This window comes from Pseudosulfitobacter pseudonitzschiae (assembly GCF_900129395.1).
Lineage (GTDB): Bacteria > Pseudomonadota > Alphaproteobacteria > Rhodobacterales > Rhodobacteraceae > Pseudosulfitobacter > Pseudosulfitobacter pseudonitzschiae.
Map to the genome: position 1 here is coordinate 451,974 of NZ_FQVP01000004.1, position 111,719 is coordinate 563,692.

General features: G+C 62.5%; 108 protein-coding genes, 1 tRNA gene and 1 pseudogene (2 of these 110 cut by a window edge). 69 read left to right on the forward strand and 41 right to left on the reverse strand.

Translation table 11 applies throughout. The annotated features are described in order from the left end of the window. Nucleotides 1-291, reverse strand: partial view of a DUF3576 domain-containing protein gene (locus tag BUC08_RS13945; protein ID WP_037923135.1) — the 5' portion only. Its footprint begins 201 nt before the window's first position; only the first 291 of its 492 coding nucleotides appear in the window; it begins with the start codon at nt 289-291; its stop codon lies beyond the left edge, outside the window. Between the two features lie 324 nt (nt 292-615). Here BUC08_RS13945 and BUC08_RS13950 point away from each other — a divergent pair, with 324 nt between their 5' ends. Beyond that, entirely contained in the window at nt 616-1,590 is a 975-nt protein-coding gene (locus BUC08_RS13950) for a porin (RefSeq protein ID WP_037923138.1), read from the forward strand. 115 nt (nt 1,591-1,705) lie between these two features. Next, nucleotides 1,706-2,359 (forward strand): YggS family pyridoxal phosphate-dependent enzyme, encoded by a 654-nt coding sequence (locus BUC08_RS13955; protein WP_037923141.1) that lies wholly within the window; start codon nt 1,706-1,708, stop codon nt 2,357-2,359. Here the strand turns inward: BUC08_RS13955 and BUC08_RS13960 are convergent. Both BUC08_RS13960 and ribA read right to left on the reverse strand, forming a co-directional pair. Then, nucleotides 2,356-2,853, reverse strand: a complete 498-nt coding sequence (locus BUC08_RS13960; protein WP_037923143.1) for a L,D-transpeptidase family protein — start codon at nt 2,851-2,853, stop codon at nt 2,356-2,358. The two genes, BUC08_RS13955 and BUC08_RS13960, sit on opposite strands and share 4 nt — an antisense overlap. Continuing rightward, the gene (gene ribA, locus BUC08_RS13965; RefSeq protein WP_037923145.1) at nt 2,850-3,938 is read right to left on the reverse strand and encodes a GTP cyclohydrolase II; all 1,089 of its coding nucleotides are present in this window, start codon (nt 3,936-3,938) and stop codon (nt 2,850-2,852) included. Before ribA ends, BUC08_RS13960 begins: the two co-directional genes overlap by 4 nt. Nucleotides 3,939-4,099: 161 nt before the next feature. Between ribA and BUC08_RS13970 the strand changes: the two genes are divergently transcribed. The 5 genes from BUC08_RS13970 to BUC08_RS13990 all read left to right on the forward strand — a co-directional run bounded on the left by BUC08_RS13970 (nt 4,100) and on the right by BUC08_RS13990 (nt 7,686). Further along, nucleotides 4,100-4,786, forward strand: coding sequence for a response regulator transcription factor (locus BUC08_RS13970; protein WP_028955362.1), 687 nt, complete (start codon nt 4,100-4,102; stop codon nt 4,784-4,786). Between the two features lie 285 nt (nt 4,787-5,071). After that, nucleotides 5,072-5,860, forward strand: coding sequence for an exodeoxyribonuclease III (locus BUC08_RS13975; RefSeq protein WP_037923498.1), 789 nt, complete (start codon nt 5,072-5,074; stop codon nt 5,858-5,860). A gap of 55 nt (nt 5,861-5,915) precedes the next feature. Then, the gene (gene trxA / locus BUC08_RS13980; RefSeq protein WP_037923148.1) at nt 5,916-6,833 is read left to right on the forward strand and encodes a thioredoxin; all 918 of its coding nucleotides are present in this window, start codon (nt 5,916-5,918) and stop codon (nt 6,831-6,833) included. Between the two features lie 26 nt (nt 6,834-6,859). Further along, entirely contained in the window at nt 6,860-7,504 is a 645-nt protein-coding gene (locus tag BUC08_RS13985; RefSeq protein ID WP_037923149.1) for an LON peptidase substrate-binding domain-containing protein, read from the forward strand. Beyond that, nucleotides 7,501-7,686 carry a Trm112 family protein gene (locus BUC08_RS13990; protein ID WP_037923152.1) on the forward strand — a complete coding sequence of 62 codons (186 nt, stop codon included), beginning with the start codon at nt 7,501-7,503 and terminating at the stop codon, nt 7,684-7,686. Before BUC08_RS13985 ends, BUC08_RS13990 begins: the two co-directional genes overlap by 4 nt. A gap of 23 nt (nt 7,687-7,709) precedes the next feature. Here the strand turns inward: BUC08_RS13990 and BUC08_RS13995 are convergent, their stop codons facing one another. Beyond that, nucleotides 7,710-8,936, reverse strand: coding sequence for a UbiH/UbiF/VisC/COQ6 family ubiquinone biosynthesis hydroxylase (locus BUC08_RS13995; protein WP_224769707.1), 1,227 nt, complete (start codon nt 8,934-8,936; stop codon nt 7,710-7,712). An 82-nt stretch (nt 8,937-9,018) separates the two neighbouring features. Here BUC08_RS13995 and BUC08_RS14000 point away from each other — a divergent pair, with 82 nt between their 5' ends. The 4 genes from BUC08_RS14000 to BUC08_RS14015 all read left to right on the forward strand — a co-directional run bounded on the left by BUC08_RS14000 (nt 9,019) and on the right by BUC08_RS14015 (nt 15,595). Beyond that, the gene (locus BUC08_RS14000) at nt 9,019-10,347 is read left to right on the forward strand and encodes an amidase (RefSeq protein WP_037923156.1); all 1,329 of its coding nucleotides are present in this window, start codon (nt 9,019-9,021) and stop codon (nt 10,345-10,347) included. A gap of 192 nt (nt 10,348-10,539) precedes the next feature. Next, nucleotides 10,540-11,730: an aminotransferase class I/II-fold pyridoxal phosphate-dependent enzyme gene (locus tag BUC08_RS14005; RefSeq protein WP_037923158.1), complete on the forward strand. Its 1,191-nt coding sequence runs from the start codon at nt 10,540-10,542 to the stop codon at nt 11,728-11,730. 15 nt (nt 11,731-11,745) lie between these two features. Beyond that, a complete protein-coding gene (locus BUC08_RS14010) occupies nt 11,746-14,757 on the forward strand; it encodes a DNA translocase FtsK (RefSeq protein ID WP_037923160.1) in 3,012 nt (1,003 codons plus the stop codon). Nucleotides 14,758-14,989: 232 nt separating this feature from the next. After that, a complete protein-coding gene (locus BUC08_RS14015) occupies nt 14,990-15,595 on the forward strand; it encodes a LolA family protein (protein ID WP_037923162.1) in 606 nt (201 codons plus the stop codon). Between the two features lie 10 nt (nt 15,596-15,605). Here BUC08_RS14015 and BUC08_RS14020 read toward each other — a convergent pair whose 3' ends face one another. Then, a complete protein-coding gene (locus BUC08_RS14020; protein ID WP_028955352.1) occupies nt 15,606-16,187 on the reverse strand; it encodes a transglycosylase SLT domain-containing protein in 582 nt (193 codons plus the stop codon). 239 nt (nt 16,188-16,426) lie between these two features. Here BUC08_RS14020 and hspQ point away from each other — a divergent pair, with 239 nt between their 5' ends. Further along, nucleotides 16,427-16,753: a heat shock protein HspQ gene (gene hspQ, locus BUC08_RS14025; RefSeq protein ID WP_028955351.1), complete on the forward strand. Its 327-nt coding sequence runs from the start codon at nt 16,427-16,429 to the stop codon at nt 16,751-16,753. A 42-nt stretch (nt 16,754-16,795) separates the two neighbouring features. Here hspQ and BUC08_RS14030 read toward each other — a convergent pair whose 3' ends face one another. The 3 genes from BUC08_RS14030 to BUC08_RS14040 form a co-directional block, all read right to left on the reverse strand. Next, on the reverse strand, nt 16,796-18,373 hold the full coding sequence (locus tag BUC08_RS14030) for a gamma-glutamyltransferase family protein (protein WP_037923163.1): 1,578 nt from the start codon (nt 18,371-18,373) through the stop codon (nt 16,796-16,798). A gap of 253 nt (nt 18,374-18,626) precedes the next feature. Beyond that, on the reverse strand, nt 18,627-19,142 hold the full coding sequence (locus tag BUC08_RS14035) for an ATP-binding protein (RefSeq protein WP_224769706.1): 516 nt from the start codon (nt 19,140-19,142) through the stop codon (nt 18,627-18,629). Beyond that, nucleotides 19,114-19,452 carry an STAS domain-containing protein gene (locus BUC08_RS14040; protein ID WP_037923164.1) on the reverse strand — a complete coding sequence of 113 codons (339 nt, stop codon included), beginning with the start codon at nt 19,450-19,452 and terminating at the stop codon, nt 19,114-19,116. The genes BUC08_RS14035 and BUC08_RS14040 overlap by 29 nt, the downstream gene beginning before the upstream one ends. 91 nt (nt 19,453-19,543) lie before the next feature. On the opposite strand from BUC08_RS14040, the gene BUC08_RS14045 reads away from it, so the two are divergent. The 8 genes and pseudogenes from BUC08_RS14045 to rarD all read left to right on the forward strand — a co-directional run bounded on the left by BUC08_RS14045 (nt 19,544) and on the right by rarD (nt 29,564). Continuing rightward, entirely contained in the window at nt 19,544-20,716 is a 1,173-nt protein-coding gene (locus BUC08_RS14045; protein WP_037923165.1) for a thiolase family protein, read from the forward strand. A gap of 113 nt (nt 20,717-20,829) precedes the next feature. Continuing rightward, entirely contained in the window at nt 20,830-21,624 is a 795-nt protein-coding gene (locus tag BUC08_RS14050; protein WP_037923168.1) for a pyrroline-5-carboxylate reductase family protein, read from the forward strand. A 114-nt stretch (nt 21,625-21,738) separates the two neighbouring features. Continuing rightward, entirely contained in the window at nt 21,739-22,311 is a 573-nt protein-coding gene (locus BUC08_RS14055) for a helix-turn-helix domain-containing protein (RefSeq protein ID WP_037923171.1), read from the forward strand. 25 nt (nt 22,312-22,336) lie between these two features. Then, complete coding sequence (locus BUC08_RS14060; protein ID WP_037923173.1) at nt 22,337-22,708, forward strand: GFA family protein; 372 nt, start codon at nt 22,337-22,339, stop codon at nt 22,706-22,708. After that, nucleotides 22,705-25,152, forward strand: coding sequence for a GcvT family protein (locus tag BUC08_RS14065; protein ID WP_037923176.1), 2,448 nt, complete (start codon nt 22,705-22,707; stop codon nt 25,150-25,152). Before BUC08_RS14060 ends, BUC08_RS14065 begins: the two co-directional genes overlap by 4 nt. Before the next feature lie 51 nt (nt 25,153-25,203). Then, nucleotides 25,204-26,091 (forward strand): annotated as a pseudogene (locus BUC08_RS14070) (homocysteine S-methyltransferase family protein). A gap of 43 nt (nt 26,092-26,134) precedes the next feature. Beyond that, a complete protein-coding gene (locus BUC08_RS14075) occupies nt 26,135-28,582 on the forward strand; it encodes a GcvT family protein (protein WP_037923179.1) in 2,448 nt (815 codons plus the stop codon). 61 nt (nt 28,583-28,643) lie between these two features. Beyond that, a complete protein-coding gene (gene rarD / locus BUC08_RS14080) occupies nt 28,644-29,564 on the forward strand; it encodes an EamA family transporter RarD (protein WP_037923181.1) in 921 nt (306 codons plus the stop codon). Here rarD and BUC08_RS14085 read toward each other — a convergent pair. Continuing rightward, entirely contained in the window at nt 29,561-29,971 is a 411-nt protein-coding gene (locus BUC08_RS14085) for a nuclear transport factor 2 family protein (RefSeq protein WP_037923183.1), read from the reverse strand. The genes rarD and BUC08_RS14085 overlap by 4 nt on opposite strands. A gap of 56 nt (nt 29,972-30,027) precedes the next feature. Here BUC08_RS14085 and BUC08_RS14090 point away from each other — a divergent pair, with 56 nt between their 5' ends. Continuing rightward, entirely contained in the window at nt 30,028-30,675 is a 648-nt protein-coding gene (locus BUC08_RS14090; RefSeq protein WP_037923184.1) for an RluA family pseudouridine synthase, read from the forward strand. Here BUC08_RS14090 and BUC08_RS14095 read toward each other — a convergent pair. Then, nucleotides 30,672-31,523, reverse strand: coding sequence for an alpha-1,2-fucosyltransferase (locus BUC08_RS14095; RefSeq protein WP_037923185.1), 852 nt, complete (start codon nt 31,521-31,523; stop codon nt 30,672-30,674). The genes BUC08_RS14090 and BUC08_RS14095 overlap by 4 nt on opposite strands. 79 nt (nt 31,524-31,602) lie before the next feature. On the opposite strand from BUC08_RS14095, the gene BUC08_RS14100 reads away from it, so the two are divergent. Further along, nucleotides 31,603-32,277 carry an FkbM family methyltransferase gene (locus tag BUC08_RS14100; protein WP_051694020.1) on the forward strand — a complete coding sequence of 225 codons (675 nt, stop codon included), beginning with the start codon at nt 31,603-31,605 and terminating at the stop codon, nt 32,275-32,277. Nucleotides 32,278-32,341: 64 nt separating this feature from the next. Here BUC08_RS14100 and BUC08_RS14105 read toward each other — a convergent pair whose 3' ends face one another. Beyond that, the gene (locus BUC08_RS14105; RefSeq protein ID WP_037923505.1) at nt 32,342-33,781 is read right to left on the reverse strand and encodes an aldehyde dehydrogenase family protein; all 1,440 of its coding nucleotides are present in this window, start codon (nt 33,779-33,781) and stop codon (nt 32,342-32,344) included. A 133-nt stretch (nt 33,782-33,914) separates the two neighbouring features. On the opposite strand from BUC08_RS14105, the gene BUC08_RS14110 reads away from it, so the two are divergent. After that, entirely contained in the window at nt 33,915-34,568 is a 654-nt protein-coding gene (locus BUC08_RS14110; protein ID WP_037923186.1) for a peroxiredoxin, read from the forward strand. Nucleotides 34,569-34,570: 2 nt separating this feature from the next. Here BUC08_RS14110 and BUC08_RS14115 read toward each other — a convergent pair whose 3' ends face one another. Both BUC08_RS14115 and BUC08_RS14120 read right to left on the reverse strand, forming a co-directional pair. After that, complete coding sequence (locus BUC08_RS14115; protein WP_037923188.1) at nt 34,571-35,272, reverse strand: glycosyltransferase family 25 protein; 702 nt, start codon at nt 35,270-35,272, stop codon at nt 34,571-34,573. Between the two features lie 40 nt (nt 35,273-35,312). Further along, a complete protein-coding gene (locus tag BUC08_RS14120) occupies nt 35,313-35,771 on the reverse strand; it encodes an Lrp/AsnC family transcriptional regulator (RefSeq protein WP_037923190.1) in 459 nt (152 codons plus the stop codon). 156 nt (nt 35,772-35,927) lie between these two features. Between BUC08_RS14120 and BUC08_RS14125 the strand changes: the two genes are divergently transcribed. Beyond that, nucleotides 35,928-37,043 carry an alkene reductase gene (locus tag BUC08_RS14125; protein WP_051694055.1) on the forward strand — a complete coding sequence of 372 codons (1,116 nt, stop codon included), beginning with the start codon at nt 35,928-35,930 and terminating at the stop codon, nt 37,041-37,043. Nucleotides 37,044-37,116: 73 nt separating this feature from the next. Here the strand turns inward: BUC08_RS14125 and pnp are convergent, their stop codons facing one another. The 9 genes from pnp to rbfA form a co-directional block, all read right to left on the reverse strand. Continuing rightward, nucleotides 37,117-39,249, reverse strand: a complete 2,133-nt coding sequence (gene pnp, locus BUC08_RS14130; RefSeq protein WP_037923196.1) for a polyribonucleotide nucleotidyltransferase — start codon at nt 39,247-39,249, stop codon at nt 37,117-37,119. A gap of 271 nt (nt 39,250-39,520) precedes the next feature. Then, on the reverse strand, nt 39,521-41,071 hold the full coding sequence (locus BUC08_RS14135) for an alanine/glycine:cation symporter family protein (protein ID WP_037923197.1): 1,551 nt from the start codon (nt 41,069-41,071) through the stop codon (nt 39,521-39,523). Between the two features lie 11 nt (nt 41,072-41,082). Beyond that, nucleotides 41,083-41,520 carry a universal stress protein gene (locus BUC08_RS14140; protein ID WP_037923198.1) on the reverse strand — a complete coding sequence of 146 codons (438 nt, stop codon included), beginning with the start codon at nt 41,518-41,520 and terminating at the stop codon, nt 41,083-41,085. 340 nt (nt 41,521-41,860) lie between these two features. Continuing rightward, nucleotides 41,861-42,130: a 30S ribosomal protein S15 gene (gene rpsO, locus BUC08_RS14145; RefSeq protein ID WP_028955328.1), complete on the reverse strand. Its 270-nt coding sequence runs from the start codon at nt 42,128-42,130 to the stop codon at nt 41,861-41,863. A gap of 166 nt (nt 42,131-42,296) precedes the next feature. After that, nucleotides 42,297-43,301 (reverse strand): calcium-binding protein, encoded by a 1,005-nt coding sequence (locus BUC08_RS14150; RefSeq protein WP_224769705.1) that lies wholly within the window; start codon nt 43,299-43,301, stop codon nt 42,297-42,299. A 104-nt stretch (nt 43,302-43,405) separates the two neighbouring features. Then, entirely contained in the window at nt 43,406-43,939 is a 534-nt protein-coding gene (locus tag BUC08_RS14155) for a DUF1643 domain-containing protein (protein ID WP_037923507.1), read from the reverse strand. Between the two features lie 104 nt (nt 43,940-44,043). Further along, entirely contained in the window at nt 44,044-44,949 is a 906-nt protein-coding gene (truB, locus tag BUC08_RS14160) for a tRNA pseudouridine(55) synthase TruB (RefSeq protein WP_037923202.1), read from the reverse strand. Between the two features lie 89 nt (nt 44,950-45,038). Further along, nucleotides 45,039-45,779, reverse strand: coding sequence for a phosphodiester glycosidase family protein (locus tag BUC08_RS14165; protein WP_051694022.1), 741 nt, complete (start codon nt 45,777-45,779; stop codon nt 45,039-45,041). Next, nucleotides 45,779-46,174: a 30S ribosome-binding factor RbfA gene (gene rbfA / locus BUC08_RS14170; protein WP_037923204.1), complete on the reverse strand. Its 396-nt coding sequence runs from the start codon at nt 46,172-46,174 to the stop codon at nt 45,779-45,781. Before rbfA ends, BUC08_RS14165 begins: the two co-directional genes overlap by 1 nt. Nucleotides 46,175-46,263: 89 nt before the next feature. Here rbfA and dapB point away from each other — a divergent pair, with 89 nt between their 5' ends. Both dapB and BUC08_RS14180 read left to right on the forward strand, forming a co-directional pair. Beyond that, nucleotides 46,264-47,079, forward strand: coding sequence for a 4-hydroxy-tetrahydrodipicolinate reductase (gene dapB / locus BUC08_RS14175; protein WP_037923206.1), 816 nt, complete (start codon nt 46,264-46,266; stop codon nt 47,077-47,079). Nucleotides 47,080-47,172: 93 nt separating this feature from the next. Continuing rightward, nucleotides 47,173-47,532 carry a hypothetical protein gene (locus tag BUC08_RS14180; RefSeq protein WP_037923207.1) on the forward strand — a complete coding sequence of 120 codons (360 nt, stop codon included), beginning with the start codon at nt 47,173-47,175 and terminating at the stop codon, nt 47,530-47,532. A gap of 10 nt (nt 47,533-47,542) precedes the next feature. On the opposite strand, the gene BUC08_RS14185 is transcribed toward BUC08_RS14180, so the two are convergent. Next, the gene (locus BUC08_RS14185; RefSeq protein WP_037923208.1) at nt 47,543-48,157 is read right to left on the reverse strand and encodes a class I SAM-dependent methyltransferase; all 615 of its coding nucleotides are present in this window, start codon (nt 48,155-48,157) and stop codon (nt 47,543-47,545) included. Between the two features lie 92 nt (nt 48,158-48,249). Here BUC08_RS14185 and BUC08_RS14190 point away from each other — a divergent pair, with 92 nt between their 5' ends. Next, nucleotides 48,250-49,143, forward strand: a complete 894-nt coding sequence (locus BUC08_RS14190) for a LysR family transcriptional regulator (protein ID WP_037923511.1) — start codon at nt 48,250-48,252, stop codon at nt 49,141-49,143. Nucleotides 49,144-49,191: 48 nt separating this feature from the next. Here BUC08_RS14190 and BUC08_RS14195 read toward each other — a convergent pair whose 3' ends face one another. Both BUC08_RS14195 and BUC08_RS14200 read right to left on the reverse strand, forming a co-directional pair. Beyond that, complete coding sequence (locus tag BUC08_RS14195; RefSeq protein WP_037923209.1) at nt 49,192-50,082, reverse strand: serine hydrolase domain-containing protein; 891 nt, start codon at nt 50,080-50,082, stop codon at nt 49,192-49,194. A gap of 71 nt (nt 50,083-50,153) precedes the next feature. Beyond that, complete coding sequence (locus tag BUC08_RS14200; protein ID WP_037923210.1) at nt 50,154-50,348, reverse strand: DUF1674 domain-containing protein; 195 nt, start codon at nt 50,346-50,348, stop codon at nt 50,154-50,156. A gap of 74 nt (nt 50,349-50,422) precedes the next feature. Between BUC08_RS14200 and BUC08_RS14205 the strand changes: the two genes are divergently transcribed. The 7 genes from BUC08_RS14205 to BUC08_RS14235 all read left to right on the forward strand — a co-directional run bounded on the left by BUC08_RS14205 (nt 50,423) and on the right by BUC08_RS14235 (nt 58,986). After that, complete coding sequence (locus BUC08_RS14205) at nt 50,423-51,724, forward strand: RsmB/NOP family class I SAM-dependent RNA methyltransferase (RefSeq protein ID WP_051694024.1); 1,302 nt, start codon at nt 50,423-50,425, stop codon at nt 51,722-51,724. Nucleotides 51,725-51,824: 100 nt separating this feature from the next. After that, the gene (locus BUC08_RS14210) at nt 51,825-53,567 is read left to right on the forward strand and encodes a heparinase II/III family protein (protein WP_037923213.1); all 1,743 of its coding nucleotides are present in this window, start codon (nt 51,825-51,827) and stop codon (nt 53,565-53,567) included. A 24-nt stretch (nt 53,568-53,591) separates the two neighbouring features. Further along, nucleotides 53,592-55,181 carry a bifunctional phosphoribosylaminoimidazolecarboxamide formyltransferase/IMP cyclohydrolase gene (purH, locus tag BUC08_RS14215; RefSeq protein ID WP_037923217.1) on the forward strand — a complete coding sequence of 530 codons (1,590 nt, stop codon included), beginning with the start codon at nt 53,592-53,594 and terminating at the stop codon, nt 55,179-55,181. 2 nt (nt 55,182-55,183) lie between these two features. After that, a complete protein-coding gene (lspA, locus tag BUC08_RS14220) occupies nt 55,184-55,654 on the forward strand; it encodes a signal peptidase II (protein WP_028955314.1) in 471 nt (156 codons plus the stop codon). A gap of 67 nt (nt 55,655-55,721) precedes the next feature. Continuing rightward, entirely contained in the window at nt 55,722-56,246 is a 525-nt protein-coding gene (locus tag BUC08_RS14225; protein ID WP_037923219.1) for a DUF3035 domain-containing protein, read from the forward strand. Nucleotides 56,247-56,350: 104 nt separating this feature from the next. Next, nucleotides 56,351-57,670 carry a M16 family metallopeptidase gene (locus BUC08_RS14230; RefSeq protein WP_224769809.1) on the forward strand — a complete coding sequence of 440 codons (1,320 nt, stop codon included), beginning with the start codon at nt 56,351-56,353 and terminating at the stop codon, nt 57,668-57,670. Next, entirely contained in the window at nt 57,667-58,986 is a 1,320-nt protein-coding gene (locus BUC08_RS14235) for a M16 family metallopeptidase (protein WP_037923223.1), read from the forward strand. Before BUC08_RS14230 ends, BUC08_RS14235 begins: the two co-directional genes overlap by 4 nt. Before the next feature lie 116 nt (nt 58,987-59,102). Here BUC08_RS14235 and BUC08_RS14240 read toward each other — a convergent pair whose 3' ends face one another. Then, a complete protein-coding gene (locus BUC08_RS14240) occupies nt 59,103-61,421 on the reverse strand; it encodes an aldehyde dehydrogenase family protein (protein WP_037923225.1) in 2,319 nt (772 codons plus the stop codon). A 3-nt stretch (nt 61,422-61,424) separates the two neighbouring features. Next, on the reverse strand, nt 61,425-62,417 hold the full coding sequence (gene deoC, locus BUC08_RS14245) for a deoxyribose-phosphate aldolase (RefSeq protein ID WP_037923228.1): 993 nt from the start codon (nt 62,415-62,417) through the stop codon (nt 61,425-61,427). A gap of 169 nt (nt 62,418-62,586) precedes the next feature. Here deoC and BUC08_RS14250 point away from each other — a divergent pair, with 169 nt between their 5' ends. From BUC08_RS14250 to BUC08_RS14280, 7 genes are all read left to right on the forward strand, one after another. Beyond that, a complete protein-coding gene (locus BUC08_RS14250) occupies nt 62,587-64,089 on the forward strand; it encodes a DUF4153 domain-containing protein (RefSeq protein WP_051694025.1) in 1,503 nt (500 codons plus the stop codon). Beyond that, nucleotides 64,086-64,772, forward strand: a complete 687-nt coding sequence (locus tag BUC08_RS14255) for a response regulator transcription factor (protein WP_037923230.1) — start codon at nt 64,086-64,088, stop codon at nt 64,770-64,772. The genes BUC08_RS14250 and BUC08_RS14255 overlap by 4 nt, the downstream gene beginning before the upstream one ends. Next, nucleotides 64,760-65,710, forward strand: coding sequence for an ATP-binding protein (locus BUC08_RS14260; protein WP_037923233.1), 951 nt, complete (start codon nt 64,760-64,762; stop codon nt 65,708-65,710). The genes BUC08_RS14255 and BUC08_RS14260 overlap by 13 nt, the downstream gene beginning before the upstream one ends. A gap of 108 nt (nt 65,711-65,818) precedes the next feature. Then, complete coding sequence (locus tag BUC08_RS14265; RefSeq protein ID WP_037923518.1) at nt 65,819-66,778, forward strand: metal ABC transporter solute-binding protein, Zn/Mn family; 960 nt, start codon at nt 65,819-65,821, stop codon at nt 66,776-66,778. Between the two features lie 3 nt (nt 66,779-66,781). Next, nucleotides 66,782-67,621: a metal ABC transporter ATP-binding protein gene (locus BUC08_RS14270; protein ID WP_081855326.1), complete on the forward strand. Its 840-nt coding sequence runs from the start codon at nt 66,782-66,784 to the stop codon at nt 67,619-67,621. After that, nucleotides 67,618-68,823, forward strand: coding sequence for a metal ABC transporter permease (locus BUC08_RS14275; RefSeq protein ID WP_037923236.1), 1,206 nt, complete (start codon nt 67,618-67,620; stop codon nt 68,821-68,823). Before BUC08_RS14270 ends, BUC08_RS14275 begins: the two co-directional genes overlap by 4 nt. Continuing rightward, nucleotides 68,820-69,725, forward strand: coding sequence for a metal ABC transporter permease (locus BUC08_RS14280; RefSeq protein ID WP_037923238.1), 906 nt, complete (start codon nt 68,820-68,822; stop codon nt 69,723-69,725). Before BUC08_RS14275 ends, BUC08_RS14280 begins: the two co-directional genes overlap by 4 nt. 73 nt (nt 69,726-69,798) lie before the next feature. On the opposite strand, the gene uraH is transcribed toward BUC08_RS14280, so the two are convergent. Beyond that, nucleotides 69,799-70,158 (reverse strand): hydroxyisourate hydrolase, encoded by a 360-nt coding sequence (gene uraH / locus BUC08_RS14285; RefSeq protein WP_037923239.1) that lies wholly within the window; start codon nt 70,156-70,158, stop codon nt 69,799-69,801. 232 nt (nt 70,159-70,390) lie between these two features. Here uraH and BUC08_RS14290 point away from each other — a divergent pair, with 232 nt between their 5' ends. The 6 genes from BUC08_RS14290 (at nt 70,391) to BUC08_RS14310 (ending at nt 76,190) form a co-directional block, all read left to right on the forward strand. Continuing rightward, nucleotides 70,391-71,710, forward strand: a complete 1,320-nt coding sequence (locus tag BUC08_RS14290; RefSeq protein WP_037923240.1) for a uracil-xanthine permease family protein — start codon at nt 70,391-70,393, stop codon at nt 71,708-71,710. A gap of 166 nt (nt 71,711-71,876) precedes the next feature. Further along, nucleotides 71,877-73,721, forward strand: coding sequence for a DNA mismatch repair endonuclease MutL (mutL, locus tag BUC08_RS14295; protein WP_037923248.1), 1,845 nt, complete (start codon nt 71,877-71,879; stop codon nt 73,719-73,721). Between the two features lies 1 nt (nt 73,722). Further along, the gene (locus tag BUC08_RS14300; protein ID WP_143186746.1) at nt 73,723-74,034 is read left to right on the forward strand and encodes a hypothetical protein; all 312 of its coding nucleotides are present in this window, start codon (nt 73,723-73,725) and stop codon (nt 74,032-74,034) included. Further along, a complete protein-coding gene (locus BUC08_RS14305; protein WP_037923253.1) occupies nt 74,031-75,266 on the forward strand; it encodes a DNA recombination protein RmuC in 1,236 nt (411 codons plus the stop codon). The genes BUC08_RS14300 and BUC08_RS14305 overlap by 4 nt, the downstream gene beginning before the upstream one ends. A 69-nt stretch (nt 75,267-75,335) precedes the next feature. Further along, nucleotides 75,336-75,503: a hypothetical protein gene (locus tag BUC08_RS24800; RefSeq protein ID WP_037923254.1), complete on the forward strand. Its 168-nt coding sequence runs from the start codon at nt 75,336-75,338 to the stop codon at nt 75,501-75,503. Nucleotides 75,504-75,644: 141 nt separating this feature from the next. After that, the gene (locus tag BUC08_RS14310; protein ID WP_037923255.1) at nt 75,645-76,190 is read left to right on the forward strand and encodes a chloramphenicol phosphotransferase CPT family protein; all 546 of its coding nucleotides are present in this window, start codon (nt 75,645-75,647) and stop codon (nt 76,188-76,190) included. On the opposite strand, the gene BUC08_RS14315 is transcribed toward BUC08_RS14310, so the two are convergent. Next, nucleotides 76,191-76,850, reverse strand: coding sequence for a ChrR family anti-sigma-E factor (locus BUC08_RS14315; RefSeq protein ID WP_037923257.1), 660 nt, complete (start codon nt 76,848-76,850; stop codon nt 76,191-76,193). Between the two features lie 5 nt (nt 76,851-76,855). Then, nucleotides 76,856-77,362 (reverse strand): sigma-70 family RNA polymerase sigma factor, encoded by a 507-nt coding sequence (locus tag BUC08_RS14320; protein WP_051694060.1) that lies wholly within the window; start codon nt 77,360-77,362, stop codon nt 76,856-76,858. Between the two features lie 268 nt (nt 77,363-77,630). Between BUC08_RS14320 and BUC08_RS14325 the strand changes: the two genes are divergently transcribed. From BUC08_RS14325 to BUC08_RS14345, 5 genes are read left to right on the forward strand one after another with little or no spacing between them, the layout of a single operon-like run. Then, the gene (locus BUC08_RS14325; protein WP_037923260.1) at nt 77,631-78,941 is read left to right on the forward strand and encodes an NAD(P)/FAD-dependent oxidoreductase; all 1,311 of its coding nucleotides are present in this window, start codon (nt 77,631-77,633) and stop codon (nt 78,939-78,941) included. After that, on the forward strand, nt 78,938-79,699 hold the full coding sequence (locus tag BUC08_RS14330; protein WP_037923263.1) for a DUF1365 domain-containing protein: 762 nt from the start codon (nt 78,938-78,940) through the stop codon (nt 79,697-79,699). Before BUC08_RS14325 ends, BUC08_RS14330 begins: the two co-directional genes overlap by 4 nt. Then, entirely contained in the window at nt 79,696-80,928 is a 1,233-nt protein-coding gene (locus BUC08_RS14335; RefSeq protein ID WP_037923265.1) for an MFS transporter, read from the forward strand. The genes BUC08_RS14330 and BUC08_RS14335 overlap by 4 nt, the downstream gene beginning before the upstream one ends. Continuing rightward, the gene (locus tag BUC08_RS14340; protein WP_037923267.1) at nt 80,925-81,512 is read left to right on the forward strand and encodes a DUF3833 family protein; all 588 of its coding nucleotides are present in this window, start codon (nt 80,925-80,927) and stop codon (nt 81,510-81,512) included. Before BUC08_RS14335 ends, BUC08_RS14340 begins: the two co-directional genes overlap by 4 nt. Next, the gene (locus BUC08_RS14345; protein ID WP_037923269.1) at nt 81,509-82,237 is read left to right on the forward strand and encodes an SDR family NAD(P)-dependent oxidoreductase; all 729 of its coding nucleotides are present in this window, start codon (nt 81,509-81,511) and stop codon (nt 82,235-82,237) included. The genes BUC08_RS14340 and BUC08_RS14345 overlap by 4 nt, the downstream gene beginning before the upstream one ends. Here the strand turns inward: BUC08_RS14345 and BUC08_RS14350 are convergent. Together BUC08_RS14350 and BUC08_RS14355 are read right to left on the reverse strand one after the other, a co-directional pair. Then, nucleotides 82,234-82,851 carry a glutathione S-transferase family protein gene (locus BUC08_RS14350; RefSeq protein WP_037923272.1) on the reverse strand — a complete coding sequence of 206 codons (618 nt, stop codon included), beginning with the start codon at nt 82,849-82,851 and terminating at the stop codon, nt 82,234-82,236. The two genes, BUC08_RS14345 and BUC08_RS14350, sit on opposite strands and share 4 nt — an antisense overlap. A 21-nt stretch (nt 82,852-82,872) precedes the next feature. Continuing rightward, nucleotides 82,873-83,526: a histidine phosphatase family protein gene (locus tag BUC08_RS14355; protein ID WP_037923274.1), complete on the reverse strand. Its 654-nt coding sequence runs from the start codon at nt 83,524-83,526 to the stop codon at nt 82,873-82,875. Nucleotides 83,527-83,681: 155 nt separating this feature from the next. Here BUC08_RS14355 and BUC08_RS14360 point away from each other — a divergent pair, with 155 nt between their 5' ends. Together BUC08_RS14360 and fdhF are read left to right on the forward strand one after the other, a co-directional pair. Next, nucleotides 83,682-85,103, forward strand: a complete 1,422-nt coding sequence (locus tag BUC08_RS14360) for an MFS transporter (protein WP_051694027.1) — start codon at nt 83,682-83,684, stop codon at nt 85,101-85,103. A gap of 121 nt (nt 85,104-85,224) precedes the next feature. Then, nucleotides 85,225-87,990 (forward strand): formate dehydrogenase subunit alpha, encoded by a 2,766-nt coding sequence (gene fdhF, locus BUC08_RS14365; protein ID WP_037923277.1) that lies wholly within the window; start codon nt 85,225-85,227, stop codon nt 87,988-87,990. A 21-nt stretch (nt 87,991-88,011) separates the two neighbouring features. Here fdhF and BUC08_RS14370 read toward each other — a convergent pair whose 3' ends face one another. Continuing rightward, complete coding sequence (locus BUC08_RS14370; protein ID WP_037923279.1) at nt 88,012-89,190, reverse strand: hypothetical protein; 1,179 nt, start codon at nt 89,188-89,190, stop codon at nt 88,012-88,014. Continuing rightward, entirely contained in the window at nt 89,180-90,883 is a 1,704-nt protein-coding gene (locus tag BUC08_RS14375; RefSeq protein WP_037923281.1) for an Hsp70 family protein, read from the reverse strand. The genes BUC08_RS14370 and BUC08_RS14375 overlap by 11 nt, the downstream gene beginning before the upstream one ends. 80 nt (nt 90,884-90,963) lie before the next feature. Between BUC08_RS14375 and BUC08_RS14380 the strand changes: the two genes are divergently transcribed. Next, a complete protein-coding gene (locus BUC08_RS14380; RefSeq protein ID WP_037923527.1) occupies nt 90,964-92,148 on the forward strand; it encodes a hydantoinase/carbamoylase family amidase in 1,185 nt (394 codons plus the stop codon). A 26-nt stretch (nt 92,149-92,174) separates the two neighbouring features. Here the strand turns inward: BUC08_RS14380 and BUC08_RS14385 are convergent, their stop codons facing one another. Genes BUC08_RS14385 through BUC08_RS14395 form a run of 3 tightly spaced genes read right to left on the reverse strand, consistent with a single transcriptional unit; the run spans nt 92,175 to nt 95,046 of the window. Further along, nucleotides 92,175-92,435, reverse strand: a complete 261-nt coding sequence (locus tag BUC08_RS14385) for a WGR domain-containing protein (protein ID WP_051539397.1) — start codon at nt 92,433-92,435, stop codon at nt 92,175-92,177. A 2-nt stretch (nt 92,436-92,437) separates the two neighbouring features. Further along, nucleotides 92,438-93,148 carry a response regulator transcription factor gene (locus BUC08_RS14390; RefSeq protein ID WP_037923283.1) on the reverse strand — a complete coding sequence of 237 codons (711 nt, stop codon included), beginning with the start codon at nt 93,146-93,148 and terminating at the stop codon, nt 92,438-92,440. Beyond that, complete coding sequence (locus BUC08_RS14395; RefSeq protein WP_037923285.1) at nt 93,145-95,046, reverse strand: PAS-domain containing protein; 1,902 nt, start codon at nt 95,044-95,046, stop codon at nt 93,145-93,147. The genes BUC08_RS14390 and BUC08_RS14395 overlap by 4 nt, the downstream gene beginning before the upstream one ends. Nucleotides 95,047-95,139: 93 nt before the next feature. Here BUC08_RS14395 and BUC08_RS14400 point away from each other — a divergent pair, with 93 nt between their 5' ends. The 9 genes from BUC08_RS14400 (at nt 95,140) to BUC08_RS14440 (ending at nt 105,467) form a co-directional block, all read left to right on the forward strand. Continuing rightward, entirely contained in the window at nt 95,140-95,790 is a 651-nt protein-coding gene (locus BUC08_RS14400) for a DUF1007 family protein (RefSeq protein ID WP_051694031.1), read from the forward strand. Continuing rightward, nucleotides 95,775-96,680, forward strand: a complete 906-nt coding sequence (locus BUC08_RS14405) for a nickel/cobalt transporter (RefSeq protein ID WP_037923287.1) — start codon at nt 95,775-95,777, stop codon at nt 96,678-96,680. Before BUC08_RS14400 ends, BUC08_RS14405 begins: the two co-directional genes overlap by 16 nt. A 160-nt stretch (nt 96,681-96,840) precedes the next feature. Further along, nucleotides 96,841-98,811 carry an AMP-binding protein gene (locus tag BUC08_RS14410; RefSeq protein WP_037923289.1) on the forward strand — a complete coding sequence of 657 codons (1,971 nt, stop codon included), beginning with the start codon at nt 96,841-96,843 and terminating at the stop codon, nt 98,809-98,811. 88 nt (nt 98,812-98,899) lie between these two features. Next, nucleotides 98,900-99,718, forward strand: a complete 819-nt coding sequence (locus BUC08_RS14415; RefSeq protein WP_037923290.1) for an ABC transporter ATP-binding protein — start codon at nt 98,900-98,902, stop codon at nt 99,716-99,718. Between the two features lie 32 nt (nt 99,719-99,750). Continuing rightward, nucleotides 99,751-100,767, forward strand: a complete 1,017-nt coding sequence (locus tag BUC08_RS14420; protein WP_037923292.1) for a branched-chain amino acid ABC transporter permease — start codon at nt 99,751-99,753, stop codon at nt 100,765-100,767. Between the two features lie 93 nt (nt 100,768-100,860). Further along, nucleotides 100,861-101,937, forward strand: a complete 1,077-nt coding sequence (locus BUC08_RS14425) for a branched-chain amino acid ABC transporter permease (RefSeq protein ID WP_037923295.1) — start codon at nt 100,861-100,863, stop codon at nt 101,935-101,937. Between the two features lie 95 nt (nt 101,938-102,032). Beyond that, nucleotides 102,033-103,316 (forward strand): ABC transporter substrate-binding protein, encoded by a 1,284-nt coding sequence (locus BUC08_RS14430; RefSeq protein ID WP_037923298.1) that lies wholly within the window; start codon nt 102,033-102,035, stop codon nt 103,314-103,316. A gap of 71 nt (nt 103,317-103,387) precedes the next feature. Then, a complete protein-coding gene (locus BUC08_RS14435; protein WP_028955275.1) occupies nt 103,388-104,212 on the forward strand; it encodes an ABC transporter ATP-binding protein in 825 nt (274 codons plus the stop codon). 49 nt (nt 104,213-104,261) lie between these two features. Further along, nucleotides 104,262-105,467, forward strand: coding sequence for a phenylacetate--CoA ligase family protein (locus BUC08_RS14440; protein WP_037923302.1), 1,206 nt, complete (start codon nt 104,262-104,264; stop codon nt 105,465-105,467). Between the two features lie 68 nt (nt 105,468-105,535). Here the strand turns inward: BUC08_RS14440 and BUC08_RS14445 are convergent, their stop codons facing one another. Further along, nucleotides 105,536-106,285 (reverse strand): MauE/DoxX family redox-associated membrane protein, encoded by a 750-nt coding sequence (locus BUC08_RS14445; protein ID WP_037923305.1) that lies wholly within the window; start codon nt 106,283-106,285, stop codon nt 105,536-105,538. A 194-nt stretch (nt 106,286-106,479) separates the two neighbouring features. On the opposite strand from BUC08_RS14445, the gene BUC08_RS14450 reads away from it, so the two are divergent. Together BUC08_RS14450 and BUC08_RS14455 are read left to right on the forward strand one after the other, a co-directional pair. Further along, nucleotides 106,480-107,367: an alpha/beta fold hydrolase gene (locus BUC08_RS14450; RefSeq protein WP_051694033.1), complete on the forward strand. Its 888-nt coding sequence runs from the start codon at nt 106,480-106,482 to the stop codon at nt 107,365-107,367. 51 nt (nt 107,368-107,418) lie between these two features. Continuing rightward, a complete protein-coding gene (locus BUC08_RS14455) occupies nt 107,419-109,089 on the forward strand; it encodes an ABC transporter permease (RefSeq protein WP_037923308.1) in 1,671 nt (556 codons plus the stop codon). Between the two features lie 39 nt (nt 109,090-109,128). On the opposite strand, the gene yghU is transcribed toward BUC08_RS14455, so the two are convergent. Beyond that, nucleotides 109,129-110,004 (reverse strand): glutathione-dependent disulfide-bond oxidoreductase, encoded by an 876-nt coding sequence (yghU, locus tag BUC08_RS14460; RefSeq protein ID WP_037923315.1) that lies wholly within the window; start codon nt 110,002-110,004, stop codon nt 109,129-109,131. A 37-nt stretch (nt 110,005-110,041) separates the two neighbouring features. On the opposite strand from yghU, the gene BUC08_RS24625 reads away from it, so the two are divergent. Further along, nucleotides 110,042-110,203: a hypothetical protein gene (locus tag BUC08_RS24625; protein WP_156024885.1), complete on the forward strand. Its 162-nt coding sequence runs from the start codon at nt 110,042-110,044 to the stop codon at nt 110,201-110,203. A gap of 3 nt (nt 110,204-110,206) precedes the next feature. Here BUC08_RS24625 and ykgO read toward each other — a convergent pair whose 3' ends face one another. Both ykgO and BUC08_RS14470 read right to left on the reverse strand, forming a co-directional pair. Continuing rightward, nucleotides 110,207-110,332 (reverse strand): type B 50S ribosomal protein L36, encoded by a 126-nt coding sequence (ykgO, locus tag BUC08_RS14465; protein ID WP_005850168.1) that lies wholly within the window; start codon nt 110,330-110,332, stop codon nt 110,207-110,209. Between the two features lie 83 nt (nt 110,333-110,415). Next, a tRNA-Val gene (locus BUC08_RS14470) sits at nt 110,416-110,490 on the reverse strand. Between the two features lie 150 nt (nt 110,491-110,640). Between BUC08_RS14470 and BUC08_RS14475 the strand changes: the two genes are divergently transcribed. Both BUC08_RS14475 and BUC08_RS14480 read left to right on the forward strand, forming a co-directional pair. Beyond that, nucleotides 110,641-111,501, forward strand: coding sequence for an N-formylglutamate amidohydrolase (locus tag BUC08_RS14475; protein WP_037923318.1), 861 nt, complete (start codon nt 110,641-110,643; stop codon nt 111,499-111,501). A 75-nt stretch (nt 111,502-111,576) separates the two neighbouring features. Beyond that, a protein-coding gene (locus BUC08_RS14480) for a nitroreductase (protein WP_037923319.1) crosses the window boundary here: on the forward strand, nt 111,577-111,719 show its 5' portion. 532 nt of this gene lie beyond the right edge of the window; the window shows 143 of its 675 coding nt (coding positions 1-143); it begins with the start codon at nt 111,577-111,579; its stop codon lies off the right edge, out of view.

Sequence of the window (111,719 nt, forward strand, 5' to 3'; positions counted from 1 at the left end):
GACGATGACGCCTGTGAACGGGTCGACCGTCTGAATGGGCAGGAAATCCAGAACTTCCAGCGAGGCCTGCCAGATATAGCGGTTCACCAGAACTTCGGTTTCATTGGACTTGCGATTGAACGCGGTCCAGATGGTGTTCTCGGTGTCGATGTTGTTGGGGTTGTTCGGATTCGAATACTGCGACGGACGCTCGGTCGCGGGTTTGCCGAAGCGGCCGATTGTGCCGCAGGACGCCAAAGCGCCCAGGGCCACGAGGACCACAGCGAAGTTAAAGTAGGATTTGAGCCGCATACCTGCACACCTATGCCTGTTTGGCACTTGGTCTACCCAAGCGACCGTGTCGGGGCAAGGTCTATGTCGGAAACTGCCCTGTTTGAAGCAAATTCTTGGTGCCATACACTATAATAGAAAAACCGGACGGCAGCAGTTTGGGGGCATGGGCGGCGGGTGCGGGCGAAAAACGGGTGTGGCAAAGGTGCATCAATGACCGAACACATTGTGTCTGCCGAGTGCACATTGCTTGCCAAGTCGGGGGCAAAAGTTGGAAACACCCTTCATACCCTCATCGGATTCCCCGACGTGGGCATGTGAAATTTGAAACTCGAGGGACAACTCATGAAAAAAGTTCTCTTCGCCACGACTGCCCTGGTCGCCACCGCTGGTGTCGCAGCTGCAGACGTAACTTTCGGCGGTTACGGCCGTTTCGGTATCATCCACGTTGAGGGTGCACCCAACGAAACAACCATCACAAGCCGTTTCCGTCTGCAAATCGACGCGACAGCCGAGTCCGACTCCGGTATCGTTTTCGGTGCACGTGCACGTATCCAGCAGGACAACGACGGCATTGCCGGCGACGCCAACCTGGTTGGTGAAGATGCATCGTCCATCTCCGGCATCTACCGCAGCGACCGTTTTGAAAACGGCATCAACGGCGTTCGCTTCTTCGCGCGCTCCGGCGGTCTGGAAGTCGGCGTTGGCAACATCTTCGGCGCCATCGACTCGATGCCCGGCATGTACCCCGTCGAGCTGGGTCTGACAGGCCTGAGCTATGACTACATCCTGAACGGTGCCGGCGCTTTCTCGTCGACATATGACTCGGATGGCAACGGTGCGGCTGGCCGCAACGGCGTCGAAATCATGTACTCGATGGGCGACCTGAGCGCACACCTGTCGTACCAAGAACTGGACACAGTTCCCGGCAACGGCATCATGGACGGTGACCGCATCGAAGGTTACATCGCCTATACATTCAGCGGCTGGACCGTTGCTCTGGGTCTGCAAGACTCCGACATCGCGACAGACACCGAGCTGGCTCTGACAGTTGGCGGTTCCGTCGGCATCGCAGACCTGACATTCGGTTACGCTGACAACGGCACACAAGGCGACGCATTCGCGATCACAGCCGCCTTTGACGTTGGCGCAGCAACACGCGTGACCGTTGTGGTCCTGGATCAAGAAAACTACGCAGACACCGTCTACGGTGTTGGCGTGAACCACGACCTGGGTGGCGGTACCTCCATCCGCGGTGGTATCCAGAACAACAACGCCGGCAACACCGTTGCTGACTTGGGTGTTCGCTTCAACTTCTAAGTTGATCGACATCTGACGATTTGGGGCAGTCCTTCGGGCTGCCCCTTTTCTTTTGCGCCCCCTTTTCTTTCTCCCCCGCGCGTTGCTATCTGAGAGGCAGCGCAAGGAGAGACGCATGGGACTTCAAGATATTCAGGACCGGATCGCCAAAGCCTGCGCCGAGGCAGGCCGGGATGCAGCATCGGTCAAACTGATTGCAGTCAGCAAGGTGCAGCCGAACGAACGGGTCCGCGCCGTGCTGGAGCAGGGGCAACGCTGTTTCGGTGAAAACCGCGTGCAAGAGGCGCAAGGCAAGTGGCCCGAATTCCGCGAAAGCTTTGACGGGATCGACCTGCATCTGATCGGCCCGCTGCAAAGCAACAAGGTGCGGCCGGCTTTTGGGCTGTTCCAGTCCATCCATTCTGTCGACCGCCCCAAATTGGCCACGGCCATTGCCCGGATCGCGCAGGAAGAAGGGCATTGTCCCGACCTGTTCATTCAGGTGAACACCGGCGAAGAAGAGCAGAAAGCGGGCGTTCTGCCCGCACAAGCGGATGATTTCATCGCGGAATGCCGTGCGATTGACCTGCCGGTGCGCGGTTTGATGTGCATCCCGCCCGTGGACGAAGAACCGTCGCTGCATTTCGCCCTGTTGGCCAAGATTGCCGAACGCAACGGTTTGAACGGGCTCAGCATGGGAATGAGCAGCGATTTTGAGCGCGCCGTTGCGCTGGGAGCGACCCATATCCGCGTGGGATCGGCCATTTTCGGCGACCGCGTCCCGACCTAGGACGGAACGATCAGGCGGGTGCCGATGCTGATGCGGGCCGCGACCTGCGCCAGATGATCGGGGCGCAGGGCCACGCAGCCCTCGGTTGGAAAGCCGGGCCTGCGCCAGCGGTGCATGAAGATGGCAGAGCCGCGCCCCGCCTTGGCATCGGGCCAGTTCCAGTCCAGCACGATCACCAGATCATACAGTGGGTCGGCGCGGCGCAAGGCCTCGTGACTGTGGGCATAGGGCGCGCGGACGTGGTGGTTATAGTCCGGCTGCCCGGAAGCATCGGACCACAGGTCGCGCGGCCCGATGGGCGTGGCCCAAGGGGCCGGTGCCGCGATCCGGTCGGGGCGATAGAGCATTCCGACAACGTGGTGAATGCCCACGGGTGTCGCCCCGTCGCCTTCGCGCTTGGTCCGCGACAGTCCGCCCTTGCCGATTGTGCAGGGATAGACCTGCCCGCCAAAGCGCAACCCGCGTGGGGTCAGGACCATGTCGGCAGGCGTCACAGCAAATGCCCCGACTTGCGCGCCTTGGTCGCCAGATAGGCGGTGTTGTGACGGTTTTCACCGACTTTCAACGGCACGCGTTCGGTGACGGTAATGCCGCAGGTGGTCATCATGTCGACCTTCTTTGGGTTGTTGGTCAGCAGGCGCACGGACGAAAACCCCATGGATTTGAGAATGTCCGCGCCCAGGCGAAAGTCGCGTTCGTCGTCCTCGAACCCCAGGCGGTGGTTGGCCTCGACCGTGTCAAAGCCTTGATCCTGCAGGGAATAGGCGCGCATCTTGTTGGCAAGGCCAATGCCGCGCCCCTCTTGGTTCAGGTACAGCAATACCCCTGCACCCTGCGCACCCATCTGTGCCAGTGCACCGCGCAATTGCGGGCCACAGTCGCATTTCAGCGAACCCAGAACGTCACCGGTGAAACAGGCCGAGTGCAGCCGTGCCAGCACGGGCTTGCTGCGGTCGGGGCGGCCGATTTCGATGGCGTAATGCTCCTCGGCCCCGTCCTCGGGACGAAAGATGTGCAGCCGCCCAGCCTCGGTCGCCTCCATCGGCAGGCGCGCGGCAACGATCGGGTGCAATGGGCTGGCCGAGCCGATGTGATCGGCGAGCCGTGACAGCGGCAGCGTGGTCAGCGCGTGTTGCGTGGCAAAAGGTGCCGCATCATCCAGCGGCAGCACCACGGCGGCGGGCAAGAGCCGCGCCGATTTGCAAAGGGCCAGCGCCGCGCGGTGGGCCAACGGGTTGCCGTCACGGGCGGAAATCAACGGTCCCTTCATCGGGCTGCGCAGGTCGTCGGCGGGGTCTGCAATGGCTTGGACCCAAGCCAACGAAGCATCCATGGGCAGCGTCAACCGCGCCAGATCGCCGTCATAGGGCCGCGCCTTCAGCGTTGCAGCACGACGCGCGGTGATCGCCAGCACCGGTGCGCCGCCAAGCGCCAGCACATCGGCCAGGCGCTGCGGTGTCAGTGTTTCGGCCGCCAGGATCAGCGCGGCCCCGTCGCCGGTCACCACCACGGGCACGCCCATGCGCAGATCGGCCCGCGCCCGCGCAAGCTGTTCGATGATATCGGGGGTTAAGGCCATATGCCGCGTCCTGATGTTTCTTGAGATGTGATGTAAGCTATGCGAACCGGAAATGAAACATTTGCCCTGTTTGACACACGACCGCGTGAGAGAACTGTCGCAAATCTTGTCAGGAACGTGATGCAGGCTCATCTGAACATGCAGAACACAGGAGGCCCGAGATGCCACAACTGAAAAAAATTCTGCTGGTCGACGACGACGAAGATCTGCGCGAGGCGCTGAGCGAGCAACTTATCATGACCGAGGACTTTGACGTCTTCGAGGCAAGCAACGGGGCCGAGGCGATGACCAAGGCCAAGGAAGGCTTGTACGATCTGGTTATTCTGGACGTGGGCCTGCCCGACACCGATGGCCGCGAGCTGTGCCGTCTGATGCGCAAGCAGGGTGTGAAAGCGCCCGTGCTGATGCTGACCGGTCACGACAGCGATGCCGACACCATTCTGGGTCTGGACGCTGGTGCCAATGATTATGTCACCAAACCGTTCAAGTTTCCGGTGCTGCTGGCCCGTATCCGCGCGCAACTGCGCCAGCATGAACAGTCCGAGGACGCGGTGTTCCAGCTTGGACCCTATACGTTCAAGCCGTCGATGAAGATGTTGATGACCGAAGACGACAAGAAGGTGCGTCTTACGGAAAAGGAAACCAATATTCTGAAGTTCCTGTACCGCAGCACCGACGGCGTGGTGGCGCGTGACGTGCTGCTGCACGAAGTCTGGGGCTATAACGCCGGCGTCACGACCCATACGCTTGAGACTCATATCTACCGCTTGCGTCAAAAGATCGAACCCGATCCGTCCAATGCGCGACTTTTGGTCACGGAATCTGGGGGCTATCGCTTGATGGCGTAGTGGTATATTCTCTTAATACGGGAACTTTTGCCGGAACTTTTAACACCGCGCAGCGTTTCCAAATCATCCCGCTGCATGTCCGGGTTAAACATGCACCTCCCTGTTGGACTTGGCCGGGCCTTTGTGCCCGGTCATTTTTTGTTTGGCCGCCGACAGTTGTGGCCGCCGCCGGGGCGGGGCAGGCATCTTACATTCCCTGAACCAGAGAAGACACGCGGGTTTTTGGGTGGCGGCGGCGCTTTGGTCGGCATAGGGTCCAGCCACTGCAAATATGGGGGCACCGATATGACATTTTCTCTGGCGACCTGGAACATCAACTCGGTCCGGCTGCGCGAACCGATCGTGCTGAAGCTGTTGGCAGAGCACGGACCGGACGTGCTGTGTTTGCAGGAATGCAAAAGCCCCGTGGACAAGATCCCGCGCGAAGCTTTCAACGCTGCGGGGTATACCCACATGGTGGCGCGCGGTGACAAGGGGTACAACGGCGTTGCGATCCTCAGCCGGTTGCCGATTGAAGAGGTGGGCGCCGAGGATTTCGCCGGATTGGGCCATGCCCGCCATGTGTCGGCCCGTTTGGAAAACGGCGTGACCGTCCACAATTTTTACGTTCCCGCAGGCGGCGACGAGCCGGACCGCGAACGCAATGTGAAGTTCGGTCAAAAGCTGGATTACCTGACCGGGATGCGCGACTGGTTCCATGGCCAAAAGCCGGAAAAGTCGATCATGGTGGGTGATCTGAACATTGCGCCCCGCGAGGATGACGTGTGGGATCACAAGAAGCTGTTGAAGATTGTCAGCCACACGCCGGTCGAGGTCGAGCATCTGGCACAGGTGCAGGATGCGGGTGACTGGGTGGACATCACACGGCAGGATATTCCCGACGGTTTGCTGTATTCATGGTGGTCCTACCGCGCCAAGGATTGGGATGCCGCGGACAAGGGCCGCCGGCTGGACCACATCTGGGCCACGGGTGACATTGCACAGGCGGGCCATTCCAGCCAGGTGCTGCGCGCCGCGCGCGGTTGGGAAAAGCCCAGTGACCATGCGCCGGTCTTCGCAACCTTCGACCTTTGAATTCGGCGCGACAGCGCACATATAGACGACAAACACTGATGCAAGGACGGATGAAATGGAATTGAACCTGAGTGCAGCAGCGCCGCAAGCGGCGGATCTGATCAAGGACGTGTCCGAGGCAACCTTTATGGCCGATGTGGTCGAGGCCAGCCAGACCGTGCCGGTGATCGTCGATTTCTGGGCGCCGTGGTGCGGCCCGTGCAAAACGCTGGGCCCGATGCTGGAGGACGCGGTGCGTGCCGCCAAAGGGGCCGTGAAGATGGCCAAGGTCAACGTGGACGAGGCACAGAACATTGCCGGTCAGTTGCAGATCCAGTCGATCCCCACGGTCTATGCCTTTTACAAGGGCCAGCCGGTTGACGGGTTCCAGGGTGCATTGCCCGCGTCCGAAGTTACCGCCTTTGTCGAACGTGTGATCAAGGCAGGCGGCGGTGAAGCCCCCAGCGACACGTTGAACGACGCCGTCGTCGCGGCGGACGAGATGCTGGCCGAGGGTGCCTTTGAGGACGCGGCGCAGACGTTCCAGGCGATCCTGGAAGAAGATCCCGCACATGCCGGGGCCTATGGCGGTCTGGTGCGCGTGCACATTGCCAAAGGTGACCTGGACCACGCCGAGGCTGTCCTGAACGGCGCGCCAATCGAGATTTCCAAAAGCCCCGAGCTGGAAGCCGCCCACGCGCAGCTGGAGCTGGCGCGGCAGGCCGCGAACGCGGGTCCGGTGGACGAATACCGCGCGGCGGTTGAGGCGAACGCAGACGACCATCAGGCGCGTTTCGACTTGGCACAGGCGCTGCATGCGCATGGCGACACGGAAGGCGCGGTTGCAGAATTGCTGGAGCTTTTCAGACGCGACCGCGAGTGGAATGACGGTGCGGCCAAGGCGCAGTTGTTTACGATTTTCGACGCATTGAAGGCAAATGATCCGGTCGTTCTGAACGGGCGGCGCAAGCTTAGCTCGATGATATTTGTCTGATCCGCGCGTCGGACTAGGTAAGGGTTATGCGCAACGCGGTTGATCTTCCTGACACGATCCCTGTCTTCCCCTTGCCCGGGGCGCTGTTGCTGCCGCGTGCGCATCTGCCGCTGCATATTTTCGAGCCGCGCTATTTGCAGATGCTGACCGATGCGCTGAAAACCGACAGCCGTATCATCGGCATGGTTCAGCCCAATCCGGTGCCGGGCCGGTCGAAAACGGCCTTGCACACCATTGGCTGTGCGGGCCGTGTGACCCAGTTTTCGGAAACCGAAGATGGCCGTTATATGGTGACGCTGACGGGCCTGTCGCGGTTTCGAGTCGTGGAAGAGATCGAAGGGTTCACGCCCTATCGCCGTTGCAAGGCGTCCTGGGCCGGCTTTGATCGTGATCTGGGCGACAGCGAAACCGATGACACGCTGGACCGCGGTCTATTCCTGTCGTTGCTGAGCCGGTATTTCGACGCGCGTGATCTGTCCGCCGACTGGGACACGCTGAAAGAAGCGGACGACGAATTGCTGGTCAATTCGCTGTCGATGATGCTGGATTTCCAGCCCGAGGACAAACAGGCGCTGCTCGAAGCGCCATCGCTGGACACACGGCGCGAGACGCTGGTGACCTTGATTGAATACGCGCTGCGTGGCGGCGGCGAAGGGGACTTGTTGCAATGACCGGAAACGCCATAGAAACCGACCGCAAGATGCTCGAAGCGCTGGTGTGCCCGCGGACGCAGGCAACGCTGCGCTATGATGCCGAGGCACAAGAGTTGATCTCGGAAGGGACCAAGCTGGCCTATCCGATCCGCAACGGCATTCCGATCATGCTGGACAGCGAAGCGCGCGTGATCGACTGATTTTCAGTAGGGCAGGGGGGTCGTCAAAGCGGCTTGCCTTGCATCAGCCGCGGCAGTTCGCCGGTCAGTCCCGCAGCCTCGCGGATGGCGCCACGGCGCAGGCCGGGCAGCGCGCCGATCACTCCCATGCCGATGTCACGCCCGATCCTCAGGATCGGGTTGTCGTTTGAAAACAGCCGGTTGAATGCATCCGTCGCCATGGCCAGCGCCGTGTTGTCGAAGCGTCTCCATTCTTGGTAGCGGGTCAGGGTGGCGACGCTGCCGATGTCCTCACCACGCCGTGTGGCGTCGGTCAGCACTTCGGCCAGTGCGGCGATGTCGCGCATGCCTGCGTTCAGGCCCTGACCTGCAATCGGGTGCACGCCATGTGCCGCATCGCCGATCAGCGCAACCCGATCCGCTACCATTTCGGTCGTCAGCGACAGGCCCAGCGGATAGGTCCAGCGTTTGCCGGTCAGACGGATGTCCCCCAGGAAATCGCCAAAGCGCGGGCGCAGCATGTCGATGTAGTCTGCATCCGGCAGCGCATTGAAAGCCCGCGCGTTCGCGTCGGTTTCCGACCAGACGATGGAACTGACATTGCCGGGCAGGGGCAGGATCGCAAGCGGCCCCTGTGGCATGAAAAACTGGTGCGCGATGCCGTGATGCGGCAGGTCGTGTTCGATGGCGCAGACCAAGGCTGTCTGGTCATAGGACCACGCGATCCGCTTGATGCCCGCACGCTGCGCCGTGCCGCTGGCGCGGCCATCGGCACCGACGGCCAGCTGGGCGGTCAGCAGTTTGCCATTGTCGAGGGTCAGCGTGATGCCGGCGGCATGGGCGCGCTGGCCGGTGACGGCATGGCCGGACAGTTGCGTGATGTGGTCGCTGGCGTCCATCGCGTCGATCAGGGCGCGGCGCAGGTGCCGGTCCTGAACCATGTAACCCATTGGTCCTTCTTCGATTTCCGCATGATCAAAGTGCATGAAGAAGGGCGAAGGCCCTTCGCCCGCACGCCCGTCCGTCACCTTGATCTCCAGCATTGCCTGCGCGTTGTCTGCCAGCTGGCGCCACAGGCCCAACCCCGCCAGCAACCGCTGCGAGGTGAGGGCCACCGCATAGGATCGCCCGTCAAAGGCCGCGTTCTTGCGCACGGATTGCGCGGTGGCGTCGATAACGGTGACGCGGTGACCTTGGGACGCCATGGCAAGCGCCAGAAGGGGGCCGTTCAGCCCGCCGCCGATGACGGCAATATCGGTATCAGTGTTCATGTCGCTCAATATGAACGCGCGGCGGGGATTGTCCATGCGCCGAGGCGTCGCTACCGTCGCGAAAACGCAAAGGAGTGGCGCAATGCAGGACTGGTTGTGGATGACGGCAAGCGATTTGGGTCGCGGGATCGGCGCGGGCGAGATTGACCCCGTCGCGTTGACGCAGGTCTTTTTGGACGCCATCGAAGGCCACGACCTGCGCGACCGCATCTATGCGCGTGTCACCCGAGAACGGGCGCTGGCCGAAGCCAAGGCCGCCGCCGCGCGTGCGGCCAGCGGGCATCGCCTGTCCTTGCTGGACGGGGTGCCGGTGAGCTGGAAAGACCTGTTCGACACGGCTGGCGTGGCGACCGAAGCGGGATCAAAGCTGCTCGCGGGTCGTGTGCCGGATCGCGATGCGGTTGTGTTGCAGGCCGCGACGGCGGCGGGGCTGGTCTGTTTGGGCAAGACGCATATGAGCGAACTGGCGTTTTCGGGGCTGGGCTATAACCCGTCGACCGCAACGCCACCTTGCGTGAACAATCCCGACGCGGTGCCCGGTGGGTCGTCCTCGGGGGCGGCGGCCTCGGTGGCCTTTGGTCTGGCGGCGGCGGGGATCGGGTCGGATACCGGCGGATCGGTGCGTATTCCGGCGGCGTGGAACGACCTCGTGGGACTGAAAACCACATCGGGGCGGTTGTCGCTGGAGGGTGTTGTGCCGCTGGCGTTGAAGTTCGACACCATCGGCCCGCTGGCCCGCAGCGTCGAGGATTGCGCGCAGCTTTTGGCGGTTCTTGAGGGCGGCAAGCCTGCCGACCTGACAGGGGCCAGCCTGAAGGGGCGGCGTCTGGCGATTGTGAAAACCGCATTCCTGCAAGACGTGCGCGATGCTCCGCTGGCGGCCTTTGAAAGTGCCGTTGAGCGGATGCAGGCGGCGGGTGCCATTGTCGAGCGGATCGAGGTGGACGCGGTGCAAGAGGCGCTGGATTGTGCAGGGCCACTGATCCCGACCGAGGCTTACGGCCTGTGGCGCGATGTGATCGAAGCAAACCCGGATGCGATGTTTTCCGAAGTGCTAAAACGGTTCCGTCTGGGAGCCGATGTCAGCGGGCCGGACTACGTGGCCGCCTGGGCCGCGCTGGAGGCGGCGCGGTTTGGGTATGATGCGGCTGTGGCAGGATATGACGCGGTGATTGCGCCGACGGGGGCAAACCTGCCGCCGAACCTGGAGCGGTTGAACACCGAGGATGATTATTACCGCACCGAAAACCTTCTGACCCTGCGCAACACGCGCATTGGTAACCTGCTGGGGCTCAGCGCGCTGACCTTGCCGACAGGTGTCCCAAGCTGTGGTGTGATGCTGATGATGCCACCCGATTGCGAAGAAGCGCTGTTGCGGCTGGGCGCTGCAGCAGAGGCGGCGCTGGCGTGATCTGAGGGCGTGTATTTGGGGGCTTTGCCCCCGCATTGCGGGCACGCCCGGGATATTTTTAGCCAAAAGAACACGCGCAGTGCGCGAATGCCACAAGTTGCCGCTTTGGCGTGGTTTTGGTGGACGAGTTGGGGCACCTTGCGCTATCCTTGACCAAACGGGGCGACAACGATCCCGATCCGAGGCAGTTTTATGAATTTTCCCGAGCGGTTCTCGAACCTTCCGGCCTATGCGTTCCCGCGTTTGCGCGCGCTGTTGGACCACCACACCCCCGGCGGGGACGTGGTGCATATGACCATTGGCGAGCCGAAACATGCGTTTCCGGCCTGGGTCACGGATGTGATTTCGGAAAATACAGGCGGGTTTAACTCTTACCCCCCGAACGAAGGCACGCCCGAGCTGCGGCAGGCATTTTGCGACTGGGTGGCGCGCCGCTATGACGTGACGCTGGATGCGGAAACGAATGTCCTGCCTTTGAACGGCAGCCGCGAGGGGCTGTACAACGTCGCAATGGCACTGTGCCCCGAGAGCAAGAACGGCCAGCGCCCCGTGGTTCTGATGCCGAACCCGTTCTATCAGGTCTATATGCTGGCGGCGATTTCGGTCGGGGCCGAGCCGGTGTTTGTCAGCGCCACCGAGGCGTCGGGACATCTGCCGGATTACACCAGCCTGCCCGCCGAGGTGTTGGCGCGGACGGTGGCATGCTACATCTGCTCGCCCGCAAACCCGCAGGGCGCCGTGGCTGACCATGCTTATTGGTCCGATCTGATTGCACTGGCGGAACAGCACGATTTCCAGATTTTCGCGGACGAATGCTATTCCGAGATTTACCGCGATGCGCCCCCTGTGGGCGTCTTGCAGGTGGCGCGTGATGTGGGGGCCGACCCCGAGCGGGTGGTTGCATTTCATTCGCTGTCAAAACGGTCAAACCTGCCGGGCCTGCGGTCGGGCTTTGTCGTGGCGGGACCGCAAAGCACGGCGCGGATGCGTCAGTTGCGCATGTACACGGGCGCGCCATTGCCCTTGCCGTTGCAAGCGGCCGCCGCAGCCGTTTGGGCGGACGAGGCGCACGTCGAGGACAACCGTGCGCAGTACCGCGAGAAATACGACATGGCCGACCGCATTTTGGGCAATGTTCCGGGTTACAAAGGCCCAGAAGCGGGCTTTTTCCTGTGGCTGCCTGTCGAAGACGGCGAAGCCGCGGCCCTGAGCCTGTGGCAGGCGACCGGCGTGCGGGTGCTGCCCGGCGCTTACCTCAGCCAGAATGACGCATCGGGTGTGAACCCCGGCAAAGGATATATTCGGGTCGCCCTGGTGGCCCCAAAGCCGGACGTGGAGCGGGGCCTGACGGCCATTCGTGACCACCTTTACGGCACGCAATAAAGAGGGACGAGAGCAATGGCATATCAGACACGCGGGCGCGATCCACTGTTGGATACCAACATGGCTGAAGCGATCGAAAAACGGGGCAAGGAGCTGATTGGCATTGCCCTGTTGGTGGCCGGTCTGATGGCGGCTGCGATGATCGGGTCCTATACGCCGGATGATCCCAACTGGATGATGTCGACCGATGCGCCGGTGCAAAACTGGCTGGGCCGCACGGGCGCGTCGATTGCGGCACCTTTGTTCATGATCGCGGGTTGGGGCGCGTGGGGTATTGCCGCCGTGCTGCTGGTATGGGGTGTGCGCTTTGCCTTGCACGCGGGTGACGAGCGGGCCGTGGGCCGGTTGATCTTTGCCCCGATCGTGGTGGCCTTTGGTGCGATCTATGCCGCGACGCTGGAACCTGACGTCGAATGGTTGCGGACCCATTCCTTCGGTCTGGGCGGTCTGTTCGGTGATACGGTCATGGGGGCGATCCTGACGATCCTGCCGCTTGGCTCGGCCTTTGCGGTCAAAACGATGTCGCTGCTGATGGGCGTCGGGATCGTGGTCCTGTCGGCCTTTGTGATGGGCTTTACCATGCCTGAACTGAAGCGGATCGGGCGGTTTTTGCTGATCGGTCTGATCATGGTCTATGCGTGGACGATGACGCTGTTGGGACGTGGGGCCAGCGGTGCCGTCCAAGGCGCGCGCACCTTGCAAGCCCGGACCGCAGAGCGGCGCGAACAAAAGCGCATCGAGGCAGAGGAAAACGCCGCCTTTGAAGCACAGCAAAGCTTTGCCCGACCCATCGCGGCCAAAGCGTCTGCACCGACCATGTTCCGCACTGACACCGCCCCGAAGTCCGGGCTGCTGGCGCGTATGCCCGGGCTGGTGAAACGCCCTGACGCGCAACTTGAACAAGAGCTGCCAGAGCCCGAACTGATCGAAACCTATAGCACCGCAGACGTGGGAGAAGGCCCCGGCGACGACCGGATCAAGGCCAAGATCGCCGACGTGATCAAAAGCCGCGTGCGTCAGGTTCCTGTCCTGCAGGCCGAGACCACGCCAAAACCACTGACACATGGGCTGGCTGCAAGCCGCCGGCCCGCGCCGCTGGTCCTGAACACCACACGTCCCGCGGCCTTGCCGCCCGAGCCACCGGTGACAGCGCCAGCTGCCGCGCCCGCGATGCGGGCCGAGCCGCCGCTGACGGCGTCGCGTGATTATTTCTCGAAACCGATGACAAAGCCTGTCGCGGCCCCGGCGGTGACGCCTGAACGCGCGGCGGCACCAGAACCGATGGCCTATGCCCAGGCCGAGGATTTCGACGATCAGATGATCGAGGACCCCTACGCCGAGGCCGAAGACGAACATTTCGAGGCGCTGGCGCTGCAACAGCCAGAGGCCAAGGCACCCGCGATCCCGGTCGCCGAGCCGCGCAAGATCGTGCAACAACCCGTGCGTAAAACGGTCCAGCCCAGCAAACAAGCCCGCGCCGAATCCCAGCCCACCTTGTCTTTCGCGGACTCGCATCCGGGATTCGAACTGCCGCCGCTCAGCCTGTTGGAAAGCCCCGAGACCGTGCAGCGCCTGCACCTGTCGGACGAAGCGCTGGAAGAAAACGCGCGGATGCTGGAAAGCGTGCTGGATGACTATGGCGTCAAGGGCGAGATCGTCAGCGTGCGGCCCGGTCCCGTGGTTACCATGTACGAACTGGAACCCGCGCCGGGTTTGAAAGCCAGCCGCGTTATCGGGCTGGCCGATGACATCGCCCGTTCGATGGCGGCATTGTCTGCACGTGTTTCCACGGTGCCGGGCCGTTCGGTCATCGGGATCGAACTGCCCAACGAACACCGCGAAAAAGTGGTCCTGCGCGAAATTCTGGCCAGCCGTGATTTTGGCGACAGCAACATGCGCCTGCCGCTGGCGCTGGGCAAAGACATCGGCGGCGACAGTGTCGTGGCCAACCTTGCCAAGATGCCCCACCTGCTGATCGCGGGCACCACGGGTTCGGGTAAATCGGTAGCCATCAACACGATGATCCTGTCGCTGCTGTACAAGCTGACGCCCGAGGAATGCCGCCTGATCATGATCGACCCCAAGATGCTGGAACTGTCTGTCTATGACGGCATTCCGCACCTGTTGTCCCCTGTTGTGACCGACCCGAAAAAGGCCGTTGTCGCGCTGAAATGGACCGTCGGCGAGATGGAAGAGCGCTATCGCAAGATGTCCAAGATGGGCGTGCGCAATATCGAAGGCTATAACGGTCGCGTCCGCGAGGCGCTGGCCAAGGGCGAGATGTTCAGCCGCACGGTCCAGACCGGCTTTGACGATGAGACCGGCGAGCCGATGTTCGAGACCGAAGAATTCCAGCCCGTCGCGCTGCCCTATATCGTGGTGGTCGTTGACGAGATGGCCGACCTTATGATGGTCGCGGGCAAAGAGATTGAGGCGTGCATCCAGCGTCTGGCACAGATGGCACGTGCGTCCGGCATTCACCTGATCATGGCGACACAGCGGCCTTCGGTCGATGTGATCACCGGCACGATCAAGGCGAACTTCCCCACGCGGATCTCGTTCCAGGTGACCTCGAAAATCGACAGCCGTACGATCTTGGGCGAAATGGGCGCTGAGCAACTGCTGGGCATGGGCGACATGCTGTACATGGCAGGCGGCGCCAAGATCACCCGCTGCCATGGCCCCTTTGTCAGCGATGAAGAGGTTGAGGAAATCGTCAACCACCTCAAAGCCTACGGCGCGCCCGACTATGTCAGCGGCGTGGTCGAGGGACCGGACGAGGACAAGGAAAGCAACATTGACGCGGTGCTGGGCTTGGGCGGCAACACGGATGGCGAGGATGCGCTGTATGACACAGCCGTGGCCATCGTGGTCAAGGATCGCAAGTGTTCCACCAGCTATATCCAGCGCAAGCTGGCCATCGGCTATAACAAGGCCGCGCGTCTGGTAGAGCAGATGGAAGATCAGGGCGTTGTCAGCGCGGCGAACCACGTTGGCAAACGCGAAATCCTGGTGCCGGAACAGTAACCGGACCAAAATTCGGAACCGGGGCGGCCTGTGCGGGGTTTGGGACTGACACCAAACGCAAGGGCCGCCCCAGTCATGTCTGCCATATCCCGTTTACATTGATTGCGACGGCCCGGACGGCGGCGGTCTTTGGCCCGTCATGCGGCAAGGAACGGCGCTTGTTATCGCATATCAAGGCTGCCCTCCCTATATCTGTCTGTAATGAACACTTGGAAATACGAGGCAAACCAACATGCTGAGCTTGAAAACATTCCTTCCCGCCTGTGCCATTGCGCTGAGCGTGGCAGGTGCCGCGGCGGCGGATAAACTGCCGCTGAACGAGATATCGCAATATCTGAACACCCTGCGCACGGCCCAAGGTGATTTTACACAGATCAACGACGACGGGTCGATCAGCACCGGCGAGATTTTCATCAAGCGCCCCGGTCGCGTGCGGTTTGAATACAACGCCCCCGAAACTGCGCTGGTCGTGGCCGGTGGCGGTGCTGTGGTGATTTACGATTCGAAATCCAACGCCCCACCCGAAACCTATCCGCTGTCAAAAACGCCGCTGTCGATCATTCTGGCGGACAATGTGGACCTGGGGCAGGCGCGGATGGTCACAGGCCATGACTATGACGGCACGGCCACCACCGTGACGGCGCAGGATCCCGCGCATCCCGACTATGGCAATATCCAGCTTAAGTTCACCGGCAACCCGGTGCAGCTGCGTCAGTGGGTGATCAACGACAGCAGCGGTTCCAGCACGACAGTGGTGCTGGGCGACCTGAAAGTAGGCGGCACGCTGGCCAACAGGATGTTCGACACAGGCAGCCCGGGCAAAGCACCGGGCCGCTAAGGACCGACCGTCAGCGGCGGCAACCGGCCAGCTGCGTGGCGTACATATTGGCGCGGGCATCAACGTTGCCCGCGACCTGCACCAGCCACGTCTTGCTGTTGTAGCTGCCGCGCGCAAAGCCTGTCTGCCCTTCGTGATAGGCCAGATATTGATTGCGCGCATCGGTCAGCGCAACGCTGTTACGCTGGTTGGTGGTGTTCATGTACCAGCCCATGAAATCGGTCGCATCCTTGATGCGGTCGCGGCGGGCGCGGTGTTTTCCGGTCTCGCGCTGGTACTCTTCCCACGTGGCATCCAGCGCCTGCGCATAGCCATAGGCGCTGCTTTGGCGGCCCATGGGAATCACCCCGGCCGCATAGCGGAAGGGCGTGCGCGCATTGGCGATGAATTTGCTTTCCTGGTGGATCGTGGCCATCTGCACGTGAACCGGCACGCCCCAACGGCGTTCGGTGGCGCGGAAGGCCCGCATGTATTCCGGGCGCTGCTGTGCAATGACACAGGCATCGTCCAATCCGCGTGGCGCAGTCGATTCACCGCCCCCACACGAGGCCAACACCAACAGCGCGATCATAGCTCGCAAGGTTCTGCTCATTTTTTATCACTCTGCCTCAGGGTTCCACCACATTAAACGGGCGGATTATTTTGATTCAATATAGCCGATTTTGTCGCTCGGGGAAATCCTCTTTGCGCAGATCGGCGTGGTCCCGCGATTTGATGCCGCGTCAACACTGTTATAGGTGATGCCACAAACTGTTTCTGTGCTCAGGATCGCAGTTTCGTGGACAAATCCTGCTTGAAAAGGCTAGGTTCCAACGATAGGGGCTAAAACTTATGTTGAGATTGCGCGCCAAATATCACCTCGGACAAGTTGTCCGTCACAAGAAACACCCCTTTCGCGGGGTGGTTTTTGACGTGGACCCCCAGTTTGCAAACACCGACGAATGGTATGAAGCGATTCCCGAGGACAGCCGTCCGCGCAAGGAACAGCCGTTTTATCACCTGTTGGCCGAGAACGACCAAAGCTATTACGTGGCCTATGTGTCCGAACAGAACCTGGTCGCGGATTATTCCGGCGAGCCGGTGGATCACCCGGATATTCCTGACCTGTTCGGCCCGTTTCAGGACGGCGCCTATCCCCTGCACTTCCAGCTGAACTAGGCGGCGTCGGGCGCGCGGTCTGATCCGCGCACCCCGTCTGTATCAGTACCCCAGCGCGCAGCCGTCCTTGCGTGGATCGCTGGCACCTTCCAGTACACCGGTGTCATGCACCTTGATCGCCTGCGCACCGCCAAGGGCCGAATCGGGAATTTGCACCGTGTGGCCCATGTCGGCCAGCTCCTGACGCACGGCGTCGGAATACCCACGCTCGACCTGCAACACGCCTTTCTCGGGAAAGCTGCGGGGCGCGTCGATGGCCGACTGTGGGTCCATGCCGAAATCGGACAGGTTGGTGGCAAAGCGGGCGTGGCCTGCGGGCTGGTACTGGCCGCCCATCACCCCGAATGGCATGATTGGTTTGCCGTTCGACCGGATGATGCCCGGAATAATCGTGTGCATCGGACGCTTGCCGCCTTTCAGTTCATTCGGGTGCCCGTCGGTCAGCGAGAATCCCGCGCCACGGTTCTGGAACAGGATGCCGAACTTCTCCGTAGCGATGCCCGAGCCGAAGCCGTGGAAGATCGAATAGATCAGCGAGACGATCATCCCGTCACCATCGACGACGGTGATATAGATCGTGTCCTTGTGCATCGCTTCCGAAATGTCGGTCGCGCTGGCCATGGCGCGTTTGGGATCGATCAACGCAGCCAGCTTCGCCGCCGTATCCTCGGACAGCAGGTGGTCCAGTTTGGTCATGTGATCGGGGTCCGCCAGAAAGCGGTTGCGGGTGTCATAGGCCAGCTTGGCGGCCTCGGCCTCGATATGGGCGCGCTGGGCGCCGAAGGGGTCCATCGACGCGAGGTCAAAGTTCTTGAGGATGTTCAGAAGCAACAGCGCGACCGCACCCTGACCGTTTGGCGGATGCTCGACCACTTCGATGTCTTTGTACGCGCCTGCCACGGGGATCGTGTCGGTGCAGGCGGCGTTGGCAAAGTCCTGCGCCGTGTGCACGCCGCCCATTGCGGTCAGCGTGGCGATCATGTCTTCGGCCACCTCGCCGGTATAGAACGCATCGCGCCCGTTCTTGGCGATGCGGCGCAGCACCTCGGCCTGCTTGGGTGCGCGGAACATCTCGCCCGCCTTGGGGATCTGGCCGTTGACCATGAACGTCTCGCGGGCAGACCCTTGCAAGGCTGCGGCGCAGGGAATCCAGTCCGCCGCCACGCGCGGGGCGACGGGCACGCCTGCTTCGGCGTAATGGATGGTGGGGGCCAGAAGGGCGTCAAGGCCCAGCTTTCCCACACGCTCGGACAGGGTGCAGAACGCGTCGATTGCGCCCGGCACCGTGACCGCGTGGGGGCTGCCCAATGGAACGGTGTCGTGGCCCGCATCGCGCAACAACGCGGCATCCAGTCCGGCTGGCGCGCGGCCCGATCCGTTCAGCGCATTGACCTTGGTTTCGCCCGGCATCGACCACAGCACAAAACAATCACCGCCGATGCCTGTCATTTGCGGCTCGCAGATGCCCAGCAGAACAGCCCCCGCAATGGCCGCATCCATGGCGTTGCCACCGCGTTTGAGAATGTCGATGGCAGTGGCTGCGGCCAGCGGGTGCGACGTTGCGCACATTCCGTTCGTGGCCATGACGGGCGAGCGGCCCGGGAAGTGAAAATCGCGCATGGTGGCTCCAGTTGTATCTGACAACAGATACCTAACGGGGCAAATGCCAAAGGCCAAGCGTGCAGCGATGGGGGGAAGTAGGTCCTCGGTGCCGTGCACTGGGTGGGGGCTGTTACACACGACACCGAGGGAAGCTATATGCAGCTACAGTTACATGTTTGCCCGTTGATCAAGGCGGGAATGAGGAGCCATTCAGGCCCTTTTGGGATTTGCGTGAACAGTCCTGCCATATTTGGCGAATTCCCCTGAACTATCAGATCCCGCAGGCATCTTTCGACAGGGCCATGCGCAGCGACAGGTGATTGACCTGCCCGCGCCGGTGATAGGCGACATCCTTTGCCAGGTCTTGGATCAGGAACCAGCCATAGCCGCCTTCCGGCAGGTCCAACAGATCGACATCCACGTTCACAGGCAGCCCCAGCGGCGTGCTTTTGCCCGGTATCGGCAGACCCAGATCGGTGAACTCGAAATGCAGCCCGTCCCGGCGCAGGCGACAGCACAGATGTATCGGCCCCCTGCGCTGGCCATTCGCATAGGCGTGTTCGACAATGTTGTTTACAACCTCGGCCAGCACCAGTTCGATCGCGCCCAGTTCCTCTACATCCAGCGCAAGGTCGGCCAAGCCTCGTTTCAGCAGATCAAAGGCCTGCCGTGCCGCCATTGGCCCGCTGTCGACCTGAACACGCACCTTTTGCAGGGAGGGTTGCGCCGGATGTACCGGACTGTCGTTCAGGACCACGTCAGGCCACCAGCGCGTTGCGCGCATCATCCAGCGTCGGGTACAGGCTGAACACGGAATCCATACGTGTCAGCTTGAACACCTTGTCCACTGTCGGCGTCAGGCCCGCCAACGCCAGTCTGCGTTGTGGGGCCAGGTGTTTCATCGCGGCGACGATTGCACCCAGCCCGCTGGAATCGATAAAGTCGACCGCCGACAGGTCCAGTATCACCAGATCGGGGCCATTGGCCGTCTCTGCCCGCATCGCATCCTTGAATTCAATGGCCACCGCCGCGTCGATCCGCGTGCCAAGGACCGCAACAATCTGCACCTGGCCTTCTGTTTTGCTCGACAGTTCCATAGTATTCCCTAACGTCTGACGCTCGGGCACATATTAAGGACGCAAGTCTTACCAACTCGTAACCACGGGTGGAACAAACAGAAGGTGATATATGACTGACGTGATCATTGCCGGCGCATCCCGCACGCCGATGGGCAGTTTCCAAGGCGCGCTTTCGGGTCTGTCTGCGTCCGAGCTGGGCGGTGCCGCGATTCGCGCGGCGATGGCCGGTGCCGGCACAGATACGGTGGACGAGGTTCTGATGGGCTGTGTGCTGCCCGCAGGACAAGGGCAAGCCCCCGCGCGTCAGGCCGGTTTCGCCGCCGGTCTGGGCAAGGAGGTGCCCGCCACCACGCTGAACAAGATGTGCGGATCAGGGATGAAGGCGGCGATGATCGCCTTTGACCAGATCGCGCTGGGTCACACCGATCTGATGATCGCGGGCGGCATGGAAAGCATGAGCCAGGCACCGTACCTGTTGCCCAAAATGCGCGATGGCGCGCGTCTGGGGCATGGGCAGGTGATCGACCATATGTTCCTTGACGGTCTGGAGGACGCCTATGACAAGGGTCGCCTGATGGGCACTTTTGCCGAAGACTGCGCCGAGGCGTTCCAGTTCACCCGCGAAACGCAGGACAACTACGCGCTGGCCTCGCTCAGCCGCGCGCTTGAGGCGCAGAACAGCGGTGCCTTTGCCGATGAAATCGCCGCCATGGACATCACGTCGCGCAAAGGGTCTGTCACGGTCAGCGCCGACGAACAGCCCGCCAGCGCCCGGCCCGAGAAGATCCCTCAGCTCAAGCCCGCGTTCCGCGAGGGCGGCACCGTCACCGCAGCCAATTCGTCGTCAATCTCGGATGGTGCTGCGGCCTTGGTCCTGAGTTCGGCCGAGGCGGCCAAGGCACGTGGACTGACCGTGCGCGCGCGCATTCTGGGACATGCCAGCCACGCGCAGGAACCGGGCCTGTTCACCACGGCCCCGGTGCCCGCCGCGCAAAAGCTGCTGGCGCGCATCGGCTGGACCAAGGACGACGTGGACCTGTGGGAAGTGAACGAAGCCTTTGCCGTCGTGCCGCTGGCCTTCATGCACGAAATGGGGCTGAGCCATGACATCGTGAACGTCAATGGCGGCGCCTGTGCCTTGGGGCATCCCATCGGTGCATCGGGCGCGCGGATCATCGTGACGCTTCTGAACGCACTGGAAAAACGCAACCTGAAACGTGGCGTTGCCGCGATCTGCATCGGCGGCGGCGAAGGCACGGCCATCGCCATCGAGCGTCTGTAAACTTCACCCTTCTGCCGTCGGATTACGGATCGGAGGTTCAGGGGAGCAGGCACATCCATAGCCGGTCGCGGCACTGTCCGTGAATTCGGGCTATTTTTGAGAGGAGTAACTCAATGGGGTCCACAACACCGGTCATAGGGATTGTTGGCGGTTCGGGGATGCTTGGCTCTGCGATTGCGACAGCGATTTTACGCGACGGGGCTATTGCGCCGGAGTGTTTCTGGATCTCGAACCAAAGCGGAAAGGTTCCGGACCTGGGGCAGGGGGCGGATATTCATGTCACCTCGAACAATCAGGACCTTGTTGACGCCTGCGACGGGATCATCCTGTGCGTGCCGCCCGCCCGGTTTCCCGACCTGAAGATCAACGCCAGCGGCAAGCTGGTCATTTCGGTTATGGCAGGTGTGATAATCGACCGGATCGCGGCCCAGACTGGTGCGTCGCGCGTCATCAGGGCCATGAGCAGCCCGGCGGCGGCGCTGGCGCTGGCCTATTCCCCGTGGTGCGCAAATCCCGCCGTCACCGACGAGGACCGTAAAACCGTCGAGCTGGTTCTGCGCGCCTGTGGCAAGACGGACGAGGTGTTCGACGAAAGCCACATAGACCATTTCACCGCGATAACCGGACCTGTCCCCGGGTTCGTCGCGCTGTTTGCCCAGTGTATGGCGGACTATGCGGAAAGCCAGGGCATCGACGCCAATGTGGCGGATCGTGCCGTGCGCCAGCTGTTTTTGGCAGGCGGAACAATGCTGGCCGAAAGACCCGAGAGACCGGCGGATCATGTGCGCGGCATGATCGACTATGCAGGTACGACCGCCGCCGGGCTGACCGCGATGATCGATGCGGATCTGCACAGCACAATCAGCGATGGGCTGTTGGCGGCGGCGAACAAGGCAAAGTCACTTTAGCCGTCGGCAAAGGGCACCAGGCTGTGATGCCTGCGTGAAATTTTCTGTTGCTTTTTCACGCAATGCGGAGCACCGTGAAATTAAGCTTCTAGTTTTCACGACCGAGTCGCCGCCATGATGCAATCTGCCCCCGACACCGCCAAAACGCTGGGCGCCGATCTGCGCGCGCTGCGCAAGGCGCGAGGGATCACCTTGCAGGACATGGCGGATGCGCTGAACCGTTCGGTCGGCTGGCTCAGCCAGGTCGAACGTGACCTGTCCGAGCCGTCGATCACCGACCTGCGCCATATCGCGGCCCATCTGGGTGTATCGGTGTCGATGTTGTTCCGTCACGCCGCCGCGCCCGCCCACGAGGCCGGATACATCGTGCGCAAGGGTGCGCGCCGCCCCATTGGTTCGCCCATCGCGGGGCTGGTCGAGGAACTGCTGTCCCCTGACCTGACCGACGATTTCGAAATGGTGCATTCCACCTTTGCGCCCCGTTCGGAAATCATCCATGCGGTCACCCGCCCCACGCAAGAGGTCGGTTACCTGATCTCGGGCACGCTGGACCTGGAGATTGCGGGCACGCGTTACACAATCCACCCCGGCGACAGCTTCCGTATCCGGGGCGAACCGTTCCGCTGGATGAACCCCCATGACGCGCCCGCCGTGGCGATCTGGGTCATAGCACCCCCCGTTTACTGATGGCCACGGCAAAGGAGTCCCTCGAATGCTGACCGGAAGCTGCCTGTGTGGCAGCGTGACCTTCACCGCCACGGCCACGGCCAAAGACCCCGCTGCCTGCCACTGCACACAATGCCGCAAGCAATCGGGTCACATCTGGGCCTCGGTTCAGGTGCCGCTGTCGGCCTTTGAGATGCAAGGCGACGTGCGCTGGTTCGAGGCCAGCGACACCGCCAAACGCGGATTTTGCCCCACCTGCGGGTCGTCCCTGTTCTGGAAAAGCCATGCCGAGGACGAAATCGGCGTGGCCATGGGCGCGCTTGATGTCCCCACAGGGCTGACCCTGACCCGCCATATCTTCACCGAGGACAAGGGCGATTATTACCAGATCCCCCCTGCACAGGACCCCGACGCATGAGCACATTTCCCACCACAGCCCGCGTTGTTATCATCGGCGGCGGGGTGGTCGGCACCTCGGCGCTGTACCATCTGGCCAAGGCAGGGTGGACCGATTGCGTCCTGCTGGAAAAGAACGAGCTGACCGCAGGCAGCACGTGGCATGCGGCCGGCAACTGCCCCAGCTTCAGCACGTCATGGGCGGTGATGAACATGCAACGCTATTCGCTGGGCCTGTATGCAGGGCTGGCCGAGGCGGTGGATTATCCGATGAATTATCACGTCACGGGGTCGGTGCGGCTGGGCCACACGCGCGAACGGATGCAGGAATTTGAACGCGCCCGTGCCATGGGCCGCTATCAGGGGCTGGACCTTGAGATGATGGCGGTGGCCGACATCAAGGACCGCTATCCGTTCATCGAAACGCATGATCTGGCGGGCGCGCTGTGGGACCCCGACGATGGCGACATCGACCCCGCGCAACTGACCCAAGCCCTTGCCAAGGGCGCGCGCACCATGGGCGCGCGCATCGAACGGTTCTGTCCGGCGACAGGCGTCAGCCGTCAGGGTGCCGAATGGATCGTGCACACGGCCAAGGGCGACATCCGCTGCGAAAAGGTGGTGAACGCCGCCGGTTACTATGCCCAGCGTGTCGGGGAATGGTTCAAACCCTACGGCGGGCGCACCGTGCCCATGACGGTGATGAGCCATCAGTATTTCCTGACCGAAGACATCCCCGCGCTGGCCGACTGGACCCGCGACAACGGCCGCAAGGTGCCGCTGCTGCGCGACGTGGACAGTTCGTATTACCTGCGTCAGGACAAGAACGGCCTGAACCTTGGCCCCTACGAGCGGAACTGCCGCGCCCATTGGGTGACCCCCGACGATCCGATGCCCGAGGATTTCAGCTTTCAGCTTTATCCCGACGATCTGGAGCGGCTGGAATGGTACATCGAGGACGCGATGGCCCGCGTGCCGATCCTTGGCACCGCCGGCGTGGGACGGGTGATCAACGGGCCAATTCCCTATGCGCCCGACGGCCTGCCGCTGATCGGCCCGATGCCTGGCGTGCCCAATGCGTACGAGGCTTGCGTGTTTACCTTTGGCATCACCCAGGGTGGTGGCGCCGGCAAGGTGCTGGCCGAATGGGTGACCGAGGGGCAGACCGAATGGGACATGTGGTCCTGCGACCCGCGTCGCTACACCGATTACACCGATCAGGACTATTGCAACCAAAAGGCGCTGGAAACCTACGGCCACGAATATGCCATGCACTTTCCGCACCACGCATGGCCCGCAGGCCGCGACCGCAAGCTATCACCTGCCCACGATCAGGTGCTGGCCAAAGGCGGCGTCATGGGGGCCTACAACGGCTGGGAACGCGCCAACTGGTTTGCAATGGCGGGCGACGACACCAGAGAGGCGGCCACCCAGACGTGGGATCGCAACGGTCCGTGGACGCAGCGCGTGCGCGAAGAGGTCGAAGCGGTGCGCGACGATGTGGGCGTGCTGGACCTGCCCGGCTTTTCGCGGTTCAACCTGTCCGGGGCTGGTGCCGCCGAATACTTGCGCGGCAAGATAGCGGGCGGGTTGCCCAAGATCGGGCGCATGAACCTTGGCTATTTCCCCGACCGCCGTGGCCGCATCCTGACCGAAATGTCGATCCTGCGGCAGGGCGAGGATGCCTTTACCCTGATCACCGCCGCCACGGCGCAATGGCACGACTGGGACGTGTTGCACACCGACCTGCCCAAGGGGCTGACACTGACCGACCATACGAAAGAGTATGGCACGCTGATCGTCACCGGCCCCAACAGCCGCGCCTTGTTTGAACGTCTGGAGACCCAGGCTGATTTGACCGCCCCCTGGCTGACGCATCAGGCTGCCACCGTCGCAGGCAGGCAATGCACCCTTGTCCGGGTGTCCTTCGCGGGCGAGTTGGGCTGGGAAATCCACGCGGCCAACGCGGACATCGGTCCGCTGTACCGGGCCGTGACGGACGCAGGCGCCAAACCCTTTGGCATGTACGCGCTGAACGCCCTGCGCATCGAAAAAGGCTATCGCACGTGGAAGGGCGACCTGAGCACCGATTACACCCTGTTCGAAGCCGGCCTTGAGCGTTTCATCAAGCTGGACAAGCCACAGGATTTCCCCGGCAAACAAGCGCTGCTGGCTGAACATCAGCGCGGCCCGGCCAGACGCTTTGCCACCCTGATCGTTGACGCAGGCGAAGCGGATGCCCCCTATATGTCGACGCTGTGGCACGACGGTGCAGTCGTGGGAGAAACCACCAGCGGCGACTGGGGCTACCGCGTGAATGCTTCTATCGCGCTGGGCATGGTGCGCGCCGATCTGGCCGTCGCAGGTACGGAATTGCAAGTCGCCATTTTCGGCACCAAACACCGTGCCGTGGTCCAGCCCGACGCACCCCTGTGGGACCCGCAAAACGACCGCTTGCGGGCCTGAGCGCATGACTGCTAACGCACGCGCCAGTCACTCTGGCACAGGAACAACACGATGACGAAAATAACCCTTCTCGACGGCGGCATGGGCCAAGAGCTGATCCACCGTGCAGGCGACCGGCCCACACCGCTGTGGTCCACTCAAGTGATGATCGACCACCCCGGCCTTGTCGCCGAGGTGCATCGCGATTTCGCCGCCGCAGGGGCCACCGTGGCCACCACGAACACCTACGCCATCCACCGCGACCGCTTTGTCGGCACCGACGTGGACGGTCAGTTCCAGACGCTGATGGACCGCGCATTGACCGAAGCACGCAACAGCAAGGTGTCGGTGACTGCAGGCGCTATCGGCCCGCTCGTCGCCTCTTATCGGCCCGACCTGCACCCTGATGCCGCAACCGCGATCCCGCTCTATACCGAAGTGGCCAGCCTGCTGGCCCCGTCCTGCGCTCTGCTGATCTGCGAAACCGTCGCCTCGCTCGACCACGCCCGCAGCGTTCTGGCTGGTGCGACCACCACTGGCAAACCTGTCTGGCTGTCCATCACCGTCGATGACCGCGACGGCACCAAGCTGCGTTCGGGCGAAGCGGTGGCGGACATCCTGCCCATCGCGGCAGGAAAAGCCGCCGCGGTCCTCGTCAACTGTTCGGCCCCCGAGGTGATCCCCGCAGCCCTCGCAATCCTGTCGAAGGGCACATTGCCTTACGGCGCTTATGCCAACGGCTTTCAGCGCATTACCGAGGAATTCCTGCAATCGCGCCCCACTGTCGCCGACCTGCAAACCCGCCACGATTTCACGCCCGCAGCCTATGCCGATCACGTCATGGCCTAGGTCGACGCCGGCGCCACCATCGTGGGTGGCTGTTGCGAGGTCAGCCCCGCCCATATCGCCGAGATTGCGCGCCGCCTTACCGCAGCGGGCCACACGCTGAGCCGACCCTGATTTCCTTTTACCCCCGCACCCCCGCCTGATCACGGAGACTGCCATGCCCGACCTGCCCACACATGCCCGCGTCGTCATCATCGGTGGTGGTGTCATCGGGTGTTCCGTCGCCTATCACCTGACGCAACTGGGGTGGCGTGATGTCGTGCTGTTGGAACGCAAACAGCTGACCTCGGGCACCACGTGGCACGCCGCAGGGTTGATCGCACAGCTGCGCGCCTCGGCCAACATGACCAAACTGGCGAAATATTCGCAGGAGCTGTACGGCAACCTCGAGGCTGAAACTGGTGTTGCCACTGGCTTCAAGAGGGTCGGCTCAATCACCGCCGCCCTGACGGCCGAGCGCCTGGAAGAGCTGCACCGTCAGGCTGCCATGGCCCGCGCCTTTGGTGTCGAGGTGCAGGAAATCAGCCCCTCCGAGGTCAAGGCGAAATACCAACACCTGAACATCGACGGTGTCACGGGCGGTGTCTATCTGCCACTGGACGGGCAGGGTGATCCGTCCAACATCGCGCTGGCACTGGCCAAGGGCGCGCGGCAGCGCGGTGCGCACATCCAGGAACGCGCCGCGGTCACCAACATAACCCGCACGGGCCGCCGCGTGACCGGCGTGAAATGGCAGGGCGCGGACGGCAGCAACGGTCACATCGCCTGCGACATGATCGTGAACTGCGCGGGCATGTGGGGTCATCAGGTCGGGCGGATGGCCGGGGTGAACGTGCCGCTGCAAGCCTGCGAACATTTCTACATCGTCTCCGAAGTGATCCCCGGCCTGACCCAGATGCCGGTGCTGCGCGTTCCCGACGAATGCGCCTACTTCAAGGAAGACGCGGGCAAGATCCTGCTGGGCGCGTTCGAACCGGTCAGCAAGCCATGGGCGGTAAACGGCATTCCACACGACTTTGAATTCGACCAACTGCCCGAAGACTTCGATCATTTCGAACCGATCCTTGAAGCGGCAGTCAACCGGATGCCGATGCTGGCCGACGCGGGCATTCACACGTTCTTCAACGGTCCCGAAAGCTTTACGCCAGACGATGCCTATCACCTTGGCCTTGCGCCCGAGATGGGCAACGTCTGGGTCGCGGCAGGCTTCAACTCGATCGGCATCCAGTCGGCGGGCGGGGCCGGGATGGCGCTGGCGCAATGGATGGAAGCGGGCGAGAAACCTTTCGATCTGGGTGATGTGGACATCGCGCGGATGCAGCCATTTCAGGGCAACAAGACCTATCTCGCCGCCCGCTCCACCGAAACGCTGGGGCTTTTGTACGCGGACCACTTCCCGTACCGCCAGAAGGCCACCGCACGCGGTATCCGCCGCACGCCGTTCCACCATCACCTGCTGGAACAGGGGGCGGTCATGGGCGAACTGGCCGGGTGGGAGCGGGCCAACTGGTACGCCAACCCCGGCCAGACGCCGGAATATGCCTATAGCTGGAAGCGCCAGCCGTTTTTCGACAACATCGCCGCCGAACACCGTGCCGTGCGCGAGAATGTCGGCATTTACGACATGTCGTCCTTTGGCAAGATCCGGGTCGAAGGGCCGGACGCCTGCGCCTTTCTCAACCACATCGGCGGCGGGCAGTATGACGTGCCCGTGGGACGCATCGTCTATACGCAGTTCCTGAACCCGCGCGGCGGGATCGAGGCGGACGTGACCGTGACCCGTCTGAGTGAAACCGCCTATCTGGTCGTCACCCCCGCGGCCACACGGCTGGCCGACCAGACGTGGATGATGCGCCACAAGGGGGATCACAACGTGGTGCTGACCGACGTGACCGCGGGCGAGGCGGTGTTGGCCGTCATGGGCCCCAACGCGCGCAGGCTGTTGCAGATGGTGTCACCTGCTGACTTTAGCAATGACACCAATCCCTTTGGCACCGCGCAAGAGATCGAGATCGGCATGGCGCTGGCCCGCGTGCACCGCGTGACCTATGTGGGCGAGCTGGGCTGGGAGGTGTACATCAGCGCCGATATGGCAGGCCACGTGTTCGAGGTGCTGCACGCCGCAGGGCAGCAGATGGGGGCAAAGCTGTGCGGAATGCACATGATGGACACCTGCCGGATGGAAAAGGGGTTCCGTCATTTCGGCCATGACATCACCGCCGAGGATCATGTTCTGGAAGCGGGCCTTGGCTTTGCGGTCAAGCTGGACAAACCGGCCTTTGTCGGGCGTGACGCGCTGCTGCGCAAGAAGGAGGCGGGGCTGGAGCGTCGTCTGGTGCAGTTTCGCCTGACCGACCCCGAACCGCTGCTTTATCACAACGAGCCTGTGCTGCGGGATGGCAAGATCGTGGGGCAGCTCAGTTCGGGGGCGTATGGTCATCACCTTGGTGCGGCCATGGGCATGGCTTATGTGCCGTGCGCGGGGCAAACCGTGGACGAAGTGCTGGCGTCATCCTATGAAATAGACGTGGCAGGCCGTCGTTACGCAGCGGAAGTATCGCTGAAGCCCTTCTATGATCCGACAGGTGCGCGTACCAAGGTCTGACGGCTCTGGTGCACCCTGAACGCGGGTGCTAGGCAACAGGCACACCATCAGGACAGACACCATGCGCACGCCCCCCGCACCGAATGTAAACCCTGCCAGCGGGGACACGGCCCGGGGCCTTGGCTTCGCGCTCGGTGCCTATGTCCTGTGGGGCTTTCTGCCGCTGTACCTGAAGGCTGTCAGCCACGTGCCCGCCGCCGAAATTGTCGCGCACAGGATCATCTGGGCGGTGCCGATTGCAGGTGCGCTGCTGATATTCCTTGGCCGCACCCGCGACATCCGCACTGCACTGCGCAGTCCGCGTACGCTGGCGATGGGCTGTGTCACCGCTGCGCTGATCACCATCAACTGGGGCATCTACGTCTGGGCCATTGCAGCAGACCGCGCGCTGGATGCGGCATTGGGCTATTACATCAACCCGCTGTTCAGCGTGGCACTGGGCGCTTTGTTGCTGGGCGAAAAGCTGGACAAGCTGCAACTGGCTGCGGTGGCGCTGGCGCTGTGCGCTGTTGTCGTGCTGGCGACCACGCTGGGGGCGGTGCCGTGGGCGGCCATCGGCCTTACGGTCACCTGGGGCTTTTACGCTTTGGCCAAGAAACAACTGCCCATCGGTCCGAACCAGGGGTTCCTGCTGGAAGTGTTGATCCTGCTGCTGCCTGCATCGGCCTATGTCGGCTATCTGACGGCCACCGGCCAGGGGCATTTCATGGCAGGCAACAGCAACGATACGTGGCTGCTGTTGGGCTGCGGCCTGGTCACGGCGGTGCCGCTGATTCTCTATGCCAACGGGGCAAAGGGGTTGCGCCTGACCACCATCGGCGTGTTGCAGTACATCGCGCCGACGATGATCTTTCTGGTGGCGGTCTTTGTCTTCAAGGAACCCTTCGGCCAGGCGCGGATGATTGCCTTTCCGATGATCTGGGGCGCACTTGTGCTGTACACTATCTCGATGGTCCGGCAGATGCGCGGCCGCCGCGCCTAGCTGATCGCCTCGCGAAAGGTGGCAAAGCTGGGGTCCTTGGCGATCCGCGCCATCATCGCCTCGCGCAGCGCGCCGACCGTTTTGTACGGGCGCATGACCACTTCGAACTCCTGGATCAACCCGGCATCGTTCAGCGTGATCAGGTCGACGCCCACCGCATCCAGCCCATCGACCTTGCACTGGAACTCCAGCATCCAGTCGCGCCCTTCGCCCAAGGTGCGGCGATAGGAGAAATCGGTGAAAACCGCATTCACATGCCCGATCACCGCCGCCACCGCCGCGCGCCCGGTCCATGTCTTCCAATAGGTCGGCGGCATGAACCGGATGTCTTCGGCGAACAGCGGCAGAATCGCGTCGTCGTTCTTTGCCAGAACCGCATCGTGGAAAGCTTGGACAGTTGCGTGCATTTGGGGGGCCTTTCATCATGGGTTGAAACCACAGCCTACATCTGGAAAGCAGCGGCATGGAAACTGTTTATGCGCCCCCGACCGATCCGCTGGTCTTTTTGCACGACGATGCCGACATTGTCGTCGTCGACAAACCTGCGGGCCTGCTCAGCGTGCCGGGACGGGGCGACCATCTGGCCGATTGCCTGATCACCCGCGTCCAGGCCGTGTTTCCAACCGCGCTGGTGGTGCATCGGCTGGACCGTGACACCAGCGGGGTCATGATCTTTGCCCTGTCGCCCCACGCGCAACGCAACCTGTCGACACAGTTCGCCGAGCGGAAAACGCAAAAGGCCTATGTGGCGCTGGTGCAGGGCGAACCCGAAGAAGACAAAGGCACCATCGACCTGCCGGTGATTGTGGACTGGCCGAACCGCCCGCTGCAAAAGGTCTGTCACGAGACCGGCAAGCCCGCCGTGACCGACTGGCGCCTGGTCAAACGGCACGGTGACAGCGCGCGGATGCGGCTTGTACCGCACACGGGCCGCACCCATCAGTTGCGCGTGCATATGCTGGCGTTGGGGCATCCGATTCTGGGCGATCCGTTTTATGCACACGGGGCCGCCGCCGATTACCCGCGCATGATGCTGCACGCCGAGGAACTGCGCGTGAAGCACCCCGAGAGCGGAAAATCGATCCGCTTTCGCGCCAAGGCGCCGTTTTAGGCGGTTGTGCCGACGCTGATCCAGCGCGCGGGCAGAATGTCGGGGTTGGACATGGACGTATCGGCAAACCACCTTGAGGGACCTGCCACGATGCTGTCTGGCGTCTCGCCCAACCATGCCGCCCACCAGCTGAAGGAAGAATTGGCGATGATGTTGTGCTGGCACAGGGACATCAGGCGCAGGTCTTCGTAGTCGGCGTCGGGGCCGTTAGAATCCACCACAACCTTGTCGAAAGGCAGCGGCAGGTTGGCCTTGGCCCAGTCGGGATCGTCCGAGAACACATAAACGGTGGGGTCTCCATCCATACGTATGCGAATGGCAGCAAGCGCCGCGTCGTAATACGACTGATCGCACAGCGCCATGGTGTTGACCTGAACATAGTCCCCACGCCGCACGTGCAATGCCACCGACGGCCCACTGGCGATGCGCGCGGCCATTTCCGCGTTCTGCGCCGACATCGGCGTGCGAAAGACAAAGGCGCTGCGCAGCGTGTCGGCGATGTCGGCAAAATACTGCTCCGACTGCCAGTAGCCATGCAAATAGCTGTCATCGGCCCAATGTGCGAAGTCCGGATTATACCCCAGCCCCTTCTCACGTCGGATGCGCGGCCGCTTTCCCAACCCGCGCCACGCCGCATAGGCAAGCGGCTGCTGGTGTTTCGCAGGGGGCAACGGTGCCTCGCCCAGATCGGGCAGGTCGAACACCCGCAACAACGTGCCATCTCCCTTATGCAGCGCCGTGCGATCGTCCAGCACCACGCGCGTGCCCAGCCGCTCGGCCAGCGCACGGGCTGCGGCATATTGGAACATCTGGTTGCCCAAACGACCGTGCAATCTGGAAAAAATCATGACGCTGCCTTGGTTAGCGGTTATCTGTCAGGATTGAATACGCGCTTTCGTGGCATCGAACCATATCAAAGGGGCACACATGAGCATCAAGAGCGAACTGATCAAACTGTGGAACATCGCCACCAGCCCATCGTACCGCGCGGCGCGTGCGCCTTATCGGGCATTTCGCAAGGCACATGGCGGGACCACGCCGGTGCAGTTTTCACGGGTCCAGCCGGGGGATGTGGTGTTGGATATCGGTGGGTATGTCGGTGACTGGTCGGATCAGATGACGACCCGATATGGTGTCGTCTCTCATGTGTTCGAACCGCACCCCAGCTTTGCCAACGCGATGGCGGAACGGTTTGCAGGCAATGAAAACGTCCTTGTGCATGCCTATGCCATTGGCAGTGAGGATGGCGTGCTGGAGCTGTCCGATCAGGCCAACGCGTCTTCTGCCCTGATCCGAGAGGGCCCGACCGTGACCGGTATGGTCAAGGCGTTTGGTCCCGTTGTCGAAGGACTGGGGCTGTCTGATGTCGCGGTGGTCAAGATGAACATCGAAGGCGGCGAATATGATCTGTTGCCTGCGATGATCGACAGCGGGTTCATGCAACATGTCGATACGTTGATGGTGCAGTTTCACAAATACGGCCCCGACGATGTGGCGCGGCGCGATGCAATCCGCGCGGGGCTGTCGCGCACGCATGTGTGCGAATGGGCCTATCCCTTCGTTTGGGAACAGTGGGCCAGAAAAACACCGGAAATGACCTGACAGAAATGACAAAGGGCGAAGGAAATCCTTCGCCCTTGTCTGTTGCGTTGTCGTAAGTCCGCGCTTATTCGGCAGCCCAGCCAGAGACTGCCTTGACCTCGAGGAAGTCCTCGATGCCCCAGACGCCGCCTTCGCGGCCATTGCCCGACTGCTTCATGCCGCCAAAGGGTGAACCTGCCGCGCGGCTGGTGCCGTTCATCTCGACCATGCCCGACCGCAACTGTTTCGCCAGACGGTTGGCGCGTGCGCCGTCCTGTGTCTGGACATAGTTGGTCAGACCGTAAACCGTGTCGTTGGCAATCTCGACCGCCTCTTCTTCGGTGTCGAAGGGGATGATCGACAGCACGGGGCCAAAGATTTCCTCGCGCGCGATGGTCATGTCGGGGTTCACGTCGGCAAAGACGGTCGGTTTGACATAAAAGCCGCGGTTCATCCCTTCGGGACGGCCCGTGCCACCGGCGATCAGGCGGGCGCCTTCGTCGATGCCCTTCTGGATCAGGTCCTGGATCTTGTTCCACTGCACTTCGTTCACCACGGGACCGATGTGCTTGCCCTCTTCCGAGGCGGGACCGACTGTGACCTGATTGGCCACGGCTGCGGCTTCTTCGACGGCGCGGTCGTACACGCCGCGCTGAACCAGCATACGGCTGGGCGCGTTGCACGACTGGCCGGTGTTGTTCATCATGTGAAGAACACCGCGTTTCACGGCCTTGTCGTCGGCATCGTCAAAGATCAGGTTGGCGCCTTTGCCACCCAGCTCCAGATGCACACGTTTCAGCGTATCGGCGGCGTTTTTCGAAATCAGCGTGCCCGCGCGGGTCGAGCCGGTAAAGCTGACCATATCCACGTCCTTGTGCCCGGTCAGAGTGTTGCCGACACCGGCACCGTCGCCGTTGACCAGGTTGAACACACCGGCGGGGAACCCTGCCTCGTCCATCAACTCGGCAAAGATCATCGCGTTCAGCGGGCTTTCCTCGGACGGTTTCAGGACCATGGTGCAGCCTGCGATGGCCGCAGCACCCACCTTCAGCGTGACCTGGTTCATCGGCCAGTTCCACGGCGTGATCAGCGCCGCAACGCCAACCGCTTCATAGATGATGCGGTCGTTCGGCGCGTGATCGCCCAGCGGGCGAACAAAGTCGAACTTTTTCGCCGCAGCGATAAAGTTGGACAGGTGCCACGTACCGGCCCCCACTTGCGAGGCTTTCGACATGGAAATGGGCGCGCCCATTTCGGTGCTCATGGCGGCGGCCAGATCGTCGGCGCGGGCCTTGTAAACCTCGACCAGCTTTTCGACCAGCGCGATACGCTCTTCTGCAGGCGTGGCCATCCAGCCCGGCAATGCGGCCTTGGCTGCGGCAACGGCCGCGTCGACATCGGCCTTGCCACCCAGTGAAATTACGGCGCATGGCTCTTCGGTCGACGGGTCGATGACGTTGTGGTCCTTGCCCTCGATCGGAGCAACCCATTTGCCATTGATGTAAAAGTCGCGTTTCTCCAGCATGATAATGCCTCCATTGCGGATCATGATTTGCGCGCACTGTGTCACCGGACCAAATGACACGCAAGTCAGGGGATGCAAGGCAAGCAAAGCCACACTACATTGTGCAATAGAATTCAAACTAGGAGGACCATTCATGTCCCTGCGCATCAACGACACCATTCCCGACCTGACCGTCGAAACCGACCAGGGCAGCTTTGGCCTGCACGACTGGATCGGCGACAGCTGGGCTATCCTGTTTTCGCACCCCAAGGATTTCACGCCCGTCTGCACCACCGAATTCGGTGCGGTTGCGCAGCTGTCCGATGAATGGGCCAAGCGCGGCACAAAGGTGATCGGCGTCAGCGTCGACGGTGTGGAAGACCACAAGAAGTGGAAGGGCGACATCGAATCCTCGTCGGGCGCCAAGGCCGGTTTCCCGATCATCGCTGACAGTGGTCTGGAGGTTTCCAAAGCCTTCGACATGCTGCCCGCCGAGGCCTATCTGCCCGACGGTCGCACCCCCAATGACAGCGCGACGGTGCGGTCGGTGTTCATCATCGGCCCCGACAAAAAGCTGAAGCTGTCGATGACCTATCCCATGACCGTGGGCCGCAACTTTGCCGAAGTGCTGCGCGCGCTGGACGCCTTGCAAACATCGACCGGCCACGGCGTTGCGACACCTGCGAACTGGAACGTCGGCGATGACGTGATCATTCCCGCGACCGTGTCCAACGAAGACGCCAAGGCCAAGTTCGGTGATTTCGAAACCGTCCTGCCCTACCTGCGCAAGGCACCGCTGCCCAAGTAAGCTTAGGTTTGCGGTTGCGCGGCCACCGCGCGCCGATACCGCCAGCGATTGATCTCCCGCATCAGCTTGCCGCTGGTGCGGGTTTTCTTTTGGATTGTCGATCCGCCCAGGTCCGCCGTCAGTTCCCGCACCCCGTTGGGCAGAATGGTATGGACACGCTGGCCATGAACCCAATGCATTTGCAAAAACGTGTCTACGGGCCGGTCCAGCACATCGGTCACCGCCAGCAACCGCACCGCGGCGTTGCGCCCCACCACCTGAAACACGGTCTGAAGGCCGATGACGCGCGGCAGCATCAGCGTGCAGGGACCATCGCTGGCCTCCACCTTTGCTGCTGTCTCGCGGTCCTTGGCCGGTATGCGAATAAAGCTGTCCGCAGTGGCGTGACCGGCAATCAGCGCCTGCACATGCGGCCAATGTGATGTATCCAGCGCCAGGTCATCCTCGGCGATCAGCGCATACTCCCAGTCTTCGTCCACAATCCGCTGCCAGCAGGCGCGATGCGACAGGAAACAGCCAACTTCACCCGCGCCGATGGGAAAAGGATAGTGCGGCTGGTGAATGTCGCCGTTTGCCGGTGTCACGCCCGCATCTGCACCGCGCACGGCTTCGATCACCTGGGCGTCGGGTAGGGTTTGCAACAACACCTCGACGTTGGCGCGGCGCCGTGTGGCGCTGGACATATGGACGATCAGCGAATGCATCGCCGCATGGCTAGCGTGTCTGACCGCCCCACACCAGTGGTCACAGCGGAAGTTCGGTTGTCGATTTCAACTCCTTGAGCACGAATGACGATTGCACCTCGCGCACAAAGGGGCTGCGCAGAAGTGTGTTCGTCATGAAATGCTCATAGGCTTCCACGTCCGCCACCCGCACCTTCATCTGGTAGTCCGCCGCCCCCGAGGTGGCCAGGCATTCAACCACTTCGGGATGGCCTGCGATCAGCGTGGCAAAGCCGGACACCGTTGTTTCAGCGTGATCGCGCAGCGTGATGGCCGCCAGAACCGTCAGCTTGCAGCCCACATGCGCTGGGGACAGCAAGGCAACGCGACCCACTATGGTTCCGGATGCCTCAAGGTCCTGAATTTTGCGCCAGACCGTGCTTTGCGCCATCCCGCAGCGCTCGGCAATTTGTGCCAGGGATTGGCTGCAATCGCGTTGAAGTTCTCGCAGCAACGTCTTTTCGGAAGAGGAATATTTCAAAAATCGCCCCTTTCTTGGATCATGATGCTTATACAAAGCGTGGTGTTCAAAAGCCAAGCCCTAACTGTGCGGCAACGAACGGAACTGCCATTGAACGCGGACGTTGGAGTGATGAGATATATCAAATGACATTCCAAACATATGGAGACTTCCGACATGGCTGATGTTCCGGCACACGCCCCGCTGTTCAAAGAATTGAAGCTGGGCGGCACCACTGCGCCCAATCGCATCGTGATGGCCCCGCTGACGCGTGCGCGATCCACGCCAGGCGAAAACGTCCAGACTGATCTGCACGCGGTCTATTACAGCCAGCGCGCCGGTGCGGGGCTTGTGATCACCGAGGCGACCAACATCAGCCGTCAGGGGCAGGGTTATGCCTGGACGCCGGGCATTTTCAGCGATGCGCAGGTCGACGGCTGGAAGCCGGTCACTGACGCGGTGCACGCGGCGGGCGGGCGCATCTTCTGCCAGCTGTGGCATGTGGGCGCGATCAGCCACAACGTCTTTCACGACGGTGCGGCCCCCGTGTCGTCCAGCGTCTGGACCCCAAAGGGCGAGGCCTTTGTCGGTGACCTGCACCCCGATGGCCCGACCGTGCCGCACCCCGAAGCCCGCGCGCTGTCGCTGGACGAAATCGCTGGCGTGATCGAGGACTACCGCCATGCGGCCAAATGCGCCGACAAGGCGGGTTTTGATGGTGTCGAATTCCATGGGGCCAACGGCTATCTGATTGACCAGTTCCTGCGGTCATCGGTCAACGCGCGCGACGACCAATACGGCGGCTCTGTCGAAAACCGCGTGCGCCTTCTGGTCGAAGGTGTCGACGCGGTGATTGACGCACTGGGCGCGGACCGCGTGGGCGTGCGCCTGTCCCCTGCAGGCGGCGCAGGCGGGTCCAAGGATGAAAACCCGATGGAAACCTATGTCGCCGCCGCCAAAGCGTTGTCGGGCAAGGGTCTGGCGTATTTGCACGTTGTCCGCTCGGGCGAGCCGGAGAACACCAAGGTCGTGGATGCCATGCGCAAGGCCTTTGATGGTTCGTTCATCGTCAATGGTGGCTTTACCCCCGAAGAGGCGGCGCAGTGGATCGACGAGGGGCGCGCGGACGCGGTGGCCTTTGGCAAGTTGTACATCGCCAACCCCGACCTGGCCAAACGCATCGCCATGGACGGCCCCTATAACGATCCGAACCCGGATACGTTTTACGGTGGCGGGGCAAAGGGTTACACCGACTATCCGATCATGGACGGCACGGCCCAAGCGGCCGAATAATCCCTTTGGCAGATTAAAAAAGGCCCCGGTAGCGATACCGGGGCCTTTTCCAATTCAGAAAAACAGAAGCGCCTTATTCGGCGTCTTCTTCTTTCTTGATTTCTTCGCCGGTTTCCTGATCGACGACTTTCATCGACAGGCGCACCTTGCCACGGTCGTCAAAGCCCAACAGCTTCACCTTGACCTCTTGGCCTTCTTTCAGCACATCCGACGGATGGTTCAGACGGCGGTTTTCGATCTGGCTGACGTGAACCAGGCCATCGCGCTTGCCAAAGAAGTTCACGAAGGCGCCGAAATCGACGATCTTCACGACAGTACCGGTGTAAACGGCACCTTCTTCCGGCTCGGCCACGATCGACCAGATCATGTCATAGGCTTTCTTGATCGCTTCGCCGTTGGGCGACGCAATCTTGATGATGCCGTCGTCGTTGATGTCGACCTTGGCGCCCGACACTTCAACGATTTCACGGATCACTTTACCGCCCGAACCGATGACTTCGCGGATTTTGTCCGTCGGAACCTGCATGGTTTCGATGCGCGGTGCGTGCACCGAGAAGTCGGCCGCGCCGGTCAGGGCTTTGCCCATTTCGCCCAGGATGTGCAGACGACCCGCTTTGGCCTGTGCCAGAGCTTTTTCCATGATCTCGGGCGTGATGCCTGCGATCTTGATGTCCATTTGCAGCGAGGTGATCCCGTTTTCGGTCCCGGCCACTTTGAAATCCATGTCGCCCAGGTGATCTTCGTCACCCAGAATGTCCGACAGGATCGCGTAGGACCCGTCTTCTTCCAGGATCAGACCCATCGCAACACCGGCCACAGCCGCTTTCAACGGAACGCCTGCGTCCATCATCGACAGCGAACCGCCGCAGACAGAGGCCATCGAGCTGGAGCCGTTCGATTCAGTGATCTCGGACACAACGCGGATGGTGTAGGGGAAGTCGGTGGATGCGGGCAGAACAGCCTGCAACGCACGCCATGCCAGCTTACCGTGGCCAATCTCACGACGGCCCGGACCTGCAACACGGCCCACTTCACCAACCGAATAGGGAGGGAAGTTGTAATGCAGCAGGAAGTTGGATTTGAAGTTGCCATGCAGCGCATCGATGAACTGTTCATCATCGCCGGTGCCCAGCGTGGTCACAACCAGACCCTGCGTTTCACCACGTGTGAACAGTGCCGAACCGTGGGTCCGCGGCAAAAAGCCGGTTTCGCACACGATGTCGCGGATCTCGTCGGTTTTACGGCCGTCGATACGCTTGCCGGTTTTCACAACGTCACCGCGCAGGATCGACGCTTCCAGTTTTTTCAGAGCGGACCCAAGGTTCTCGTCTTCTTTTTGCTCGTCCGTCAGCGCGGCCATGATGGTCTCGCGGGCGGCGGCAACAGCCGTTGTACGCTCTTGCTTGTCGCTGATCGCGAACGCTGCGCGCATTTCGGATTCGCCGGCCGCTTTGACAGCAGCGGACAGCTCCGAATAATCGGCAGGTTGGAAATCGAACGGCTCTTTCGCGGCGCTTTCGGCCAACTCGATGATCAGGTCGATCACCGGCTGGATCTGCTCGTGTGCGAATTTCACCGCACCCAGCATTTCGGCTTCCGACAACTCGTAAGCTTCGGATTCAACCATCATCACGGCGTCTTTGGTGCCGGCAACAACCAGATCCAGACGTTGATCGGGGTTCAGGCGCAGGTCCTGCATGTCGTCGACTGTGGGGTTCAGGACGTAATCGCCACCCTCAAAGCCCACGCGGCACCCGGCGATCGGGCCCATGAAAGGCGCACCCGAAATGGTCAGCGCGGCGCTGGCGGCGATCATCGCAACCATGTCCGGGTCGTTGACCAGGTCGTGCGACAGAACGGTACACATCACCAGAACTTCGTTCTTGAAGCCGGGGACGAACAGCGGGCGGATCGGACGGTCGATCAAACGCGCGGTCAGGGTTTCTTTCTCGGTGGGGCGGGCCTCACGTTTGAAAAAGCCGCCGGGCACTTTGCCCGCAGCATAGTATTTCTCTTGGTAGTGGACGGTCAGCGGGAAAAAGTCCTGACCGGGTTTTTGTTTCTTGGCGAAAGTTACGTTTGCCATAACCGAAGTTTCGCCCAGCGTGGCGATCACGGACCCGTCCGCCTGACGGGCCACTTTTCCGGTTTCCAGTGTCAGCGTCTCTTCGCCCCACTGCATTGATTTGGTCGTTACGTTAAACATCTACGTTCCTCAGGTTGGCCACATCGGCCATTTGCTTAGGGGCCGTATTGCCCCTGACTCCGGTATCTTCTTTTCGGGCGCTGGAGTCCGGGCGCCGATCTCAGATTGGCGGGGCATACAGTGTTTTGCCCTATATGGAAAGCCTTTGCTGCTATGGCGAAACGTCGCCTCGGGCGCGCCAAAACGAAACAACCGCGCCCCGGGATTGCAGGGCGCGGTTGCGGTGTTCGGCACGCGGGCGGCAGTGACACCGCCCGCGTGGCAGCTGTGTTTAGTTGAACTTGGCAATCGCGCCCGATTTCAGGCGGCTTGCGTAAGAGTTCAGTTCCTTGCGCACGATCCGCATCAGGAAATACAGCGCAAAGATGTTGACCACCGCCATGGCAAAGATCGCCGCGTCCGAGAAGTCGATGACAGGGCCCAGGCTGGCCGCCGCACCGATCACGATGAACACGCAGAAGATCAGCTTGAAGGTCAGCTCGGATGTCTTGCCTTCGCCAAACAGGTAGGTCCACGCCTTCAGCCCGTAATAGGACCACGAGATCATGGTAGAGAAGGCGAACAGGATCACCGCGACCGCCAGCACATAGGGGAACCAGCTGATGCCCGACGCAAAGGCCGCCGATGTCAGTGCCACGCCGGTGTTGCCGTCAACGGTGGCAATGGCGGTGCCCGCTTCGTTCAGGACGAACCGGCCGGTATCGGGGTCAACGATCAACTGTTGCGAGATGGTGATCACCAGCGCGGTCATCGTGCAGATCACAACGGTGTCGATCAGCGGTTCCAGCAGGGATACAAACCCTTCGGTGATCGGCTCCTTGGTACGCACAGCCGAGTGGGCGATGGCCGCCGAACCGACGCCCGCCTCGTTCGAGAAAGCCGCCCGTTTAAAGCCCTGGATCAGCGCACCGACCAGACCGCCGGCAACGCCCAGCCCGCTGAACGCGCCTTCGAAGATCTGGCCAAAGGCCCAGCCGATCTTGTCATAGTTCACCACCAGGATAACCAGCGCCGCACCGACATAGAGGATGCCCATGAACGGCACGATCTTTTCGGTGACATTGGCGATGGATTTGATCCCGCCCACGATCACGGCAAACACGATGGCCGCAAAGATGATGCCGGTGATCCACCCCGGATAATCGCCGACAATCCCCGCAATCTGCGCATGAGCCTGGTTGGCCTGGAACATGTTGCCCCCGCCAAACGCACCCAGGATGCAGAAGATCGAGAACAGAACTGCAAGGAACTTGCCGCCCGGCAGGCCGAGTTCGCTAAACCCCTTGGAGATATAATACATCGGGCCGCCCGATACGGTGCCATCGGGATATTCGTTGCGGTATTTCACGCCCAGCGTACATTCGGTGAACTTGGACGCCATGCCCAGAAGACCCGCAAGGATCATCCAGAACGTGGCCCCCGGCCCGCCGATGCCGACGGCCACGGCCACACCTGCGATATTGCCCAGGCCGACCGTGCCCGACAGCGCCGTGGCCAGTGCCTGAAAGTGGCTGACCTCGCCCGCGTCATTGGGGTCGGAATAGTCACCTTTGACCAGTGCAATGGCATGGCTGAAGAACCGGAACTGCACAAAGCCGAAATACAGGGTGAAAACCGTTGCGGCCACCACCAGCCACATGACGATCCACGGAAAGCTGGTGCCGGGGAAGGGGGCAAAGATCAGGTTGACGAAAGGACCGGTAAAGGCCGCAAAGGCTTCGTTCACCCGCGCGTCCAGGCTGCCCGCTTCCTGCGCCAGCGCCGGAGCCGCCGAGGCCGAAAAGGCCGCAAGGGTCAGGGCTGTTTTTTGCATGATATTCATGTTGGCTCTCCTCAGTTCACAACCGTCACGGGCACGTTTGCACCCATGACCAGATTGGCGGTGGAGCTGCCGAAGATGCGCTTGCTCAACCCGGTTTCGGTGGACCGTCCGACAATGATCTGCGACGCGTTTTGCTTCGCGGCAATCGAATCCAACGAGTCGGCGACATTGCCATGGCGCACCATGCCCTGGGCTTTGATGCCCGCGGCTTCGAGGCGGGCAAGTGCAGGTGTCACCACCCGCTCCATCGCCGTCGAGATTTCCTCTTCGCGGCGCTTGTGACGTTCGGCGTTCTCCTCGGGTGTCTGGAAAGAATAGGGCGACCATTCGATCACATAGACAACCAGCAGCTCTGCCGTTCCGATTAACTTGGCAAGGTTTTCAGCAAAGGACAAAGCACGGTCACCCGAGCTTTGTCCGTCCAGCCCGATCAACAATTTCGTCGTCATAAGGGCATCCTTCTGTCGGTGGTCCGGGCGCTTTTGCGGTTCGGAAGGGACCAGCCCACGAAGGTGGGACCGAGTTCGCGCCAGGGTTGTTGTTTTTGGGCCCCTTGACCGGCAATGATACCCCTAGATTGCAAGACAAAGGGACCAAAACCGACCCGGATGGCAGGCGAACGACCCAAAACTGGTCGTTTTTGCGAGAAATCTGGACAGTTTGTCGCGGGGGTGCTGAAATTGTTCGATGGGTTGAAACCGCAAAGGTCGAACGCAAAACGCCCGCCGGTAAGGGCGGGCGTCCTGATCCGGCGCGGCAGAATGCCTGCGTCAGGATGGTAACAAATACTTAGCGGCGGATGCCCAAGCGTTTGATCAGGTCCAGATAGCGCGCTTCATCTTTGCCTTTCAGGTAGTCCAGCAGCTTGCGGCGCAGGGCAACCATCTTCAGCAGGCCACGACGACCGTGGTTGTCTTTTTTGTGGGTCTTGAAGTGCTCTGTCAGGGTAGAGATGCGGCTTGTCAGGATGGCAACCTGCACTTCGGGCGAACCTGTGTCGCCTTCAGCAGTTGCGAATTCTTTCATGACGCGTTGCTTTTCTTCAGCAGTAATCGACATCGGGGTCTCCTTTTCAAAAGGTTAAGGTGATGGCGCAAGCCGGGATGTCGTCCAGCAGGGCCCATGGAGAGTGTCGCACCAGCCACAAAGAGCGGGCGCGATGGGGGCGTATAGGGGGATTCTGTCACGAAGGCAAAGATTTATTCGCACGCCCGCATTGGCGGGTCTACAGGCCGGCAATCCCGCTGGTCTGCGCCGCGCTCAGCGGGATCAGGGCGATGTCGCCCAGTGTCAGCGTCGCGCCGCCTGTGATATCGGCCACGGTGATGCCATCCATCAGCACGTGAACGATGTCGGCATCGGTGGCGTCCGGTTGCAGGGTGATGACCGGTTCCGGCCCCGCATCGCTGTCGTTCCAGACCAGTACGATGCTGTCGTCGGTGGCGTCGAAATCCACGATCTCGACCGATTTTTCCGCCTCGATCCAGTCGCCCATGACAATCGTATCGGCACCGTCACCTGCGGTCACCACATCTTCGGACCCAGCCACGATCACATCATCGCCGCCGCCGCCGTTCAGAAAATCCTTGTCGTCGCCATCCTTGATTTCGCCAGTGTCCGCGTCGTGGTTCAAACCGATCACCACGTCGTCGCCCCACCCGCCAAACAGCGTGTCCGCGCCCGCGCCGCCATCCAGCGTGTCGTCGTCCAACCCGCCGTGCAGCGCGTCGTTCCCGTCATCCCCCATCAGCAGGTCATCGCCCTGTGACCCTTGCAACATGTCATTGCCATCATCACCCGACAGCGTGTCGTCGCCGTTGTGGCCATACAGCGTATCGTCATCCGATCCGCCATGCACCAGATCGCGCCCGTCGCCGCCATGCAACGTGTCGTCGCCCGCGTCACCGTCCAGCGTGTCGTCCCCGTCCATGCCGTAAATGTCGTCGTCGCCGCTGCCGCCATGAATGGTGTCGTCGCCGTCATAGCCGCCGATCTGATCGTCGCTTTCGGTGCCGGTCATGGTTTCGGTGGTGTCCACACCGATCAGGATCGAGGCATCAGAGCTGCCGACCTCCGGTTCAGCCGGGCCGGTTGCGGTCACGTCGATGTCATCGCCAATGCGCGGCGCCTCTTGGGTCATCGACTCCAGCGGGTCAGCATCGGCGTCGGTGCCGTCCTCACTCGCAGACATATCCACGAAGCTGACCGCGCCGACGGCCATCAAACCCATGAATCCCGCCAACCACAGCATGCGCGACCCAACTCTCTACAGATTACTCCATAGGAATAAGGCCATAGGTCGCCCGAATTTTCAAAGCCATTCCAATGCTATGGTTAATCCCGGGCTAACATCGGGTCCGCCGGATGCCATGGCTCGGGCGTCTGGGTGTAGGGCAGGTACAGCGGATGGCGCGGGTGGCCGGCCTTGGACAGGCCCAGATGAAACAGCGGCTGGCCTGTCTGTGCCAACAACCGCGCCACCTGCGGGCCACGGTCCAGATGCGCCCCGTGCGTGCCCCAAGCGGCAATCACCACATCGGCCCATTCCGCGGCCTGCACAATGGCCGCGTCGTTCTGCGGCCCGATCGGATCGGCAGCCGCACGCATCTTGCGCGGGTCGGTGTCGCGCCAGGCAAAGATATTCGTCACGCAAAACGCGCCATAGCCCAAGGCCCGCGCCCGCCGCTCGCAGCGTTCCACCGTGGGGTCGTTCTGTACCTCGGTCGCAGTCGACGGGTTCAGCATGACAAATGTCACCTGTGCCGCATTGCTGTCCCAGACCCGTGTCAGGCTGTAACGATAGCGTTCGCAATCCGAATAGATCGCTGTCGAAGGGGCATCGCCCTTGGTGTGTGTGCGTGTGATCATACCGCCGTTATGCGGGGCCACGGGGGCCAAGGTCAATCAACCGGCCTTATTCTCTGGTTCAGACATTCCCGGCCCGAGGCTCCAACCCCAAGCAGCCCGCGCGGTCAGTGGTTAAAGACGCGCGCCGGGTGCACTTCGCCCGCCTTGTACCGGCCCACAGCCACGGCCTTGCCCTCGAAGGACACCCAGACCTCGTCGCCGTATTCCACGTCCGACGGCAACACCATGCCGGGGTTCCCGTTGCGCAGGCGCACCGCGCCCTCGGCGGTGGCTTTCAGTTCCGGCAGATCAGCCAGCCCTTCCTCGACCGGGCGCAGATGCGCGTCCAGCGCGGGGTCACCCGCCATCGCCTCGACCTGTTCCAGCGTCAGCCCGCCGGCGGCATCAAACGGCCCCGACCAGATCCGGCGCAGCTCGCGCACGTGGGCAAAACAGCCCAGCGCCGCGCCCAGATCGCGCGCGATCGACCGGACATAGCCGCCTTTGCCACAGGTCATTTCCAGCGTCACGTGATCCGCATCGGGGCGGCCCACCATCAGCAACTCTTCGACCCACAGGGGCCGCGCCGCGATCTCCATTTCCTCGCCGTCACGGGCGCGCTTGTACGCGCGCTGCCCGTCGATCTTGACCGCCGAGAACTGTGGCGGCACTTGCATGATGTCGCCCACGAACGCGCCCAGCGCGTCCTTGATCTGGTCGTCGGTCGGGCGCATGTCCGATTGCGCAATCACTTCGCCCTCGGCGTCATCGGTGTTGGTGGCCTGCCCCAGCCGTACGGTGAACGTATACGCCTTGAGCGCGTCGGTGATATAGGGGACCGTCTTTGTGGCCTCACCCAGCGCAATCGCCAGCACGCCGGTGGCGTCGGGGTCCAGCGTGCCCGCGTGGCCCGCCTTCTTGGCGTTCATCGCCCAGCGCACCTTGTTCACCACGGTCGTCGAGGTGGGGCCAGCAGGCTTGTCGATGACCAGCCAGCCGGAAATGTCGCGTCCTTTGGATCTGCGGCCCATGGTGCCCCCTTGGTCTGTCGTGTCGGATCAACGTGAAAATCAGAGCGTGCGGCCTAGCCGAGCGCGTCTGTGCTGTCAATTGATGCGCCTTACGGTGCCTTGCGCGCCACGGTTCCGATGATCGGCCCCAAACGGCGACCCGGATCGTGCCGTCCCAGGTCCGGCGCATACAGCCGCGAGATATTGCCGTCGAAATACAGCGCCTGCGGCAGTTTCAGCGCGTCACGGAAAAAGCTGCCGAACTCGTGGAAGGTGACAAAGGCGTTCGAGATCACAAAGTAGGCCTTTCGACCATCCGCCGTCGTGCCCACCCCGTTGCGCACATAGCGCGAGGTGCTGTCGACCAGAAAGCGCGGGTGCAGTTCGCCGTCGATCACCAGCATGGGACCGGACTGCGTGGCCCCGGTGCAGCGCGGTTTCTCGCGCTCGAACCGCAGCGTTTCGATCACATCGGCCCGACCTTTGCGCAGACACAGCACACCGTTGGGCAACAGGCCAAAGTTGCCCGGCCCGGCGGATGTCACCAGGCCCATCTCTTGCTTGCCATCCTCAAGGAACAGACCCACCGGCGCGCGGTCTTCGTGGTACATGCCCGCGTTCATGGCAAAGCCCAGGGTTTTGCCCGTCGCACCCAGCGCCTGGTTGATCGCGTTAAAGCTGCCGTAGATCTTGCCGTTGTCGTCGCGCAGGAACAGTTTCAGCGTTTCGCGCGTCAGATCGACGGTGCACACGGTATAGGACGTGCCCAGATAGCGACGGTTCTCACAGTCCGCAGCCCAGACCGGCCCGCAGGTCAGCCAGACCAGCACGCCAATCAACAGCGCGCGCATCAGTTTTCGGTGTCCCGGCGCACTGCGTCCTGGTTCAGCATCCGACGGGTGTCGTCCATCTGGTCAAAGGTCTGATCCAGCTGGAACCGCAGGTCGGGCGCAAATTTTAACGCCAGCTTCTTGCCCACGACATGCCGCAGCTCGCCCTTGTTGCGGGCCAGCAATTTCAACACCTCGTCCTTACCGTCTCCGCCCAAAGGCAGCACATAGGCCGTGGCGATTCGCAGGTCGGGCGATGTGCGCACCTCGCCCACCGTGATCGACATGCGGTTCAGATCGGGGTCGTGCACGTCACCGCGTGCCAGCACCTCGGACAAGGTGCGGCGGATCAATTCACCAACCCGAAGTTGACGCTGGGACGGACCGGCTCCGTCATGGGACTTGTTCTTTGCCATACTCCCCATCTAGGACAGCCCAGACGCTTTGCCAAGCGGCACCGCACAGGCTAGACCTGCGACAAACCGCTTATTCAGGAAAGACACCCATGGACGACACTATTGGAATTGCCGTGACCGGAGCCTCTGGGCGCATGGGACAGATGCTGATCCGCACCATTGCCGAGACCAAGGGCGTGCACCTGTCCGCCGCGATCGAACGCAAGGGTCACGACTGGGTCGGGCAGGACGCAGGGCAGGCCATGGGCGGTGCGGCCAACGGTGTGGTTGTGACAGATGACGCCGCACAGGCGATTGCATCGGCGGATGTGGTGATTGATTTCACCGCCCCCGAAGCGACGCTGGCGTTTTCAGCGCTTTGCGCCGACGCAGGCGTGGCCCATGTGATCGGCACCACGGGCATGACCGACGCGCAGATTGCTGAACTGCAACCCGCATCGCAAAGCTGCGCCATCGTGCGCGCGGGCAACATGAGCCTTGGGGTCAACCTGCTGGTGCAGTTGACCAAACGTGTGGCCGCCGCGCTGGACGAGGATTTCGACATCGAAGTGATCGAGGCACACCACCATCACAAGGTCGACGCACCCTCCGGCACCGCGCTGATGCTGGGCGAGGCCGCAGCCGAAGGTCGTGGCGTGGCATTGAATGACGTACGCGACAGCGGGCGCGACGGCATCACCGGAGCACGCAAACGCGGTGACATCGGCTTTAGCGCGATTCGCGGCGGTGATATCGTGGGCGAACATGACGTTATGTTTGCAGGGCCCGGTGAACGCATCGTGCTGCGCCACATGGCGACCGACCGCGTTTTGTTTGCACGTGGCGCGATCCGCGCCGCAAAATGGACGCAGGGCAAAGCACCGGGCGCCTATGACATGATGGACGTGCTTGGCCTGAACGACTGAGGCGATCGTTCAAAAAAATTCTCGGTTGAGTGAACCAAAGCGCGGCTGCGTCCGTATGTCTTTGTGTATCTCAGTTCAGCCGAGAATTTAATCATGTCCTATAAGCTTGGTATTTGTACAACTCTCGCCGCCCTGACCCTTGCCCTGCCGGTGCAGGCCGAGCAGGATATCGTGACTTCGCAGGCGGACTTTATAAAGCTCGTGAACGGCAAGACGCTGACCCGCCCGCTGGTCCAGCTTCAGGTGAGCCCCGATGGCAGCATCACCGGCAAAGGTGCGGCCTGGGATGTGACGGGGACGTGGAAATGGCAGGGCAACTACTTTTGCCGCGACCTCTATTGGGGCGGTGACGCACTGGGGTACAATTGCCAGGAGGTCCGCGTCGAACCCGGTCGCATCCGTTTCACTTCGGACAAGGGACAAGGCGACAGCGCGGCGTTTCGCCTGAACTAGGGTCCAGACCCTAGAGCCGTGTCGCGACGATAAACCGGTTAAAGCTCTTGCCGTGTGTCTCGGCCACCTCGATCTCAAATCCCGCTTGCGCGATGATTTGCTCCAGATGGGCCGCGCTGAATTTGCCCACATAGGGTGCCTTGCCCAGACGTTGCATCACCCAGATCAGCGGGGGCAGGAACACACTGCCATCACGCAAACAGGCGGATTTGCTGATGAACCGTCCGCCGGGCCGCAACAGCGAGTGGATACTGCGCAGCATTTGCGGCAGGTCGGGCACCAGATGCAGCAGGTTGAACGCCAGCACGACGTCAAAGGGGGCTTCGCCCGCCAGCGCCGCATCGCCGGGGATGCCAGTGGCAAATCGCAGGTTGTCGGGCGCGGGCTTTTCTTGGGCCACCGCGATCATGCCCTCGGCGATATCCGTGGCCAGCAGGCTTTTCACGTCTCCCGCCAGTTTCAGCGCCGTGGTGCCCGTACCACAGCCGATTTCCAGTGCCTTGGCATCGGGTGGCAGAAACGCACGGGTGCGTGCAAGCGTGTGTTCATAGGTCGCCGTATCCTTGATCGGCGACTTTGCGTATTTCGGTGCGGCTTTGGTCCAAAAGGCGGCGGCGCTGGGCATCGGGTGTCTCTCTGTATCGGATGGCATTGTTCTAGAGAGGGGTCGCTTAAAAAGAAATTGCCTGAATCTGTACTTCGACTATGCATAAATGCATGGATAAGAACATCGACTGGACACAGGCACGCGGATTTCTGGCGACGGCGGAACATGGGTCGCTGTCAGCAGGGGCGCGGGCGCTGGGGCTGACGCAGCCGACCCTGGGGCGGCAGGTCGCGGCGCTTGAGGCGGCGCTGGGCGTGGTGTTGTTCGAGCGGGTTGGCCGGTCGCTGGTGCTGACCCCTGCGGGGCAGGAGATGCTGGCCCACGTGCGCAGGATGGGCGCGGCGGCGGATGCGCTGGCCATGGCTGCAGCGGGGCGTTCCGACAATCTTGAAGGGCGGGTCAGTATCACCGCAAGCGATGCGATGTCCGCCTATTGGCTGCCCGCCGTTCTGGCCGACCTGCGCAAGACCGCGCCCGGCATCATCGTCGACGTGATCGCCAGCAACGCGGTGCGCGACCTGCAGCGCCGCGAGGCGGACATCGCCATTCGTCACGTGGCCCCGAAAGAGCCCGAGCTGATCGCCCGCAAGCTGCCAGACGTGCCGGCATATCTGTACGCATCTGCGGATTATCTGTACAAGAACGGCACCCCGCAAACGCTGGCCGATTTCCAGCAACTGGATTTCATCGGCTTTGATGCGGACGCATCAGGTGTCGATGTGCTGAACCGGCACGGCCTGCCGGTCACCCAGGCGATGATACGGGCGACCTCATCCAGCGGTGTCGCGGTTTGGGAAATGGTGCGTCAGGGTTTGGGTGTGACGGTCATGGTCGAAACTGTCGCCCGCAACACGCCGGAAGTGGTTCGGATCATGCCGCAGATCGCGCCGGTGATGGTGTCCACTTGGCTGACCGTCCACCGCGAGGTCCACACCAATCGCCGGATCAGGCTGGTCTACGACCTGCTGGCCGCAGCGCTGGAGGCGGATGTTCGGCAGATGTGACCGGACAAGACGGATTTGCGGAACCCGATCAGCAGGCCGCCCTGCCTGTCATTGACTTGTGGCCAACCGCTTGGCTGCAAATTCGGCAACACCTTCGGCAGTCCCGTCTGTGAACGCGGCAACAGTGACGGGGTCACTGACGTCAGGAAAATGATAGACCGCATTCACGCAGAACGGTCCGCCACCAGAGTGTCCGACAGCCTTGCCCGCCCGTTTCATTGCGCCAGACATCAGGCCAAGCGCATATCCGCATTCTGTCCATGGGCGGTCAGGAAGAGCGCCGCCTAGATATTTCGCATCCAACATGTCGTGCATGGTCGCGGGCTGTAGCAGACGGCCCGCCATAAGTGCGTGCAGCAGCCGCGCGGCGTCGGGGGCGTTTCCGATCAGACAGCCGTGGTAGACCCACCTTGGATCGTATCCGGTCGCCGACTGCCAATGCACCCGCTGAAACTGTTCGCGTGTTTCTGCCAGCTTGATACTGGTCAGGCCCAATGGCTTGCACACCATATCGGCAATGACCTCACGAAACGGCATTTCCAAGGTCGCTTCGATCAACTCGACCACGAACATGTAGCCGATGTTGGAATAGGACCAGCCCTGCGCAGGCGCGAACAACATGCCATTCGCAAGCGCCACATCAAGTAGCTTCTCGCGAGTCCACGGCGTTTCCTCCGCTGCGACGGCCGCATGATATGCGGGAAATTGCCCATAGTCCGGCAGGCCCGCAGTATGCCCAAGCAACTGGCGCAGCGTGTAGGGCGCGCCTTTCAGCGTAGTGTCCAGATCAAGCCTGCCGCTTTCGACCAGCTTCAAGGCGCAGATCGCGATGACGGTTTTGGTAAAGCTCCAATAGGGAAAGCAAGCCTCAACAGAACCACAGGAACCTTCGCGGCCAGAGGCGGTGATCCAATAGGAATGAATGGTTTGAGCGGTCATTTCCCAAGTGCCTGACATTGTCTCGGCGGTGTCAGCGTGACGTCAAAGCCGACAGTCGCCGCGCTTTGCACTCAGAAATCTATCGCCAGACCCTTCTTCTCCCAATCGCCGTAGCGCACAGGCTCCAGCCCGTTGATGCGCCCGCCGTGTTCGGTGGGCAGGTCCAGCGGTGCGGCAGCCTTGCGGCGTTCCTCGGCCTCGGCCAATGCGCGCTGGGCGGCGGGGGGCAAATCGGGGGCGGGGTCGGAATTCAGATCATCAGTCATCGTATGGGTGCTTTCCCTGTCTCACCCCTTGATATACGCCCGTTGGGGAACAGAACAACCCGCGAGGGCGCGATATGGCAGACAACAGCACACATGAGGCGGGCAAACCGCAATCCGGTATTCCCGCACGGCGCAGTGCCATCTGGCTGCTGGACCAGATTCAGGACGATGGCCGCCTGATGGCCGAACTGATCGGCGCGGGACAGTTGGACCGGCTGGACGCCCCCGACCGCGCGCGGGCGCAGCGGCTGGCCACGGACACGTTGCGCGGGCTGGAACGGGCCGACCGCGTGCTGAAGAAACACCTGAACAAGGTCCCGCCGCTGACCGTGCTGAACGCGCTGCGGCTGGGCACGGTCGAGCTGTGCAACGGCGGCGCGGCACATGGGGTGGTGAACGATCTGGTGCAGATCATCAGCCGCCACAAACGCTATGGCCACCTCAAGGGGCTGGTGAACGCGGTGCTGCGCAAGGTGGCCGACACAGGCCCCGAACAGTGGGCCGCCCTGCGCGTGCCGCGCCTGCCGAAATGGCTGCGTGGTCCGTTGGCCGAGGCCTGGGGCAATGAGGCGATGCTGGCGATAGAGGCCGCGCATTTTGCGGGTGCGCCGCTGGATCTGAGCGTGAAGGGCGACGCCGAGGCTGTTGCGAAAGCGGTTGGTGGCACGGTGCTTCCGACCGGATCGGTGCGCGTGGCGGATGCAGGCCAGGTGTCGGCGCTGGCGGGCTTCGAGGCGGGCGACTGGTGGGTCCAGGACGCTGCCGCCGCCATCCCCGCGCGGTTGTTGCAAGCCCAGGCCGGCACACGTGTTCTGGACCTGTGCGCGGCACCGGGCGGCAAGACGCTGCAACTGGCCGCGGCGGGGGCAGAGGTGACCGCCGTGGACATCTCGGAAAGCCGTCTGGGCCGCTTGCGCGAAAACCTGACGCGCACGGGGCTGACGGCTACGGTACAGGCCGGTGATGTGCTGGAGCTGCAAGGCAGCTGGCCTGCGATCCTGCTGGATGCGCCCTGTTCCGCCACGGGCACGATCCGGCGGCACCCTGACCTGCCCTATGCCAAGGACGGCAGCGAATTCGGCGGCCTGATCGACCTTCAGGCACAGATGATCGACCACGCTTGGGGGCTGCTCGATGCGGGCGGGCGGATGGTCTATTGCACATGCAGCCTGTTGCCGGACGAGGGCGAGGTGCAGATCATCGAGGCGCTGGAACGGCACGGTGATATGGCCGTGGACCGCGCGGCACTGGACGTGGCGGGCATCGACACGGGCTGGATTACCGAAGAAGGCGGATTGCGCTTGCGGCCCGACCACTGGGCCGACATCGGCGGCATGGACGGATTTTACATCGCGGTGCTGCGCAAAGAGCGGTGACTCGGGGCTTCTTACGGGTTATCATCCAAGCCAAGCGCCATAAGAGCGCACCGCCACAGTGCACGAGGCAGCGAGACAGACCCCATGACGGGATATACCCATGTCTGAACCCTTGGGGTTCACCGCGCGAAAGACGCGTTTTCTCAACCGGTTGCATGCCCGGTTGGCAACGCGTGCGCGGGCGGCAACGGCTTTTGTCTCTTCTCCCGAACCCAAGACCATCGGCAGCTATGCGCGCGGGCGGCAATTGTCAGCGGGCAATTACCTGTTTGCAGGACACCTGATCGCGGCCCCCGATGTGGGGTTGTGGGATCTGATCGTGCCCGATGCGGCCTTTGCCGATGAATTGCACGGCTTTGCATGGCTGGACGATCTGGCCGCCGTTGGTGACATCGCCACACGCGAGGCCGCACAGCGGTGGCTGTGGGGCTGGATCGACCGGTTCGGCCGCGGATCGGGCGCGGGCTGGACGCCGGACCTGACAGGGCGGCGGCTGATCCGGTGGATCAACCACGCGCTGTTCGTATTGCGCGGACAGGAAAAGGCGCAAAGCGATGTGTTTTACCGTTCCTTGGCCCAGCAAACGCGGTTCCTGGCGAAACGCTGGCATTCCGCGGCCCCCGGCCTGCCGCGGTTCGAGGCGCTGACCGGTTTGATCTATGCGGGCCTGTCGCTGGAGGGGATGGAGGTGTTGGCCGAACCTGCGATCAAGGCATTGGCGCGGGAATGTCAGAGCCAGATCGACGACCAGGGCGGCCTGCCCACCCGCAACCCCGAAGAATTGCTGGACGTGTTCACCTTGCTGACCTGGGCCGCCGCCACGCTGAGCGAGGCAGGACGCGAAGCCCCTGACGCCCATCTGGACGCCATCGAACGTATCGCACCCACCCTGCGCACCCTGCGCCATGCCGACGGCGCACTGGCGCGGTTTCACGGCGGCGGGCGCGGGCAGGAGGGCTGGCTGGATCATGCGCTGGCCGCAAGCGGGATCAAGACGCGGCAACCGGACGGGCTGTCGATGGGCTATGCGCGGCTGAGCGCGGGGCGCACCAGCGTGATCGTGGATGCCAGCCCGCCCGCCAGTGGCAAGGCCAGCCGCAACGCCCATGCCTCGACCCTGGCCTTTGAGCTGACCTCGGGGCGGCGTCCGCTGATCGTGAACTGTGGTCCCGGCGGGTCGTTTGGTGCGGAATGGCGGCGGGCGGGGCGGGCGACGCCGTCGCACAGCACGCTGGTGCTGGACGGCTATTCCAGCGCACGGCTGGGCGATGCCGACAGCTCGGGTGCCACGGAGATGCTGGTGGATACGCCGCAATCGGTGCCCATCGAGATGAGCCAGGTCAACGACGGCATCCGCTTTCAGGGCGGGCACGACGGTTTCGTCAGCACCCACGGGCTGACCCATGCGCGCACGCTCGAGCTGACCTTTGACGGGCGCGGCATGGCGGGCGAGGATATGCTGTTGGCGTTGGAAGACACCGACAAGCGCCGTTTCGACCGCGTTCTGGACGCAGGAAAGCTGCAAGGCCTGCCTTTCGCGATCCGGTTTCACCTGCACCCCGAGGTCGATGCGACTCTCGATCTGGGCGGCGCGGCCATCTCGATGGCGCTGAAAAGCGGTGAAATCTGGGTTTTTCGCCATGACGGCAATTATGAATTGCGTTTGGACCCAAGCGTTTACCTAGAAAAAGGCCGATTAAAGCCACGTGCGACACAACAGATTGTTCTCATGGGGCGCGCAATGCAGTATGCCACGCGCATTCGCTGGTCCTTGTCCAAGGCGCAGGAGACTGCCATTGGCATCAGGGACCTGTCCCGAGATGAACTTGATATGGCCGACTAGGCCGCAAAAAGGCTGCTGATTACCATGACCACCGACCTCTATCCCGTGCGCCGCGCGCTGATTTCCGTATCTGACAAGACCGGCCTTGTGCCCTTTGGTCAGGCTTTGGCCGCGCGGGGGGTTGAGTTGCTGAGCACCGGCGGCACGGCTGCGGCATTGCGGGCGGCGGGTCTGACGGTCAAGGATGTGGCGGATGTGACCGGTTACCCTGAGATGATGGACGGGCGGGTCAAGACGCTGCACCCCGTGGTGCACGGCGGCCTGCTGGCCCTGCGTGACAATGCCGACCACCGCGCGGCGATGGACGAACACGGGATCGGTGCGATTGATCTGGTGGTGGTCAACCTCTACCCGTTCGAGGAAACCGTAGCCAAGGGCGCGGCCTATGACGAGGTGATCGAGAACATCGACATCGGCGGCCCTGCGATGATCCGGTCGGCGGCCAAGAACCACGGGTTCGTCAACATCGTGGTCGACGTCGAAGATTACGATGTTGTGCTGGCCGAGTTGGAGGCCAACGACGGAAAGACCACCTATGCCCTGCGGCAGCGTCTGGCGCAGACGGCTTACGGGCGCACTGCGGCCTATGACACCGCCGTCAGCACATGGATGGCGGCGCAGGTCGATGGCACGCCCCGCCGCCGCAGCTTTGCGGGCACTTTGGCCCAGGGTCTGCGCTATGGCGAAAACCCGCATCAGGGTGCGGCGTTCTACACAGATGGCAGCGCGCGTCCCGGCGTCGCCACCGCCAAGCAGCATCAGGGCAAGGAACTGTCCTATAACAACATCAACGACACCGACGCGGCGTTCGAGCTGGTCAGCGAGTTTGATCCGGCCCAAGGCCCCGCCTGCGCCATCATCAAGCACGCCAACCCTTGCGGCGTGTCGCGTGGGGCCACGTTGAAAGAGGCCTACAGCCGTGCGTTCGACTGTGACCGCACCAGCGCGTTTGGCGGCATCATCGCCCTGAACCAGCCGCTGGACGCCGACACGGCGCGCGAGATCACCGGTATCTTTACCGAAGTTGTGATCGCGCCCGGTGCCAGCGCCGAGGCCATGGAAATTTTCAGCCAGAAGAAAAACCTGCGTTTGCTGACGACGGACGGTCTGGCACCCGCTGACGCCGCCGCATTGGCCGTGCGTCAGGTGGCGGGCGGATTTCTGGTACAGGACAAGGACATTGGCCGGATCACGCGTGAAGACCTGAAAGTGGTAACCAAACGCGCCCCCTCCGAGCAGGAACTGAACGACCTGCTGTTTGCCTGGACCGTTGCGAAACACGTGAAATCCAACGCCATCATCTATGTCAAGGATGGCGCGACCGTGGGCGTCGGCGCAGGTCAGATGAGCCGCGTGGACAGCACGCGCATCGCGGCACGCAAGGCACAGGACATGGCCGAGGCGCTGGGCCTGTCGGCACCGCTGACCCAAGGATCGGTCGTGGCATCCGACGCGTTTTTCCCCTTTGCCGACGGCCTGATCACCGCCGCCGAGGCGGGCGCCACGGCGATCATCCAGCCCGGTGGCTCGATGCGCGATGACGAGGTGATCGCCGCGGCGGACGAGGCCGGTCTGGCGATGGTGCTGACCGGCATGCGTCACTTCCGGCACTGATCATGCGTCTGGTTGCCATATCGGCGTTGATCGCCCTGCTTCTGGATCAGGTCAGCAAATATGCCGTCGTGCACGGCATGGAACTGGCGCGGGTGCGGGCGATCGACGTGCTGCCGCCGCTGCTGAATTTTCGCTATGGCGAAAATCGGGGCATCAACTTTGGCCTGATGGACGGTGACGGCGATCTGGCGCGCTGGGTCCTTGTGGTGCTGGCGCTGCTGATCTGCTGTGCCGTGCTGTGGTGGCTGCGTGGCGCGCCCCAGCGGCCCATCGTTTTTGTCAGCGCGGGTCTGCTGATCGGCGGTGCGCTGGGCAATGTCGTGGACCGTGTGTTCTATGGCTATGTTCTGGATTTCCTGAACATGTCATGCTGTGGCATCCGCAATCCCTTTGTCTTTAACGTCGGGGATATCTTCATCTTTGCGGGTGCAATCGGGCTGGTGTTTTTCGCGCAGGACAAAAAGCGGGCGTGACATTGCCCCGCCTGCTGCGATAAGTCAGTGGGCAAAGGCCTGTTTTGGCAACTGGTGGGAGACGGCGATGCGCCTGATACGCGGACTGATGGCATTGACGGTGACGCTGGCTTTGGGAGCCTGCGCCAACACAGGCCTGCGCGACCTGCGTGGCACATCGGATGGGCCGGATGAATTCATCGTGACCCCGTCAAAGCCGCTGGAAGAGCCTGAAAGCTATTCCGCATTGCCGACGCCGACCCCCGGCCAGGCGAATCTGGTCGACCTGCGCCCCTTGGACGAGAGTGTCGACAAACTGGGCGGCCGCCGCGGATCGCCCACGGCTGCCATTCCCGCCAGCGACGGCGCGGTTGTAAACCACGCCAGCCGCTTTGGCCGCACGGCGGATATCCGCACCACCCTTGCCGCCGAGGACGAAGCGTTCCGCAAGCGTCGGGGCCGCTTTACCCAGTATCGCATCGTGCCGATCGACCGCTACAACCAAGCCTACAAGCGTCAGGCGATTGACGCGCAAAAGGTGGCGACGGCCTATCGGCGTGCGGGCGTTCCGACCCCGTCTTCGCCCCCAGCGAACACGCGTTTCGGCAACTAGGTCACAAAGACGGCACCACGGTTGATATCCGGGCGGTGGCATGACCATCTGTCTTCGTAAATGCGACCGGAATAGGATTACAGATGATAAATCTGCGCGCCGTCATGGCACTGATCGCGGCCCTTTTGCCTATGGCGGCCTGGGCGGCAAACGAAAACGTCACCACATTCGAATTGGAAAACGGCATGCAGGTCGTGGTGGTCGAAGACCACCGCGCCCCGGTCGTCACGCATATGGTCTGGTACAAGGCCGGATCGGCGGACGAGCCCAAGGGGTCGTCGGGCGTGGCGCATTTCCTGGAACACCTGCTGTTCAAAGCCACCGACAACATGGCCGCGGGCGAGCTGTCGGCCACGGTGGCCGCCAATGGCGGGCGGGACAACGCCTTTACCAGCTATGATTACACCGCCTACTACCAGCGCATCGCCGCCGACCGGCTGGGGCTGATGATGAAGATGGAGGCGGACCGGATGGAGAATCTGCGTCTGACCCCGGAAAACATCGAAACAGAACGCGATGTGATCATCGAAGAGCGCAACATGCGCACAGAGAACAATCCGCGTGCCCTGTTCGGCGAGCAGATGAGCGCCGCGCAATACTTGAACCACCGCTATGGCGTGCCGGTGATCGGCTGGATGCACGAGATGCAGACGCTGGATCTGGACGACGCGCTGAACTTTTACGACATCTATTATTCCCCCAACGATGCGATCCTTGTTGTTGCGGGCGACGTCGACCCCGCCGAGGTCAGGACACTGGCCGAGAAATACTATGGCGTGATCCCCGCCGAGCCGAACCTGCCCGAGCGTGTGCGCACCCAAGAGCCGCCGCAAACCGCCGCTCGCCGCGTGATCTTTCGCGATCCGCGCGTGGCGCAACCCTATGTGAACCGGTCCTACCTGGCCCCTGAACGGGACGCGGGTGACCAGAAGGACGCGGCTGCGCTGACCATCCTTGCCGAGATCCTCGGGGGCGGCACCACCTCTTATCTGGCGGAAAAGCTGCAATTCGACACGCAGGTGGCGGTCTATTCGGGCGCTTTCTACAGCGGTGTGTCGCTGGACGACACGACCTTTGACCTGATCGTGGTGCCCGGTCCGGATGTCAGCCTGCAACAGGCCGAAGACGCGATGGATGCGGCGCTGTCCAGTTTCATGAAGGACGGCGTGGATGCCGAGCAGCTGGAGCGGATCAAGCTGCAACTGCGTGCGCAGCAGATCTATGCCCGCGATGACGCGGACGGTGTGGCGAACCGCTATGGTGCTGCGCTGGCGTCGGGGTTGACGGTTGCGGATGTGCAGGACTGGCCTGACGTGCTGCAAGCGGTGACGGCAGACGACATCATGGCCGTGGCGAAAAAGGTGCTGCGCATCGAAGGATCGGTCACCGGATGGCTGGCGAAACCCGTGGAGGCAGGCCAATGAGATATATCCTTGCATTGATGATGACCGTGGTTCTGGCACTGCCCGCACGCGCCGAGGTCGAGATCACCGAAGTTGTCAGCCCCGGCGGGATCACCGCATGGCTGGTGCAGGAACCGTCGATTCCTTTCACGGCTATGGAACTGCGGTTTCGCGGTGGTGCGTCGCTGGATGCGCCGGGCAAACGCGGGGCCACCAACCTGATGACCGGACTGCTGGAAGAGGGCGCGGGCGACCTGGACGCGCGTGGTTTCGCCCGTGCACTGGAAGGGCTGGCGGCATCCTTCGGTTATGACGTGGGCGACGATTCGCTGGCCGTGTCCGCCCGTTTCCTGACCGAGAACCGCGATCAGGCGGTGGACCTGCTGCGCGCCTCGTTGCTGGAGCCGACATTCGCCCCCGACGCGGTCGAGCGGGTGCGCCAGCAGGTTCTGACCGGCCTTGCGTCGGACGACAAGGACCCCGACGAGCTGGCCAGCCGCGAATTCGACAAGCTGGCCTATGGCGATCATCCTTATGGCACGTCATTTCGGGGCACTGCCGAGAGTGTTGCGGCACTGACCCGTGACGATCTGGTGGCGGCGCATCAGGCGGTGCTGGCCAAGGATCGCCTGTACGTCGGCGTGGTGGGCGACATAACCCCCGAGGAACTGGGCCCGCTGTTGGACAAGCTGTTGGGCGATCTGCCCGAGACCGGTGCGCCAATGCCGGAGATGGCAGAGGTGAACATCCCCGCAGGCGTGACCGTGATCGACTATGATACGCCGCAATCCGTGGCGCTGTTCGGACAGCCCGGCATGGCGCAGGACGATCCCGATTTCTTTGCGGCGACCGTGCTGAACCAGATCCTGGGCGGCGGGTCATTCGAAAGCCGCCTGATGACCGAAGTGCGCGAAAAGCGCGGGCTGACCTATGGCGTATATTCCTATCTGGTGCCGCGTGACTATGCGGCGGTCTACATGGGGCATGTCGCCTCGGCCAACGACCGGATTGCCGAGGCGATTGCCGTGATCCGCGACGAATGGTCCAAGGCGGCCTCTGAGGGCGTGACCGAGGACGAGCTGCGCGACGCCAAGACCTTTCTGACCGGTGCCTATCCGCTGCGCTTTGACGGCAACGCGCCGATTGCGCAGATCATGGTGGGGATGCAGATGCTGGGCCTGCCGATCGATTACATCGCGACGCGCAACGACAAGGTCGAGGCGGTGACGCTGGAGGATGTGAAACGGGTTGCGGGCGAGTTGCTGGACCCTGAAGGGTTGCAGTTCGTGGTTGTGGGCAAGCCTGTGGGTCTGGAGACCGGTCCGCTGCCGGAGTGATTTGGTAGAATTGAGACCCTGACGGGTCATGCGATTTTTGCGCCCGCCTTCGGCGGGCGCTTTTTATTTGAGGCTCTGCCTCAAACTCCGGGATATTTTAGGCCAAAAGAAATCCGTTATTCGCCGTAGGGAATCCAGATGTTCTTGACCTCTGTCGCGGCGGTCAGCGTGTCGCGCATGGTGGGCAGGCTGGTCCCGATCCATGTGCGTTTGAGGTTGCTGGCCGATCCTTTGCGGATGGTTTCCGACAGGGCCGGGTCCGAGAAGGACCAGACCGCGTCGATGTCCATGTGGCGCGCCATTGTGCCGGCCAGCGCCTCGTGCGGGCCGGTCAGGATGTTGACCACGCCCGCAGGCACGTCCGACGTGTCGAGGATCTGGTAGAAGTCGGTGGCGACCAGCGGGAAGGGTTGCGAGGCACCAAGGATGATGCGGTTGCCCATGGCGATGGCGGGGGCCATCAGCGACACCAGACCCAGCAGGGGGTGCGCGTCGGGGCACAGAGCCGCGATCACGCCGGTGGGTTCCTTCATCGCCAGCGCCACGCCACGGATCGGGACGCCATGCGCCTGTCCGTCGTATTTGTCAGCCCAGGCTGCGGCGGTGAACAGCGTGTTGATGCTGTCGCTGACCTCTTGCGCGCCGGTGCGGCCCCCTTGCAGGGCGTTCAGGCGCGCGGCGAACTCGTCCGCACGTGCGTACATATTTTCGGCAATGTAGTACAAGATTTGCGCGCGCAGGTGGCCGGTGGTCTTGGCCCAGCCCTTTGCGGCCTGGGCGGCCTCGACCGCATTGCGCACATCCTTGCGGTTGGATTGCGCGGCATGGCCCAGAAGTGTTCCGTTCTTGCCATAGACCGGCGTCGAGTAGCCGCCGTCGGGGCGCGCCTGTTTGCCGCCGATGTACAATTTCGCGGTGCGGTCGATGCCGTCGGCGGGGCCTTTGTCGCCCTCGAAGGGGGCGATCAGCGACAGGGGTTTCTTTGCGTCTTTGGGTTTGGTGTAAGCCGTCAGCCCTTCCCAGCCGCCCTCGCGGCCAAAGCCGCTTTCGCGCACGCCGCCAAAGCCTGCGGCGGCGTCAAAGAGGTTGGTGGCATTGGTCCAGACCACGCCGGCGGCCAGTTTCGGGGCCACGTCCAGCGCGAGGTTGATGTTTTCGGTCCACAGGGTCGCGGCCAGCCCGTAGCGGGTGTTGTTGGCCAGCTCGACCGCTTCGGACGGGGTGCGGAAGGTGGTGGCGACCAGAACGGGGCCAAAGATTTCCTCTTGCATCAGCGGATGCGCGGTATCGAGGCCGGTGATCAGCGTCGGCGGATAAAAGCAGCCCTGCGCAGGCAGGTCACAGGCCGTCTGGTGCATATCGCCATCGCTGTTGGCCGCGACCATGTCAGTGATGGTTTTCAGTTGGGTCGCATCCACGATGGCGCCCACGTCGATGCTTTTGTCCAGCGGGTTGCCGATGCGCAGCTTGTCCATGCGGGCGCGCAGCTTGGCATAGAAACGGTCCGCCACGGGCTCATGCACCAACAGGCGCGAACCGGCGCAGCAGACCTGTCCCTGATTGAACCAGATGGCATCAACCAGCCCCTCAACCGCTGAATCCAGATCGGCGTCGTCAAAGACGATGTAGGGGGACTTGCCGCCCAGCTCCAGCGTCAGTTCCTTGTCGGTGCCTGCGGTCGCCTCGCGGATGCGGCGGCCCACGGCGGTGGAACCGGTAAAGGCGATCTTGTCGACATCGGCGTTCACGATCATTTCGCCCACCGCCCCATCGCCGGTGACGATGTTGACCACCCCCGCAGGCAGGCCGGCCTGACGGCAGATGTCGGCGAACAGCAGGGCGGTCAACGAGGTGTATTCTGCCGGTTTCAGCACCACGGTGTTGCCCATCGCCAGCGCGGGCGCGATTTTCCAGGCCAGCATCAGCAGCGGGAAGTTCCACGGAATGATCTGGCCACAAACGCCCAAGGCCGCGCGGTCGGGCAGGGCGTCGTCCATTAGTTGCGCCATGCCCGCGTGGTAATAGAAATGCCGCTGGGCCAGAGGCACGTCGATGTCGCGGCTTTCGCGGATGGGTTTACCGTTGTCGAGGGTTTCCAGCACCGCGAACAGGCGGCTGTGTTTTTGCAGCAGGCGCGCGATGGCATAAAGGAAACGCGCACGGCCCGGACCGCCCAGTTTTTCCCACTTGGGCTGGGCCTTGCGGGCGGCGGCCACGGCGCTGTCTACGTCGGCCTGTGTGGCCTGCGTCAGGGTGGCCAGTACCTCGCCGGTGGCGGGGTTGGTGCTGTCGAAACCTGTGGCGGGCTTTGTGAACTGGCCGTCGATGAAATGGCCGAAACGGCTGCCTTGATCGACAAGCCATGTCAGCGCTTCTTCGGCGGATTCGGGGGCGGGGCCATAGTCCATCGTCTGAAAAATCTCTTTCACGGTCATGATTTATCCCATCGGATGGCGGTGAGCGGCGGAATAGTTGCCGGTGACGTGGTGTTCAAGCTGGCGTTCGATATCTCCCAGCAGGGACGACGCGCCAAAGCGGAACAGGTCGGGTTGCAGCCAGCGTGCGCCCAGCTCTTCCTTGATCAGGGCAAGATAGGTGATCGCGTCCTTGGCCTTGGAAATCCCGCCCGCAGGTTTGTAGCCGACGTGGATGCCGGTGGCGGTGTGATAGTCGCGGATCGCGCGGATCATGGTCAGGCTGACCGGCAGTGTGGCGTTCACGCTTTCCTTGCCGGTGGATGTCTTGATGAAATCGGCACCGGCCATCATGCACACCAGCGAGGCGCGGGCGACGTTGCGAAGGGTGCCCAGTTCGCCGGTGGCCAGGATCGCCTTGACGTGGGCCTCGCCGCAGGCGGCACGCATTTCGCGCATCTCGTCGTAGAGCGCCTGCCAGTTGCCTTCCAGCACGTGACGGCGCGAGATGACGATGTCGATTTCGGAAGCACCGGCGGCGACGCTGCGGCGGATTTCCTCGATCCGCAGATCGAAGGGGGACAGGCCCGCAGGAAAGCCGGTGGACACGGCGGCGACCGGAATGCCCGAGCCATCCAGCGCCGCCACGGCGGTTTCAACCATTTCGTGATAGATGCAGACCGCGCCGGTTGTGATGCCGGGCATGTCCAGTGCGGCCAGCACTTGGGCGTTCACCGGCTGGCGGGCCTTGGCGCACAGGCGGCGGACGCGGGCGGCGGTGTCGTCGCCGGACAGGGTGGTCAGGTCGATGCAGGTCACCGCCTTGAGCAGCCATGCCGCCTGATAGTCCTTTTTGACCGAGCGGCGGGCGGGCAATGTTGCCGCGCGGCGTTCGATGGCCGAGGTGTTGGCCTGTACCGAGCGGACCCAGTTCATATCCAGATCCATGCCCGGATTGCGGGTCAGGGTCAGTTGCGGCAGGTGCGTGTCCTGCGACGTGGTGGCGGGTTGAAGCATGGGGTCACCTTCAAAGGAACAAGGCCTGAAAACTGGCACGGGCGTGGTTCAAGCGCAAGATGCGGCGCGGCGTCAGCCTTTGCGCAAAAACTGCACAAACGGGGCGCGGGGCTTGCGCAAATGCTTTGGCATTGAAGAGGCAGAAAAAATGACTTGAGAGGCAGGACAGATGAAAACGGCAATCATGCGCGGCGTGCCGCTGGCGATGCAAAACGATGGTTGGTGGCTGGAACAGAGCAACCCGCCCGCACCACGCAAGAAGATCGGGTGGCAGGGCGACCGCACGGGGCCGGTGCGGCTGGCGCTGCTGGTGGCGCTGATCGCGCTGTCGGATGCGTTGGTCTGGCAGGTGTCGGCGGGCGTGTCGCTGGCGCTGTTTTGTGCGATTTTGGGCGGTGTGGCAATCTGGCTGGCAGATGTGCCGGCCCGTGTCGCGTGGCAGGCAGGCGGCGGCGTGGCGCTGGCGGTGCTGCCGCTGGTCGAGCTGGTGCAGCCGCTGTCGGTGGTGATCAGCATGGTCGGGCTGTCGTTGGTTGTGGTCTTTGTTGCGGGAATTCGACGGGCCACGATGATCCGCAGTGCGCTGCGGTTGTGGTGGGTCGGTCCCGTGGTGACGGTGCGAGACGGGGCACAGGCCGCGCGGCAAACGGTGGCGGTAAAGCCGTCGGGCTGGGATCTGGAGCGGCTGGTCATGGCTTGGGCGGTGCCGGTGATCCTGGGCGGCGTTTTTGCCTTGCTGTTGCTGGAGGCGAACCCGGTGCTGGACCGCTGGTCGCAAAGCCTGAACGATCTGCGCCTGCCCGACGTGAACCTGTGGCGCGGGATGTTCTGGGGATTGATGGCATTGTTGATCTGGCCCTGTCTGGTGATTGCGCGCCTGCACGGCCGGCTGATGCCCGCCCCCGCGCGCCACACGGTGCGGCGTGTCGGTGTGATCAACGCAGGGTCGGTCGCGCGGTCGCTGGTGCTGTTCAACGCCATGTTCGCGGTGCAGACGGTGATGGATATCGTCATGCTGTACGGTGACGCGGGCCTGCCCGAGGGGATGAGCCATGCGACATATGCCCATCGCGGCGCTTATCCGTTGCTGGTGACGGCGCTGCTGGCGGGGTTGTTTGCGGTGCTGGCGCGTCCCTTTGCCGACGAGAAGCCGCTGTTGCGGGTGTTGCTGCTGGCGTGGCTGGCGCAGACGCTGGCGCTGGTGCTGGCGTCGGTGGTGCGGCTGGACACCTATGTGGATGTGTACGGGCTGACGCGACTGCGGGTGGCGGCCTTTATCTGGATGGGCGTGGTCGCTGCGGGACTGGGCGTCGTGGTCTGGCAGGTGGCGGCGCGCAGGGACACCGGCTGGATGCTGCTGCGCACGGGTGGCATTGGCGTGGTGACCATCTATGTCTGTGCTTTCATCAACTTTGACGGGATCATTGCGCGCCATAACCTGACGCAAGAGGTGGTAAAGGATTCCTGGTATATCTGCCGTTACCTCGACGAAGGGGCCTTGCCCGCGATCAGGACACACGAGGCAAAGATAGGCTACCCGCTGTGTCCGATGCTGCAGCCGGGTGTCGGGCCGGAGTTGTTCGAACCGGCGGACTGGCGTGAATGGGGCTTTCGCAACGCGCGGCTGCACCGTAGCTTGCAGGCCATTGAAGCTGAGCAGTTGAGCCAATGAACACCCAGACCATCCTGATTGTCGATGATGATGCGCAAATTCGCGATGTTCTGCGCATCGCGCTGGAACAGGCCGGGTTCCGCACCGAGGCCGCAGGCGACGGGGCCGAAGGGCTGGCCAAGGGCCGCACCGGGCGGTTTGACCTGATCGTGCTGGACATCGGCCTGCCCGAGATGGACGGGCTGGCGATGTGCCGCGAACTGAGGGCCACGGATCAGACGCCTGTGCTGTTCCTGACCGCGCGCGAGGACGAGATTGACCGCGTGCTGGCGTTCGAGCTGGGCGGCGATGATTACGTGACCAAGCCGTTCTCGCCCCGCGAACTGGTGGCCCGCGTGCGCGCCATCCTGCGCCGCAGCACCGTGGTGCAGCAGGGGACGACCCGCACGCGTGGTGTTCTGGAGGTGGACGCGGCCCGGCACCACTGTGCCGTCGCAGGGGTTCCTCTGGCGCTGACCAACCGCGAGATGGCGCTGCTGGATCACCTGATGCAACGGCCCGAGCAGGTTGCCTCGCGGCCTGCGCTGACGGATGCGATGTATGGCGCCAACATCCATGTCAGCGACCGGACCGTGGACAGCCACCTGCGCAATCTTCGGTCAAAACTGTCCGAAGCAGGCTGTGCCGATGCGGTCGAGACGGTGCACGGCGTTGGCGTGCGGATGGGCCCATGTCGCGGATAAAGGCAAAGTGGCGCCCGCCGCTGGCCTTTGTCATGGGCGGCACGCTGGCGGCGGTGCTGTGCCTGCCGCTGATCGGGATCGTGTGGTTCCGGCTGGCAGGCAACATCCTGGGCTGGGGCGAAACCGGCTGGCTGATCTTCTGGATGGCGGTGGTGTCCACTGGCGTATTGGCATTCCTGCTGTGGCGGCTGGTGCTGCGGCCCGTGGCGCGGCTGACCGCCTATGCGCGTGCCGTGCGCGAGGGGCGCAGCGACGCCACCCCGCCCACGCATTTCGGCACGCCAGAATTCGGTGCCTTGGGGGCCAGTGTGATTGCCATGGGCGATACGTTGCAATCGCGTGCGGCCAGCCTGCGGGCCTATGCCGATCATGTCACGCACGAGTTGAAATCGCCCCTGACCAGCCTGCGTGGCGCGGCAGAGTTGTTGCAATCGGACCTGCCTGCCCGCGATCAGGCCCAGCTGATCGACACGATCGAAGCATCGGCTGCACGGATGCAGGCACTGCTGACACAATTGCAGCGCCATGCGGCAGCCAGCCAAAGCAGCGGGCCGGGGCAGACGCCGCTGCAGGCGTTGCCTGCCAAGGTTGGCGATGTGCAGATCGTTGTCGAACAGGATGGCACGGTGCCCCTGTCGCTGAGCGATCTGACCGTGGTGATAGACCAGATGGCACAGAATGCCGCCGCCCACGGGGCCACGCGGCTGATGCTGGCCTGTCGGGGGCCGTCCTTGCACATCGTGGACGATGGCCGCGGCATCGGCGCGGGCAACGCCGGACGCATTTTCGATCCATTCTTTACCACCCGCCGCGATGCGGGCGGCACGGGTATGGGCCTGACAATCGTGCAAACCCTGCTGTCCGCCCATGGCGCGCGGATCAGGCTGGACGACCAGAGCGCCACAGGCGGGGCGGCTTTCGTGATCTCTTTCGACTGAAAAACAGGCACTCTCGGCGGCTTATTGCGAACCATTCTCAATTATCTTGACTTGTTGCGAATGATTCTCATATTTGGAGCCATGACACATAAACCTTACGCACATTCCATGTCCCGACGCGCCGCACTGGGCGGTTTCGCTGCCCTGACAGCCGGCGTGCTGGCCCGCCCGGCCTTTGCCGCTGCCCCGCTGAGCGTGGTTGCCACCACCGGCATGATCGCAGACGCCGCCCGCGAAGTCGGCGGCGATGCGGTAACGGTCAAGGCGCTGATGGGCCCGGGGGTCGATCCGCATTCGTATCGCCAGACCCGCAGCGACATCGTTGCCATGACCCGTGCCGACGCGGTCCTGTGGCATGGTCTGTATCTTGAGGCGCAGATGGAGGAATTTTTCCACACCCTCGCGCGTCAACGTCAGGTCTTTGCCGTGGCCGAGGCGCTGCCGAAAGAGCAGCTTCTGGCCCATGCCGACTATGAAAACCGCTATGACCCGCACGTTTGGATGGCACCGGAGTTGTTCACGGGCGTCGTGACCGAGATTGGCCGCGTGCTGGGCGAAGTGCGCCCCGAGATGGCCGATGTCTTTGCCGCCAATGCACAGGCCTATGCCGCGCGACTGGGCGAGCTGGATGTCTATGCCCGCCACACGCTGGAACAGGTGCCGCCCGAACAGCGGGTGCTGCTGACCGCCCATGACGCCTTTGGCTACTTTGGTCGTGCCTATGGGTTCGAGGTGATCGGCATTCAGGGGATTTCCACCGAAAGCGAGGCCGGATTGCACCGCGTCAGCGCGTTGGTTGACACCATCGTGACACGCGGTCTGAGCGCCGTCTTTGTCGAAAGCTCGGTGTCGGACCGCAACATGCGTGCGCTGGTCGAGGGCGCTGCGGCGCGTGGCCATGACGTGCGCGTGGGCGGCGAGCTGTTCAGCGACGCCATGGGGCAGGATGGCACCTATGAGGGGACGTATATCGGCATGATCGACCACAACGTGACCACCATCGCCCGTGCGCTGGGCGCGGATGTGCCCGCGGGCGGGATGTCCGGCCAGTTGAACCAGGGAGCCTGAGCCATGACAATCACATTGGCACGGGACAAGGACGCGCCCACAGACGCCGAACGCCGCATGGCCAGCCCGCTGGCGATACGCGGGCTGACGGTCTCTTATGGGCAGAAGCCGGCTGTTTTTTCGGTCGATATGACCGTGCGCGCAGGTCATATGACCGCGATCATCGGGCCGAACGGGGCGGGCAAGTCGACCCTGCTCAAGGCTGCCTTGGGTATCCTGAAGCCTCTCGCGGGGACTGTGACCGTGTTGGGGCAACCGATGGCATGGCAGCGTGAGCGCATCGCCTATGTGCCGCAGCGGGCCAGTGTGGATTGGGATTTCCCGACCCGCGTGATCGACGTGGTGTTGATGGGCATGTACGGGCAGTTGGGGCTGCTGGGCCGGGTTCGCGCGAAACATCGTGCGCAGGCTATGGATTGCCTTGAGCGGGTCGGCATGACCGATTTCGCCACGCGCCAGATCGGTCAGCTTTCGGGCGGACAGCAACAACGGGTGTTCCTGGCGCGCGCATTGGCGCAGGGCGCGGACCTGTATCTGCTGGACGAACCCTTTGCCGGGGTCGATGCGGCGACAGAGCAGGCGATCATCAACGTGCTGAAGGGCCTGCGCGATGCGGGCAAGACCGTGGTGGCGGTGCATCATGACCTGAGCACCGTGCGTGATTATTTCGACGATGTGTTTCTGATCAACACGCAGGCGGTGGCCGAAGGACCGGTCGCGACGACGTTTACCCAGGCGAACCTGCAAACCGCTTATGGCGGGCGGCTGGCGGGGGCGCAGATGGATGCGCTGGCCGAAACGCTGGTCGGGGCCGGTGCAGGGACCGGGGCCGCCGCGCGATGATCTGGGACGCGCTGCTTTTGGGGCTGGGGTATAACGCCACGCTGGTGACGCTGGGGGCGGGCATTCTGGGCATCGCGGGCGGCGTCGGCGGATCGTTCCTGTTCCTGCGCAAGCGCGCACTGGTCAGCGACGCGGTCAGCCATGCCACCTTGCCCGGTGTCGGGCTGGCCTTTGTGCTGATGGTGGCCTTGGGCGGGGACGGGCGCAACCTGATCGGCCTGCTGGCAGGCGGTGCGGTTTCGGCGGCGATCGGTTTGCTTTGTGTGAACTGGCTGAGCACCCGCACGCGGCTGGCCGAGGATGCGGCCATTGGCGCTGTGCTGTCGGTGTTCTTCGGCTTTGGCATCGTGATCCTGACCTATATCCAGACCATGTCCAGCGGGCGGCAGGCGGGGTTGGAAAGCTTTTTGCTGGGCTCGACCGCAGGCATGTTGCAATCCGACGCGATGGTGCTGGTGCTGGCGGCGGCGCTGACGCTGGCGCTGGTGCTGATCCTGCGGCGACCGCTGACGCTGGTCGCCTTTGATCCCGACTTTGCCCTTGCGACCGGGCGGAACGTGAACCGGATTGATCTGGCAATGATGGGGATCGTTCTGGCCGTAACGGTTGTGGGGCTGAAGATTGTCGGGCTGATCCTGATCGTGGCGCTGCTGATCATCCCGCCCGTGACGGCGCGGTTCTGGACCGAGCGGGTGGACCGTGTGCTGTTGGGCGCGGGGATCGTCGGCGGGCTGTCCGGCTATCTGGGCGCTGCGATTTCGGCGGCGGTGCCCGATGTGCCGACGGGGCCGATCATCGTGCTGGTCAGTTTTGCCCTGTTCATGTTGTCGCTGTTGTGCGCCCCGGGACGCGGGGTTGTGTCATCGGTGGTGCAGCACCGCCAGTACCAGCGCCGTGTGCATCTGCGACAAGGCTTGTTGGCGCTGGCGCAAGGGCAGCCGATTTATGAACGCCTGACCCAGCGGTTGATGGAACGCGGCGGGCTGATGCGGGGCGACGGTGTGGCGACCGACAAGGGGCGCGTCCATGCGGCCAAGGCATTGCTGGACGAAGCCCGCTGGCAGGTGGTGCGCAGTGATCAGGCCTATGCCGCTGCGGCCCTGCGTTACGACGGGCTGACCGAGATGAGCAGCGTTCTGACCGTCGATCAGATCCGGGACATCGACGCGCGGTTGCCCGCGCCGCAAGGGGTAACACCATGACCGGTTCCGAATTTGTCCCGCTGTCGCTGGTGCCGATCCTGATCGGCATCTGTGTGGCTGTGGCCTGTGCCTTGCCGGGGAATTTCCTGCTGCTCAGGCGGCAGGCGCTGATCGGGGATGCGATCAGCCATGTGGTGCTGCCGGGGATCGTGGTGGCGTTCCTGGTGACCGGATTGGTGGCCAGTGTGCCGATGCTGCTGGGTGCAGCGGGTGCTGCGCTGGTCGCTGTGGCGGCCATCGAGGCGATCCGGCGGCTGGGCAGGATCGAACCGGGTGCCGCCATGGGTGTGGTGTTCACCACCATGTTCGCGGGTGGCGTTCTGTTGCTGGAAATGTCGGACACCTCCAGCGTGCACCTGGACGTGGAACATGCGCTGTACGGCAATCTGGAAAGCCTGATCTGGCTGGACGCGACCGGCTGGTCGTCGTTGTGGGACCCGCAGGCGCTGGCTTATCTGCCGGTCGAGCTGCCCCGGATGGTCGCAGCACTGGTGGTGGTGGCGCTGTTTATCGCGGTGTTCTGGCGGCCCCTGAAAATCTCGACCTTCGACGAAGGGTTTGCCCGCACGATGGGCCTGCGCACGGGGCCGTTGGGGCTGGGGCTGGTGGTGGTGGCAGCTGTGGCAGCGGTGGCGGCATTTGACGCGGTGGGCAGTATCATTGTGATTGCCATGTTCATCTGCCCGCCTGCGGCGGCGCGGCTGATGACCAACCGGCTGGAGACGCAGATTGCGTGGTCGGTTCTGTTTGCGACGCTGGCGGCGGTGATCGGTTATGTGCTGGCCGGATATGGTCCGCTGTGGCTGGGCGCGCAGGATTCAGTCAGCGCGGCGGGGATGATCGCCACGGTGTCCGGTGTGCTGGTTGCCGGTGCTGCGTTGGTGGGACCGGCGCGCAAATAGCGTCCCTTGCAGGGGGGCGCTGCCCCCGGCGCTTTGCGCCTCCCCCGGAGTTTATCTGGCAAGATGAAGGGGGTTAGCTGCCGCGATAGGTGGAGTAGCCGAAGGGCGACAGCAGCAATGGAACGTGATAATGCGCGTCGATGTCCGAGATGCCAAAGCGGATCGGGATGCGGTTCAGAAAGCGCGGGCTTTCGGCGGGCACGCCGATGGAATCGAAATAATCGCCTGCCTCGAATTCCAGTTCGTATTGGCCTTCGCGAAAGCCATCCTTGGGCAGGATCGGGCTGTCGGTGCGCCCGTCCGCGTTGGTGGTCATGTGGGATACCTTGACCTTGGCTGTCGCTTCGAACCGGTAAAGGGTCACGGACAGGCCGGCGGCGGGCTTGCCGGTGCTGGTGTCCAGAACATGCGTTGTCAGATATCCCGAGGCCATGACATTCTCTCCTGATTTTGGTCCAGCATGACCACAGCCGGGCCCGAAGCGCAAAAGGATTTCCGAACACCTGCCCCTTTGTCTGCGCCCGTATTGTTGGCAGTTTCCGGTTGCAGCGCCGGAGTTGTGACCGTGCAAGAGGTTTTGCTTGATCGGTCCCGTATCAAGGCCGCATAGTTTTTCATGAGCCGCATCAAGACGGCCGTATGCAACCGTGTAGGGACAGCCAACAATGACCGATATTTCACATGGGGCCTATGCGGACCCCAACGAGACCCCTCCTATGGCCCAGGCGATTCCGCTGGGTTTTCAACACGTTCTGGCGATGTTCGCGTCGAACGTTACGCCGTCGATTATCGTGGCGGGCGCGGCGGGGCTGGCCTTTGGCGGGCCGGAACAGGTGTACCTGATCCAGATGGCGATGCTGTTTGCAGGGATTGCGACGCTGTTCCAGACCATCGGCTTTGGCCCCGTGGGCGCGCGGCTGCCGATCATGCAGGGCACCAGCTTTGCCTTTGTCGGCGTGCTGGCGGGTGTTGCCGCGACCCAAGGGATGGGCGTGGCGCTGACCGCTTGTCTGATCGGGGGCACCCTGCACTTTTGTCTGGGCGCGTTCATCAAAAGCCTGCGGTGGCTGTTCCCGCCGCTGGTCACGGGGTTGGTCATCCTGGCGATTGGTCTGTACCTGATCCCGACCGCGATCAAATATGCCGCAGGCGGGGCGGCCGATTTCCAGATGGCGGCGGAAAGCTTTGGCTCCCTGAAGCACTGGGCCGTGGCGCTGACCGTGGTCGTTGTGGCGCTGGCGATCAAGTTCTTTGCAAAGGGGGCGCTCAGCAACTCGGGCATCCTGATCGGGCTGCTGGCGGGCTATGTGCTGGCGTTTATCCTTGGGATGGTCAATTTTGCCGCCGTGGGCAAGGCCGCGTGGATCACAGGCATCACGCCGATGCCCTTCGGGTTCGAGTTCAATCTGGGCGCGGTGATCGCCGTGACGCTGGTGTGCGTGGTCTCTGCGATTGAGACCGTGGGCGACACCTCGGCCACCACCAAGGCGGGCGCGGGGCGCGATGCGACGGATGACGAGATTGCCGGTGCCACCTATGCCGACGGGCTGGGCACGGCGGTGGCTGCGGTCTTTGGCGGTTTGCCCAACACGTCGTTCAGCCAGAACGTCGGCATTGTCGGCATGACCGGCGTGATGTCGCGCCATGTGGTGACGATTGGCGGGCTGGTGCTGATCGTCTGCGGGCTGCTGCCCAAGATCGGGGCGGTGATCGCGTCGATGCCGCTGCCGGTGCTGGGCGGCGGGGTGATCGTGATGTTCGGCATGGTGGCGGCCGCCGGTCTGAACGTGCTGACCGAGGTGAAGATGAACCGCCGCAACATGGTGATCATCGCCGTGGCGCTGACGGCGGGCCTGGGGCTGAACCTGGTGCCGACGGCGGTGCAATATCTGCCCGGTGTGCTGTCGACGCTGGCCACAAGCGCGGTGGCACCGACGGCGCTGGTGGCGGTTGTGCTGAACCTGGTGCTGCCTGAGGAGATTTGACGGTCTAAGGCGGCGCGGCCCTTCGGGGCGGATTTTTGAACCAGGGAAGGGGCGGGGCGCGGCGGGCGCCTTGCCCCTTTTGCCATGGCGGGGGCTGGAAATGGGCAGTGGATAACTGCGGCTTCATGCTTTTAGAATCGGCGTATCGCATGCTAGATATGGCGGTATGGCCATAGCAGACAACAATATCAACGATTCACGCCCGGTGATCCGGCAACTGGACGAAGGCGCGATCAACCGCATCGCGGCGGGTGAGGTGGTTGAACGGCCAGCGTCGGCGGTCAAGGAGCTGGTGGAGAACGCGCTGGATGCGGGTGCGCGGCGGGTAACCATCGACATTGCGGACGGCGGCAAGACCTTGATCCGTGTGACCGATGACGGCTGTGGCATTGCCGGGCACGATCTGGCGCTGGCGCTGAGCCGCCACGCCACGTCGAAGATTGACGGGTCGGATCTGTTGAACATCCACACCTTTGGCTTTCGCGGCGAGGCGCTGCCCAGTCTGGGGGCGGTGGGTCGGCTGAGCATTGCCAGCCGGGTGCCGGGGGCCGAGGCGTTCCAGATCAAGGTGGAAGGCGGCGCAATGGGCAAGGTGCGGCCCGTGGCGCTGAACGCGGGCACGGTGGTGACGCTGGGCGATCTGTTTTACGCCACGCCCGCGCGGCTGAAATTCATGCGCACCGACCGCGCCGAGGCGCAGGCGATCACCGACATCATCAAGCGGCTTGCGATGGCCGAACCCTTTGTGCGGTTCGAGCTGCGCGATATTTCCAACGACAGCCCGCGCACGGTGTTCGTGGCCGAGGCGCAGACAGGCGATATGTTCGATGCGCTGCACGGGCGTTTGGCGACGGTGCTGGGGCGCGAGTTTGCAGATAATTCGCTGGCGATTGATGCCGAGCGAGAGGGCTTGCACCTGACCGGCTATGCGGCCCTGCCGACCTATTCGCGGGGTTCTGCGGTGGCGCAATATCTGTTCGTGAACGGGCGGCCCGTGCGCGACAAGCTGTTGGTGGGGGCGCTGCGCGGGGCCTATTTCGATTTCCTTAGCCGCGACCGGCATCCGGCGGCGGCGTTGTTTCTGGATTGTGATCCGACGCTGGTGGACGTGAACGTGCACCCTGCGAAATCCGAGGTGCGTTTTCGCGATCCGGCGCTGGCGCGGGGGCTGATTGTCTCGGCGCTGCGTCATGCGCTGGCGGGGGCGGGGCATCGCGCGTCGTCCACTGTGGCGGGGGGCGTGATCGAGGCGATGCGGCCCGAAGGCGCGGGCGCTGATACGCCGCGTGTCTATCAGATGGACCGCCCCAGCCTTGGGCTGCGCGCTGCACCTTACCAGACGCCGCAACCCAGTGGCTTTGCCGAGATGGCGCGGGACTACAGCGGGCAGGTGGCCGCACCCGAACCCGTGGCCGAAAGCGATCCGCAGGACCTGCCGCTGGGCACCGCGCGGGGCCAGGTGCACGAGAATTACATCATCGCGCAGACCGCCACCGGCATGGTGATCGTGGACCAGCACGCGGCGCACGAACGGCTGGTCTATGAAAAGCTGAAACGCCAGATGGCCGAGAATGGTGTTGCCGCGCAGGCGTTGCTGATCCCCGAGATTGTCGAGCTGAGCAATGGCGATTGCGCCCGCTTGCTGGACTTGGCCGAGGATCTGGCGCGGCTGGGGCTGGGGATCGAAGCCTTTGGCGGTGGGGCCATCGCAGTGCGCGAAACCCCGGCCATCTTGGGCGAGGTCAACGCCGAGGCGATGATCAAGGATATTCTGGACGAGCTGGACGACATGGGCAGCAGCCAGACCGTGCAGGTACGGATCGAGGCGATTCTCAGCCGTGTGGCCTGTCATGGGTCGATCCGCTCGGGGCGCTGGATGCGGGCCGAAGAGATGAACGCGCTGCTGCGCGAGATGGAAGCGACGCCGCATTCGGGGCAGTGCAACCACGGGCGGCCGACCTATGTGGAGCTGAAGCTGGCCGATATCGAACGACTTTTTGGGAGAACTTGAATTGACCTACTATCGCGATATCACAAGACAGAAACCCACTAGAACTATTCCAGGTTGTAAAACAGAGATATGGGAGGGAATAGGCCAGGCTGAGGTGGTACTGAGGCTTCCGAAGGCGCTGTTAGAAGATATCTTGCAAGAAGTCATAACTACTAACGCAAGTCCTCAAGCCAAGTTGAGTTGGGATGGCAAAGAGTACGACGTTGAAATTTTCGGTGCGAGAATGGAAACTTTCGACCACACTGCCGCCGCTGGTAATGAGAAAATAGGGAAGGCGTTGGTAGATTTGCTTGGGATTCGAGATAGTCCGTGATTAATGTCGGCGCTAACTCCTATGCGCTGAGCGATCCGCTGGTGCTGGCCGCTGCGGGGGCAGGCGTTTTGCTGCTGTTGATCGTGGTGTTGCTGATTGCGACGGTGCGGGCGGCGGGGCGCAGTGCGCGGATGGCGATGCCGCTGTCGCAGCAGATGCAGGTGTTGGGGCAGAACGTGCATCAGTTGGGTATGGGGCAGGCGCAGCTTCAGGGTGGTTTGCAGACCGTCAGCGACACGCAGGCGCATGCACAGGCGCAAATGATCCAGACAGTCGAGGTGCGGCTGGCCCATGTGCAACAGCAGATGCAGGACCGGTTGGCCGACAACGCCATGCGCAGCCAGCGTGCGCTGACCGAGATGCAGGAGCGGATGCGCGAGACCCTGCACGGCTCGTCCAAACAGACCACGACCAGCCTGACGCAGTTGCAGGAACGGCTGGCGTCCATCGACAAGGCGCAGGACAATATCACCAAGCTGTCGGGGGACGTGCTGTCCTTGCAGGACATCCTGTCGAACAAGCAGACGCGCGGCGCTTTTGGGGAAATCCAGCTGACCGATATCGTCAGCAAGGCACTGCCGCGCGACAGCTACCAGATGCAGGCGACGCTTTCGAACGGGCGGCGGGCCGATTGTCTGATCCACCTGCCGAACCCGCCCGGTCCCATCGTCATCGACAGCAAATTCCCGCTGGAAGCCTATGAGGCGCTGCGCAAGGCCAAGACCGAGTGGGATCTGAACGAGGCGGCCAAGGCGATGCGCGTGGCGGTCAAGAAACACATCAACGACATTTCCACCAAGTACATCCTGGAAGGCGAAACTGCCGACGGCGCGCTGATGTTCCTGCCCTCCGAGGCCGTTTATGCCGAATTGCACGCGAATTTTCCCGAACTGGTCCGCGCAGGCTTTGACGCGCGGGTGTGGATCGTGTCGCCCACCACCTGCATGGCGACGCTGAACACCATGCGTGCGATCCTGAAGGATGCGCGGATGCGCGAGCAGGCGGGGGCGATCCGCACCACCCTGCGCCAGTTGCACCGTGACGTGGAAATCGTGGTGGAGCGGGTGGACAAGCTGAACCTGCATTTCGGACAGGCCCGCAAGGATCTGGACGGGATCAGCACCGCCGCCGAACGTGCGGGTAAGCGGGCGGCGCGGTTGGACAACTTTGATTTCGAGGAAATCGACGAGACCCCCAGCACAGTCGTGCCGCTGACCACCCCCGAGACATGAACGCAGGCTTGTGGAGCACCGCGGTTTGCGCCATAGGCAGCCATCCCTCAGCCGCGAAAGGCGACCCTCGTGGATTACAAGAAATCAGGCAATGCCAAAGTCGGCAAGAACGCGCCGCGTCACAGCGAACACAACGCCAAGGGCAGTGAAAAGAACCCCTTTGGCAAAGGCACCGACAAGGCCGCGCTGCTGGCCCGTATGAAAGCTGCGGCCGAGGCGAAGAAGAAACAGGGCTGAACGCCCGGGCCCTGACAGGTTTGCAGCCGCATTCACAGTTTTGAAAACGTGAATGGGGGGCGTGCTTGCGCCATCTGACGTTTGTTTTTGCCCGGAACGCGCGTATCACGGTGCCTTGTGCAGGCAGTGTGAGGTGTCGATATGGGCGGACAGATCATATTTCTTCACGGGCCATCCAGCAGTGGTAAGTCAACCACCGCGAAGGCATTGCAAGACGCGATCGAACTGCCGTTCTGGCATATTTCCATCGACCACCTGCGTGACAGCGGTGTGTTGCCCGGCAAGCGTATCAGGTCGCGGGAGTTCCAGTGGTCGCAGATGCGCCACCCGTTTTTTGACGGGTTTCACGCCTCGCTGGTGGCCTATGCCCATGCGGGCAACAATCTGATCGTCGAACATATCCTGGAACAGCCAGAGTGGATTGCCGATCTGAAACGGCTGCTTGGCCCGTTCGATGTGTATTTCGTGGGTCTGCATTGTGATTTGGACGTGCTGAACAGACGTGAAATCGCGCGGGGGCACCGACCGGTGGGCAGCGCCTCGCAGGATTTTCATACTGTTCACGTCGGGCGCACCTATGACATTGAACTGGACGGCACCGCGGATACGGCGCGGAATGTGGCGGCACTTTTGCAGGGCTGGCGGTCAGGCAGGCGTGTGTCGGAGTTCGCCACGTCCGCATCGTGATCAGATGCGGATGAACCGCTGGAATATCTTCAGGAACAGCCCCTTGAACCGCAAGGGCGCATCGGTGACGGCCAGACAGATGCAATCCTCGTGGATGTCGGCGACAGGTGTGTGGTTCACATCCGCGTCGGCGGTTTCCACGTCGCCGCGCGCGAAATAGCCGTCATCGTCCTGAAAGGCGCCTTGCAGCACCAGCGTCATTTCGGTGCCGTTGTGGCCATGGTCGGGCATGGCGACGCCGGCGGGTATGTGCAGCAGACGCGCTGTTGCATCCGCCGAGGTGGGCAGGATCGCCTGCCGCACGCCCATCCCGATGTTGCGCCATTTCACACCGGACAGGTCATCGCCGATATAGTCGCTGAGCGGTGCCGGCACGGTTTTGCTGCGCGTTGACGGTGCACGCTCTGTCAGGCCTGACGGACAATCCTCAAGCCGCTCCATCACGGCGGCAAGGCTGCCTGTGTCCATTGTCGCCAGTGCGTCGTCGTCCGCGCCCAGCATGGCGCCACCGATGCTGTCGAAGCTGGCCAGTTGCGCGCGGCAATCGTCGCACAGCGAAATATGGGTCGCCACGAGGATGTTGAACGCCTCGGGCAATGTTCCTGCCGAATAGCCCATCAGCATCTGGTCCGTGATGTGGTGTTTGATGTCGTTTTTCATGGCTTCTACTTCATTGCGTGGCGCAGTCGATCCAGCGCCAGACGTATTCTTGATTTGATCGTGCCCAGGGGCAGACCGGTCTGAGCGGCGATTTCGCTGTGGGTCAGTTCCCCGAAATACGCCTTTTCCAGCAAGGCGCGTTGTTGCGCCGGCAGCTCCGCGATGGCGCGGGCCAGTGTTTCACTTTCCTGCTGCAGGGCGATCACATCCGCCTGCGCCGGTTCTTCTTCGGGGCCCCATGTCAGCTCTTCCGGCTCGGGGCGGCGCTGCTTGCGCAGCGCGTCGATCTTGCGGTTCCGGGCAATCGTGAAGATCCACGTTGCCACCGATGCCCGCGATGCATCGAATAAATGTGCTTTGGCCCAGACGGTGACCATGACCTCTTGGGCGCACTCCTCAGCCAGGGACGCATCCGCCCCCGACTTGATCAGAAACCCCTTCACCCGCGGTGCGAAGTGGTCGTAAAGCTCGGCAAAGGCTGCACGGTCCCGTGATGTGTGGATGCGTACCATATGGTCCACCCACAAGGATCGTTTCTCGGCCGTTTCGCGCGTGCTCACTTTTGTTGTTCCTGTCGCAGGGGCAAACCCCGTCCCCTTTTCATGTGGGTAAACCCGCAAAGCGGGCGTCTGAGTGTCGTGACCTGCGAACATACCCCTGTTACGCGTCCGATCACCAGTTGGATCACAATTTATTTTTTTGAAGCAATTTGAAACCGAAAGCTGATTTGCCCCGTACGTATGGCATAAGAACAAACACGGCCAAGGAAACAAAAACACAATGCCATTTGAAGCCCCCCGCGCCTACAGCGCCCCCGGCCCCAAGAAAATCGCAGTCATCGGCGCAGGTATTTCAGGGATGGGCGCGGCCCACATGCTGGGTGACCAGCACGCAGTCACCTTGTACGAGGCCGAGCCGGATCTGGGGGGACATGCGCGCACCCGAATGGCGGGCTGCAAGGGTGATACGCCGGTCGACACCGGGTTCATCGTGTTCAACTATGCCAATTATCCGCATCTGGCGGCGCTTTTTGCTGAACTGGAGGTGCCGGTCGTGCCGTCAAACATGAGCTTTGGCGCGTCTATCGGTGGCGGGCGGCTGGAATACGGGCTGGCCAGTCTGGGGGCGCTGTTCGCGCAGCCGCGCAATGCGGTTGATCCACGGTTTCTGGGCATGGTGCGGGATGTGTTCCGGTTCAACAAACGGGCCTTGCGGCTGGCGCAGGCGGACCGGCAGATGACCGTGGGCGCGTTCCTGAAGCTGTTGGGCACGGGCAAATGGTTCCGCGATTACTATCTGTTGCCGCTGTCCGGCGCGATCTGGTCGACGCCCACGGAAAAGATCATGGATTTCCCTGCGCACGCGATGATCCAGTTCTTTGAAAATCACGCCTTGCTGCACCACACCGGCCAGCACCAATGGTACACGGTCGAGGGGGGCAGCCGTTCTTATGTCACCCGGCTTGAGGCCGCATTGCGCCGCAGCGGGGTCAACATTCGGCTGAACTCCCCCGTCCAATCCGTGCGCCGTACAGCAGCGGGTGCGCAGGTGAAGGCATGGGGCGGAGAGTGGGAGACGTTTGACGAGGTTATCTTTGCGACCCATTCTGACGATACGCTGAAACTGCTGGCAGATCCGTCCGAGCAGGAACAGTCGGTGCTGGGCGCTGTGGCCTACCAGCCCAACGACATCGTGCTGCATTCTGATGAGACGATCATGCCACGCCGTCGCCAGACCTGGTCGTCGTGGGTCTATACCGAAGCCGCGGACAGCGCATCCGAGCGGATCGACCTGACCTATTGGATGAATTCGTTGCAGCCGTGGCTGAAAGGGGAACAGTTCTTTGTCACCCTGAACAGCCGCCGCGAGATCAACCCGGACTTGATCTGGGATCAGGTCACCCTGCGCCATCCGGTTTATGATCTGGCAGCACTGGCGGCGCAAAAGCAAGCCGCACAGATGAACGGGACCAACAACACGTGGTTCTGCGGTGCGTGGATGAAGAACGGATTTCACGAAGACGGGCTGTCCTCGGCCTTTGACGTGGCACAGCGGTTGTTGGCTGTGCCGGCCGTGTTGGCGGCGGAATGACATCCGGTATTGATCATATCGCGGCGCAAACCTTTCACGGGCGCAAGGGGGCGATTGAAAACGCCTTTCGCTACTCGGTGGACTATGTGCTGTTGGATGCCGAAGCCCCGGTGAAAGGCCCGTCCCTGTTCACCCGCAACGGGCGCGGGCTGGCGGCGTTGGACGATGTGGACCACGGCGGCGCACCCGGTGACGGGCGCGGCGCGGCGTGGGTGCGCGATGTCCTGCGCCACTGGCAGGTGCCGAACGTGGTCAAGGTCGAACTGTTGGCGCAGCCGAAGCTGCTGGGGCACGTGTTCAATCCGGTCAGCTTCTGGCTCTGTCGCGGGGCCGATGGGGCGCTTTTGGCGGTGATTGCCGAGGTGACCAACACGTTCGGCGACCGCCACAATTATCTGATCCACCACGCCGACCATCGCCCGATCGCGCCCAGCGACCGGATGAAGGCGACCAAGATTTTCCATGTCTCGCCCTTTCAGCCCGTCGAGGGCGGATACGAGTTCCGCTTTGACATCCGCGACGACCGCATCGGGATCTGGATAGACTACAGCCGGGGGCAGGGCGGATTGATCGCCACGTTGACGGGCCGCCGTGCGGGCATGAGCAACGGGTCGATCCTGCGGGCGTTGCTGCGCCGCCCGTTCGGGTCGCGCAGGGTGCTGGCGTTGATTCACTGGCAGGCGCTGAAGCTGTGGGTCAAACAGGCCACCTATCGCGCCCGCCCCGCTCCGCCTGCCAAAGACGTGTCGCGGGGATGAGCCGCGCGCCGCGCCTTCCGGCCTTTGCTGTGTTTGCGGCGCTGCTGGCGGCGGCGGGTCTGCCGATCTATATCCACGCGCCCAAGTTCTATGTCGATGAATACGGCGTGTCGCTGGGCGCGCTGGGGGCCGTGCTGTTCGGCTTGCGGTTGCTGGACGTGGTACAGGACCCGCTGTTCGGCCGGCTGGGCGACCGGCTGCGCGACAGGCGTGGGCTGGCGGTTGCGGTGGCCGCTGCGGTGATGGCGCTGGCGATGGTGGGGCTGTTCGCAGTGCCCCCGGTTGGGCCGCCGCTGCTGTGGTTCGCGGCGATGCTGACGCTGGTGTTCTCTGGCTTCAGCTTTCTCACGATAGTTTTCTATGCCCAGGGGGTTCTGACGGCGGATCGTCTGCAAGGTCAGGGCCACCTGCGGCTGGCCCGCTGGCGCGAGACGGGCGCGTTGCTGGGGGTTTGTGTTGCGGCGATTGCGCCGGTGGGGCTGGGGGTCTGGATGCAGTCGCCTTTTGCCGGATTTGCTGCGGGGTTTGCCGGCCTGGCGCTGCTGGCGGTGATGATGATGCGGCGCGAATGGTCAGGGGTGGGTTTGCCCGCCTCGACCGGATTGGGCGCGGTGTTGCGGGACGGGCTGGCGCGGCGGTTGTTGCTGATCGCCTTGCTGAATGCCGCTCCGGTGGCTGTCACCAGCACGCTGTTTCTGTTCTTTGTCGATGCGCGGCTGGACGAAGGTGGCAAGGAGGGGCCGTTGCTGTTGCTGTTTTTCCTTGCAGCGGCCTGTGCGGCGCCCGTCTGGGGAATTTTGGCCGAACGCCACGGTCCCAAGCCTGTGCTGCTGGCCGCGATGGCATTGTCGATCCTGTCGCTGGGCGGCGCGGTGTTTCTGGGCGCAGGCGACTGGGTGTGGTTTGCGGTGATCTGCCTTGCGTCTGGGGCGGCCCTGGGTGCAGATCTGACATTACTGCCCGCGATTTTTGCCGCGCGCATGGCGCAGATTTCACCGGGGGCAACGGACGGGTTCGGGCTGTGGTCCCTCGTGTCCAAGTTTACGTTGGCCTTTGCCGCAGTCACCCTGTTGCCCGCCTTGCAGTCCGCCGGGTTCGACAGCACCGGGGACAGCCCCGCTTCGGCGCTTACGCTGTTGGCGGTGTTATACGCGCTGGTGCCTTGCGGGTTGAAACTGTTCGCGATGGCATTGCTGATCGCAACACCGATCAGGGAGGCCTTGGCGTGACCGTTGCGCTGATATTGCTTGCCCTGATCCTGGCGTTGGTCTGGGCGCGCCGGCATTGGGGTGGCTTTGCCGCCCAGCGACCCAGCGATTATGCCGGTGCAAATGGTCCTGCCTTTGACCTGCGGACCCATCTGAACGGCCCGATGATCTGCGAGGGTGTGATTTACGGCCCCCTTGGCCGCGTCACCAGCCGCTTTCAAGCCCAGATCCAGGCCACATGGGATGGTGACACCGGCACGATGGAGGAATTTTTCACCTATGACGACGGCACCACCCAGTCCCGCGCCTGGGCACTGAGCTGTCACGCGGACGGTCATCTCAGCGCGACGGCGCAGGATGTGGTGGGCACGGCCCAAGGGATCACCGGCGGCCCGGCCTTGCAGATGCGTTACCGGATCAGATTGCCCGAAGCACAGGGCGGGCATGTTTTGCGCGCCGTGGACTGGATGTATCTGACGCCAAGCGGAACCATCACCAACCGGTCGCGGTTTTACAAACTGGGGATATGCGTGGCCGAACTGGTCGCCACCATCCGGCCCGCAGACGGCGCGGCACAGATCAGACTGACAGGGAGTACGACATGAATTGGCACGGCAAACGTTATTGGCTGGTGGGCGCAAGCGACGGGCTGGGGGCGGCACTGGCCCGCAAGCTGAGCGCGCGCGGGGTCGAGGTGGTCCTGTCCGCCCGCTCCGAGGACAAGCTGCGTGCGCTTGCCGACGATTTGCCGGGAAAAGCGTCCATCCAGACCGTTGATATTGCCGACCACGACAGCGTCAAGGAGGCCGCCAAGGCGGTGGGCCGGATTGACGGGCTGGTGTTGCTGGCGGGGGTCTACTGGCCGTTCGGGGCCAAGGAGTGGGACGCCGATCAGGCGGTTGCCATGGCCGACATCAACTTTACCGGGTTCATGCGTGTTCTGGGGCAGGTGGTGCCCGATTTTGTCGAACGCGACGCGGGGCATATCGTGATTACGTCCAGCCTGACCGGGTTTCGCGGCCTGCCCGGTTCCATCGGTTATACCGCCAGCAAGACGGCGACTATGTCGCTGGCGGAATGTATGCACGCCGATCTGCGCAAGACCGGCGTGTTGGTGCAGGTGTGCAATCCCGGCTTTATCAAGACGCAGCTGACCGACAAGAACGACTTTAAAATGCCGATGATCATGCAGCCCGAAGAGGCCGCACAGCATATGGTCGAGCACATGGAAACAGACCAGTTCAAGACCAGCTTTCCCTGGCTGTTCTCGTTGGTGTTTCGCGGCGCGAATTTCCTGCCGGACTGGCTGTATTACCGGATTTTCAGTTAGGGCAGCATACCCGCTGCACGCACCGCCTTGACCGAGGCGCGCGATTCCATCGCGGCCATGAACGCCGAGATACGCGGATAGTCTGCGGGGTTGACCTCATCGCCCTTCAGCCAGTTGCAGACCACGAACAGGTAGGGATCGGCCAACGACAAGGTATCGCCCATGACAAAGGGGCCTTTGATCGCGTGATCTTCGACATAGCGTGCAGAGGCGGCCATTGTCTGCGGGACCTTGGCTTTCATGTCGTCAAAGCTGGATTGCTGGTCGGCCCAACGGCTGCCGCGCATCTTGTGGGCGTGGTTGATGTGCATGGTTGACGCCAGATAATACATCACGCTGCGCATGTGGGCTGCATCCAGCGGATTGGCGGGCACCAGACCGGCCTGCGGGGCGCTGGCGGCGATGTAGTCCAGCAGCGCGCCGGTTTCGGTCAGCATCTGGCCCTGTACCTCAAGCGTTGGCACGCGGCCTTTGGGGTTCTTGGCCAGATAGGGTTCCTTGGTCTGCTCGGCGTCGGCAAAGCTGATCTTGGTGGTGGTATAGTCCAGCCCCGCCTCTTCCAGCGTGATGGCCACGGCAATCGAGATGGTGCCAGGGGCGTAATACAGATGCATGATCGTGCCTTTCTGAAGGGGTCAAACGTGGGTTTGGGCGTGATGCCGGTCTGGATGCTCCAGATGCGGTACGGCATTGAACAGGACCGGCGACCAGATCCCGCCGACCGGGAACAGCCGGTGCTGCGAGGTGTTCATGATCGCCAGCGCGAGATTGGCCATGGCGCGGATGTCCAACCCCATGTGCTGACGCATCGCCATTGAAATCAGCCCGCCGGAGGTGACCACCAGCGCGGGACCGTCCCCTTCGGCGATCTCGGTCAACGCGTCGCTGACGCGGGTTTCGAATTGTTCAAAGGTCTCGGGCACATTGACGATTTCGCCGTTCTGCCACGCAGCGAATACACGGGGCAGGTGGGCTGTGAATTCGGTCTGCTCGGTGGGGATCGGTATGCCCTGTTCGTCGCGCAGGGCGGCGGCCAGGTTGAAATATTCCAGCTCGTTCAGCCGTGCGTCGCGGATCGGAGTCAGCCCGGTCTCCATCGCGTCGGCGGTCTCGATATGGCGGCGCAATGTGCCGGTATAGAGCCGCATGTGGTGCTGGCCGGTGTCGCGCATATGGGCACCCAGCCAGGTGGCTTGTTGAAAGCCCAAGGGCGACAGACGGTCGTATGATTCTTCGTCGGTGGCACCGGAATTGGCCTGACCGTGGCGGATGAGAGTGATGTGGGACATGACAGCCTTTCGCGCTTTGGTGCTGTTGTAGGCGAGGGGCGCGGGCGTGGAAAGTGTCACGCTGCGCCGTGCACGAAATAACAGGCAGATGAAATATTGCTTGATCTCAAGTTGGGTTGAGGAATTAGACAGGTGATCGTCAGCAGGAGAAGACGATGACCCAAACCACAGAAGCGATTCCCACGCAGGTGCCTGATGCTTATGTGTCATGGCGCGAATTTCTGACCGGCGGACATACGGCATCGCTGTTTCTGGTCAGCCTTGCAGTGATGCTGCACGCCGCCGACAGCCTGATCGTGGCGACCATGCTGCCGTCGATCGTGGCCGACATCAACGGCGCGTCGCTGGTGGGGTTGTCGGTATCGCTTTATGAAATGGGGTCTATCGTGGCGGGCGCGGCCAGCGCGATCCTGACCATGCGCATGGGGTTGCGACACCCGATGGCGCTGGCAGCAGGGATGTTCGGGTTGGGCTGTCTGCTCAGTGCCGTCAGCCCGACGATGGCGCTGTTTCTGGTCGGGCGCACGATGCAAGGGCTGGGCGGCGGCGGTATGGTGGCAATGTGCTTTATCGCCATCAGCGTGTTGTTCCCCCGCCGTTATGCCGCGCGGGCGCTGGCCGTTGTATCGACGATCTGGGGCATTTCATCCTTTTTAGGGCCGCTTTTTGGCGGTGCCTTTGTGGCTTATGCGACCTGGCGCTGGGGGTTTGCATGCTTTGGCGCCGTGGCCTTTGGGCTCGGTGCGTGGATCTTCGTACGCCCGCAGAACGAACCGGCCCCGCAGCAAACCACGGACAGCGTGTTTCCGTTTCGCAGGCTGATGTTGCTGTGTCTCGCCATCCTTTTGATTGCCGCCAGCGGGGTCAGCATCGCACCCCTGCGCAGCGGTATGATGATCCTGTGCGGCATTGCTGCGCTGGTCCTGTTTCTGTGGCTGGACGCGCGTGCGGGCGACAGCCGGATGTTGCCTCGGCGGCCCTTTGATCTGCGCACGCCCATCGGGGCGGCACTGGTGATGATTGTCACGCTGTCCATGGCCACCATCGCGATTGCGGCCTTTGGCCCGTTGCTGATCACCGCGATTCATCACGCGCCCGCGTTGACCGTCGGTTACGTGGTCAGCTGCGGGTCGATCGGTTGGACCCTGGCCGCGATCCTTGTCAGCGGCTTTTCCGAACGGACAGACAGGCTGATGATCGCGCTGGGCATGGGGTTGGTGGCCGCCAGCGTGCCCGGAATGCTTTACGCTGTCCCTTACGGGCCGCTGTGGCTGATCGCGCTCGTTGCCCTGATTGAAGGGATCGGCTTTGGCATGGCGTGGACCTTTGTCTTGCGCCGCACTGAAACATTGGCATCGGCGTCAGAGGTACAGCGCATCGCGGGTGCAATCCCGACGGTGCAGCGTTTGGGTTATGCGCTGGGTGCGGTCTATGTCGGGTTGGTGGCGAATGCGGCAGGCATTCTGACCATGACCACAGGATCAAGCGCAATACAGGTCGCCCAGTGGGTCTATGTCTCGTGCCTGCCGCTGGCCGCACTTGGGATGGTCGCAACGTTGGCCTTTGTGCGCAGATGAACGGAGCGACTTCCATCGGAAACATCAGTGGCGCAAATTCGGGTTCGGGCGTCGGGAATAGGAGTCCCGCAGCCGCGCGCGTCCTGATAGAAGGGGACGAGTGTTCTTGGAGGCAGCAGTGATGTCGGATGTGGTGAAGTTTGTACTGGACGGACAAGAGGTTGAGGCCGAGGCCGGTCTGACCATCTGGGAAGTGGCCAATGGTCGCGGTCTGGTCATTCCGCATCTGTGTCACAAACCCGCGCCCGGCTATCGCCCCGACGGCAATTGTCGTGCTTGCATGGTCGAGATCGAGGGCGAGCGGACACTGGCCGCGTCCTGCATTCGCGAACCCAGCGAGGGTATGGTCGTTACCACCAATTCCGCCCGCGCCGAAACCGCGCGCAAGATGGTGGTCGAAATGCTGGTGACCGACCAGCCGGCGCAGGACGTCGCCCACGACAAATCCGCCCACCTGTGGGACATGGCCGCGCTGAACGGCGTGACCCACAGCCGTTTCCCCAAGCTGGAAGAAGGCCGTATTCCGCTGCTGGACGACAGCCATGTCGCGATGCGCGTGAACCTGGATGCCTGTATCCAATGCGGGCTGTGCGTGCGGGCCTGCCGTGAAGTGCAGGTGAATGACGTGATCGGCATGGCCGGGCGCGGGCACGATGCCTATCCGGTGTTCGACATGGCCGACCCGATGGGGGACAGCACCTGTGTGGCCTGCGGTGAATGTGTGCAGGCCTGTCCGACCGGTGCCCTGATGCCTGCAAGCGTGGTGGACGCGGATCAGGTGGGCGACAGCGCCGATTTTGAGTCCGAGGTCGACAGCATCTGTCCCTTCTGCGGCGTCGGCTGCCAGATCAGCCTGAAGGTCAAGGACGGCAAGGTGAAATACGTCGAGGGCATCAATGGCCCCGCGAACGAGGGCCGCCTGTGCGTCAAGGGGCGTTTTGGCTTTGACTATATCCACCACGACCACCGCCTGACCAAACCGCTGATCCGCCGCGACCACGCACCCGCCAAGGGGCTGAACGTGGACCCGGACAACTGGCAGACCCATTTCCGCGAGGCGTCATGGGACGAGGCGCTGGATTTTGCCGCTGCCGGCATGAAGGGGCGGGGCCGTGAGGTGGCAGGCTTTGGCAGTGCGAAATGCACCAATGAAGAGGCGTACCTGTTCCAGAAGATGATCCGTCAGGGGTTTGGCCACAACAACGTCGATCACTGCACGCGGCTGTGCCATGCGTCGTCGGTGGCGGCGTTGATGGAGAATGTCGGCTCTGGCGCGGTGACCGCCACGTTCAACGAGATCGAGAACGCCGATGTGGCCATCGTGATCGGGGCCAACCCGATTGAAAACCACCCCGTTGCGGCGACCTATTTCAAACAGTTCACCAAACGTGGCGGCAAGCTGATCGTGATGGACCCGCGCGGGCAGGCGTTGAAACGCTTTGCCAGCCACATGCTGCAATTCCGTCCGGGTGCAGACGTGTCGATGTTGAACGCAATCATGCACACGATTGTCGAGGAAGGGCTGTACGACCAGCAATACATCGACGCCTACACCGAGAACTGGGAGGCCGAGAAGGCGCATCTGAAGGATTTCAGCCCCGAGAAGATGGCGCCCATGTGCGGTATCGACGCCGAGGTGCTGCGCGATGTGGCGCGGACCTTTGCCGGGGCCAAGGCCGCGATGATCTTCTGGGGCATGGGCGTGTCGCAACACATCCATGGCACCGACAACAGCCGTTGCCTGATCTCGCTGGCGCTGATGACGGGACAGGTGGGGCGTCCCGGTTCGGGTCTGCACCCGCTGCGGGGCCAGAACAACGTGCAGGGCGCGTCCGATGCCGGGCTGATCCCGATGTTCCTGCCCGACTATCAGGACGTCACCGACGAAGGCGTGCGCCGTGCCTTTACCGAGGTTTGGGGCACCGAGGACTTTTCAGCCGAAAAGGGCCTGACCGTGACCGAGATCATGGACGCGGTGCACGCGGGCGACATCAAGGCGATGTACGTGCTGGGCGAAAACCCCGCCATGTCCGACCCCGACGTAGAGCACGCCCGCGACGCGCTGGCCAAGCTGGATCATCTGGTGGTGCAGGACATTTTCATCACCGAAACCGCGAACTATGCCGATGTGATCCTGCCCGCATCGGCCTTTGCCGAGAAATCGGGGACGGTGACCAACACCAACCGCCAGGTCCAGATGGGCCGCGCGGCTGTCGCGCCGCCGGGCGAGGCGCGCGAGGACTGGTGGATCGAGGTCGAACTGGCCAAGCGGCTGGGGCTGGGCTGGACCTATACCGGACCGGCGGACGTGTTTGCCGAAATGGCGCTGAACATGCCGTCGCTGGACAATATCACCTGGGACCGGCTTGAGACGCAGAACGTCGTGACCTATCCGTCGCTGTCACCCGAAGACCCCGGGCAGTCCATCGTTTTTGGTGATGGGTTCCCACGGGCCGAGGGGCGGGCGAAATTCACCCCTGCGGCGGTGATCGCGCCCGATGATGTGCCTGATGCCGAATACCCGATGATCCTGACCACGGGGCGGCAGTTGGAACATTGGCACACAGGGTCGATGACCCGCCGCGCCACGGTTCTGGACGGGCTTGAGCCGGAAGCGAACTGTTCCCTGCACCCGTCTACCCTGCGCAAGCTGGGTGTGGCGGCGGGCGGGCACGTGCGCCTGACCACCAAACGTGGCAGCATCACCGTGATGGCCCGCGAGGATCGTGCAGTTGCCCCGGATATGGTGTTCCTGCCCTTTGCCTATGTCGAGGCGGCGGCGAACATTCTGACCAATCCGGCGGTGGACCCCTATGGCAAAATCCCCGAGTTCAAATTCTCGGCGGTAAGGGTCGAGGCGGCCGATACGACGGTGGCCGCCGAATAGGCGGCTGCGGTACAGGTGGGATCAGGCATATTTGTCGATCAGGTAAAGCGCGACCATAACGACAGCGGTTAAAGCGAAAATGCCCAGCTTGCGGAATTCCAGGCTGGTGGTCAGCTTGGCCGTTGTTGCGGGAAAGGCCCAGTGCGCCAGCCGTATCGCGGGGCGGTTCAGCCTTAGGAGGCTGGCCAGTTTTACGATGATCGCCGCACCCAGCATGGTCAGCCATCGGACAAACATGAAAAGAACAGCGAGCGCGACAGAAACGACAATGTAGTCATCAGCCCCTTTCATTTCCTGGATTGAAATGGTCAGCAGGAACAGCACAGCGAAAACGCTGATCTTATGCCAGACATACGATTGCTTGTCTTTCGCGCGCGTTGCGATGCGCGGTTTGCTAGACTGCGGGACAGACCGCGCATGGCCATACATCAGCAGTTGATAGTCCCGCCGCCAGCCCAGCCGTTTGCTGGCGCCGACACCGTCGGTGGCCCATTGGAAATGGGTTTCGATGACTCGGGCCATGTCGACGGGATAGCCGGTCTCGGGGTCGTTCAATCGGGTTTGCAGCGTGTCATAAAGTTGCGCTTCAAGAGAGCGGCGTAGTGTCAGGTCATGGGCCATGTCCAAGGACAGCAGCGCGTCCAGAGCTTTGGTATCCCAGTGCATGCTGCGCAGCGCGTCATTGAATTTTGTCTGGAATATCGACTGTGCTCTGTCGGGGTCTTCTTGGGCCAAAGCGTCGAGCTGGCCAATGCCCACGCCCCAGGGTTGCGCGGGTTTGGGGGCGGGCGCCTTGGGTGGTTCGGGCGTGTCCGCAAACAGCTCTTCGACAAAGGGTTGGTGTCCTGCATCGTCGGTCTGTGGTGGTTGCGGTTGTGCTGGCTCAGCCGCCGGCGTGTGCTCAATCGGTGCTTCGGGCAGCGGGTCTGGGGCGCGCTGGGGTTCGCGCAACGTAATCGGCGCGGCGTCGTCCTGGCCTGTGCGCCCCTCTGCAATGTCGGCCATGCGCGGGCGCTTTGGCGCGGCCTTTTCCTTCAATGCCCCGTTCTTGGCCGCCGCAAAGGCATCGCGCAGGGCGCCAAAAGCTGCGGGATCGTTGCGGTCGATCTGTTTCAGCCGTGCGGCATAGGCGCGTTTGACCTCGCGTTCGGTCGCGCGTTTCGCAAGGCCCAGTTCGGACCAAGGCCACTTAGGAGACATAGTAGTCGTCGATCCGGTCCAGCGTTTCGCCCATGTCGCCGCGCATTCGCGAAATCTCGGCGGGGTCCTGCCCTTCGAGCGCGCCTTCGAACTCCATCAGCATGCCTTGCAGCAGATGCCGGTCGTCGCCGCTGGCCATTTCGTACAGCCGCCGGATGCGAGCCAGAAAAGCGGTGTTTTCCTCGTCTTCGCGCGGGTGCATCTTGAATGCCTGCATCTGTTTCAGGCGTTTGGCGATCTCCGCCTCGGTCAGGTTGGATACGTTGTCGCGGATCACCAGGCCCGCCTTTTTGCCATCGGTGATTGACGTGGCTTCAACCTCGATCAGGCCCGATGGGTCATAGGTGATGCGCACGAACATCCCCTCGTGCCCGGCCTTGCCCTTGGGCACGTCCAGCAGAAACTGGCCCAGATGCACGTTGTCGCTGACCTTGGGGGCTTCGCCCTGATAGATATCGACGCGCAGCTGGGTCTGGTTGTCGTCCATCGTGCCAAAGCTGTCTTGCCGCGACGCGGGTAGCGGCGTGTTGCGTTCGATGATGGGCTGGAAAAACCCGCCGATGACGGTGCCGTTCTTCAGCTTGGTTGCGGTTTCAATGCCGACGGAAAAGGGCGATACATCGGTCATCACCACATCGTCCAGCGCGCGGTCCTCGGCGACGAGGGCGGCCTGCACCGCAGCGCCAAGGGCTACGGCGTGATCCGGGTCGATGGTCATCTCGGGCAGCCGTTTGAACTGGCGCGCGACCATCTGGCGGATCATCGGCATACGGGTGGCACCACCGACCAGGATCACCCGGTCCAGCGCGTCGGTGTCCAGCCCGGTGTCGTAGAAACACCGCTCGATCGGGCGGTGCAGACGTTTGATCAACGCGGCACAGGCCTGTTCAAAATCCGCGCGGGTCAGCGTCAAGGTGTGGTGCGCGCCGTCCAGTTTCAGCCGCGCTTCGAAATCATCCTTGCCGCTCAGGTGACGCTTGGCCACATCGGCTTGCAGGCGCAACTGGTGCTGGGCGTCCTTGGCCAGCTTGGCCCAGGGGGTTCCGATCTTGTCGGCCATAGCCTTGGCCAAGGCTTCCGAGAAATCCTCGCCCCCCAGAAAGGCGTCGCCGGAGGAGGCTTTGACCTCCATCACGCCGTCGAAATGCTCCAGCACGGTCACGTCAAAGGTTCCGCCGCCAAGGTCGAAGACCAGAAACTGGCTTTCGCCGTCGCGGTCCTGCAAGCCGTAGGCCAGCGCCGCCGCCGTGGGTTCGTTGACCAGCCGTACCGCGTTCAGGCCGGCCATGGCGCAGGCGGCGATGGTGGCCTGACGCTGGCCCTGATTGAAATAGGCAGGCACGGACACGACCACATCGCGGATGGTCTGGCCCAAGGCCGCCTCGGCGTCGTCCTTGAGCTTGCGCAGCACCAGCGAGGACAGTTCTTCGGCGCGCAATTTCTTGCGGCCCAGTTGAAATGTCGTGTCTGTTCCCATGGCGCGTTTGAACGCAGCGGCGGTGTCCTTGGGGTGGGTGGTCTGGCGGTCGCGCGCGGCCTCGCCCACCAGCACCTTGTCCCCGTCCAGTGAGACCACGGAGGGTGTCAGCAGATGCCCCAGCGCATTTGTCAACAGTCGCGGCGCGCCGTCTTCGAATACGCAGATCAGGGAATTGGTGGTGCCAAGATCAATACCGATGATGGGCTGGGCCATGGACTTGTTACCTTGTGGCAGGGCATGTTGCCCACGTTATTTCGTGGGCAAGGGCGGTGGTCAACCGCGAGGGGATGAATATGCAGGTAGACAGTCAGCGGTTTCTGAAGGATTTGCATCGATTGCGCCGCTTTGGCGCGCAGGGACCGGGCGTGGTGCGCCCTGCCTATTCCGAACCGGATGTGGCGGCGCGTGCATGGTTGGCGGATCAGATGCGCGATGCAGGCTTGCGGGTCGAGGTGGATGCGATGGGCAATCTGTTCGGGCTGGCGGATGGGCCGTCGATCCTGCTGGGATCGCACAGCGACAGCCAGCCGACGGGCGGATGGCTGGACGGCGCGCTGGGTGTGATCGCGGCGCTGGAGATTGCACGCGCGGCGGGTGGCGGAGTGTCCGTGGTGTCGTTTCAGGACGAAGAGGGCCGGTTCGGCGTGACCACCGGCAGTGCTGTGTGGTCGGGCAACCTCGCACAGGACAAGGCGGACGGGCTGGAGGATCACGCAGGCCAATCGCTGGCCGAGGCGCGGCGGGCCATGGCAGACATGGTCACCGGCCCCGTCGATCCGGCGCAGTTCACCGGCTATATCGAAATGCATATCGAGCAAGGGCCGTATCTGGAGGCCAACAACGAACAGATCGGTGTGGTCGAACATATTGTGGGGATACGCGATATGGTCATCACGATGGTCGGCCAGCAGAACCATGCGGGCACCATGCCCATGCACCTGCGTCAGGATGCGTTCCAGGCGCTGAGTGCGTTCAACACGGCGCTGAACGACCGGCTGCGCAATGTGGTGACGCCCAGCACCGTGTGGACCATAGGCCATGTGTCGCTGTCACCCAATGCGTCGTCGATTGTGCCCGGACAGGTGCGGTTTTCGATGCAGTGGCGCGACGGCGAAGGCGACAGGCTGGTGCGGATGGAAAAGATCATTCGCGACCTGGCCGAGGAGATCGCGGCAGAGCGGAACATGACGCTGTCGTTCGGGCCGATGCTGGGGCTGGAGCCGGTGCAGATGGACGCGCGCCTGCGTGGCGCGCTGGAGGGGGCCGCCGAAGTGGAGGCGCCGGGCAAGTGGCGCGTCATGCCCTCGGGGGCGCTGCATGATGCGACCAACCTGTCACGGCTGATGCCGGTGGCGATGCTGTTCGTGCCGTCAATTGGCGGGATCAGCCATGCCTTCGAGGAAGACACGGCCGAGGAGGATCTGGTGGCGGGTCTGCGCGTGATGGCGCGGGCGGTGGATCAGCTGCGGGTGGGTTAAGGGGCGCTGCCCCTCGGCCTGCGGCCTCACCCCGGAGTTTGTTTCGCAAGATGAAGGGGGACGGTGTCGCGTATGTATCCGCGTTGCAGGGCGCGCTGGCGGTAGGTATCGGCCACCTGAGAGGCCGCGCGCAGGTCGGTGTGGCACGAGGTGATCGTGCGCGGCGTGCCGCCAACCGCGCCCCATTCGCGGGTCACGGACGCCTCTTCGAACAGGTTGCGCGAAATCTCGACGCGGTAGAACAGCGGGCGGGCCTTGCCGGTGCGGTAAAGAAGGGCTTGCAGCATCGTCAGCTCCAGTGAACGTCACCGAGAAAGATATAACCTGCGCCGTAGATTGTCTTGATCAATTGTGGATTTTTCGGATCTTCGCGCAGTTTTGTGCGCAGCCGCGAGATGCGCACGTCCATGGCCCGGTCAAAGCTTTCCCCGGCAGCGCCGCCCAGGGATTCCTGCATTTGCGCCCGCGAGATCAGGCGGCGGGGGCTGGACAGGAACAGGCGCAGCACTTCGCCTTCGGCGTGCGAGAACGTGGTTTCCCCGCCCGTATCGTCGACCAGCGTGTAGCGGTCGAACAGCGCGGTCCAGCCCTGAAAGCGCGCGGTGTTGCCGCTGTGGGTGGGCTGATGGTTCGACCGCAGGCGGGCGCGCACGCGGGCGACGACCTCGGCGGGATCGAAGGGTTTGATGATGTAATCGTCGGCCCCCAGTTCCAGCCCAGTGACCTTGTCCTGCACCTGTGCGCGGCCCGAGATGATGATGACCGTCGCCCCCTGTTCCAACGCCAGGCGGTGCACGATGGTCAGCCCGTCGGTGTCGGGCAGGCCCAGATCGACAAGGCACACGTCGGGCTGATGGGTTTTCAGCGCCGCCTCGAAAGCCGAGGCGCGCGCAAAGCTGAGGGTGCGAAAGCCCGCCTCTTCCAGAGCGTCAGCCAGCATGGTGCGGATGGCGGGTTCGTCGTCCAGAATGGTGACAAGGGGGCTGTCGGATTTGGTCATTGGGCGGCCTGCGGCATTAAAAGCGCGGCAAGATCGTCCGCAGAAAAGGGTTTTTGCAACACGGGTGCGCGGGTCAGGGCGGCGCGGTGCATCGGGTCGGACACGGGCAACGAGGTCATCAGGATGATCGGTGTGCCTGCGTCTTTCAGCCGGTCCGCCAGTTCTATCCCCGAGGCAGCGCCCAGCCGGATATCGCTGAGGATCAGGCCGATGTCGGGCAGGTCGGCGGTCAGCGCGGTGGCTTCATCGACACTTGCGGCCTCGACGACGGAATGCCCCAGCCCCATGAGCATGTCCCGATAGAGCGCACGAAGGTCGTCGCGGTCCTCGACCAGCAGGACCATGCCGCCCGTGACCGGCGCAGGGCGGTTCAGCGGCAGGCGCAGGCGCACTTCGGCACCGGTGAGGGTGTTTCTCAGGCCAAGGTGCCCGCCTGCGGTCTTGGTCATGTCATAGACCATCGGCAGCCCCAGCCCCGAGCCTTCGCCGCCCTTGGTGGTAAAGAACGGATCGCACGCCTTGTGCAGCGCCTCGTCCGAGAAGCCGGGTCCGGTGTCGGTGACGGTGAATTCCACCCAAGTCTCGCCAATCGCGGCGGCGGTCAGGGTGATCGTACCCTTGGCGCCACAGGCGTCGCGGGCGTTCAGGATCAGGTTCAGCAGACTGTCCTGTACGATGCCGGTGTCCAGCAACAGCGGTCCCGGCGGCAGGGTGCAATCGACACGCAGGGTTTGTCCCGCAGGCAATGTGGGCGAGGCCAATGTGGCCACGTCTGCGAGCAAACCCGCGACTTCGACGGGGCCGGGACGCAGCACGCGGGCGGCGGTGGCGTTGGCGATACCGTCCAGCAGGTGCCCGCCCCGACGGGCGGCGGCGCGGGTGCCTTCGATCAGGGGGGCGGCGCCCTCGGGCAGGTCCTCCATCCGTTCAAGCTTGCTTTGCAGGCCCAGGATAATTGTCAGCAGGTTCGAGAAATCATGTGCCAGGCCGGATGTCATCTGTGCCGCAAGCGCCCGCTTGCGGTTTTGTTGCAGGGCAACGCGGGCCTGGGTTTCTTCGGTCACGTCCATCGACAGGATATAGGCCCCCTGCGCTGTGTCGGGGGTAAAGGCCGCGCGGATGCGGCGGGCGCTGGGGCCGTCGGTGAATTCGAACACGGACGGGCGGCCTTCGTATGCGGCCTGTAGATGCGGCGCGATCAGTTCGTAATTGGTAGGTCCCAGCGCATCAGAGATATGCAGGCCCATCAGGTCACTGGGCCGGTCGGGCAGGATGCTGGACAGGCGGCGGTTGGTATAGGTGTAGTGCCCGGTTTCATCGACGTGGGCGATATGAGCGGGCATCATTTCGGTTACCAGACGGGTGCGCGCTTCCATCTCGGTGAGCTCTCGTTTGGCCTCTTCCAGCGCGGCGACCGTGGCCGAAAGCTGGCGGTTGGTTGCGGCCAGTTCTTCCGAGCGGGACAGGACCATATCTGACAGCGCGTCGGACCGTGCGCGCAGCATGTGTTCCTGATCCTTGGTGCGGGTGATGTCGGTATAGACGGTGACCCACCCTCCCTGCGGCAGCGGTGCCCCCTCGACCGAGATCGTGCGCCCGTTGGCGCGGGTCCGTTCCATGTAATGCGGCTCGAAGGCGCGGGCGGTGCTGACCCGCTCGGCGACAAACGCTTCGATGTCGTCGATGGGGCCGTATTCGCCCTGTGTGGCGATGTGGCGGATGGTGTCCTCGAAGGTGGCACCGGGTTGCACCAGCGCGTCGGGCAGCCGGAACATCTGTTGAAAGGCCACGTTGCAGACCGACAGGCGCAAGTCGCTGTCATAGATCGACAGCGCCTGGGCGATCAGGTTCAGCCCGGCGGTTGTCAGCGCCCTGTTCTGGTCGTCGTTGCGTGGCACGTGGCGATCCTCCGCCGATGGGGGTAGCATCGCGGACCGCAATCGCAAAGGGGTGGTTTGCGCGGGCCTGCGAAGATGGGTACAGATTGCGCCATGAGAACCCTTGCCGCAATCGCCTTGATCTGCTCCGGCTCTGCCGCGCAGGCGCATCCGCATATCTTCATTGATGCGGGCCTGACTGCGATCGTGGACGAGACCGGCAGGTTGCAGGCGATCAAGGTCACTTGGGCCTATGATGCGTTCTACTCCTTGCTGGTCACAGAGGACGCTGGACTGGATTCCGATGGCAATGCCGTCCTGACCAAAGACGAAGAGGCGCAGTTGCGCGGCTTTGATATGCAGTGGATCGAAGGGTACAACGGCGATTTGGTCGCACGGCTGGACGGACAGCCGCTGGAGTTGTCCGGCCCACGTGATGCCACGCTGGTCATGCGCGAGGGGCGGCTGGTCACCACGCATGTGCGCGACGTGGTGGGGGCGCCGGAGTTGATCGGGCACAGCTTGTCGATGAAACCCTATGACCCGACCTATTACACCTCTTACGACGTCACCCTGAATGTGAATGTCCAGGGGCTCGACGGCTGTACCATCGCGCGCAACCTGCCTGATCTGGATGCGGGGATGAAAGAGTTGCAGGGGGCGCTGTCCAAGCTGGGGCGTGATCAGGATGCAATCGAGGAAGGATTTCCCGAAGTGGGCGAAGCCTTTGCCACCGAGGTTGAAATCACGTGCGCGCCCCGCTGATCGTCCTGCTGGTGCCGCTGGCCGCTTTGGGCTGGTGGCTGTGGCCTGGTGGCGGGCTGGGGCAGATCGGTCAGATGGCGGCGGGCTACCAGCGGTCCTTTCAGAACGAGATGGCCTTGACCCTGCGCGCCACCAGGGCGGGCAACGCGGGCGCGTTCTGGACGCTGCTGGGTGTGTGTTTCGCCTACGGTTTCTTTCATGCGGTGGGTCCGGGGCACGGCAAGGTGCTGATCGGCGGCTATGGGCTGGCGCGTCGCGTGACGGTCTGGCGGCTGGGGACGATTGCGCTGCTGTCGTCTCTGGGGCAGGCGGTGACGGCGATCGTGCTGGTGCAAGGCGGGCTGTGGCTGTTTGCGCTGACACGCGACCAGATGGTGGGCGCGGCCGAGGACATCATGGCCCCCGTCAGCTACGGTGCGATTGTTTTGATCGGACTGTGGTTGCTGGGGCGTGGTGCGCGGCGAATGTTGCGGCGTCCTGTGGGGCATGGGCACGATCATGCGCATATCCATGGCGATGAAGCCTGCGCCCACTGCGGGCACCGCCACGCCCCCAGCGTCGAAGAGGTCGCAGGTCTGACATCGCTGCGCGAGGCGCTGTTGTTGATTGCAGGCGTGGCGATCCGACCCTGCACGGGGGCGTTGTTCGTGCTGGTGATCACGCATGGTATGGGCATTGCCGGGGCGGGTATCGCCGGTGTCTTTGCGATGGCGGTTGGCACGGCAGTCGTCACCGTCGCCGTCGGCACAGGTGCCATTGGCCTGCGCAGTGGCCTGCTGGGCAGCGTGGCAGGTGGGCCATGGGCCTCGCGCCTCTTGCCGCTGGTCGAGATTTCCGCCGGTGCACTCGTGGTCGCAGGCGCGGGCGGATTGCTTTTGCGGGCACTCTGACGCGCATTCCACCCAGCGTGTAACAATTCGTTAGAATTGAGCAAACATCCCGAAAAAGTTGACCGCGAGTGTGCAGACAGCATGATTTGCGGGGAGGATTCGCACGTCATGCGAAAAAGGCCTGTCGCGACAACGTCGGCGGGTTCGGGAGGAGAACACATTGACCAAGACGCTGGAAGGCGCCGAAGGACTGCGGTCCGTACCGGCGTTGCTGCATCGCAATGCGACCCAGTTCGCAGATGCCCCCGCCTATCGTGAAAAAGAGTTTGGTATCTGGCAAAGCTGGACCTGGTCGCAGGCGCTTGAGGAAATCGAGGCGCTGGCCCTGGGGATGATTGACCTGGGCGTGGCCGAGGGCGATTTCGTCGCCGTGATCGGACGCAACCGGCCCCGGCTGTACTGGGCGATGATGTCGGCGCAGATGTGCGGTGCGATTCCGGTGCCCTTGTACAACGACGCGGCGGCCGAAGAGATGGCCTATACGCTCGGGCACTGCGGCGCGAAATACGTGGTCGCGGGCGATCAGGAACAAGTCGACAAGGTCATGGAAATCCAGGACCAGCTGCCGCAATTCGAAGAGATGATCTATCTCGACCCGCGTGGCTTGCGGAAATACGACCATGAAAAGCTGCGGTCGTATGAGCAGGTCCAGCACAACGGCCGCGCCAAGCGCGAGACGTTGATGGCCGAGATGAAGGCCCGCATTGCCAAGCTGGATTACGACAGCACCGCCGTGATGCTGTACACCTCCGGCACCACCGGCAACCCCAAGGGCGTGGTGCTGAGCAATCGCAACGTCATCGAAACCTCGCGCACCAGTTCCGAGTTCGACGGGCTGCGCCAGACGGACGATATCCTTGCCTATCTGCCGATGGCATGGGTCGGCGATTTCATCTTTTCCGTCGGACAGGCGCTTTGGACGGGCTATTGCACCAATTGCCCCGAAAGCCCCGATACAATGATGACCGACCTGCGCGAGATCGGGCCGACCTATTACTTTGCCCCGCCGCGCGTGTTTGAAAACCAACTGACCAACGTGATGATCCGCATGGAGGACGCGAGCCGCCTGAAAAAGCGGATGTTCGATCATTTCATGGCGCATGCGCGCAAGGTCGGGCCGGACTTGCTGGATGGCAAACCCGTGGGCCTGATGGACCGGCTGAAATACAAGTTGGGTGATCTTCTGGTTTACGGGCCGCTGAAGAACACGCTGGGCTTTACCCGCGTGCGCGTCGGCTACACGGCAGGCGAGGCGATCGGGCCGGAAATCTTTGATTTCTACCGCTCGCTGGGGATCAACCTGAAACAGCTTTACGGCCAGACCGAGGCCACGGTTTACATCACCGCACAGCCTGACGGACAGGTGCGCAGTGACACGGTGGGTGTGGTCTGTCCCGGGGTCGAGCTGAAGATCAACGACACCGGCGAGGTCTATTACCGCTCGCCCGGTGTGTTCGTCGAATATTACAAGAACCCCGAAAGCACCGCCGACACCAAGGACGCCGAAGGGTGGGTGGCCACGGGCGACGCGGGCTTTATCGAGCCTGATACAGGCCATTTGCGCATCATCGACCGCGCCAAGGATGTGGGCAAGATGGCGGACGGGTCGCTGTTCGCGCCGAAATACGTCGAGAACAAGCTGAAGTTCTATCCCAACATTCTGGAAGCGGTCGTGTTCGGCAACGGGCGTGATGAATGCACGGCGTTCATCAACATCGACCTGACGGCGGTCAGCAACTGGGCCGAGCGCAACAACATCGCCTATGCGTCCTATCAGGAGCTTGCCGGGCACCCGCAGGTGCTGGCGACGATCCAGAGCCACGTGGAAGCGGTCAACCGTTCGGTCGCCGAGGACGAGATGCTGTCGGGCTGTCAGGTCCACCGCTTTGTCGTATTGCACAAGGAACTGGACGCCGACGACGGCGAACTGACCCGCACCCGCAAGGTACGCCGCAAGAAGATCGAGGAGAAGTTCCACGACATCATCACGGCGCTGTACGACGGGTCCGACCAGATCAGCACGGTGACCGAAGTGACCTATGAGGATGGCCGCAAGGGCGCGATCAAGGCGACGCTGGAGATCCGTCACGCGATGGTCCAGCCCGTCGCAACGCGGATGGCTGCGGAATGATGGGGTTTGCATCTGTGTGCTCCGAGGCCGTTGCAAGTCGGTCCTTCGGGGGGGATTTTTTTGAACCAGAGAAGCAGGGGGACGTGTGATGCTGGATCAGGCAGACGGTTACACAACCGCAGACGGGCGCAAGATTGGCCCCGTGGTGATGGAGATGAAGAACATCACCCTGCGCTTTGGCGGCGTCGAGGCGATCAAGGACATTTCTTTTGACATCCGCGAGGGCGAAATCCGCGCGATCATCGGGCCGAACGGAGCGGGCAAGTCGTCGATGTTGAACGTGATCTCGGGCTTTTACGTGCCGCAAGAGGGGCAGGTATTCTATCAAGGCCAGCCGCGTCCGCCGATGAAACCATTTCAGGTGGCACGTCAGGGTATTGCGCGCACGTTCCAGAACATTGCGCTGTTCGAGGGCATGACCGTGCTGGACAACGTCATGACGGGACGTTTGACCCACATGCAGACCGGCCTGTTCTGGCAGTCGATGTGGAAGGGCAAGGCCGAGGAAGAAGAGACCGCCAACCGCGAAGTCGCGGAGAAGATCATCGACTTTCTCGAAATCCAGGCGATCCGCAAGACGCCGGTGGCGCGTCTGCCCTACGGTCTGAAAAAGCGGGTCGAACTGGCGCGGGCGCTGGCCGCCGAGCCGTCTCTGCTGCTGCTGGACGAGCCTATGGCGGGCATGAACGTCGAGGAAAAAGAGGACATGAGCCGCTTTATTCTGGATGTGAACGATGAATTCGGCACCACCATCGCCCTGATCGAACACGACATGGGCGTGGTGATGGACCTGAGCGACCGCGTGGTGGTGATGGATTACGGCAAGAAAATCGGCGACGGCACCCCGGACGAGGTGCGCAACAATCAGGACGTGATCGACGCCTATCTGGGGGTGGCTCATGACTGATGCAAAGATTTGGAATGTGAAGGAACTGCGCGATGTCTGAGGCTTTTCTCTATACGGTCGAGGTGTTCCTGAACGGGCTGATGGCGGGCGTTCTTTATGCGCTGGTCGCGCTGGGCTTTGTGTTGATTTACAAGGCATCGGGCATTTTCAACTTTGCCCAAGGGGTTATGGCGCTGTTTGCGGCCATGACGCTGGTCGGTTTTCAGAACGGACAGGTGCCGTTCGCGCATCTGATCAACGCGACCTTCGGGCTTCATGTCACCAACTTTGGCTGGAACCTGCATTCGGTTGTCGCGGTTTTCCTGACCGTGCTGGTGATGATCTTGCTGGCATGGGCGGTGCAGCGGTTCGTGTTCCGGCATCTGGTCGGGCAAGAGCCAATCATCCTGTTCATGGCGACCATCGGTCTGGCCTATTTCCTTGAAGGGTTGGCGGACCTGATGTGGGGGTCCGAGATCAAGACGCTGGATCTGTGCTGGTCCGCAGGGCACTGCCTGCCGCAGGGGGGGAACTTCTGGATCGAAGATATGACCGCTGGTCTGGGTGGCGAAGGCTTCTATGGGTTTTTCATCGACAGTCTGGATATCGTCGCGGCGGTTGTGGCGATGGTTCTGGTGGCGGCCCTTGTGGCCTTTGCCCAATACACCAAACAGGGCCGCGCGATGCGGGCCGTGGCGGATGACCATCAGGCGGCGCTTTCCGTCGGCGTATCGTTGAACTTTATCTGGATACTTGTGTGGTCGCTGGCGGGCTTTGTCGCCCTTGTGGCGGGCATCATGTGGGGCGCGAAATCAGGTGTTCAGTTCTCGCTCTCGCTGATCGCGCTCAAGGCGCTGCCGGTGCTGATGCTGGGCGGGTTCACCTCGATCCCGGGCGCCATTGTCGGCGGGTTGATCATCGGCGTGGGCGAGAAGCTGTTCGAGTTCCTGATCGGCGCGCCCTTCCTTGGCGGCGCTACTGAAAACTGGTTCGCCTATATGCTGGCGCTGTTGTTCCTGGTGTTCCGTCCGCAAGGCCTGTTCGGGGAGAAGATCATTGAACGTGTTTGATCTGACCGAAGCAGCAGCGGGGGCCAGCCCCCGCGCCCCCGGGATATTGACAGCCAAAAGAATGAAAAGCCTGCGGGCTGTGGGAGTACTCTGATGTTTTATCGTGAAGCGGGCGAATTTCGCACGACCTACAAGGAAGACAGCCAGACCTTTCCGATCCGGTTCGACCGGTGGCGCTATTACTTTGTGCTGTTCGTGGCAATCTGTGTCATTCCGTTCATGGTCAACGACTATTGGGTGAACTCGATTTTCCTGCCCTTCCTGATCTATGCGATTGCGGCAATCGGGCTGAACATTCTTGTGGGTTATTGCGGGCAGGTGTCGCTGGGTACGGGCGGGTTCATGGCGGTGGGGGCCTATGCCTGCTACAAGCTGATGACGGCCTTTCCCGATGTGAGCATGTTCATTCACGTGATCCTTGCCGGGGTGATCACGGCAGGCGTCGGCATGTTGTTCGGCCTGCCATCGCTGCGGATCAAGGGGTTTTACCTGGCCGTGGCGACGCTGGCGGCGCAGTTCTTTCTGGTGTGGTTGTTCAACCGCGTGCCGTGGTTCTACAACTATTCCGCATCCGGCCAGATCAACGCACCCGAGCGTGATACCTTTGGCATCCTGATCACCGGACCGAACACCGAAGCCTGGGCCACCTATGTGTTCTGCCTGATCTTTACCGTGGTCAGCGCCATCATCGCGCGCAACCTGACGCGCGGGTCGGTGGGGCGTAAATGGATGGCGATCCGGGACATGGACATTGCGGCCGAAATCATCGGGGTGAACCCGCTGACCGCCAAGCTGAGTGCCTTTGCCATCTCGTCGTTCTTTGTCGGCATCTCGGGCGCGTTGTTCTTCAGCGTCTATCTGGGCGCCGTTGAAGTGGGCGAAGCCTTTGGCATCAACAAGTCGTTCCTGGTGCTGTTCATGATCATCATTGGCGGATTGGGCAGCATTTTCGGCAGCTTTGCCGGGGCTGCGTTCCTGGTGTTGCTGCCCGTGGCGCTGAAAGTTGTGGGCGTGGACTGGTTGGGCTGGCCCACCGACATCGTGGCGCATTTGCAGCTGGTGATCGTCGGGGCGCTGATCATCGTGTTCCTGATCGCCGAACCCCATGGCATCGCGCAGCTGTGGCGCGTGACAAAGGAAAAACTGAGATTGTGGCCGTTCCCGCATTAACGGGGGCGGTCGTCAAGACCGGCGGGGGCCTACAATCCCGCACTGCGCTGGTTCCGCGAGGGGCCACATCGGAAAAACCAAGGGAGGAAACACCGATGAAGATGAAGTTTGCAACAATGGCTGTTGCTGCTGTTATGGCGGCAGGCCCGGTTATGGCGGACCTTGTGTTCCCATCGCTGAGCTATCGGACCGGGCCTTACGCGGCCAGCGGCATCCCGTTTGCGGATGGTTATGCCGATTACTTCACCCTGCTGAACGAGCGGGATGGCGGCATCGGAGGTGCCAAAATCCGTGTGCCCGAATGCGAAACCGGCTATAACACCGAAAAAGGTGTGGAATGCTACGAATCCACCAAGGGTGAAGGCGCGTTGGTCTATCAGCCGCTGTCCACCGGCATCACCTATCAGCTGATCCCCAAGGCGACAGCGGACGGCATCCCGATCCATTCGATGGGCTATGGCCGGACGTCGGCAGCCAACGGCAAAGTGTTCCGTGACGTGTTCAACTATCCGGCCAACTATTGGGACGGTGCTTCGGGCGCGATCAACTATCTGCTGGACGAGAACGGTGACGACATCAAAGGCAAGAAGATTGCCTTGGTCTACCACAACTCGGCCTACGGCAAGGAACCGATCCGCACCTTGGAAGAGCTGCAAAAGACGCACGGTTTCGAGCTGACGTTGCTGCCCGTTGACCACCCCGGTCAGGAGCAGAAATCGCAGTGGCTGCAAATCCGCCGTGAAAAGCCTGACTACGTGATCATGTGGGGCTGGGGCGTGATGAACCAGGTCGCGATCCAAGAGGCTGTGAACATCCGCTATCCGATGGAGAACTTCATCGGTGTGTGGTGGTCGGGTTCCGAAGCGGACGTGATCCCCGCCGGTGCGGCGGCCAATGGCTACAAGGCGCTGACCTTCCACGGTGTTGGCAAGGATTATCCGATCTATGACGATATCCAGAAATACGTTGTGGACACCGGCAAAGCCGCCGGCGCGGGCGACCAGATCGGGACGGTTCAGTACAACCGTGGCATGTACGCCGCGATGCTGGCCGCCGAAGCTGCGAAAACCGCGCAGGAAATCCACGGCACGCCGGATATCGACGCCAAGATGATGCGCGACGGTATGGAGGCGCTGGAGATCACCGAGGCGAAGATGGCCGCTCTGGGTCTTCCCAACTTTGGCCCCGAGTTCAAGGTGTCGTGCGAAGAGCACGGTGGTCCAGGCCTGGTGGGCGTGACCCAGTGGGATGCAGCCGCTGGCACGTGGAATGTCATCTCTGACTATAAACCCACCGACCGTGAGTTGATCAGCCGTCTGGTGGCCGAAGATTCGGCAGCTTACGCGGCTGAAAACAACATCGAACCCGGCTGTAACTAAGTCGAACCCTCCGGCGGCGCGTCCGTGTCGCCGGAGTTTTCCCAAACACCACCAAACGGGGCAGGTTGACCATGCTTGATGCCGGAAAAACTGACGAGACCTTGCTTGAGGTCAACAACATCGAGGTGATCTACAATCACGTCATCCTGGTGCTGAAAGGTGTCAGCCTGTCGGTGCCCAAGGGCGGGATCACCGCATTGCTGGGCGGCAACGGCGCGGGCAAGACCACGACGCTGAAGGCCATCAGCGGCTTGCTGGCCTCGGAGCGTGGTGAAGTCACCAAAGGCTCGATCAAATACCGCGGTGATGTGATCCAGCATACCGACCCTGCCGAAACCGTGAAACGCGGTGTAGTGCAGGTGATGGAGGGCCGCCATTGTTTTGAGCATCTGACCATCGAGGAAAACCTGCTGACCGGGGCCTATACGCGCACCGACGGCAAGGGCGCCATCGCGGCAGACCTCGAAATGGTTTACAACTATTTTCCGCGTCTGCGCGAGCGGCGCAAATCCCAGGCGGGGTACACCTCGGGTGGGGAACAACAGATGTGTGCGATCGGTCGCGCCCTGATGAGCCGCCCCGAGACGATCCTGCTGGACGAACCCAGCATGGGTCTGGCGCCGCAGTTGGTGGAACAGATTTTCTCGATCGTGAAATCGGTGAACGAAAACGAAGGCGTGTCCTTCCTGCTGGCCGAACAGAACACCAACGTGGCACTGCGGTTCGCGCATTACGGCTATATTCTGGAGTCGGGCCGCGTGGTGATGGACGGCCCCGCCGCTGAGCTGCGCGAAAACCCGGACGTGAAGGAATTCTATCTGGGCATGTCCGACGAAGGCCGCAAATCGTTCCGCGATGTGCGGTCCTACCGCCGGCGCAAGCGTTGGCTGAGCTGAGCAAGACCGATCCGCGCAACACTTGACCACACGAACAGGACATTTTCCGATGCCGCACACAGCGTATTTTGACGATCTGGAAACCCGCAGTGCAGACCAGCGGCTGGCTGAACAGGCCGCGTTGCTGCGCACGCGGCTGGCCTCGATCACCCATGCGCCTGCCGATTGGCGTGATGCGGCGGCGTCGGTGCAGGGCCATGAAGATCTGGTAAAGCTGCCGGTGATGCGCAAGTCCGACCTGTCGGCGTGGCAAAAGGAGAACCCGCCTTTTGGTGGGATCGCTGTCAGCAATGTGGCGCATGTGTTTCAGTCTCCCGGACCGATCTATGAACCCGGCGGGATCAGCCACGACTGGTGGCGGATGGGCCGTTTCCTGCACGCGGCGGGCATTGGCAAGGGCGATATCGTCCAGAACTGCTTTGGCTATCACCTGACGCCTGCGGGCATGATCTTTGAATCCGGCGCGCGGGCGGTGGGGGCGGCGGTGCTGCCTGCGGGGACGGGACAGACCGAATTGCAGGTGATTGCGGCGCGCGATATCGGCACCACGGCTTATGCGGGCACGCCGGATTACCTGAAGGTCATCCTGGACAAGGCCGACGAGATGGGCGTGACGCTGAAACTGTCGCGTGCGGTCGTGGGCGGTGGCGCGCTGTTCCCCAGCTTGCGCCAGGAATATGCGGATCGCGGCATTGCCTGTTTGCAGTCCTATGCCACCGCCGATCTGGGCAACATCGCATATGAAAGTGCAGCGATGGAGGGCATGATCGTCGATGAAGGCGTGATCGTCGAAATCCTGACCCCCGGCACCGGCAATCCGGTCGAGCCGGGCGAAGTGGGCGAGGTTGTCGTGACGTCCTTGAACCCCGACTATCCGTTGATCCGCTTTGCCACCGGCGACATGAGCGCGGTGCTTGCGGGGCAAAGCCCCTGCGGGCGCACCAACATGCGCATCAAGGGCTGGATGGGCCGGGCCGACCAGACGACGAAGATCAAGGGCATGTTCGTACGTCCCGAACAGGTGGCCGCTTTGGTCGCCAAACACCCCGAGATCGCGCGTGCCCGTGTGGTCGCCCAACGCGATGGCCAGCAGGACGCCATGACAGTGCAGATCGAAGCCGAAGGCGGCGATATGCAGACCTATGCCGCCAGCGTGGTCGATACGCTGAAGCTGAAAGGCGCGGTCGAGATTGTGCCCGTTGGCAGCCTGCCGCGTGACGGGCTGGTGATCGAGGATCAGCGCAGCTACGACTGAGGCTGGTTCGGGCGCTCTGCCCCCGCGCCTGCGGCGCTCCCCCGGAGTTTATCCGGCAAGATGAAGGTTCAGCCTGTGACAAGAAGGCGGATCAGCATCCAGGCCCCCATGCCCGCCATGGCGAGGTTCTCGCTGAGCGAGATGAAGCCCAGCGGCACGTTGTCATTGCCACCCGTGCAGGCACATTTCAGGTCGCGTTTGTCGACATAGACCGCCTTGATCACCGAAATCGCGCCGATGGTGCCGACAAAGAGCGCCAGCGGGGCGGCGAGCCACAGGGCGACCCCTGCCAGCATCAGCAGGCCTGCGGTGGCCTCGGCATAGGGGTAGATATAGGCGTAAGGCACCCAGCGCCGCGCCAGCAGGTCATAGCCCAGGAACATGGTCGAGAACTGTTCGACGTCTTGCAGTTTTTGCAGGGCAAGAATTGTCATGGCGGTGGCGACGAACCACGGTATCACCGACCAGCTGAGCGGAGTGCCGTGGGCAATTACGGAAATCGCCAACGCGATTAGGAAAGAAATTGCAAAGATCACCAGCACGGGGCGATAGGTTTTTTCATCGGCGGCCTTCACATGTTGGCCAAAGAAACGACGCAGATCGTCGTGGCCACCGATCCTTTCGTTTTCGATAAAGGTCTGGGGGGTGGTTTTCACGCCATGCTCGGCCTTGAATGCGTCGGTTTCGGCGCGATTGGTCAGGTGGTGGTCGAGAATTACATAGCCGTGACGTTCCAGAAGGGATTTTGACTTGAGGCCATAAGGGCACAGGTGGTCGGGCATGACCATGCGGTAAAGATGTGCTGTTTTCTGGGTCATGTATTGGTCCTTTGGGTTTGCCAGCCGCGTTAAAATCTGTACGGGCCGTAGAAAAAACGGGTTTCCAGTGCGGGAAGGTTCCAAAATTTCTTTCTCAGCCGTGGTAACATTGTGATCTCGGGCGGCTGGCGGATGCCCTGCGCTGCGGCTAGGACTGCCGTTTAGGGATCAATGGGCAGAGCAAGGGCGCGCGCATGTGGACGGTACGGGTTTTGGTTTTGGTGGTCTGCGGTCTGTTGGCGGCGTGCGGGCCAAAGCCCGAGGCGACTGATGCACCGGTGATGCCGTTGTTGTTCAATGCGGCTGATATCCAGAAGCAGGACAAGCTGCTGATCCTGATACCCGGATCCATGACGCCGCTGGGCATTTTTGATCCGGTGGTGGAATGGCGATCCAAGGGCTACGCCTTTGCCGCATATCGTTTTCCTGGCATGGATGGCCGCCCGTTGGACGGACCGCTGGACATCGCCACAGCGGCGCAGACCATCGTAAAGCTGGCCGAACGCTTTCCCGACAAGCAGATCAAGCTGTTGGGGTTTTCCACCGGTGCGCCGATTGCCATGCTGGCGGCCAAGCAGATCGGTCCGCGCGCGCAGGTGGCTGGCATGTCCAGCGCGGTCGAATTCGGGGGCGGCGCGCAGACGGCGCTGCGTGGGGTCGATGACATTCTGGTCGCGGCGGCACGGGCGCAGTCGGTGAACACGCGCAAGGTGTGGGAGAATTATTTTCCTGTGCTCCTGTTTGGACGTGCGGGGGCGCGATCGCCGGAACGGGCCGATGACATTGCCCGTATCACCAGCCGCCCGAAAAAGATCGTGGTCGAGCCGTCGTTCAACATCTTCAAGGCGCACACGATGGCGCTGGTGGGCTGGCAGATGCCCGAGGGGTTCACCTTGCCGCCCGAGCAGGTGCACCTGTACGCAGGCACCGCCGACACGGTGTTCCGGCCTCGACAGGTGCGCCGGTTCGCAAAGAGCATCGGCGGCGCGCCGATCACCTTTTACCCCGGTCTGGGACATCTGCTGTATGTGGCAGAGCCACGTGTGTTCGATGATATTCTGGCGTTCTTCGAGCAAGGATAGGGGGCTGCGCGTGGTCTGGTCATTCCGACAGAAATGATCGACATAAGGGCTATGAGCGATCAGTCGATACATATCGCGGGACAACCCGCGCCGGCGCGGCTGGCCCCAAAGGGGCTGGTGACGGTGGCGTTGCTGGCGGCGGCGCTGTGCCTGTTGCCGATGGTTGCGGTGTTGCTGGCGTCCTTTGGTGGCGGGTTCGACACTGTGCAGCACCTGATGCAGACCGTGCTGCCGCGCTACTTGGGCAATACGGTGGCGCTGGCGTTGCTGGTGTCGGTGGGCACTTTCATGGTTGGCGTGGGAGCTGCGTGGCTGGTGACGATGACCCGCTTTCCGGGAGTGCGCCTGTTCGAGATCGCGCTGGTGCTGCCACTGGCCTTTCCGGCCTATGTGCTGGCCTATGCTTATACACATATTCTGGATCACCCCGGAATCGTGCAATCGACATTGCGCGGGATCATGGGCTGGGGCCCGCGCGACTATTGGTTCCCCGAGATTCGCAGCCTGGGCGGTGCGGCGATGATGCTGGTGCTGGTGTTGTACCCTTATGTCTACCTGCTGGCGCGGGCGTCCTTCCTGCAACAATCGGGCACGACGTTTCTGGCAGCACGGGCCTTGGGCAGCTCGATCTGGGGTGCGTTCTTCAAGGTCAGCCTGCCGTTGGCGCGGCCTGCGATTGCGGCGGGGGTGCTGCTGACGGTGATGGAGACCATCGCCGATTTTGGCACGGTCGCCTATTTCGGCGTCCAGACCTTTGCCACAGGCATTTACACCAGCTGGTTCAGCCTGGGCGATCGCACGGGGGCCGCGCAACTGGCGTTGTGCCTGTTGGGGTTTGCGCTGTTGCTGTCGATGCTGGAGCGGGCGCAGCGCGGGCGGGCCAAGTATCATGATCCGTCGCGGGGCGGCAAAGGTGGCAATCCGCCGGTCCAGCTGTCAGGCCTGCGGGCAGTGCTGGCGATGCTGCTGTGCGGTGTGCCGGTGCTGTTGGGCGCGCTGCTGCCGATTGTGGTGCTGGTGATCATGGGGCTGGGGTCCGAGCAGGATCTGACCAGCGCGCGCTATCTGGGCTTTGTGAAAAACTCGCTGACGCTGGCGGCGGTTGCGGCGGTTCTGACGCTGGGCGCTGCGATTGCGGTCGGCTTTTACAACCGTATTCAGCCGGGCCGCTTGGCACGTGCCGCGGCCTATGTGGCGCGGCTGGGGTATGCGGTGCCGGGCGGTGTGATTGCGGTCGGGCTGATGGTGCCCTTTGCCGCCTTTGACAACCGGCTGGATGTCTGGATGCGCGCGACCTTTGATATTTCGACGGGCTTGCTGATCACCGGGTCGATCTGGCTGCTGATCGCGGCCTATATGGTGCGATTCCTTGCGGCGGCGCTGGGGGCCTATGAGGGCGGACAGGCGCTGGTGCACGTGAACATGGACGCGGCCAGCCGGTCGCTGGGCAAGGGGCCGATGGCCACGCTGCGCCGTGTGCACCTGCCGATCCTGACACCCAGCCTGCTGACGGCAGCGTTGATTGTGTTTGTGGACGTGATGAAAGAATTGCCCGCGACGCTGATCATGCGCCCGTTCAACTATGACACGCTGGCGGTACAGGCGTACCGTCTGGCCAGCGACGAACGGCTGGACGGGGCGGCGGTGCCGTCGCTGGTGATTGTGGCGGTGGGGGTGTTGCCGGTGATCCTGATCTGTCGTCAGGTCGGACGCAGCCGGTAAGCGCGGGCAACCCCGAAGGGCCACCCGCTGCGTTCTGTATCAGCTTTCGCTGTCGTCGCCGATCTTGTCCCACGTACGGGTTTCGAAATCCGATGCGTCGTGACGTTCACGCAGCTGGTATTCTGGCGCGCCAGAGGCACGGTTGACCATGCGACCGCGTTTAACGGCGGGGCGTTCGTCGATCTTTTTCGCCCAGGCCATCACGTTGGTATAGCTTTCCACATCCAGGAAGGTTGCTGCGTCGTACAGGCGGCCCAGAACCAGCTGGCCATACCAGGGCCAGATTGCGATGTCCGCAATCGTGTATTCGTCGCCTGCGATATAGGGATGGTCGGCCAGCTGCCGCTCGAGCACGTCAAGCTGGCGTTTGGCTTCCATGGTAAAGCGGTTGATCGGGTATTCCCACTTTTCCGGCGCATAGGCGTAAAAGTGGCCAAAGCCGCCGCCCAGATAGGGCGCGCTGCCCATTTGCCACATAACCCAGTTCATCACTTCGGTGCGGGCCGGGCCGGAGGCGGGAAGGAATTCGCCGAATTTCTCGGCCAGGTGGAACAGGATCGACGCGCTTTCGAACACGCGCACAGGCGTGTCGCCCGAGCGGTCCATCAGGGCGGGGATTTTCGAGTTCGGGTTGATTTCGACAAAGCCCGAAGAAAACTGGTCGCCCTCACCGATGTTGATCAGGTAGGCGTCATATTCCGCGCCCTTGTGACCCTTTTCGAGCAACTCTTCGAGCATCACGGTGACTTTGACGCCGTTGGGCGTGGCGAGCGAGTGCAATTGCATCGGGTGTTTGCCGACGTCCAGCTTTTTGTCGTGTGTCGGACCAGCGATGGGGCGGTTGATGTTGGCGAATCGCCCGCCACTGCTTTTGTCCCAGGTCCAGACGTCGGGGGGCGTGTAGGTGTCGGTCATTCTAAGTGCCTTTCGGTCAGGGGTTTGCAAGCAACTTATGATCTTGTGCGAAAGGCGCAAGGTCACGCTGGGGGCACTGCCTCCGGCGCTGGTGCGCCTCTCCCGGGATATTCACGGCCAAAAGAACGCGGGCTTGGGGATTTCGGGCAATAAAAAAGCCGCCCCGAAGGACGGCCTTTTTGAAAATGATCTGGCGTAAGCCTTAGCCCTGGCGGGCTTTGAACCGGCGCTGCGTCTTGTTGATGACGTACACACGGCCTTTGCGACGCACAACGCGGCAGTCACGGTGCCGGTTTTTGAGCGAGCGGAGCGAGTTGCGAACCTTCATGGCGCTTCTTCCTCATGTTTCATGGCGCGAAGCAGCGCCGGGGTTGCGGGTGTCCGGGCAGGGTGCCCGAACTGTGAATAGAATGGTGGGCGATACAAGGATCGAACTTGTGACCCCTTCGATGTCAACGAAGTGCTCTACCGCTGAGCTAATCGCCCACTCTGGCCTTCACGAAACACTGCCCCAAAACAAAAATGGGGCGCGAGATTTCGCGCCGGTAGGGGGGCGTATAAAAGGAGTCGGAAGCGGGATCAAGGGCTTTTGATACGTGTATTTCATGCGCTATGTTATTTCCATGAGGAGAGCCGATGCCCAAGCTTGCTTACGAAGTCCTGCACCCTGACAGGAATACGTCCTGTGTGGTGTTCGCGTCGCCACATTCGGGGCGCGATTATCCTTGGCGATTCTTGCGGACAACAGTGCTGAACGAGCATCAGGTGCGGTCGTCGGAAGATGCCTTTGTCGACAAGCTGTTTGAGTGCGCCCCCCGGTTCGGAGCGAGCTTTCTCAAGGCCGGCGCGCCGCGTGCCTTTGTGGACCTGAACCGGGCGGTGGACGAACTGGACCCCGCGTTGATTGAAGGGGTGCGTCCCAAGGGTCATAACCCGCGTGTGGCGTCTGGCCTTGGCGTGGTGCCCCGCGTGGTGGCGAATGGCCGTGCGATCTATCGCGGCAAGCTCAGCCTTGCAGAGGCCGAGCGGCGTATTGATCTGTATTGGCGACCCTACCACGCAATGCTGCAGCAATTGCTGGACAGCGCGCACCGCCGTCATGGGCAGGCGGTTTTGATTGATTGCCATTCGATGCCCCATGAGGCGATGGACAGTGTCGTGCGTGGCGGAATGAAGCGGCCTGATGTGGTGCTGGGTGACCGCTTTGGCGCGGCGGCAGCGGGCGAGGTCGTGGACCGGATCGAGGCCGCCTTTGTGGCCGCCGGGTTTGTCGTGACGCGCAATGCGCCCTTTGCCGGGGCCTATATTACCCAGGCCTATGGGCGACCTGCGCGTGGGCAACATGCGGTTCAGGTCGAGATCGACCGGTCGCTTTATATGAACGAGGCGCTGGTGCGACCCAATGGTGGTTTTGACGACATTCGCGCGCGGCTGGCGGCGGTTGTGGCCGAGGTGGCGCAGATCGGTCAGGGGCGGATGCCCTTGGCAGCCGAGTGATCTGACGCCCCGTTACGCTGGTCTCCGGAGCGATTGCGGGTAGCGTTGCCGGAACGGTACTCAGGGGAGAGAGCGATGGACCTGGAACAGGCAATGTCCGAGCGGCGCAGCATCAGAGGGTTCAAGCCCGATCCGGTGCCGCGCGATCTGCTGGAAGAGATCATCGCGCTGGCCAATCGCGCACCGTCGTCGATGAATACGCAGCCCTGGCATTTTCA

Excerpts from the sequence above, each read along its gene's own strand:
- BUC08_RS13950 (WP_037923138.1), top strand. The coding sequence starts at position 616 with ATGAAAAAAGTTCTCTTCGCCACGACTGCCCTGGTCGCCACCGCTGGT.
- BUC08_RS13955 (WP_037923141.1), top strand. The coding sequence starts at position 1,706 with ATGGGACTTCAAGATATTCAGGACCGGATCGCCAAAGCCTGCGCCGAG.
- ribA (WP_037923145.1), bottom strand. The coding sequence starts at position 3,938 with ATGGCCTTAACCCCCGATATCATCGAACAGCTTGCGCGGGCGCGGGCC.
- BUC08_RS13970 (WP_028955362.1), top strand. The coding sequence starts at position 4,100 with ATGCCACAACTGAAAAAAATTCTGCTGGTCGACGACGACGAAGATCTG.
- BUC08_RS13975 (WP_037923498.1), top strand. The coding sequence starts at position 5,072 with ATGACATTTTCTCTGGCGACCTGGAACATCAACTCGGTCCGGCTGCGC.
- trxA (WP_037923148.1), top strand. The coding sequence starts at position 5,916 with ATGGAATTGAACCTGAGTGCAGCAGCGCCGCAAGCGGCGGATCTGATC.
- BUC08_RS13985 (WP_037923149.1), top strand. The coding sequence starts at position 6,860 with ATGCGCAACGCGGTTGATCTTCCTGACACGATCCCTGTCTTCCCCTTG.
- BUC08_RS13990 (WP_037923152.1), top strand. The coding sequence starts at position 7,501 with ATGACCGGAAACGCCATAGAAACCGACCGCAAGATGCTCGAAGCGCTG.
- BUC08_RS13995 (WP_224769707.1), bottom strand. The coding sequence starts at position 8,936 with ATGAACACTGATACCGATATTGCCGTCATCGGCGGCGGGCTGAACGGC.
- BUC08_RS14000 (WP_037923156.1), top strand. The coding sequence starts at position 9,019 with ATGCAGGACTGGTTGTGGATGACGGCAAGCGATTTGGGTCGCGGGATC.
- BUC08_RS14005 (WP_037923158.1), top strand. The coding sequence starts at position 10,540 with ATGAATTTTCCCGAGCGGTTCTCGAACCTTCCGGCCTATGCGTTCCCG.
- BUC08_RS14010 (WP_037923160.1), top strand. The coding sequence starts at position 11,746 with ATGGCATATCAGACACGCGGGCGCGATCCACTGTTGGATACCAACATG.
- BUC08_RS14015 (WP_037923162.1), top strand. The coding sequence starts at position 14,990 with ATGCTGAGCTTGAAAACATTCCTTCCCGCCTGTGCCATTGCGCTGAGC.
- BUC08_RS14020 (WP_028955352.1), bottom strand. The coding sequence starts at position 16,187 with ATGAGCAGAACCTTGCGAGCTATGATCGCGCTGTTGGTGTTGGCCTCG.
- hspQ (WP_028955351.1), top strand. The coding sequence starts at position 16,427 with ATGTTGAGATTGCGCGCCAAATATCACCTCGGACAAGTTGTCCGTCAC.
- BUC08_RS14030 (WP_037923163.1), bottom strand. The coding sequence starts at position 18,373 with ATGCGCGATTTTCACTTCCCGGGCCGCTCGCCCGTCATGGCCACGAAC.
- BUC08_RS14035 (WP_224769706.1), bottom strand. The coding sequence starts at position 19,142 with ATGATGCGCGCAACGCGCTGGTGGCCTGACGTGGTCCTGAACGACAGT.
- BUC08_RS14040 (WP_037923164.1), bottom strand. The coding sequence starts at position 19,452 with ATGGAACTGTCGAGCAAAACAGAAGGCCAGGTGCAGATTGTTGCGGTC.
- BUC08_RS14045 (WP_037923165.1), top strand. The coding sequence starts at position 19,544 with ATGACTGACGTGATCATTGCCGGCGCATCCCGCACGCCGATGGGCAGT.
- BUC08_RS14050 (WP_037923168.1), top strand. The coding sequence starts at position 20,830 with ATGGGGTCCACAACACCGGTCATAGGGATTGTTGGCGGTTCGGGGATG.
- BUC08_RS14055 (WP_037923171.1), top strand. The coding sequence starts at position 21,739 with ATGATGCAATCTGCCCCCGACACCGCCAAAACGCTGGGCGCCGATCTG.
- BUC08_RS14060 (WP_037923173.1), top strand. The coding sequence starts at position 22,337 with ATGCTGACCGGAAGCTGCCTGTGTGGCAGCGTGACCTTCACCGCCACG.
- BUC08_RS14065 (WP_037923176.1), top strand. The coding sequence starts at position 22,705 with ATGAGCACATTTCCCACCACAGCCCGCGTTGTTATCATCGGCGGCGGG.
- BUC08_RS14075 (WP_037923179.1), top strand. The coding sequence starts at position 26,135 with ATGCCCGACCTGCCCACACATGCCCGCGTCGTCATCATCGGTGGTGGT.
- rarD (WP_037923181.1), top strand. The coding sequence starts at position 28,644 with ATGCGCACGCCCCCCGCACCGAATGTAAACCCTGCCAGCGGGGACACG.
- BUC08_RS14085 (WP_037923183.1), bottom strand. The coding sequence starts at position 29,971 with ATGCACGCAACTGTCCAAGCTTTCCACGATGCGGTTCTGGCAAAGAAC.
- BUC08_RS14090 (WP_037923184.1), top strand. The coding sequence starts at position 30,028 with ATGGAAACTGTTTATGCGCCCCCGACCGATCCGCTGGTCTTTTTGCAC.
- BUC08_RS14095 (WP_037923185.1), bottom strand. The coding sequence starts at position 31,523 with ATGATTTTTTCCAGATTGCACGGTCGTTTGGGCAACCAGATGTTCCAA.
- BUC08_RS14100 (WP_051694020.1), top strand. The coding sequence starts at position 31,603 with ATGAGCATCAAGAGCGAACTGATCAAACTGTGGAACATCGCCACCAGC.
- BUC08_RS14105 (WP_037923505.1), bottom strand. The coding sequence starts at position 33,781 with ATGCTGGAGAAACGCGACTTTTACATCAATGGCAAATGGGTTGCTCCG.
- BUC08_RS14110 (WP_037923186.1), top strand. The coding sequence starts at position 33,915 with ATGTCCCTGCGCATCAACGACACCATTCCCGACCTGACCGTCGAAACC.
- BUC08_RS14115 (WP_037923188.1), bottom strand. The coding sequence starts at position 35,272 with ATGCATTCGCTGATCGTCCATATGTCCAGCGCCACACGGCGCCGCGCC.
- BUC08_RS14125 (WP_051694055.1), top strand. The coding sequence starts at position 35,928 with ATGGCTGATGTTCCGGCACACGCCCCGCTGTTCAAAGAATTGAAGCTG.
- pnp (WP_037923196.1), bottom strand. The coding sequence starts at position 39,249 with ATGTTTAACGTAACGACCAAATCAATGCAGTGGGGCGAAGAGACGCTG.
- BUC08_RS14135 (WP_037923197.1), bottom strand. The coding sequence starts at position 41,071 with ATGAATATCATGCAAAAAACAGCCCTGACCCTTGCGGCCTTTTCGGCC.
- BUC08_RS14140 (WP_037923198.1), bottom strand. The coding sequence starts at position 41,520 with ATGACGACGAAATTGTTGATCGGGCTGGACGGACAAAGCTCGGGTGAC.
- rpsO (WP_028955328.1), bottom strand. The coding sequence starts at position 42,130 with ATGTCGATTACTGCTGAAGAAAAGCAACGCGTCATGAAAGAATTCGCA.
- BUC08_RS14150 (WP_224769705.1), bottom strand. The coding sequence starts at position 43,301 with ATGGGTTTGATGGCCGTCGGCGCGGTCAGCTTCGTGGATATGTCTGCG.
- BUC08_RS14155 (WP_037923507.1), bottom strand. The coding sequence starts at position 43,939 with ATGATCACACGCACACACACCAAGGGCGATGCCCCTTCGACAGCGATC.
- truB (WP_037923202.1), bottom strand. The coding sequence starts at position 44,949 with ATGGGCCGCAGATCCAAAGGACGCGACATTTCCGGCTGGCTGGTCATC.
- BUC08_RS14165 (WP_051694022.1), bottom strand. The coding sequence starts at position 45,779 with ATGCGCGCGCTGTTGATTGGCGTGCTGGTCTGGCTGACCTGCGGGCCG.
- rbfA (WP_037923204.1), bottom strand. The coding sequence starts at position 46,174 with ATGGCAAAGAACAAGTCCCATGACGGAGCCGGTCCGTCCCAGCGTCAA.
- dapB (WP_037923206.1), top strand. The coding sequence starts at position 46,264 with ATGGACGACACTATTGGAATTGCCGTGACCGGAGCCTCTGGGCGCATG.
- BUC08_RS14180 (WP_037923207.1), top strand. The coding sequence starts at position 47,173 with ATGTCCTATAAGCTTGGTATTTGTACAACTCTCGCCGCCCTGACCCTT.
- BUC08_RS14185 (WP_037923208.1), bottom strand. The coding sequence starts at position 48,157 with ATGCCCAGCGCCGCCGCCTTTTGGACCAAAGCCGCACCGAAATACGCA.
- BUC08_RS14190 (WP_037923511.1), top strand. The coding sequence starts at position 48,250 with ATGGATAAGAACATCGACTGGACACAGGCACGCGGATTTCTGGCGACG.
- BUC08_RS14195 (WP_037923209.1), bottom strand. The coding sequence starts at position 50,082 with ATGACCGCTCAAACCATTCATTCCTATTGGATCACCGCCTCTGGCCGC.
- BUC08_RS14200 (WP_037923210.1), bottom strand. The coding sequence starts at position 50,348 with ATGACTGATGATCTGAATTCCGACCCCGCCCCCGATTTGCCCCCCGCC.
- BUC08_RS14205 (WP_051694024.1), top strand. The coding sequence starts at position 50,423 with ATGGCAGACAACAGCACACATGAGGCGGGCAAACCGCAATCCGGTATT.
- BUC08_RS14210 (WP_037923213.1), top strand. The coding sequence starts at position 51,825 with ATGTCTGAACCCTTGGGGTTCACCGCGCGAAAGACGCGTTTTCTCAAC.
- purH (WP_037923217.1), top strand. The coding sequence starts at position 53,592 with ATGACCACCGACCTCTATCCCGTGCGCCGCGCGCTGATTTCCGTATCT.
- lspA (WP_028955314.1), top strand. The coding sequence starts at position 55,184 with ATGCGTCTGGTTGCCATATCGGCGTTGATCGCCCTGCTTCTGGATCAG.
- BUC08_RS14225 (WP_037923219.1), top strand. The coding sequence starts at position 55,722 with ATGCGCCTGATACGCGGACTGATGGCATTGACGGTGACGCTGGCTTTG.
- BUC08_RS14230 (WP_224769809.1), top strand. The coding sequence starts at position 56,351 with ATGGCACTGATCGCGGCCCTTTTGCCTATGGCGGCCTGGGCGGCAAAC.
- BUC08_RS14235 (WP_037923223.1), top strand. The coding sequence starts at position 57,667 with ATGAGATATATCCTTGCATTGATGATGACCGTGGTTCTGGCACTGCCC.
- BUC08_RS14240 (WP_037923225.1), bottom strand. The coding sequence starts at position 61,421 with ATGACCGTGAAAGAGATTTTTCAGACGATGGACTATGGCCCCGCCCCC.
- deoC (WP_037923228.1), bottom strand. The coding sequence starts at position 62,417 with ATGCTTCAACCCGCCACCACGTCGCAGGACACGCACCTGCCGCAACTG.
- BUC08_RS14250 (WP_051694025.1), top strand. The coding sequence starts at position 62,587 with ATGAAAACGGCAATCATGCGCGGCGTGCCGCTGGCGATGCAAAACGAT.
- BUC08_RS14255 (WP_037923230.1), top strand. The coding sequence starts at position 64,086 with ATGAACACCCAGACCATCCTGATTGTCGATGATGATGCGCAAATTCGC.
- BUC08_RS14260 (WP_037923233.1), top strand. The coding sequence starts at position 64,760 with ATGTCGCGGATAAAGGCAAAGTGGCGCCCGCCGCTGGCCTTTGTCATG.
- BUC08_RS14265 (WP_037923518.1), top strand. The coding sequence starts at position 65,819 with ATGTCCCGACGCGCCGCACTGGGCGGTTTCGCTGCCCTGACAGCCGGC.
- BUC08_RS14270 (WP_081855326.1), top strand. The coding sequence starts at position 66,782 with ATGACAATCACATTGGCACGGGACAAGGACGCGCCCACAGACGCCGAA.
- BUC08_RS14275 (WP_037923236.1), top strand. The coding sequence starts at position 67,618 with ATGATCTGGGACGCGCTGCTTTTGGGGCTGGGGTATAACGCCACGCTG.
- BUC08_RS14280 (WP_037923238.1), top strand. The coding sequence starts at position 68,820 with ATGACCGGTTCCGAATTTGTCCCGCTGTCGCTGGTGCCGATCCTGATC.
- uraH (WP_037923239.1), bottom strand. The coding sequence starts at position 70,158 with ATGGCCTCGGGATATCTGACAACGCATGTTCTGGACACCAGCACCGGC.
- BUC08_RS14290 (WP_037923240.1), top strand. The coding sequence starts at position 70,391 with ATGACCGATATTTCACATGGGGCCTATGCGGACCCCAACGAGACCCCT.
- mutL (WP_037923248.1), top strand. The coding sequence starts at position 71,877 with ATGGCCATAGCAGACAACAATATCAACGATTCACGCCCGGTGATCCGG.
- BUC08_RS14310 (WP_037923255.1), top strand. The coding sequence starts at position 75,645 with ATGGGCGGACAGATCATATTTCTTCACGGGCCATCCAGCAGTGGTAAG.
- BUC08_RS14315 (WP_037923257.1), bottom strand. The coding sequence starts at position 76,850 with ATGAAAAACGACATCAAACACCACATCACGGACCAGATGCTGATGGGC.
- BUC08_RS14320 (WP_051694060.1), bottom strand. The coding sequence starts at position 77,362 with ATGGTACGCATCCACACATCACGGGACCGTGCAGCCTTTGCCGAGCTT.
- BUC08_RS14325 (WP_037923260.1), top strand. The coding sequence starts at position 77,631 with ATGCCATTTGAAGCCCCCCGCGCCTACAGCGCCCCCGGCCCCAAGAAA.
- BUC08_RS14330 (WP_037923263.1), top strand. The coding sequence starts at position 78,938 with ATGACATCCGGTATTGATCATATCGCGGCGCAAACCTTTCACGGGCGC.
- BUC08_RS14335 (WP_037923265.1), top strand. The coding sequence starts at position 79,696 with ATGAGCCGCGCGCCGCGCCTTCCGGCCTTTGCTGTGTTTGCGGCGCTG.
- BUC08_RS14345 (WP_037923269.1), top strand. The coding sequence starts at position 81,509 with ATGAATTGGCACGGCAAACGTTATTGGCTGGTGGGCGCAAGCGACGGG.
- BUC08_RS14350 (WP_037923272.1), bottom strand. The coding sequence starts at position 82,851 with ATGCATCTGTATTACGCCCCTGGCACCATCTCGATTGCCGTGGCCATC.
- BUC08_RS14355 (WP_037923274.1), bottom strand. The coding sequence starts at position 83,526 with ATGTCCCACATCACTCTCATCCGCCACGGTCAGGCCAATTCCGGTGCC.
- BUC08_RS14360 (WP_051694027.1), top strand. The coding sequence starts at position 83,682 with ATGACCCAAACCACAGAAGCGATTCCCACGCAGGTGCCTGATGCTTAT.
- fdhF (WP_037923277.1), top strand. The coding sequence starts at position 85,225 with ATGTCGGATGTGGTGAAGTTTGTACTGGACGGACAAGAGGTTGAGGCC.
- BUC08_RS14370 (WP_037923279.1), bottom strand. The coding sequence starts at position 89,190 with ATGTCTCCTAAGTGGCCTTGGTCCGAACTGGGCCTTGCGAAACGCGCG.
- BUC08_RS14375 (WP_037923281.1), bottom strand. The coding sequence starts at position 90,883 with ATGGCCCAGCCCATCATCGGTATTGATCTTGGCACCACCAATTCCCTG.
- BUC08_RS14380 (WP_037923527.1), top strand. The coding sequence starts at position 90,964 with ATGCAGGTAGACAGTCAGCGGTTTCTGAAGGATTTGCATCGATTGCGC.
- BUC08_RS14385 (WP_051539397.1), bottom strand. The coding sequence starts at position 92,435 with ATGCTGCAAGCCCTTCTTTACCGCACCGGCAAGGCCCGCCCGCTGTTC.
- BUC08_RS14390 (WP_037923283.1), bottom strand. The coding sequence starts at position 93,148 with ATGACCAAATCCGACAGCCCCCTTGTCACCATTCTGGACGACGAACCC.
- BUC08_RS14400 (WP_051694031.1), top strand. The coding sequence starts at position 95,140 with ATGAGAACCCTTGCCGCAATCGCCTTGATCTGCTCCGGCTCTGCCGCG.
- BUC08_RS14415 (WP_037923290.1), top strand. The coding sequence starts at position 98,900 with ATGCTGGATCAGGCAGACGGTTACACAACCGCAGACGGGCGCAAGATT.
- BUC08_RS14420 (WP_037923292.1), top strand. The coding sequence starts at position 99,751 with ATGTCTGAGGCTTTTCTCTATACGGTCGAGGTGTTCCTGAACGGGCTG.
- BUC08_RS14425 (WP_037923295.1), top strand. The coding sequence starts at position 100,861 with ATGTTTTATCGTGAAGCGGGCGAATTTCGCACGACCTACAAGGAAGAC.
- BUC08_RS14430 (WP_037923298.1), top strand. The coding sequence starts at position 102,033 with ATGAAGATGAAGTTTGCAACAATGGCTGTTGCTGCTGTTATGGCGGCA.
- BUC08_RS14435 (WP_028955275.1), top strand. The coding sequence starts at position 103,388 with ATGCTTGATGCCGGAAAAACTGACGAGACCTTGCTTGAGGTCAACAAC.
- BUC08_RS14440 (WP_037923302.1), top strand. The coding sequence starts at position 104,262 with ATGCCGCACACAGCGTATTTTGACGATCTGGAAACCCGCAGTGCAGAC.
- BUC08_RS14445 (WP_037923305.1), bottom strand. The coding sequence starts at position 106,285 with ATGACCCAGAAAACAGCACATCTTTACCGCATGGTCATGCCCGACCAC.
- BUC08_RS14450 (WP_051694033.1), top strand. The coding sequence starts at position 106,480 with ATGTGGACGGTACGGGTTTTGGTTTTGGTGGTCTGCGGTCTGTTGGCG.
- BUC08_RS14455 (WP_037923308.1), top strand. The coding sequence starts at position 107,419 with ATGAGCGATCAGTCGATACATATCGCGGGACAACCCGCGCCGGCGCGG.
- yghU (WP_037923315.1), bottom strand. The coding sequence starts at position 110,004 with ATGACCGACACCTACACGCCCCCCGACGTCTGGACCTGGGACAAAAGC.
- BUC08_RS24625 (WP_156024885.1), top strand. The coding sequence starts at position 110,042 with ATGATCTTGTGCGAAAGGCGCAAGGTCACGCTGGGGGCACTGCCTCCG.
- ykgO (WP_005850168.1), bottom strand. The coding sequence starts at position 110,332 with ATGAAGGTTCGCAACTCGCTCCGCTCGCTCAAAAACCGGCACCGTGAC.
- BUC08_RS14475 (WP_037923318.1), top strand. The coding sequence starts at position 110,641 with ATGCCCAAGCTTGCTTACGAAGTCCTGCACCCTGACAGGAATACGTCC.